The 98,753-nt window shown below is 63.7% G+C and carries 95 protein-coding genes, 1 tRNA gene and 4 pseudogenes (1 of these 100 running past the window's edge); 54 read left to right on the plus strand and 46 right to left on the minus strand.

Annotation, left to right across the window (positions count from 1 at the left end; translation table 11 throughout):
• Both ACVW16_RS36015 and ACVW16_RS36020 read right to left on the minus strand, forming a co-directional pair.
• Nucleotides 1-799 carry the 5' portion of a CmpA/NrtA family ABC transporter substrate-binding protein gene (locus ACVW16_RS36015; protein ID WP_456735163.1) on the minus strand. 365 nt of this gene lie to the left of the window's left edge, so only the first 799 of its 1,164 coding nucleotides appear in the window; its start codon is at nucleotides 797-799; its stop codon lies off the left edge, out of view.
• A complete protein-coding gene (locus ACVW16_RS36020) occupies nucleotides 796-1,386 on the minus strand; it encodes an ANTAR domain-containing response regulator (protein WP_456703616.1) in 591 nt (196 codons plus the stop codon). The genes ACVW16_RS36015 and ACVW16_RS36020 overlap by 4 nt, the downstream gene beginning before the upstream one ends.
• Before the next feature lie 111 nt (nucleotides 1,387-1,497).
• On the opposite strand from ACVW16_RS36020, the gene rimO reads away from it, so the two are divergent.
• Nucleotides 1,498-2,823, plus strand: a complete 1,326-nt coding sequence (rimO, locus tag ACVW16_RS36025; RefSeq protein WP_456735164.1) for a 30S ribosomal protein S12 methylthiotransferase RimO — start codon at nucleotides 1,498-1,500, stop codon at nucleotides 2,821-2,823.
• A 64-nt stretch (nucleotides 2,824-2,887) separates the two neighbouring features.
• On the opposite strand, the gene ACVW16_RS36030 is transcribed toward rimO, so the two are convergent.
• Nucleotides 2,888-3,823, minus strand: coding sequence for a hypothetical protein (locus ACVW16_RS36030; protein ID WP_456735165.1), 936 nt, complete (start codon nucleotides 3,821-3,823; stop codon nucleotides 2,888-2,890).
• Between the two features lie 383 nt (nucleotides 3,824-4,206).
• Between ACVW16_RS36030 and ACVW16_RS36035 the strand changes: the two genes are divergently transcribed.
• A complete protein-coding gene (locus ACVW16_RS36035; protein ID WP_456735166.1) occupies nucleotides 4,207-5,403 on the plus strand; it encodes an acetylornithine transaminase in 1,197 nt (398 codons plus the stop codon).
• Nucleotides 5,404-5,547: 144 nt separating this feature from the next.
• On the opposite strand, the gene ACVW16_RS36040 is transcribed toward ACVW16_RS36035, so the two are convergent.
• The 3 genes from ACVW16_RS36040 to pcsA all read right to left on the minus strand — a co-directional run bounded on the left by ACVW16_RS36040 (nucleotide 5,548) and on the right by pcsA (nucleotide 8,046).
• Nucleotides 5,548-6,522, minus strand: a complete 975-nt coding sequence (locus ACVW16_RS36040; protein ID WP_456735167.1) for a quinone oxidoreductase family protein — start codon at nucleotides 6,520-6,522, stop codon at nucleotides 5,548-5,550.
• A 76-nt stretch (nucleotides 6,523-6,598) separates the two neighbouring features.
• Entirely contained in the window at nucleotides 6,599-7,324 is a 726-nt protein-coding gene (locus tag ACVW16_RS36045) for a TerC family protein (protein ID WP_456703621.1), read from the minus strand.
• Nucleotides 7,321-8,046, minus strand: coding sequence for a phosphatidylcholine synthase (pcsA, locus tag ACVW16_RS36050; protein WP_456705285.1), 726 nt, complete (start codon nucleotides 8,044-8,046; stop codon nucleotides 7,321-7,323). The genes ACVW16_RS36045 and pcsA overlap by 4 nt, the downstream gene beginning before the upstream one ends.
• 139 nt (nucleotides 8,047-8,185) lie before the next feature.
• Here pcsA and ACVW16_RS36055 point away from each other — a divergent pair, with 139 nt between their 5' ends.
• On the plus strand, nucleotides 8,186-9,370 hold the full coding sequence (locus ACVW16_RS36055; protein ID WP_456735168.1) for a UbiH/UbiF family hydroxylase: 1,185 nt from the start codon (nucleotides 8,186-8,188) through the stop codon (nucleotides 9,368-9,370).
• A gap of 3 nt (nucleotides 9,371-9,373) precedes the next feature.
• Here ACVW16_RS36055 and ACVW16_RS36060 read toward each other — a convergent pair whose 3' ends face one another.
• Nucleotides 9,374-10,327, minus strand: coding sequence for an AEC family transporter (locus tag ACVW16_RS36060; protein WP_456738582.1), 954 nt, complete (start codon nucleotides 10,325-10,327; stop codon nucleotides 9,374-9,376).
• Between the two features lie 107 nt (nucleotides 10,328-10,434).
• Here ACVW16_RS36060 and hspQ point away from each other — a divergent pair, with 107 nt between their 5' ends.
• Nucleotides 10,435-10,767 (plus strand): heat shock protein HspQ, encoded by a 333-nt coding sequence (gene hspQ / locus ACVW16_RS36065; RefSeq protein ID WP_018317973.1) that lies wholly within the window; start codon nucleotides 10,435-10,437, stop codon nucleotides 10,765-10,767.
• 82 nt (nucleotides 10,768-10,849) lie between these two features.
• Here hspQ and ACVW16_RS36070 read toward each other — a convergent pair.
• Nucleotides 10,850-11,666, minus strand: a pseudogene (locus tag ACVW16_RS36070) (invasion associated locus B family protein).
• 259 nt (nucleotides 11,667-11,925) lie between these two features.
• Here ACVW16_RS36070 and ACVW16_RS36075 point away from each other — a divergent pair.
• The 3 genes from ACVW16_RS36075 (at nucleotide 11,926) to ACVW16_RS36085 (ending at nucleotide 16,602) form a co-directional block, all read left to right on the plus strand.
• Nucleotides 11,926-13,785 carry an extracellular solute-binding protein gene (locus tag ACVW16_RS36075; protein WP_456735170.1) on the plus strand — a complete coding sequence of 620 codons (1,860 nt, stop codon included), beginning with the start codon at nucleotides 11,926-11,928 and terminating at the stop codon, nucleotides 13,783-13,785.
• A 4-nt stretch (nucleotides 13,786-13,789) separates the two neighbouring features.
• Nucleotides 13,790-15,292, plus strand: a complete 1,503-nt coding sequence (locus ACVW16_RS36080) for an AMP-binding protein (RefSeq protein WP_456703626.1) — start codon at nucleotides 13,790-13,792, stop codon at nucleotides 15,290-15,292.
• Nucleotides 15,293-15,378: 86 nt separating this feature from the next.
• Entirely contained in the window at nucleotides 15,379-16,602 is a 1,224-nt protein-coding gene (locus ACVW16_RS36085) for a GGDEF domain-containing protein (RefSeq protein WP_456735171.1), read from the plus strand.
• Between the two features lie 35 nt (nucleotides 16,603-16,637).
• Here ACVW16_RS36085 and ACVW16_RS36090 read toward each other — a convergent pair whose 3' ends face one another.
• The 3 genes from ACVW16_RS36090 to ACVW16_RS36100 form a co-directional block, all read right to left on the minus strand.
• Entirely contained in the window at nucleotides 16,638-17,066 is a 429-nt protein-coding gene (locus ACVW16_RS36090) for a helix-turn-helix domain-containing protein (protein ID WP_456703628.1), read from the minus strand.
• Between the two features lie 384 nt (nucleotides 17,067-17,450).
• A complete protein-coding gene (mfd, locus tag ACVW16_RS36095; protein ID WP_456735172.1) occupies nucleotides 17,451-20,969 on the minus strand; it encodes a transcription-repair coupling factor in 3,519 nt (1,172 codons plus the stop codon).
• Entirely contained in the window at nucleotides 20,966-21,256 is a 291-nt protein-coding gene (locus ACVW16_RS36100; RefSeq protein ID WP_456703630.1) for an FAD assembly factor SdhE, read from the minus strand. The genes mfd and ACVW16_RS36100 overlap by 4 nt, the downstream gene beginning before the upstream one ends.
• Before the next feature lie 185 nt (nucleotides 21,257-21,441).
• Between ACVW16_RS36100 and recG the strand changes: the two genes are divergently transcribed.
• Nucleotides 21,442-23,550 carry an ATP-dependent DNA helicase RecG gene (recG, locus tag ACVW16_RS36105; protein WP_456802606.1) on the plus strand — a complete coding sequence of 703 codons (2,109 nt, stop codon included), beginning with the start codon at nucleotides 21,442-21,444 and terminating at the stop codon, nucleotides 23,548-23,550.
• Between the two features lie 132 nt (nucleotides 23,551-23,682).
• Nucleotides 23,683-25,353: a sensor histidine kinase gene (locus ACVW16_RS36110; protein WP_456703632.1), complete on the plus strand. Its 1,671-nt coding sequence runs from the start codon at nucleotides 23,683-23,685 to the stop codon at nucleotides 25,351-25,353.
• Between the two features lie 33 nt (nucleotides 25,354-25,386).
• On the opposite strand, the gene ACVW16_RS36115 is transcribed toward ACVW16_RS36110, so the two are convergent.
• From ACVW16_RS36115 to glmS, 3 genes are all read right to left on the minus strand, one after another.
• Nucleotides 25,387-26,253, minus strand: coding sequence for a DUF1932 domain-containing protein (locus ACVW16_RS36115; protein WP_456735173.1), 867 nt, complete (start codon nucleotides 26,251-26,253; stop codon nucleotides 25,387-25,389).
• Between the two features lie 107 nt (nucleotides 26,254-26,360).
• On the minus strand, nucleotides 26,361-27,131 hold the full coding sequence (locus ACVW16_RS36120) for a DUF502 domain-containing protein (protein WP_456703634.1): 771 nt from the start codon (nucleotides 27,129-27,131) through the stop codon (nucleotides 26,361-26,363).
• 79 nt (nucleotides 27,132-27,210) lie between these two features.
• A complete protein-coding gene (glmS, locus tag ACVW16_RS36125) occupies nucleotides 27,211-29,037 on the minus strand; it encodes a glutamine--fructose-6-phosphate transaminase (isomerizing) (protein ID WP_456703635.1) in 1,827 nt (608 codons plus the stop codon).
• A gap of 225 nt (nucleotides 29,038-29,262) precedes the next feature.
• On the opposite strand from glmS, the gene ACVW16_RS36130 reads away from it, so the two are divergent.
• Entirely contained in the window at nucleotides 29,263-29,493 is a 231-nt protein-coding gene (locus ACVW16_RS36130; RefSeq protein ID WP_456703636.1) for a hypothetical protein, read from the plus strand.
• A 6-nt stretch (nucleotides 29,494-29,499) separates the two neighbouring features.
• Here ACVW16_RS36130 and glmU read toward each other — a convergent pair whose 3' ends face one another.
• Nucleotides 29,500-30,855: a bifunctional UDP-N-acetylglucosamine diphosphorylase/glucosamine-1-phosphate N-acetyltransferase GlmU gene (gene glmU / locus ACVW16_RS36135; protein ID WP_456735174.1), complete on the minus strand. Its 1,356-nt coding sequence runs from the start codon at nucleotides 30,853-30,855 to the stop codon at nucleotides 29,500-29,502.
• A gap of 180 nt (nucleotides 30,856-31,035) precedes the next feature.
• On the opposite strand from glmU, the gene ACVW16_RS36140 reads away from it, so the two are divergent.
• Both ACVW16_RS36140 and ACVW16_RS36145 read left to right on the plus strand, forming a co-directional pair.
• Nucleotides 31,036-32,472 (plus strand): hypothetical protein, encoded by a 1,437-nt coding sequence (locus tag ACVW16_RS36140; protein WP_456735175.1) that lies wholly within the window; start codon nucleotides 31,036-31,038, stop codon nucleotides 32,470-32,472.
• Nucleotides 32,473-32,858: 386 nt separating this feature from the next.
• Nucleotides 32,859-33,239, plus strand: a complete 381-nt coding sequence (locus ACVW16_RS36145; protein ID WP_456703639.1) for a hypothetical protein — start codon at nucleotides 32,859-32,861, stop codon at nucleotides 33,237-33,239.
• On the opposite strand, the gene ACVW16_RS36150 is transcribed toward ACVW16_RS36145, so the two are convergent.
• The gene (locus ACVW16_RS36150) at nucleotides 33,199-34,824 is read right to left on the minus strand and encodes a glycoside hydrolase family 17 protein (RefSeq protein ID WP_456703640.1); all 1,626 of its coding nucleotides are present in this window, start codon (nucleotides 34,822-34,824) and stop codon (nucleotides 33,199-33,201) included. The two genes, ACVW16_RS36145 and ACVW16_RS36150, sit on opposite strands and share 41 nt — an antisense overlap.
• 262 nt (nucleotides 34,825-35,086) lie before the next feature.
• On the opposite strand from ACVW16_RS36150, the gene ACVW16_RS36155 reads away from it, so the two are divergent.
• From ACVW16_RS36155 to ACVW16_RS36180, 6 genes are all read left to right on the plus strand, one after another.
• On the plus strand, nucleotides 35,087-35,689 hold the full coding sequence (locus ACVW16_RS36155; RefSeq protein ID WP_456735176.1) for a beta-1-3, beta-1-6-glucan biosynthesis protein: 603 nt from the start codon (nucleotides 35,087-35,089) through the stop codon (nucleotides 35,687-35,689).
• Between the two features lie 215 nt (nucleotides 35,690-35,904).
• Nucleotides 35,905-38,565, plus strand: coding sequence for a glycosyltransferase (locus tag ACVW16_RS36160; RefSeq protein WP_456703642.1), 2,661 nt, complete (start codon nucleotides 35,905-35,907; stop codon nucleotides 38,563-38,565).
• A 261-nt stretch (nucleotides 38,566-38,826) separates the two neighbouring features.
• Nucleotides 38,827-38,902 (plus strand) — tRNA-Lys (locus ACVW16_RS36165).
• Between the two features lie 505 nt (nucleotides 38,903-39,407).
• Nucleotides 39,408-39,689, plus strand: coding sequence for a hypothetical protein (locus tag ACVW16_RS36170; protein ID WP_456735177.1), 282 nt, complete (start codon nucleotides 39,408-39,410; stop codon nucleotides 39,687-39,689).
• Between the two features lie 62 nt (nucleotides 39,690-39,751).
• Entirely contained in the window at nucleotides 39,752-40,360 is a 609-nt protein-coding gene (locus ACVW16_RS36175; protein WP_456735178.1) for a hypothetical protein, read from the plus strand.
• A gap of 104 nt (nucleotides 40,361-40,464) precedes the next feature.
• Nucleotides 40,465-40,749 (plus strand): hypothetical protein, encoded by a 285-nt coding sequence (locus ACVW16_RS36180; protein ID WP_456735179.1) that lies wholly within the window; start codon nucleotides 40,465-40,467, stop codon nucleotides 40,747-40,749.
• A gap of 7 nt (nucleotides 40,750-40,756) precedes the next feature.
• Here the strand turns inward: ACVW16_RS36180 and ACVW16_RS36185 are convergent, their stop codons facing one another.
• The 6 genes from ACVW16_RS36185 to ACVW16_RS36210 form a co-directional block, all read right to left on the minus strand.
• The gene (locus tag ACVW16_RS36185; protein ID WP_456735180.1) at nucleotides 40,757-40,957 is read right to left on the minus strand and encodes a hypothetical protein; all 201 of its coding nucleotides are present in this window, start codon (nucleotides 40,955-40,957) and stop codon (nucleotides 40,757-40,759) included.
• Nucleotides 40,958-41,028: 71 nt separating this feature from the next.
• A complete protein-coding gene (locus ACVW16_RS36190) occupies nucleotides 41,029-41,208 on the minus strand; it encodes a hypothetical protein (RefSeq protein WP_456735181.1) in 180 nt (59 codons plus the stop codon).
• Between the two features lie 730 nt (nucleotides 41,209-41,938).
• Nucleotides 41,939-42,172, minus strand: a complete 234-nt coding sequence (locus tag ACVW16_RS36195) for a hypothetical protein (protein WP_456735182.1) — start codon at nucleotides 42,170-42,172, stop codon at nucleotides 41,939-41,941.
• Nucleotides 42,169-42,447, minus strand: coding sequence for a hypothetical protein (locus ACVW16_RS36200; RefSeq protein ID WP_456735183.1), 279 nt, complete (start codon nucleotides 42,445-42,447; stop codon nucleotides 42,169-42,171). Before ACVW16_RS36200 ends, ACVW16_RS36195 begins: the two co-directional genes overlap by 4 nt.
• Nucleotides 42,444-42,932 carry a hypothetical protein gene (locus tag ACVW16_RS36205; RefSeq protein ID WP_456735184.1) on the minus strand — a complete coding sequence of 163 codons (489 nt, stop codon included), beginning with the start codon at nucleotides 42,930-42,932 and terminating at the stop codon, nucleotides 42,444-42,446. The genes ACVW16_RS36200 and ACVW16_RS36205 overlap by 4 nt, the downstream gene beginning before the upstream one ends.
• Nucleotides 42,929-43,213: a hypothetical protein gene (locus ACVW16_RS36210; RefSeq protein ID WP_456735185.1), complete on the minus strand. Its 285-nt coding sequence runs from the start codon at nucleotides 43,211-43,213 to the stop codon at nucleotides 42,929-42,931. Before ACVW16_RS36210 ends, ACVW16_RS36205 begins: the two co-directional genes overlap by 4 nt.
• 778 nt (nucleotides 43,214-43,991) lie before the next feature.
• Here ACVW16_RS36210 and ACVW16_RS36215 point away from each other — a divergent pair.
• Together ACVW16_RS36215 and ACVW16_RS36220 are read left to right on the plus strand one after the other, a co-directional pair.
• Nucleotides 43,992-44,507 carry a hypothetical protein gene (locus tag ACVW16_RS36215; protein WP_456748993.1) on the plus strand — a complete coding sequence of 172 codons (516 nt, stop codon included), beginning with the start codon at nucleotides 43,992-43,994 and terminating at the stop codon, nucleotides 44,505-44,507.
• A 58-nt stretch (nucleotides 44,508-44,565) separates the two neighbouring features.
• Complete coding sequence (locus ACVW16_RS36220) at nucleotides 44,566-45,591, plus strand: hypothetical protein (protein WP_456735188.1); 1,026 nt, start codon at nucleotides 44,566-44,568, stop codon at nucleotides 45,589-45,591.
• Between the two features lie 153 nt (nucleotides 45,592-45,744).
• Here the strand turns inward: ACVW16_RS36220 and ACVW16_RS36225 are convergent, their stop codons facing one another.
• From ACVW16_RS36225 to ACVW16_RS36245, 5 genes are all read right to left on the minus strand, one after another.
• Entirely contained in the window at nucleotides 45,745-47,565 is a 1,821-nt protein-coding gene (locus ACVW16_RS36225) for a hypothetical protein (protein ID WP_456735189.1), read from the minus strand.
• Between the two features lie 651 nt (nucleotides 47,566-48,216).
• A complete protein-coding gene (locus ACVW16_RS36230) occupies nucleotides 48,217-48,618 on the minus strand; it encodes a hypothetical protein (protein ID WP_456735190.1) in 402 nt (133 codons plus the stop codon).
• Entirely contained in the window at nucleotides 48,611-48,784 is a 174-nt protein-coding gene (locus ACVW16_RS36235) for a hypothetical protein (protein WP_456735191.1), read from the minus strand. Before ACVW16_RS36235 ends, ACVW16_RS36230 begins: the two co-directional genes overlap by 8 nt.
• Complete coding sequence (locus ACVW16_RS36240; protein WP_456735192.1) at nucleotides 48,781-49,560, minus strand: hypothetical protein; 780 nt, start codon at nucleotides 49,558-49,560, stop codon at nucleotides 48,781-48,783. Before ACVW16_RS36240 ends, ACVW16_RS36235 begins: the two co-directional genes overlap by 4 nt.
• The gene (locus ACVW16_RS36245) at nucleotides 49,553-49,738 is read right to left on the minus strand and encodes a hypothetical protein (protein WP_456802607.1); all 186 of its coding nucleotides are present in this window, start codon (nucleotides 49,736-49,738) and stop codon (nucleotides 49,553-49,555) included. Before ACVW16_RS36245 ends, ACVW16_RS36240 begins: the two co-directional genes overlap by 8 nt.
• A 273-nt stretch (nucleotides 49,739-50,011) precedes the next feature.
• Here ACVW16_RS36245 and ACVW16_RS36250 point away from each other — a divergent pair, with 273 nt between their 5' ends.
• On the plus strand, nucleotides 50,012-50,329 hold the full coding sequence (locus ACVW16_RS36250; RefSeq protein WP_092234867.1) for a hypothetical protein: 318 nt from the start codon (nucleotides 50,012-50,014) through the stop codon (nucleotides 50,327-50,329).
• A 72-nt stretch (nucleotides 50,330-50,401) separates the two neighbouring features.
• Here ACVW16_RS36250 and ACVW16_RS36255 read toward each other — a convergent pair whose 3' ends face one another.
• Nucleotides 50,402-51,067 (minus strand): hypothetical protein, encoded by a 666-nt coding sequence (locus ACVW16_RS36255; protein WP_456735201.1) that lies wholly within the window; start codon nucleotides 51,065-51,067, stop codon nucleotides 50,402-50,404.
• Between the two features lie 283 nt (nucleotides 51,068-51,350).
• On the opposite strand from ACVW16_RS36255, the gene ACVW16_RS36260 reads away from it, so the two are divergent.
• The 5 genes and pseudogenes from ACVW16_RS36260 to ACVW16_RS36280 form a co-directional block, all read left to right on the plus strand.
• Nucleotides 51,351-51,521, plus strand: a complete 171-nt coding sequence (locus ACVW16_RS36260; RefSeq protein ID WP_177243495.1) for a hypothetical protein — start codon at nucleotides 51,351-51,353, stop codon at nucleotides 51,519-51,521.
• Nucleotides 51,522-51,545: 24 nt separating this feature from the next.
• Nucleotides 51,546-51,788, plus strand: a complete 243-nt coding sequence (locus tag ACVW16_RS36265; RefSeq protein WP_456703644.1) for a hypothetical protein — start codon at nucleotides 51,546-51,548, stop codon at nucleotides 51,786-51,788.
• A gap of 289 nt (nucleotides 51,789-52,077) precedes the next feature.
• Nucleotides 52,078-53,154: a maleylacetate reductase gene (locus tag ACVW16_RS36270; RefSeq protein WP_456735202.1), complete on the plus strand. Its 1,077-nt coding sequence runs from the start codon at nucleotides 52,078-52,080 to the stop codon at nucleotides 53,152-53,154.
• Nucleotides 53,155-53,159: 5 nt separating this feature from the next.
• Nucleotides 53,160-53,450 (plus strand): hypothetical protein, encoded by a 291-nt coding sequence (locus ACVW16_RS36275; protein WP_456735203.1) that lies wholly within the window; start codon nucleotides 53,160-53,162, stop codon nucleotides 53,448-53,450.
• Nucleotides 53,381-53,704: pseudogene (locus ACVW16_RS36280) on the plus strand (amidohydrolase family protein); the annotation flags it as partial. The gene ACVW16_RS36275 and the pseudogene ACVW16_RS36280, both read left to right, overlap by 70 nt.
• Before the next feature lie 50 nt (nucleotides 53,705-53,754).
• On the opposite strand, the gene ACVW16_RS36285 reads toward ACVW16_RS36280, so the two are convergent.
• Both ACVW16_RS36285 and ACVW16_RS36290 read right to left on the minus strand, forming a co-directional pair.
• Nucleotides 53,755-54,147: an NUDIX hydrolase gene (locus ACVW16_RS36285; RefSeq protein WP_177243494.1), complete on the minus strand. Its 393-nt coding sequence runs from the start codon at nucleotides 54,145-54,147 to the stop codon at nucleotides 53,755-53,757.
• A 141-nt stretch (nucleotides 54,148-54,288) separates the two neighbouring features.
• On the minus strand, nucleotides 54,289-55,404 hold the full coding sequence (locus ACVW16_RS36290) for an AI-2E family transporter (protein WP_456703646.1): 1,116 nt from the start codon (nucleotides 55,402-55,404) through the stop codon (nucleotides 54,289-54,291).
• A gap of 287 nt (nucleotides 55,405-55,691) precedes the next feature.
• Here ACVW16_RS36290 and ACVW16_RS36295 point away from each other — a divergent pair, with 287 nt between their 5' ends.
• The 3 genes from ACVW16_RS36295 (at nucleotide 55,692) to ACVW16_RS36305 (ending at nucleotide 58,523) form a co-directional block, all read left to right on the plus strand.
• Nucleotides 55,692-55,919 carry a hypothetical protein gene (locus ACVW16_RS36295; protein WP_456703647.1) on the plus strand — a complete coding sequence of 76 codons (228 nt, stop codon included), beginning with the start codon at nucleotides 55,692-55,694 and terminating at the stop codon, nucleotides 55,917-55,919.
• A 159-nt stretch (nucleotides 55,920-56,078) separates the two neighbouring features.
• The gene (locus ACVW16_RS36300; protein ID WP_456735204.1) at nucleotides 56,079-58,127 is read left to right on the plus strand and encodes an acetoacetate--CoA ligase; all 2,049 of its coding nucleotides are present in this window, start codon (nucleotides 56,079-56,081) and stop codon (nucleotides 58,125-58,127) included.
• A gap of 93 nt (nucleotides 58,128-58,220) precedes the next feature.
• Nucleotides 58,221-58,523 (plus strand): hypothetical protein, encoded by a 303-nt coding sequence (locus tag ACVW16_RS36305; RefSeq protein ID WP_456703649.1) that lies wholly within the window; start codon nucleotides 58,221-58,223, stop codon nucleotides 58,521-58,523.
• A 5-nt stretch (nucleotides 58,524-58,528) separates the two neighbouring features.
• Here the strand turns inward: ACVW16_RS36305 and ACVW16_RS36310 are convergent, their stop codons facing one another.
• Nucleotides 58,529-58,768, minus strand: coding sequence for a hypothetical protein (locus ACVW16_RS36310; protein WP_456703650.1), 240 nt, complete (start codon nucleotides 58,766-58,768; stop codon nucleotides 58,529-58,531).
• Nucleotides 58,769-59,133: 365 nt separating this feature from the next.
• Between ACVW16_RS36310 and ACVW16_RS36315 the strand changes: the two genes are divergently transcribed.
• The 5 genes from ACVW16_RS36315 to ACVW16_RS36335 all read left to right on the plus strand — a co-directional run bounded on the left by ACVW16_RS36315 (nucleotide 59,134) and on the right by ACVW16_RS36335 (nucleotide 63,604).
• Nucleotides 59,134-59,721 (plus strand): formyltransferase family protein, encoded by a 588-nt coding sequence (locus ACVW16_RS36315; protein WP_456703651.1) that lies wholly within the window; start codon nucleotides 59,134-59,136, stop codon nucleotides 59,719-59,721.
• A gap of 209 nt (nucleotides 59,722-59,930) precedes the next feature.
• Nucleotides 59,931-60,281 carry a hypothetical protein gene (locus ACVW16_RS36320; RefSeq protein WP_456703652.1) on the plus strand — a complete coding sequence of 117 codons (351 nt, stop codon included), beginning with the start codon at nucleotides 59,931-59,933 and terminating at the stop codon, nucleotides 60,279-60,281.
• Nucleotides 60,226-60,774, plus strand: a complete 549-nt coding sequence (locus tag ACVW16_RS36325) for a hypothetical protein (RefSeq protein WP_456735205.1) — start codon at nucleotides 60,226-60,228, stop codon at nucleotides 60,772-60,774. The genes ACVW16_RS36320 and ACVW16_RS36325 overlap by 56 nt, the downstream gene beginning before the upstream one ends.
• 338 nt (nucleotides 60,775-61,112) lie before the next feature.
• The gene (locus ACVW16_RS36330) at nucleotides 61,113-61,988 is read left to right on the plus strand and encodes a DMT family transporter (RefSeq protein WP_456705286.1); all 876 of its coding nucleotides are present in this window, start codon (nucleotides 61,113-61,115) and stop codon (nucleotides 61,986-61,988) included.
• 209 nt (nucleotides 61,989-62,197) lie between these two features.
• Nucleotides 62,198-63,604, plus strand: a complete 1,407-nt coding sequence (locus ACVW16_RS36335) for a caspase family protein (protein WP_456735206.1) — start codon at nucleotides 62,198-62,200, stop codon at nucleotides 63,602-63,604.
• Between the two features lie 255 nt (nucleotides 63,605-63,859).
• On the opposite strand, the gene ACVW16_RS36340 is transcribed toward ACVW16_RS36335, so the two are convergent.
• On the minus strand, nucleotides 63,860-64,099 hold the full coding sequence (locus tag ACVW16_RS36340; protein ID WP_092234811.1) for a BrnA antitoxin family protein: 240 nt from the start codon (nucleotides 64,097-64,099) through the stop codon (nucleotides 63,860-63,862).
• Nucleotides 64,100-64,102: 3 nt separating this feature from the next.
• On the minus strand, nucleotides 64,103-65,080 hold the full coding sequence (gene cysK / locus ACVW16_RS36345) for a cysteine synthase A (RefSeq protein ID WP_456703655.1): 978 nt from the start codon (nucleotides 65,078-65,080) through the stop codon (nucleotides 64,103-64,105).
• 223 nt (nucleotides 65,081-65,303) lie between these two features.
• Here cysK and ACVW16_RS36350 point away from each other — a divergent pair, with 223 nt between their 5' ends.
• The gene (locus ACVW16_RS36350; RefSeq protein ID WP_456703656.1) at nucleotides 65,304-65,522 is read left to right on the plus strand and encodes a hypothetical protein; all 219 of its coding nucleotides are present in this window, start codon (nucleotides 65,304-65,306) and stop codon (nucleotides 65,520-65,522) included.
• Between the two features lies 1 nt (nucleotide 65,523).
• On the opposite strand, the gene tgt is transcribed toward ACVW16_RS36350, so the two are convergent.
• Entirely contained in the window at nucleotides 65,524-66,657 is a 1,134-nt protein-coding gene (tgt, locus tag ACVW16_RS36355) for a tRNA guanosine(34) transglycosylase Tgt (RefSeq protein ID WP_456738590.1), read from the minus strand.
• A gap of 201 nt (nucleotides 66,658-66,858) precedes the next feature.
• Between tgt and ACVW16_RS36360 the strand changes: the two genes are divergently transcribed.
• From ACVW16_RS36360 to ACVW16_RS36375, 4 genes are all read left to right on the plus strand, one after another.
• Nucleotides 66,859-68,040 (plus strand): patatin-like phospholipase family protein, encoded by a 1,182-nt coding sequence (locus ACVW16_RS36360; protein WP_456703657.1) that lies wholly within the window; start codon nucleotides 66,859-66,861, stop codon nucleotides 68,038-68,040.
• A gap of 147 nt (nucleotides 68,041-68,187) precedes the next feature.
• Nucleotides 68,188-68,934 carry a TetR/AcrR family transcriptional regulator gene (locus tag ACVW16_RS36365; RefSeq protein ID WP_456703658.1) on the plus strand — a complete coding sequence of 249 codons (747 nt, stop codon included), beginning with the start codon at nucleotides 68,188-68,190 and terminating at the stop codon, nucleotides 68,932-68,934.
• 268 nt (nucleotides 68,935-69,202) lie between these two features.
• Nucleotides 69,203-69,808 carry a PepSY domain-containing protein gene (locus ACVW16_RS36370; RefSeq protein WP_456705287.1) on the plus strand — a complete coding sequence of 202 codons (606 nt, stop codon included), beginning with the start codon at nucleotides 69,203-69,205 and terminating at the stop codon, nucleotides 69,806-69,808.
• Nucleotides 69,809-70,029: 221 nt separating this feature from the next.
• The gene (locus tag ACVW16_RS36375) at nucleotides 70,030-71,067 is read left to right on the plus strand and encodes an aspartate-semialdehyde dehydrogenase (RefSeq protein ID WP_456738591.1); all 1,038 of its coding nucleotides are present in this window, start codon (nucleotides 70,030-70,032) and stop codon (nucleotides 71,065-71,067) included.
• Between the two features lie 117 nt (nucleotides 71,068-71,184).
• Here the strand turns inward: ACVW16_RS36375 and queA are convergent, their stop codons facing one another.
• The 5 genes from queA to coaD all read right to left on the minus strand — a co-directional run bounded on the left by queA (nucleotide 71,185) and on the right by coaD (nucleotide 74,371).
• Entirely contained in the window at nucleotides 71,185-72,258 is a 1,074-nt protein-coding gene (gene queA / locus ACVW16_RS36380; RefSeq protein WP_456703660.1) for a tRNA preQ1(34) S-adenosylmethionine ribosyltransferase-isomerase QueA, read from the minus strand.
• 122 nt (nucleotides 72,259-72,380) lie between these two features.
• Nucleotides 72,381-72,845 (minus strand): peptidylprolyl isomerase, encoded by a 465-nt coding sequence (locus tag ACVW16_RS36385; RefSeq protein WP_456703661.1) that lies wholly within the window; start codon nucleotides 72,843-72,845, stop codon nucleotides 72,381-72,383.
• Nucleotides 72,842-73,252 carry a hypothetical protein gene (locus tag ACVW16_RS36390; RefSeq protein ID WP_456703662.1) on the minus strand — a complete coding sequence of 137 codons (411 nt, stop codon included), beginning with the start codon at nucleotides 73,250-73,252 and terminating at the stop codon, nucleotides 72,842-72,844. The genes ACVW16_RS36385 and ACVW16_RS36390 overlap by 4 nt, the downstream gene beginning before the upstream one ends.
• An 8-nt stretch (nucleotides 73,253-73,260) precedes the next feature.
• Entirely contained in the window at nucleotides 73,261-73,836 is a 576-nt protein-coding gene (locus ACVW16_RS36395; RefSeq protein WP_456703663.1) for a peptidylprolyl isomerase, read from the minus strand.
• A gap of 40 nt (nucleotides 73,837-73,876) precedes the next feature.
• Nucleotides 73,877-74,371, minus strand: coding sequence for a pantetheine-phosphate adenylyltransferase (coaD, locus tag ACVW16_RS36400; protein ID WP_456703664.1), 495 nt, complete (start codon nucleotides 74,369-74,371; stop codon nucleotides 73,877-73,879).
• 256 nt (nucleotides 74,372-74,627) lie between these two features.
• Here coaD and ACVW16_RS36405 point away from each other — a divergent pair, with 256 nt between their 5' ends.
• The gene (locus tag ACVW16_RS36405; protein WP_456703665.1) at nucleotides 74,628-74,885 is read left to right on the plus strand and encodes a hypothetical protein; all 258 of its coding nucleotides are present in this window, start codon (nucleotides 74,628-74,630) and stop codon (nucleotides 74,883-74,885) included.
• Nucleotides 74,886-75,084: 199 nt separating this feature from the next.
• Nucleotides 75,085-76,938, plus strand: a complete 1,854-nt coding sequence (locus ACVW16_RS36410; RefSeq protein ID WP_456705288.1) for a potassium transporter Kup — start codon at nucleotides 75,085-75,087, stop codon at nucleotides 76,936-76,938.
• 53 nt (nucleotides 76,939-76,991) lie between these two features.
• Here ACVW16_RS36410 and gyrA read toward each other — a convergent pair whose 3' ends face one another.
• Together gyrA and ACVW16_RS36420 are read right to left on the minus strand one after the other, a co-directional pair.
• Nucleotides 76,992-79,739 carry a DNA gyrase subunit A gene (gene gyrA, locus ACVW16_RS36415; RefSeq protein ID WP_456735208.1) on the minus strand — a complete coding sequence of 916 codons (2,748 nt, stop codon included), beginning with the start codon at nucleotides 79,737-79,739 and terminating at the stop codon, nucleotides 76,992-76,994.
• 355 nt (nucleotides 79,740-80,094) lie between these two features.
• The gene (locus ACVW16_RS36420; RefSeq protein WP_456703667.1) at nucleotides 80,095-80,589 is read right to left on the minus strand and encodes a single-stranded DNA-binding protein; all 495 of its coding nucleotides are present in this window, start codon (nucleotides 80,587-80,589) and stop codon (nucleotides 80,095-80,097) included.
• Nucleotides 80,590-81,180: 591 nt separating this feature from the next.
• Between ACVW16_RS36420 and ACVW16_RS36425 the strand changes: the two genes are divergently transcribed.
• From ACVW16_RS36425 to ACVW16_RS36435, 3 genes are all read left to right on the plus strand, one after another.
• Nucleotides 81,181-81,927 carry an outer membrane protein gene (locus tag ACVW16_RS36425; RefSeq protein WP_456705289.1) on the plus strand — a complete coding sequence of 249 codons (747 nt, stop codon included), beginning with the start codon at nucleotides 81,181-81,183 and terminating at the stop codon, nucleotides 81,925-81,927.
• A 266-nt stretch (nucleotides 81,928-82,193) separates the two neighbouring features.
• Nucleotides 82,194-85,169, plus strand: a complete 2,976-nt coding sequence (uvrA, locus tag ACVW16_RS36430; RefSeq protein ID WP_456703668.1) for an excinuclease ABC subunit UvrA — start codon at nucleotides 82,194-82,196, stop codon at nucleotides 85,167-85,169.
• A 792-nt stretch (nucleotides 85,170-85,961) separates the two neighbouring features.
• Nucleotides 85,962-86,612, plus strand: coding sequence for an HAD-IA family hydrolase (locus tag ACVW16_RS36435; RefSeq protein ID WP_456705290.1), 651 nt, complete (start codon nucleotides 85,962-85,964; stop codon nucleotides 86,610-86,612).
• A 777-nt stretch (nucleotides 86,613-87,389) separates the two neighbouring features.
• Here the strand turns inward: ACVW16_RS36435 and ACVW16_RS36440 are convergent.
• The 3 genes and pseudogenes from ACVW16_RS36440 to ACVW16_RS36450 all read right to left on the minus strand — a co-directional run.
• A pseudogene (locus ACVW16_RS36440) lies at nucleotides 87,390-87,686 on the minus strand (AAA family ATPase); the annotation flags it as partial.
• A 10-nt stretch (nucleotides 87,687-87,696) separates the two neighbouring features.
• On the minus strand, nucleotides 87,697-88,557 hold the full coding sequence (locus ACVW16_RS36445; protein WP_456735209.1) for a PCC domain-containing protein: 861 nt from the start codon (nucleotides 88,555-88,557) through the stop codon (nucleotides 87,697-87,699).
• Nucleotides 88,558-88,566: 9 nt separating this feature from the next.
• Nucleotides 88,567-90,174, minus strand: a complete 1,608-nt coding sequence (locus tag ACVW16_RS36450) for an acyl-CoA synthetase (protein ID WP_456735210.1) — start codon at nucleotides 90,172-90,174, stop codon at nucleotides 88,567-88,569.
• Between the two features lie 178 nt (nucleotides 90,175-90,352).
• Between ACVW16_RS36450 and ACVW16_RS36455 the strand changes: the two genes are divergently transcribed.
• From ACVW16_RS36455 to ACVW16_RS36470, 4 genes are all read left to right on the plus strand, one after another.
• Nucleotides 90,353-90,667, plus strand: a complete 315-nt coding sequence (locus ACVW16_RS36455; RefSeq protein ID WP_456735211.1) for a hypothetical protein — start codon at nucleotides 90,353-90,355, stop codon at nucleotides 90,665-90,667.
• 91 nt (nucleotides 90,668-90,758) lie between these two features.
• Entirely contained in the window at nucleotides 90,759-91,274 is a 516-nt protein-coding gene (locus tag ACVW16_RS36460) for a DUF3828 domain-containing protein (RefSeq protein ID WP_456735212.1), read from the plus strand.
• Between the two features lie 11 nt (nucleotides 91,275-91,285).
• On the plus strand, nucleotides 91,286-91,561 hold the full coding sequence (locus tag ACVW16_RS36465) for a GNAT family N-acetyltransferase (RefSeq protein ID WP_456703673.1): 276 nt from the start codon (nucleotides 91,286-91,288) through the stop codon (nucleotides 91,559-91,561).
• A 96-nt stretch (nucleotides 91,562-91,657) separates the two neighbouring features.
• Nucleotides 91,658-91,945: a GNAT family N-acetyltransferase gene (locus ACVW16_RS36470; protein ID WP_456703674.1), complete on the plus strand. Its 288-nt coding sequence runs from the start codon at nucleotides 91,658-91,660 to the stop codon at nucleotides 91,943-91,945.
• A 54-nt stretch (nucleotides 91,946-91,999) separates the two neighbouring features.
• Here the strand turns inward: ACVW16_RS36470 and ACVW16_RS36475 are convergent, their stop codons facing one another.
• Nucleotides 92,000-92,413 carry a DUF3597 domain-containing protein gene (locus ACVW16_RS36475; protein ID WP_456703675.1) on the minus strand — a complete coding sequence of 138 codons (414 nt, stop codon included), beginning with the start codon at nucleotides 92,411-92,413 and terminating at the stop codon, nucleotides 92,000-92,002.
• A gap of 333 nt (nucleotides 92,414-92,746) precedes the next feature.
• Here ACVW16_RS36475 and ACVW16_RS36480 point away from each other — a divergent pair, with 333 nt between their 5' ends.
• Together ACVW16_RS36480 and ACVW16_RS36485 are read left to right on the plus strand one after the other, a co-directional pair.
• Nucleotides 92,747-93,649: a DUF2189 domain-containing protein gene (locus ACVW16_RS36480; protein ID WP_456738592.1), complete on the plus strand. Its 903-nt coding sequence runs from the start codon at nucleotides 92,747-92,749 to the stop codon at nucleotides 93,647-93,649.
• A 163-nt stretch (nucleotides 93,650-93,812) separates the two neighbouring features.
• On the plus strand, nucleotides 93,813-94,637 hold the full coding sequence (locus ACVW16_RS36485) for a lytic murein transglycosylase (protein ID WP_456703677.1): 825 nt from the start codon (nucleotides 93,813-93,815) through the stop codon (nucleotides 94,635-94,637).
• Nucleotides 94,638-94,708: 71 nt separating this feature from the next.
• Here the strand turns inward: ACVW16_RS36485 and ACVW16_RS36490 are convergent, their stop codons facing one another.
• Complete coding sequence (locus ACVW16_RS36490) at nucleotides 94,709-95,035, minus strand: hypothetical protein (protein WP_456738173.1); 327 nt, start codon at nucleotides 95,033-95,035, stop codon at nucleotides 94,709-94,711.
• Nucleotides 95,036-95,671: 636 nt separating this feature from the next.
• Between ACVW16_RS36490 and ACVW16_RS36495 the strand changes: the two genes are divergently transcribed.
• The 4 genes and pseudogenes from ACVW16_RS36495 to ACVW16_RS36510 all read left to right on the plus strand — a co-directional run.
• The gene (locus ACVW16_RS36495) at nucleotides 95,672-95,824 is read left to right on the plus strand and encodes a DUF1127 domain-containing protein (protein ID WP_092229311.1); all 153 of its coding nucleotides are present in this window, start codon (nucleotides 95,672-95,674) and stop codon (nucleotides 95,822-95,824) included.
• Nucleotides 95,825-95,951: 127 nt separating this feature from the next.
• Nucleotides 95,952-97,379, plus strand: coding sequence for a methylenetetrahydrofolate--tRNA-(uracil(54)-C(5))-methyltransferase (FADH(2)-oxidizing) TrmFO (gene trmFO, locus ACVW16_RS36500; protein ID WP_456735214.1), 1,428 nt, complete (start codon nucleotides 95,952-95,954; stop codon nucleotides 97,377-97,379).
• Between the two features lie 7 nt (nucleotides 97,380-97,386).
• Nucleotides 97,387-98,481: an AMP-binding enzyme gene (locus ACVW16_RS36505; protein ID WP_456735215.1), complete on the plus strand. Its 1,095-nt coding sequence runs from the start codon at nucleotides 97,387-97,389 to the stop codon at nucleotides 98,479-98,481.
• A gap of 95 nt (nucleotides 98,482-98,576) precedes the next feature.
• A pseudogene (locus tag ACVW16_RS36510) lies at nucleotides 98,577-98,753 on the plus strand (CAP domain-containing protein); the annotation flags it as partial.

Raw genomic sequence — 98,753 nt, forward strand, 5'->3', positions numbered from 1 at the left:
TCCGCTCAGGTTGCGCCAGGATCTGCGCTACCTCGGCGAGGTTCGCGGGCTGCTCGATGAACTCGGCCCCCTTGACCGCCGCACGTACCAGGCTTGCAACCACATCAGGATGCTTGTCGGACCAGACCTGGCGAACCGCCAGCACCTTCTCGGCTGCGCGCTCCAGGATGTCGGACACGAAATGCAGGATTTGGCCGATGCCGAGATCGACCGCGACCGAATTCCAGGGCGCGCCGACGCAAAAGCCGTCGACGTGACCGTTGGCGAGACTATCGACCATATAGGGTGGCGGCAACACGACAAGGCGCACATCCTCGTCGGGATCGACGCCGGCCGCCGCCATCCAGAAGCGCAGCTGGTAATTGTGGGTCGAGAACGGAAAGGTCATGCCGAATGTCAGCGGATCGGCGCCCGCCTTGCGCCTGATGGCCACAACTCTCGCCAGCGCCTTCGCGGTCGCGAGTGGATCGAAGCGATCGCCATCGATCTCCTCGATCAGGGCGGCATGCAAGGAAGGCGACACCGTGATCGCGTTGCCGTTGATACCGAGGTTGAAGGGCGCTGCGATCGGCACCTTGACGTGACCGAGCCCGAGCGAAGATGCGATCGCGACCGGCGCCAGCAGATGCGCAGCATCGAACAGGCCGATGTTCAGCTTGTCGCGGACATTGGACCAGGACACTTCGCGCACCAGCTCGACCTCGAGACCCTCAGCCGCGGCAAATCCCCTGTCGACGGCGACGATCAGGGCGGCGGCATCGACCAGCGGAATGAACCCGATGCGAAGGGGCGCAGTCATTTCAGCATCTCCGATGCGGTGATGATCGACTGCGCGATCTCGCCGATTTTCTTCTTCTCGCGCATGGCCGTTGAACGCAGCAGCACATAGGCCTCGTCCTCGGTGAGACCCTTGACCTTCATCAAAATGCCCTTGGCCTTCTCGATGATCTTGCGGTCCTCGAGCTGCGACTTGGTGCGCTCCAGTTCCTCCTGAAGTTTTGCGAAGGCGTTGAAGCGCGACACGCAGAGGTCGAGGATCGGCTTGATGCGCTCCTTCTTCAGCCCGTCGACGATGTAGGCGGACACCCCTGCCTCCACGGAAGCCTGAATCGAGGACGTATCGCTCTGGTCGACAAACATCGCAATCGGCCGCTTCACGGCGCGGCTGACCTGGAACATGGCCTCCAGCACGTCGCGGCTGGGGTTCTCGAGATCGATCAGGATGATGTCGGGGTCCACCGCATAAATACGGGCCAGCAGGCTCTGCATCTCGCGGATATGGAGGATCTCAGTGAAACCGGCCTCCCGCAACCCGTCTTCGAGGATCGCGGCCCGGACCGGGCTTTCGTCGACGATCACGATTTTGGGCGACTGTTCGGCGCTCATGTCTCACTCGCGGCAGGCGATTCATCCATAGCACGCCAGAACGCCCTGCAAAGGGTTGTAATTATGAGCAATTGGGACTAGCTCAAGCCTGTCAATCAGGCAGATTTGGATATGGATCAGACGGCTGCGCCCAAGGTCAGCTTCGTGTCACTCGGGTGCCCCAAGGCATTGGTGGATTCCGAGCGCATCATCACGCGCCTGCGCGCCGAGGGCTATGAGCTCGCGCGCAAGCATGACGGGGCCGATATCGTCATCGTCAACACCTGCGGCTTCCTCGACAGCGCCAAGCAGGAATCGCTCTCGGCGATCGGCGAGGCCATGGCCGAGAACGGCAGGGTGATCGTGACAGGCTGCATGGGCGCGGAGCCGGAAGCGATCGAGCAGGCCTATCCCGGCGTGCTCTCCATCTCAGGTCCGCAGCAGTACGAGAGCGTGCTCGATGCCGTGCATCGCGCGCTGCCGCCGGCGCACAATCCGCATCTCGACCTGGTACCGCCGCACGGCATCAAGCTGACACCGCGCCACTACGCGTATCTCAAGATCTCCGAGGGCTGCAACAACCGCTGCACCTTCTGCATCATCCCGAAGCTGCGCGGCGACCTGGTCTCGCGTCCGGCCAATGACGTTCTGCGTGAAGCGGAGCGCCTGGTCGGCGCCGGCGTCAAGGAACTGCTTGTTATTTCGCAGGACACCTCGGCCTACGGCATCGATCTCAAATATGCCGAGAGCCCGTGGAAGGACCGCCAGGTTCGCGCCAGATTTTTGGACCTCGCACGCGAGCTCGGCGAACTCGGCGCGTGGGTGCGGCTGCAGTACGTTTACCCCTACCCGCATGTCGACGAGGTCATCGCGCTGATGAACGAGGGCAAGGTGCTGCCCTATCTCGACATCCCGTTCCAGCATGCGAGCCCCGAGGTGCTGAAGGCGATGAAGCGCCCGGCGGCGCAGGACAAGACGCTGGCGCGCATCAAGCGCTGGCGCGAGGAATGTCCCGACCTCGCGTTGCGCTCGACCTTCATCGTCGGCTTTCCCGGCGAGACTGATTCCGATTTCGCCTATCTGCTGGACTGGCTGGATGAGGCCGAGATCGATCGCCTCGGCTGCTTCAAATACGAGCCCGTCGCGGGTGCCGCGTCGAACGCGCTCGAAGGTGCCGTGCCCGCCGAGGTCAAGCAGGAGCGCTACAACGCGCTGATGGCGCGCCAGCAGAAGATTTCTGCGCGCAGGCTGAAGCGCAAGGTCGGCACGCGGCAGCAGATCATCATCGACGAGGTCGGTCCAACGGTGGCCAAGGGCCGCTCCAAGGCCGATGCGCCTGAGATTGACGGCGCGGTGTATCTCTCCAGCCGCCGCCCCTTGCGCGTCGGTGAGATCGTCACCGCGAAGATCGAGCGTGCGGACCAGTACGATCTGCACGGCAGCGTCGCCGGGTTCTGACGGTATCAGCTGGAACGGTCGGTTTACCTCTCCAGCAGGGACAGGTGGACACCCTTGGCTGGAGTCAGGCCAGCCATTTCGGCACCCAGCGCTCCGGGCGCGGTGCGCGGGCGAGATCGGCCTGGGCCTCGGCTAATAGCGCCGGCTCGCCGTTGATCGTTGGGCGGACGTCGTATTCGAAGTTCGGCATGACGCGACCATCGGCATAGAGGCCGAATTTCATCGCGTACCACAACCCGAGCTCGGGCTGCGCCCTCCGCATCTCCTCGCGCAAATCACGCAGCAGGGATTCGATCGAGGCGGCTTCCTCGAACGGTTGCGGTCGGTGCGCCAGCACGCGCGCCTCGTATTGCTTGCCTGATATCGCGACCTCGAAATGCGTTTTGTCCCAGGGCTTCTTGCCTTTGGGCAGGTGCGCGGCCAGCCGCCAGCCGAGCTCGGCCATCAGTCGGTGGTTGGCCCAGTATTCCTCGCGATCCCTGCTCCACTTCTCCACGAAGCCGCGAAAGTCGGGAAGCTCGCCGTCCTCGCATGCAACGGGTTCGCCGGCCGGCCTTCGGGCGAGCCACTGTGCGAGCTCGGCGGTCTGAGGCTCGACCTCGTCGTGCGGCCGCAAATCGTGCCAGGCCTTGTCGAATTGCAGCGACGTCAGTTTCGTCAGCAGCGCGTCGAGGGACGGTGCGAGCAACTCGTGGTCGCCTTCCGAGCCCAGCCCGACGATCGGGGGATCGTAGCGGTCGAGTCCGGCGCCGTACCAGCCGCCGACGGCCGAACCATCAGGCAAACGCATGAACAGCGCGAAGCGGTCGCGCAAGGGGCTGCCGTCGAAGATCGGCGCCTGGTCGGAGAACTGGCCCTGCAGCGAGAAGCAGCCGACGCTGCCCCAGGGCCGCCCGTTCAGCCAACCGGCAAAATCGAGCAGCAAGGGCGGCGCCTCGATGCCCGGCGGAAACGCGCCGCGTATGCTGTCGAGGTCGATCGGGTATGAGATGTCGGACAAGGCTGAAAACTGTCTGGTTGGTCCCGCCCTTTTAGTCTCGACCGGCTTGAGTCCGGTTCGAACCAATTCGCTTCCTGCGATCACAAACGCGCTACGGGCTTTTTAGTTTCTGGGCTGCGGTCGAATGATACGTCATCGCAATCCGCTTGACAGACCCTGCCTTTCGACTGTACGGACGCGCCCCATGACTATCTCCCGGACCCATCTGCGCCAGGCCATGCGTCGTCGCTCCCGCGACGATGATGGGTTGCGCCATGTCCGACGACGCCGCTGAAGTCCTGAGTTCAGCGCAGTTTTCGAGAAGGCCGCACCCGCAAAGTGCGGCCTTCTTGCATTTCACGTCCGTGTTCACCCGCCCCGGATCTTCCCAAGAGGAGCTCGACATGACCACCGCCACCCATCCGTATGACGCGCTGATGGACATCACTGCACGGCCGAAGACCGTGTTCGTCCGTGGCACCGGCTCGTATCTCTGGGACGACAGCCGCAAGCGCTATCTCGATTTCGTGCAGGGTTGGGCCGTGAACTGCCTCGGCCACTCGCCGCCGGCGGTTGCCGACGCGCTGGCTGCGCAGGCCAAGCGGCTGCTGACGCCGAGCCCCGCCTTCTACAACGAGCCGAGCCTCAAGCTGGCACAGGCGCTGGTCGACGTCAGCGCCTTCAACCAGGTGTTCTTTGCCAATTCGGGCGCGGAAGCCAATGAGGGCGCGATCAAGCTCGCGCGCAAATATGGCAGCCTGCACAGAGGCGGCGCGTTCGAGATCATTACCTTCGCAGGCGGCTTCCATGGGCGGACGCTCGCGACGATGTCGGCCTCCGGCAAGAAGGCGTTCGAGCCGCTGTTCGAACCGAAAGTATCCGGCTTCAAGAAGGCTGAGCTCAACGACATTGCCTCGGTCGAGAAGCTGATCAGCGACAACACGGTCGCTGTCATGCTCGAGCCGATCCAGGGCGAGTCAGGCGTATGGCCCGCAACCGATCAGTTCCTGCAAGAGCTGCGCGCACTCACCGAGGCGCACGGCCTGCTGCTCGTCTTCGACGAGATCCAGACCGGCATGGGCCGGACCGGAAAGCTCTTCCACTATGAGCACGCAGGAATTGCGCCTGATATCATGACGCTCGGCAAGGGCATCGGCGGCGGCGTGCCGCTCGCAGCTCTGCTTGCGACCGAGCGCGCGTCCTGCTTCGAGCACGGCGACCAGGGCGGAACGTTCAACGGCAACCCCTTCATGTGCGCGGCGGGACTTGCGGTACTTGATCAGGTCGGCAAGCCGGATTTCCTGAAGTCCGTCACCGAGACCGGCCTGCTGCTCGAGAGCGAGTTGCAAAAAGTCTCGGCGCGGCACGGCCTCGGCGGCGTGCGCGGCCGCGGCCTGTTGCTGGCGCTCGACCTCAAGCTTCCGATCGCGCCCGGCATCGTCGCGCAGGCGTTCGAGGCCGGCGTCCTCCTCAACGCGCCGCAACTCGACACGCTGCGCTTCATGCCGGCGTTGAACGTCACGAAGGCAGAGATCGCCGAGATGATTGGCTGTCTTGACGAGATCTTGACCAAGGCCGGCGCGGCGAGGCGTGTGGCGTGATGGCAGTCCTGTGCCCCGGATGCAGCGCAGCGCTCCTTCGCTGCGCTGCAGAGCCTGGGCCCATCCCACAGAACCATTCGTCGCCGCTCGGTCCCGGCTCTGCGCCGCAACGCTGGCGCGTGGAGTCGGATAGCGACGGACGACTTACGGCTTCAGAATCGAAGCTCCCGTCGTCTTGCGGCTTTCGAGATCGATGTGGGCCTTGGCCGCGTCCTTCAGCGCGTAGGCGTGGTTGATCGGCACGTGCAGCTTGCCGTTGATGACGGCGGAGAACAGCGTGTCGGCGCCTTCCAGCAGCTCCTTGCGGGTACCGATATAGTCGTTGAGCTTCGGCCGCGTCGCAAACAGCGAGCCGTGATTGTTCAGCTCCGCGATCGCGAATGGCGGCACGGGGCCCGAGGCATTGCCGAACGAGACGAACATGCCGCGCGGCTTCAAACACGACAGCGAACCCGGGAAGGTCGACTTGCCGACGCCGTCATACACGACGTCGCAGCCCTCGTTGCGGCTGATTTGCTTGACGCGCGCGACGAAGTCTTCCTCGTTGTAGAGGATGACGTGGTCGCAGCCATTGGCTTCCGCGAGCTCGGCTTTCTCGCGCGAGCCGACCGTGCCGATGACGTGTGCCCCGAGCGCCCTCGCCCATTGGCAAGCCAGCAGACCAATGCCGCCCGCCGCGGCATGGATCAGCACCCGATGATGCGGCTCGACCTTGAAGGTCTTGTGCAGGAGATACCAGACGGTGAGGCCCTTGAGCATCAGCACGGCGCCCTGCTCGTAGGTGATGTGATCGGGCAGCTTGACCAGCCTGTCCCAGGGGATGTTGCGCTCGCTCGCATACCCGCCGAGATTGTGGTAGTAGGCGACGCGGTCGCCGGGATGGAAATGCGTTACGCCAGGCCCGACGGCGACGACCTCGCCCGAAGCCTCGTTGCCGACGATGAACGGCAATCCCGGAGCCTTGTACAGGCCCGTGCGGTAATAGACGTCGATGAAGTTCAGGCCGACCGCATGCTGGCGGATGCGCACCTCGCCGGAGCCGGGCGCCGGGACCTCGACGCTCTCATAGACCAGGGCCTCGGGACCTCCGACCTTGTGCACACGGACCGCTTTGGTCATCACCTGACCTCCTCTTCTCGCCGCTCAAGCGAAAGACATAGCGCCCGCCTTGTCAACTCGACCCGATCTGGAGCGGCTAGACGGGCTTCTTCTTGCGATTGCGCTTGGCCAGCACGTTGAAGAATTCCACGGCCGCCGAGAACGCAATTGCGAAATAGATGTAACCGCGCGGGATGTGGAATTTGAATCCGTCCGCAACCAGCGCAACGCCGATCAACACCAGAAATGCCAGCGCCAGCATCTTGGTGGTCGGATGCTCCGCGACGAATCGCGCCACCGGTCCCGATGAAATGTACATGATCAGGCAGGCGATCACGACGGCCGCGATCATGATCTCGAGGTCCTGCGCCATCCCGATCGCGGTGATGATCGAGTCCAGCGAGAACACGATGTCGATGATGATGATCTGGACGATCACCCAGAAGAACGCACTGCCGCCGGACCTCTGATCGTCGCCGGAATCATCGGCCTCGACCTCGGCATGGATCTCGTGCGTCGCCTTCGCGATCAGGAACAGGCCGCCGCCGATCAGGATCAGGTCACGCCACGAAAAATCGTACCCCGAAAACGAGAACACCGGGGCGGTCAGGCCTATCAGCCGGACCAGCAGGCTGAGCAGGATGATGCGGAAGATCAGCGCCAGCGCCAGCCCGATCTGGCGAGCGCGATGGGCCTGCGGCTCCGGAATGCGCGAGACGATCACCGACAGGAAGATGACGTTGTCGATGCCGAGCACGATCTCGAGCGCGGTCAAGGTGAGCAGCGCGGCCCAGGCCTCCGGGCTGGTCAGCAAATGCATCACGCGAACGCCCTCACCAGCCGGATCAAAGCGTCGCTGAAGACGATCCAGAGAGCGATCGCGCAGAGTGCGACGGTTACGCCGGTGCCCGCGCGAAAATCCATCTCCAGCGCATAGACCCCGAGCACCGCCCACAGCGCGATCAGCGACATCGTGAGCCAGCGCAGCCGCACGACGCGGACCGGATGCAGCACGTGGAACGGCACGAAGGTCAGCACCACCAGCGCTGCGACCAGCAGCGTCGAGGACAGCGGCGGCCAGTGCAGCAGGAACAAATAGAACGCCGCCGCATTCCACAGCGCCGGAAAGCCGCGAAAGTGATTGTCCTCAGCCTTCATGCGCAGATCGGCGAAATAGAGCGCGCCGGTCACGATGATGGCGATGCCGAGCAACGGTGCCGCGACCGGCAGCAGCATGCCGCTCGCAACAATCGCATAGGCCGGCACGAACACATAGGTGACGAAATCGACCACCAGGTCGAGCACGTCGCCCGACCAGTTCGGCTGCACGACCTTGACGTTGAGCCTGCGCGCGATCGGTCCGTCGACGGCATCGATGATCAGGGCAACCCCCAGCCATCCGAACATCGCCGCCCAGTGCTCGCGCACGGCCTCGAGCATCGCCAGCAGCGCGATGGCTGCGCCGAAGGCGGTGAAGATGTGCACCGAGAACGCCGCGGCACGGATCGCGGGCGTCGGCTTGAGGGAATCCTCTTGGCTGTCCATCTTGGTATCCATGGCTTCTGCTACCAGAACGCGACCGGTTTGCACATCCGCCGATGGGGCATCGGCCGCGCAATTCGTTATAAAATCAGGCGAAATTGGTGGGCTTGAATTTGCCACAGGGCGTGTCACATGTCGTTCCATGACAGACGCATCGACATTCTTTGACGCGACCATCATCGGCGGTGGACCGGCAGGCCTCGCGGCCGCGATCGCACTGGCGCAGGCCGGCGCGCGGACCGCGCTGGTGGCGCGGCGCCTGCCCTATGCCGATAACAGGACCACTGCGCTGCTGGGTGCCTCCGTCGATCTGCTGGAGAGCCTGGACGTCTGGCCGCGCTGCAGGGACAAGGCCGCCGCACTCGAGGTGATGCGTCTCGTCGACGACACCAAGAGGCTAATCCGTGCGCCGGAGGTCCGGTTCTCCTGCCACGAGATCGGGCGAGACGCCTTCGGCTACAACATCGACAACCGCTCGCTGATGCTGGCGCTCGAAGCGCGCGCGGCCGAGTTGCCGAATCTCGTTCGTTTTGACGACGAGGCCGAGAGCGTCGTGATCGAAGCTGATGATGTCGCCATCCGCACGGCATCGGGACAATTCCTCTCGGCCCGGCTCGTGGTCGGCGCCGATGGCCGGCACTCGCTGTGCCGGGAGGCTGCCGGAATTGCCGTGACGCGACGCGACCTGACGCAGACGGCGCTGACCTTCAACGTCAGCCATGCCAGGCCGCATCGCAACGTCTCGACCGAGTTCCACACGCCGCATGGCCCCTGCGTGTTCGTCCCCCTGCCCGGCAACCGCTCCAGCGTCGTCTGGGTCTCGGCCCCCGCAGAAGCCGAGCGACTGCGCGGCTTGAGCGACGAGGAGCTCTCCGCCGCGATCGAGAAGCAGTCGCATTCCATTCTCGGCCGGATGACGGTCGAGCCCGGTCGCAGCCTGTTCCCGCTGGCGATCGAACGTCCGCAATCCTTTGCTCGCGACCGCATCGCCCTGGTCGGCGAAGCCGCCCACGTGGTCCCCCCGATCGGCGCCCAGGGCCTCAATCTCGGTCTGCGGGATGCCGCTGACATCGCCGGACTCGCCGGCGAGGCCATCGCATCAGGCCATGATCCCGGCGCGGACGACGTGCTCAAGCGTTACGACCGAGCGCGGCGCCCGGATATTCTGAGCCGGACTTTTGTGATCGACATCGCCAACCGCTCGCTGCTCAACGATTTCCTGCCGCTTCAGCCGGTCCGCGCCGTCGGCCTGCATCTGTTGGGTGCCATCGGCCCGCTCCGGCGCTTTGCCATGCGCGAGGGGCTGACGCCGACCTGGCGAAAGTAGCGTTTACGGAAACACCAGCCGGCCGGTCTGGAGCAGCCACATCACTCCGGTCAGCGTGACCACCGAGGCGAACGTCCCGAGCAGCACCGCGACGGAGGCCGATTCGATCCAGGCATCGTTCTGGCGCGCGATCACGAACACATTCAGCGCCGGCGGCAGCGAGGCCATCAGGATGGCCGTGGCAGCCCAGGGCTGCGCGAAGGGGCCGAACGCCAGCATCAAGCCGAACGCCGCCAGCGGGTGGATCAGGAGTTTGACCGCGATCACGCCGGGCACTTCCCACGGCACGCGGTCGAACGGGCGCAGCGCCACGGTCACGCCGAGCACGAATAGCGCCGTCGGGGCGGCCGCGTTCTGGAGGAAGGTGATGGTGCGATCGAGCGCGACCGGCAGTTCGATATGGAGCGCCGCCACGGCCGCGCCAAAACAGGCCGACATGATCAGCGGGTTGAGCACGATCTGCTTCAGCACGACCCCGAAGGCATGCAGGATCGAGGGATGTTCGCGATCTGACAGCTCGACCAACAGGGGGACGATCGTGAACAGGAAGATGCTGTCGCAGCAGAAGATCAGCGCTGTCGGCGCCGAGGCCTTCGGCCCGAGCACGGCGAGGGCCAGACCCGGCCCCATATAGCCGATATTCCCGTAGCCGCCGGAGAGTCCTGCGAGCGTCGCCTCCCGCAGCGTCAGGCCGCCGAGCAGCTTGCCGACCGCCAGCGCCAGGGTGAACGCGGTGACCGTGGACAGCGTGGTTGCGACCAGGAACGGCGGGTTATTCAATTCCGAAAAGGGAGTCTTCGACATGATCGCGAACAGCAGCGCCGGCAGCGATACGTAGAGCAGGAAGAAGTTCATCCAGGCCAGCCCCGATTCCGGCAGCGACTTGGCCTTGCCGCAGGCGAAACCGACAAAGATCAAGCCGAAATAAGGTAGCGCCAGATTGAGGATAGCAACCATAGATAAAGGTTTTTCCTGAAGATTTTGAAGCTGTCTGTCCCGCGCCGGCGGGTTAATTCCGGATCAGGCCACTAGCATCGGCCACAATCCTGGTCTATCGACGGGGAATGATTAAAGCGCGGACCGCCAAATTCCAGATCGGCCAGGTCGTTCGCCACCGGATCTTCTCGTTCCGGGGGGTGATTTTCGACATCGATCCGGAATTCAACAACACCGAAGAGTGGTGGCTGTCGATCCCCGAGGAAGTACGGCCCCACAAGGACCAGCCGTTCTATCATCTGCTCGCGGAGAACGCGGAATCCGAGTACGTCGCCTACGTCTCCGAGCAGAACCTGCTGCCCGACGAATCAGGCGAACCGATCCGGCATTCCCAGGTCGCCGAGATCTTCATCAAGAACAAGGATGGCGGCTACCGCCCGCGCAATCCCTCGCTGAACTAGAACAGCTGGCCAATAAAACATCTGGGCAACAAAAAAGGCGCTCGAACCGAGCGCCTTTTTCATATCAGGGGTTTGAGCCCGATTACTTCTGGGCCGCCGGCGCTGCACCGGGTGTACCCGGCGCTCCGCCCTGCTGCTCGAGCTTCTTGCGCTGCTCTTCAGCCTTCTTCTGAAGCTCTTCCTGGAGCTTCTTCTGGGTTTCCTCGAACACCTTCGGATCGGTCGGCGGACCGTCATAGGCCTTCTGGAATTCGCCGGCGAGCGGCAGCGGCAGGGTCAGCGGCGCACCGTTGGCGTTGATCGCCTGCACCACGAGATTCTGGCCCTTCTTCATGTTGTTGAGGAGCTCGGGCGTCGCCTCGTAGTCGGACATGCAGCCGTTCTGGAAGCAGATCACATACGGGCTCTGCAGCGGCGGGTTGTTGTCGACGATGATGCGGGTGCCGTGCACGAGTTGCATGCCGAGCGGCAGCGTCACGCGCAGGATCTTCTTCGGCTCGCCTTCGGGCTCGATGATCACGGCGGCGATGACCGGCTGACCCGATTCGATGCGGCCGTCCTTGCCGGTGAAGCAAAACCTGCTTGGCGTTGGCGTCCTGGCCCTTGAGGCAGAACTTGGTCCAGGGAGCGTAGATCAGCTGGATCTGCTGATCCGCGGGCGGAGCGCCCTGCGCCGCTGGCGCGCCCTGCTGGGCCGGAGCCTGTTGGGCCTGGGCAGCCGGCGCGGGCGCCGGGGCCGGGGCCTTGGGGGCCGCCTTTGGCGCGGCCTTGGCTTTCGGCGCGGCGGCCGGTGGGGTCTGGGCTTCGGCGGCAAACGGAATGACCAATGCCGTCGCCGTCAACAGAGCGAGAACTCGCCCGCGCGGCCGGACGGACGCGGCCAAATAACGGAAATTCATTGCAGAAAACCCTTTCTGAACGGGAAGTGCCCGAACCGCTCCGATGCACCGACCCAAGCCGCCTTGGGCGCGGCTCTCTCCCCGTCAATTGAGGCAGATAAGTGACGGGCTCGGCGCTCTTGCGCGATTGCGTGCCTTCATAACGTGGTCGACGAAAAGATCAATGCCGACAAGCGTCTTTGGCCACATCCGGGCAGGCGCCCAGTGAAATCCCTGTGATAGGATTCAGGTCCGGCGGTTCTCGAATCAACGTGTACGAATGTTCATGTTCCAGCGCCTGCGCAAGGGCTCCGGCGCCCGTCTCTGCAGCCTTGTTTTGGTCCTTGCGATACAGGCCCTCGCCGCGACCCTGTCAGCGAACGCGGCGAGGGCCGAGGAAGCGCATGCGATCGCCATGCACGGCAAGCCGGCATTGCCGGCCGATTTCACCCACATGCCCTACGCCAATCCCGATGCCCCCAAGGGCGGCCGTCTGACCTGGGGCATTCTCGGCACCTTCGACAGCCTCAATCCGTTCATCGTGAAGGGATTGGCGGTCCAGCCGATCCGCAGCTACGTGGTCGAGAGTCTTCTGACGCGCGGCCAGGACGAGCCGTTCACGCTCTACGGCCTGCTCGCCAAATCCGTCGAGACCAATGACGAGCGGAGCTACGTCACCTTCCACATCGATCCCCGCGCCCGCTTCTCGGACGGCAAGCAGGTAATGGCAGAGGACGTGCTGTTCTCCTGGCGGCTCCTGCGCGACCACGGCCGCCCCAATCTCAGGCAATATTACGCCAAGGTCGCCAGGGCCGAGGCGAGCGATCCCCTCACTGTCCGTTTCGACCTCACCGGCGCCGATGACCGCGAATTGCCTCTGATCCTCGGCCTGATGCCGATCCTGCCGAAGCACGCGGTTGACGTCGCGACCTTCGAGGAGACGACGCTGTCAGGCCCGATCGCCTCGGGCCCGTACCGCGTCACGGCGGTGAAGCCCGGCGCCAGCGTGACACTGACGCGCAATCCCGATTATTGGGGCCGCGATCTACCGGTCAATCGCGGCCTCTTCAATTTCGACGAGGTCCGGCTCGACTATTATCGCGAGGCCAACGGCCAGTTCGAAGCGTTCAAGCGCGGCCTCTATGATTTCCGCGTCGAGAACGAGCCGCTGCGCTGGCACGACGGTTACGATTTCCCGGCCGCCAAGAACGGCGACGTAATCCGCGACATCATCAAGCCAGGCGTACCGCAGCCCTCCGAATTCCTGGTGTTCAACACGAGACGTCCCGTATTCGCCGACATCCGCGTGCGCCAGGCGCTGACGTTGTTGTTCGATTTCGAGCTGGTCAACCGCAGCTATTTCTTCTCGCTCTACTCACGCGTCGCCGGCTATTTCGCGGGCTCCGACCTCTCGGCCTATGCACGCCCTGCGGATGCGCGCGAGCGTGAGCTGCTCAAACCCTTTACCGCGCAGATCCCTGCGGACATCATGGATGGCAGCTACCGCCTTCCCGTCACCGACGGCTCGGGGCGCGACCGCACCACGTTGCGCGCAGCGCTGAAACTGCTGTCCGACGCCGGTTACGATCTCGACGGCACGGTGCTGCGCAACCGCGCGACCAAGGCGCCGTTCATCTTCGAGATGCTGGTGATGACCCGAGACCAGGAGCGCATCGCGCTCGCGTTCCAGCGTGACCTCAAGCGCGCCGGCATCGAGGCAAGCGTGCGCGCCGTCGATCCCGTGCAGTTCGATCAGCGCCGGCTGGCCTACGAGTTCGATATGATCGAGAACCGCTGGGACCAGTCGCTGTCGCCCGGTAACGAGCAATATTTCTACTGGGGCAGCGCAGCCGCGGACAGTCCGGGCACCCGCAACTACATGGGCGCCAGGGACCCCGCGGTCGATGCCATGATCAAGGCGCTGCTGGAGGCCCGCGATCATACGGACTTTGTCTCGGCGGTACGGGCGCTCGACCGTGCCCTGATCGCCGGCTTCTACACAATCCCCCTGTTTAACGTATCCGAGCAATGGATCGCGCACTGGAATCGGATAGAACGACCATCGACCACCGCGCTTTCGGGCTATCTGCCGGAGACCTGGTGGGCGAAGCGTGAGCCTCAAGCCAGTCCAGCGAAGTGACGCCGTGAACCAGCCAGCCGTATCGCCGACGCTCGACACGCTGTTCCAGCGGACCCTGATGCGGCAACCGCACGCGCCCGCCCTACTCGATCCCCTCAACAAATTCCGCATCACCGGACATCAGCCACGACGGCTGACCTATGCCGAAGCCGACACCGCCATCGAGGCGCTGTCGGCGCATTTCGTCGAATCGGGCCTGCCCGCCAATTCGGTGATCGCGATCCAGCTGCCCGCGACGGTCGAATTCGTGCTGACGGTGCTCGCCGCCCATCGCGCCGGTCTCGTGGTTGCCGTGTTGCCGCTGCTCTGGCGGCAGGCGGAACTTGCGGCCGCGCTCAACCGCACCGCGGCGCGCGCCATCGTCACCATGAGCAAGCTCGACGGCGTCAGCTATGCCGACCTTGCGATGCATGCAGCCGCCGAAGCCTTTTCGATCCGCCACGTCTTCGGCTTCGGGGCTGAACTGCCCGAAGGCATGGCCTCGCTCGACGACGTGCTGGCGCGGCCACCCGGCACCACGCGCGCCGTGATTCAGGACGGCCGCAAGGCGGCGATGATCTCCTTCGACGTCACGGCGGAGGGCTTTCGCCCGGTGCCGCGGCCGCATTTCAGCCTGATCGCGGGAGGGCTCGCGATGTCGCTGGAAGCCGACATCCAGCAGGGCGCAACCGTGATGTCGGCCTTCACGCCGATGTCGTTCGCGGGCCTCGCGTCCTCGCTCGCGGTTTGGCTGCTCTGCGGCGGCGCGCTGGCGCTGCATCATCCGTTCGACAGCGAGGTGCTGGAGCAGCAGATCAACGAGCACGAATGCGACGTGCTGATCGCGCCGGCGCAGCTCGCGCTGCGGCTTGGCGATTCCGGGCTCGCCGCGCGGATGCCGACCTTGCGCAACGTCCTCGGGCTCTGGCGCGCGCCGGAGCAGGTGGCGGCGAGCGAAGCCTGGATCGCACCGCATGCGCCGCTCACGGATGTCTATCTGTTCGGCGAGGCCGGCCTGTTCGGCGCAAGGCGTGGCGAGGACGGCATGCCTGTCACCGTCATGCCCGGCCCGCACGGCGCTCCGCGCGAGCAGTCGGGGTCCTCGATCGCAGGCGAGATCCTGCTGACGCCGAAGGGCACGCTCGGCCTTCGCGGCCCCATGATACCGATCGCGGCCTATGCGCCGCCGCAGCCGGTCGGCGAGACGCTGACCGCACAACCGCCGCGCGATTATGTCGACACCGGCTATGCCGCGCGGATCGACCGCGCCAGCGGCGCGATCTGCATTACCGCGCCGCCATCAGGCATTATGGCCGTCGGCGGCTACCGCTTCCTCTCCAACGACCTCCAGGAATGGGCCCGCCGCCTCGGCCAGGGCGCGCTGCTCACCGCCCTGCCCGACCGCCTCTCCGGTCATCGCCTGGCGGGCCGGGCCCAGGACAATGCCCGCGCCCGCGAGGCGCTCAGCGAACTCGGGCTTAACCCCCTGATGGTCGAGGCTTTTCGCGACCGTTCCGGGTCGGTCTAGGCGCAGTTTCGCCTCATACATTGACGCTGCATTAAGGCGGCCGGACTAGATTGCGCGGCATCGATTGCGTGATCAGAGTCTTTTTGATGTCCCAGACAGGCCCCATTCTGTTTGTGTCCGATGCCGAGCGCCCCGCCTTCATTGCGGCGCTGGACGATGCACGTCTTTTTCCGGTCGTCGATAGCGATTGGGCCAGCGCCGCGCGTGCCGTCGAGCAGGTGCAGCCGGCCGCCGTCCTCGCCGCGATGTACGGCGGGCACGAACCCCATATGCCGCTGCTGGCGAAGACAATCGCCGGTCAGCCGCTTTATCTTCCGCTGGTCGCGCTCGATGCACAGGGGTCGCTGCCTCACAACGCGCTGCCATTCTCCACGCGCGGCAACACCGCCGAACGCCTGATCGCACGCCTGCGCGCGGCGATCCGCGTGCGCACGCTGCACGCCACGGTGCTGCGCCGCCTGCCGGAGACGAAAGTCGCGCTGCCGGAAACCGACCCGGTGCGCGATGGCATCGTGCTCCTGATCGGCCGTGGCGCCGCCTACCCTGCGCTCTCGGTCGCGCTTGGCGAACGCACCGGCGTCGTCGGCGCGCTCTCGATCGAAGCCGCGGCAAAGCACCTCAACACCCGTGACATCGACGGCGTCGTGCTGTCCGACGGTTTCACCCCGCGCGTCATTGATGCCTTCCTCACGGTGCTCGCGGAGGACACGCGCTTCCGCAATCTGCCCGTGGTGGTTACGGCGCACCAGCTGACCCGGAGCTACGATCTGCCCAATCTCGAGCTGATCGCGGGCGAGCCCGCCAAGGTCGCCGCCAATGCGTTGCCGCTCATTCGCCAGCACGCGATGGAGGTACAACTCGGCCGCACGCTGCGCTCGATCGACGCCGGCGGCTGGCTCGATCCGCGCAGCGGTCTCTTGACGGTGGAAGCCTTCGCCCGCGACTTTTCAAAGGCCGTGGAGGAGACTCTCGCCCGCGGCGGCGGCCTGTCGGTGGCGCGTTTCGCCTTCGATCCCGGCAATCCCCGCGCGCAACTCGATGCCGCGCGCATCCTCAGCCGCCTGATGCGGCAGATGGACTTTGGCGCGGCGCAGAAGGACGGCTCGGTGATCGTGGTGTTCGCCGAGACCGATTTCCGCACGGCACACATGATCGCCCGCCGCCTCTCGGCGGTCATGAAGCACACCTCGAACGGCAAGCACGAGATGCGCAGTGATCCCGTGGTCTCGGTGGATTCGCTGTCGCCGTCCGATACGGCACGGTCGTTGTTGGCCCGGCTGTCGGCGGATGCGTCACGGGCAGCGTCGTAATTCGACGAAGGCGGCCCGCTCACGAGCCCCCGGTCTCAGGTGATATTCGCCTCAAGCGCCTTCAGTTCGTCGGCTGCGCAAATGATCGCGTCACGGATCTTCAGAAAATAGTCGGCGTCGATACGAGATGTCAGCCAATCCATCTCGCCCCTGTAGCCATGCTCTCCCTCTTTCCGGATGACGCCTTCGCCGACCAGGGCGTCGAGGCAGCGACGGACGTTCGACCGCGGCAGGCCTAGTCGCTTGGACAGCTCCGACGCGTTCAGCGGTGGCGCGCCGAGATCGTCGGCGACACGAATGGCCAGGCAGACCAGAAGCTCTTCAAACACCGCACCGATGTGCTTGCGAGGATAGCCGCTGCGCATCGCGACGAATCCCGCAACGGTCAGGCGGCCGATGATCGCTGATTGCTTGTGCCGCTTGGCCAATGCCGCATCTGAATCTGCTATCGTTTCACTGGCCATTTTCGCCACCTCAATTTTTGCTTGCGAAGGCGTGTTTACGCGGAGCATGCTGTGGTTGCAAAGCATAGCCATGTTGGCGTGCGAGACACATGACGATGCATCGAAATCTGAGACAAGCCTTCGAGAACGAGCGACTTTTTACAATTGGCGTGGTCAGCCTCGGCTTGGTGCCGGTCGCAATATTGGTCATCGTTCTTCTCGAGAGGTGATCAACGGATCGCATCGCGCGCAGCGTCCGAGCCATCCGCTCGCCAAGCCACCAAAGACAATATCCGCCCCTTCGCCGAAGCGGGAGCGCGCGCCGGAGCTGCCAGGAGAAACCCGACAGAGTGAAGCGCGGCGCAGCGATATCGTGCTGCGCCGCCTTCTGGGAAGACCACGGGGCTACGCCGCCTTCTTGCTCTTCGCGAGCTGCGCCAATTGCCGCATGATCTCGGTGGTGCCGGCGAGGCGCTCTTCCGGCGTCTCCCAGTCCTGCAGGAACACCACCTTCATGTCGGGCCGCACCTTGGCGGCCTGGCCGTGGCTCTTGATGAACGACACCAGGCGATCGGGATAGGCGAAGGAATTGTCGCGGAAGGTGATAACGGCGCCCTTCGGGCCGGCATCGATCTTCTCGACATTGGCCTGGCGGCAAAACGCCTTGATCGCGGCGACCTTGAAGAGATAGCGGACTTCGTCCGGCAGCACGCCGAAACGATCGCGCATCTCGGCGCCAAAATTCTCGATTTCGTCCTCGCTGTCGAGATCGGCGAGACGCCGATACAGCGACAGCCGCACCGAGAGATCGCCGACATAATCCTCCGGAATGAGCACTGGCATGCCGATGGTGATCGTCGGCGACCAGCGGTCGGCGGCGGGCTCCGAAACACCGGCCTTGAGGTTGACGATCGCCTCCTCGAGCATCGATTGATAGAGTTCGAATCCAACCTCCTTGATGTGACCGGATTGCTCCTCGCCAAGCAGATTGCCGGCGCCGCGGATATCGAGGTCGTGCGAGGCGAGCTGGAAGCCGGCGCCCAGCGTCTCCAGCGATTGCAGCACGGTGAGCCGGCGCTCGGCCTGCGCCGTGATCTTCTGCTGCGCCGGGAGCGTGAACAGCGCATATGCCCGCAGCTTGGAACGGCCGACACGGCCGCGGAGCTGGTAAAGCTGTGCAAGGCCGAACATGTCGGCACGGTGCACGATCAGCGTGTTGGCGTTGGGGATATCCAGTCCGGATTCCACGATCGTGGTCGACAGCAGGATGTCGAACTTGCCGTCGTAGAACGCGGTCATGATATCCTCGATCACGGCGGGCGGCATCTGCCCGTGCGCGACCGCGACTTTCATCTCCGGCACGTTCTTGTCGAGGAAGTCCTTGACCTCGGCGAGATCGTCGATGCGCGGCACCACGTAGAACGCCTGACCACCGCGATAGCGCTCGCGCAGCAGCGCCTCACGGATCATCAGCGGATCATGCGGGGCGACGAAGGTGCGGACGGCGAGACGGTCGACCGGGGGCGAGGCGATGATCGAGAGTTCGCGGACGCCCGTGAGCGCCAATTGCAGCGTGCGCGGGATCGGCGTTGCCGACAGCGTCAGCACGTGCACCTCGGAACGCAACGCCTTCAGCCGCTCCTTGTGCGTGACGCCGAAATGCTGCTCTTCGTCGACGATGACGAGGCCGAGGTCGCGGAATTTGATCGCCTTGCCGAGCAGCGCGTGGGTGCCGACGACGATGTCGACGGAACCGTCGGCAATGCCCTTCTTGACCTGGTTCAGCTCCTTGGTCGCGATCAGGCGCGAGGCCTGCGCCACCTTGACAGGAAAGCCCTTGAAGCGCTCGGTGAACGTTTTGGCGTGCTGGCGCGCCAGAAGCGTGGTCGGCACCACGACCGCAACCTGCTTGCCTTCGAGCGCAACGGCGAACGCTGCCCGGAGCGCAACCTCGGTCTTGCCGAATCCGACGTCGCCGCAGATCAGCCGATCCATGGGACGGCCGAGCTCGAGGTCCTTCAGGGTGGACTCGATGGCGCCCAGCTGGTCCTCGGTCTCGTCATAGGGGAACCGCGCGCAGAACTCGTCGTACAGGCCCTGCTGCACCGGCAGCTTGGGCGCTTCGTGCAAATGGCGCGCGGCGGCGATCTTGATCAGCTCGCCCGCGATCTCGCGGATGCGGTTCTTGAGTTTTGCTTTTCGCGTCTGCCAGCCGGAACCGCCCAGACGATCGAGCTCGACCGTGGTCTGGTCGGAGCCGTAGCGCGACAGCAGCTCGATGTTCTCGACCGGCAGAAACAGTTTTGTTTCGGCGGCATAATGCAGCTCGAGACAATCATGCGGCGCCCCGGCGACGTCGAGCGTTTGCAAGCCAATGAAGCGGCCGATGCCGTGATCGACGTGAACGACGATGTCGCCGGCAGTGAGGCTCGTCACCTCCGAGATGAAATTGTCGAGCTTGCGGCTGGCCTTGCGCGGCCGCACCAGGCGGTCGCCGAGAATGTCCTGCTCGCTGATGACAGCGATCTCGTCGGTCTCGAAGCCGCTCTCGAGCCCAAGCACCGCGAGCATGGTCTCGTTGCGCGGGGTCGCCTGCACCGTGCGCCAGCTGTTGACGCTGGTGGTGTGAGCCAGCTTGTGGTCGCGCAGCATCGAGGTCATGCGGTCGCGCGAGCCTTCGCTCCAGAGCGCGATCACCACCTTCTTGCGTTGGGCCTGCAACGCCATGACGTGGCTGACGACGGACTCAAACACGTTGACCGTGCTGTCGTTACGTTCAGGCGCAAAATCGCGGCCCTTGCGAGCGCCGGCATCGACCACGCTGGTGCCGTCGCTCGGCACCGAGAACGCCGTCAGCCGGATCAGGGGCATGTCGCGTTCGCGTCTGGTCCACTCTTCGTCGGTCAGATAGAGCCGGTCGGGCGGCAGCGGCTTGTAGATGGCACCGCCGCCCGGATGCTCCATCGCGTCGCGGCGGGCTTCGTAATAGTCCTGGATCTGCTTGAAGCGCTCGCGGACGGCGTCCTCGGCCTGCGGCTCGATCGCAACGGCCGCACCCTGCAGATAGTCGAACAGCGTGTCCATCCGGTCCTGGAACAGCGGCAGCCAGTGCTCCATGCCGGGGTGGCGACGGCCCTCGCTGACCGCCTCGTAGAGCGCATCATCGCGCTCGGGTGCGCCGAACTCGGCGACATAGCCCATACGGAAGCGCCTGATCGTGTCGGTGACGAGCTGGAATTCGGAAATCGGCACCAGATCCAGCGAGCGCATGTCGAGCAGCGTGCGCTGGGTCTCGGCATCGAAGGAGCGGATCGATTCCAGGCTGTCGCCGAAGAAGTCGAAGCGGACGGGCTGCTCGAGGCCGGCCGGAAACAGGTCGAGGATGCCGCCGCGCACGGCGTATTCGCCGGGCTCGCGTACGGTGGAGGAACGGTTGTAGCCGTTGTGCTCCAGCCAGGAGACGATGGTGTCCATCGGCACGACATTGCCGGGCGCGACCGACAGCGCCTGCGCTGCGACCAGCTCGCGCGCGGGCACGCGCTGCACGGCGGCGTTCACGGTGGTCAGTACGATCAGCGGCTTGTCGCTGCCGGTGAGCGCGGCCAGTCGCGCCAGCGTGGTCAGGCGTTGCGCCAAAATGCCGCCGTGCGGCGAGACGCGGTCGTAGGGCTGGCAGTCCCAAGCCGGAAAGGTCAGCACCGGCAGATCAGGTGCAAAGAATTGCAGGGCGCGTTCGAGCTGCTGCATCCGCGCGCCGTCGCGGCAGACCACCGCAAGACTGACGGCCGGCTTCTTCGGCCGGGCCGCAATGGCGCGCGCGAGATCGGAGACGACGAGGCCTTCGGCGCCCTCCGCGACATTGGCAAGCGTCAGCGCGCGGCCGGGCGTCAGCAGCTCGGCCGGAGATTTCATGCCCTGCTTCATACGCTGTCGTCCGCGATCGGATAGGCCTTGATCCGGGTAAACAGCGCACCGGTGACGTCGGCTGGCAGCAGCTTGTCACCCGTGATGGCCGCGTAGAGATCGGGATCATTGACATCGAGCAGGGTCTCGAGCTCGGTCAGCTCCGCATCCGACAGGTTACCGATCTCGGCGTCGGCAAAGCGGCCGAGGATCAAATCCATCTCGCGCGTGCCGCGGTGCCAGCAGCGGAACAGAAGCCGCTTGCGGCGGTCGTCCAGCCCGTTGCTCGATCGTGTCGTTCCCGTCATGTCTCAAATCCAGTCAAACGCCGAAAGCCCGGACGTGCCGGGCCGGGGTGATATAGCCACTCGGACCCTGCGTGTCAGCCCTCGATTTGGCATGGCCGCACCCGTGCGGGGCGTTTCGAAAAAAGACGTGGATGCCCGGCATAAAGCCGGGCATGACGGGCCGAAACGATCCTAGATTCGCTCCCATGCGCCCTAGCCTGCTCAATCCGCTGTTTGCTCCCGTGACCAGCCTGCCCGGCGTCGGTCCGAAGCAGGACAAGCTGCTGCAATATCTGCTCAGCCGGAGCGAGACGCCGCGGCTGGTGGACCTCCTGCTGCATCTGCCGAGCCAGGTCATCGACCGCCGGGCGCGCCCGAAAATCCGCGACGCGGTCCAGGGAACCATGGTGACGCTGGAGGTCGTCGTCGACCGCCACCGCCCGCCTCCACCGCGCAATTCACGCGCACCGTATCTGGTCTATGCCAGCGACGAGACCGGCGACGTCGTGCTGCCGTTCTTCCGCGCCAAGCCCGGCTATGTCGAGAAGCTGCTGCCAACAGGCGAGAAGCGCTTCGTCTCCGGCACATTGCAAATGTATGACGGCATCCCGCAGATCGTGCATCCCGACCGCGTCCTCGACGAGGAGGCGATCTCAAAGCTCTCAGGGATTGATCCCGTCTATCCCCTCACCGAGGGTCTCGCACTCGGCTCGCTCCGCCGCGCGGTCGCGCAGGCGTTGCAGAAGCTGCCGGCCTTGCCGGAATGGATCAGTCCGGAGGTGCTGCGCCGCTGCGATTTCCCGCCTGTCACGGAAGCGTTCCAGCGCGTGCATCAGCCGGTCGAGCTCACGGATATCCTGCCCGACCAACGCTACTGGTCCCGCCTCGCCTTCGACGAGCTGCTCGCCGGACAGCTCGCGCTCGCTTTGATCCGCGCCCAGCTGCGCCGTCCCGCCGGCGTGCGCAATGCCGGTGACGGTCATCTGCGCAACGAGATCATCGATGCGCTGCCTTATGCGTTGACGCCCTCCCAGCGCAACGCCACGGCGGCCATCGCCGACGACCTGAAGCAGCCGGTGCGCATGCTCCGCCTGCTTCAGGGCGACGTCGGCTCCGGCAAGACCGTGGTGGCGCTGCTCGCGGCTGCGGCGGTGGCCGAGGTCGGCAAGCAAGCCGCGCTGATGGCCCCCACCGAAATCCTGGCGCGCCAGCACATCAAGACCATTGCTCCGCTCGCCGAGCGCGCCGGCCTGCGGGTCGCGATCCTCACAGGCCGGGAAAAGGGCAAGGAGCGGCGCGAGCTGTTGGCGCAGCTCGAAGCCGGCGAGATCGATCTGCTCGTCGGCACCCATGCGCTGATCCAGGACGATGTGATCTTCCACGACCTCGCGCTTGCCATCGTCGACGAGCAGCACCGCTTTGGCGTGCGCGAGCGACTGGCGCTGACCTCGAAGGGCGACGCGGTCGACGTGCTGGTGCTGAGCGCCACACCGATCCCGCGCACGCTGGTGCTGACCTATTTCGGCGACATGGACATCTCCGAGCTCCGAGAAAAGCCGGCAGGCCGCCAGCCGATCGACACCCGTGCCGTCGCGATGAGCCGGCTCGGTGAGGTCATGGACGGGGTCGGCCGTGCACTCGCATCAGGCAAGCTGGTGTACTGGATCTGCCCGCTGGTCGAGGAATCCGAGGCCGAAGGCACCGAGCATCTCACCAACGCGACGAAACGTTTCGAGAGCCTGCAAAAGCGCTTCGGCGACCGCGTCGGCCTCGTTCACGGCCAGATGAAGGGCTCCGAGAAAGATCGCGTCATGGGCCAGTTCGCGGCCCACGAGATCGGGCTTCTGGTCGCGACGACAGTGGTCGAGGTCGGCGTTGACGTGCCGGCCGCCACCATCATGGTGATCGAGAACGCCGAGCGTTTTGGCCTTGCCCAGCTGCACCAGCTCCGCGGCCGCATCGGACGCGGCACGGAGGCTTCGACCTGCATTTTGCTCTACAGCGAGCCGCTCGGCGAAATGTCGAAGGCGCGGCTGAAGGTGATCCGGGAGACCACAGACGGTTTTCGCATCGCGGAGGAAGATCTGAAGCTGCGCGGCGAAGGCGACGTGCTCGGCATCCGCCAGAGCGGCCTGCCCGGCTACCGCATCGCGCGGTCGGAGGTCCACGGTCAGCTCATCACCCAGGCTCGTGACGAGGCGCTGCGCATCCTGAAAGATGATCCGAAGCTGAAAGGCGAGCGCGGCGAAGCGCTACGCTGCCTGCTGTACCTTTATGAGCGGGACGAGGCGATTCCGCTGATCGGGGCGGGTTGAGGATCAAAAGTTTGGAACAAAAGTTCCTTCCGCTGGTTCCAACAAACCGTAGTTGCTAGCTGCCAGCCAGTCGAGGCAAGCATGGCCTGGGGGATGAGCGTGCGTGTCTTGCGGCGTCGAACGGCAAGATGGATGAGGCGATCCCTTCGGACCTGGCCAGTTTCAACCTATCTGTTGCTGCTCGCGCTCATCACCGCAATTCCCGTCGCGGCCTGCGCGGCGTTTCTCGCCTATCATTTCGTGGCGGAATCCTCCCAGCTCACGAAGGCCGATTATGAAGACAGGCTTCGCCTCATGCGGAATGCGGCGGAGCTTCGGGTGGCGAACATCATCGAGGATCTGCAGGTCCTTGCTCTCTCCCCTTCGCTCTCGCGGCAGAATTTCGCGGAATTCAGAGAGCACGCCATCGAGGCGGTGAAGCTGATCGGCGGGGTGGCCATTGTCCTCTACGCGCCAGATGGCCAGCAGGTCGTCAACACGCGTCTTGAGCTCGATGCACGCCTGCCGAAGCGCGTCGCATTCGACGTCGAGCGCCGGGCGATCGAAACGGGCCAACCACAGGTGTCCGGACTTCAGCGCGCCGTGGTCGATGGTCAGCCGATCGTCACCATCGCCGTTCCGGTCCGCATCGGCGGCGACATCCGTTACGCGCTCAACATCGGACTATCGACGAAATATCTGTCCTCGTTGATGGACGAATACGTCTCCGCCGGGATGGTCGGCAGCATCGCCGATGCCAACGGAATTCTGCTGGCACGGCGTCCCTTGGTCGATGGCGACGACCTGGTAGGCCGGCAAACCATCCCGGAGGTGATGGCACATCTCGGCCAACCTTCCGCCTGGTGGGTCAAAGCCGTGTCGCGGACGGGCGTTCCGACCTACACATCCATGTTGCGATCCAATCAAAGCGGTTGGTCGATCAATCTTGCCGTTCCTCGCGAGGTCATCGATGGCCCGCTGCATCGGACAGCCGAGTGGATCGTTGCGCTGACTCTTCTAACGTTCGCGCTGGGATTGGCGCTGGCGCGATTGCTGTCTCGCCGCTTCCTGGCGGAATTCGCCGATCTCGAACGATATGTCGCCGGTTTGCGCTCGGGTGCCCTGGCGCCAAAGCTGGGCACGATCAGCGAAGTCAACCGGATGAAGAAGGTCCTGCATCAAGTCGGAAGCGAACTCGCCGGCGCCTTGAAGCAGCAGAAGGCGCTGCTGGACGAGATCAATCACCGGGTGAAGAACACGCTCGGGACCGTCCAGTCGATCGCCCGCCTGTCCCGTGCAAGCTCAAATGATCTCAACGAATACGCAGCCGCATTCGAAGGTCGGCTTCTGGCGCTTTCGCACGCCTACAATCTCCTCACTGAAAACAACTGGGTTGGCGTGAGCCTGGTGTCTGTCATCAAGCAGACGCTGGCCCCCTACGCGGGTCCCGAACGTCTCGAGATCGATGGTCCAGATATCCTGTTGCCGCCCAAGCTCGCTCTGGCAATCTCAGCCGCGCTCCAGGAGCTCAGCACGAATGCCGCGAAATATGGCGCGTTCTCCGTCCCGTCGGGGAAGCTGCAAATATCCTGGACGGTCGACGAGAAGGGCCTCGTTCGCTTGTGCTGGGCCGAGCGAGAGGGCCCGCTGGTCCGCAAGCCCACGCGTCGCGGCTTCGGAACGAAGATGATCAGCGGGATGTTTGCCGGCGAAGCCGGCTGGTCGGTGAGCCTGGATTTCAATCCCGGCGGACTTCGTTGCGTGATGCAGTTCTGGTCGACCGACCGAGCCGACCAGGATCTGACGCTGATGGAAGCGAGCTGATTGGCCTTCCGCTCACGGCGGAGAGCACGACGGCTAGGTTTTCTTCTGCGCAACAGATGCCGCAAACGCCTTCAGCAGCGCGGCATCGACCGCCTCGCCCTTCGCGTCCCCGGCCAGATGCTCGAACCATTTGGCGAAGCCCTCGTAGATCCGGCTCGCGGGATGATCCGGTCCGAGAAAGCCGGAGATCTCGCGCATCTCCGCGACCCAGCGATAGGCCTTCGGGATCATGTCGGGCAGCGCGACCTCGAGCCGCGCCAGGATGGCGGGCTGGCTCAGCGCGAGCTCGTCGCGGAGCGCGTCCGCGGCGCCTGCTTTGGTTGCTGCCACGACCATGGCCGAGCCAATCCCGGCAAGACCCTTGACGATCCCGGCATAGGACATCTTGAGCGCGGAGGCCGCACCGACCGGGCCTTCGACGACGCGGATGTCGAGCCCGAGATCCTTCAGCACGACAACGTCCCTGGCATGCTCACCGGACAAATAGAACGCCGGGCTCTTGCCGCCCGGCTGCGGCGGGAAGCCGATGATCCCGCCGTCGACGAACGGCGCCTGCGCCGAGCCGATGATCTGCTCGATGCGCTTCACCGTTTCGACGTTGACGGCGTTGCAGTCGACCACGACAGGCTTCTTCGCGCGCTTGACGATGAGCGCGGCAAGCCGCTCGGCGAGCGCCACCGCCTCCCCCGGCGGCACGATTGAGAGGATGATGTCGGCGTCCGCGATCGCATCGTCCCCGGCGTCGACCATGCCGGCATCCGCAGCCCGCTTCAACGTCGCCTCGCTTCGCCCCTCCAACGACGTCAGCACGCGCGCGCCGCTCTCGCTCAGGCGGCGGGCGACCGCGCTGCCCATGGCACCGGGCGCGAGGATCGCAATGGTCTTTGACGACTTGGACATCGAGGCACTCCGGTTCGAATTCCGCGCGCTGCGCTCAGTTCGACCGGAACAATAGCAGAGGACACGAACGCCTGCGTGACCCCCGGCCATCCCGCATGGGAATAGCCCTACTCCGCCTTCGCAGGCTCCGGCCGAAGTGTGGAGGCGTTGGCAATGCGCGCGGCGTTGGCCATGCCCGCAAGCGCGGCGGCCTTTTTCGGGTCGGGCGCCGAGCCAGGCTGCACGACACCGGCCGACATGATCAGCGTTGCCGCGTCCTCGGCGCTGAGGTCGACCTCGATGATCTTGCTCCTGGGCACGTAGAAGAAGAATCCGGTGGTCGGGTTCGGCGAGCACGGCAGAAATACCGAGACATGTTGCTCCTGCCCGGGCAGGCTGCGCGCAATGTCCTCGCTCGGCGATTGCGAGATCAGCACGATCGACCACATGCCGGGCGAGGGAAACTCGACGAGGCCGACTTTGCGAAAGCTCGAGCCCTTGCCCGAGAACAGCGTCTCGAACACCTGCTTCAGACCGCGATAGATCGCGCGCACGGCCGGGATCCGGCCAAGGAAGGTCTCGCCGACATCCACCAGGGTACGGCCGATCAGGTTCGCGGCGAGGAAGCCGACCAAGGTCAGCGTGAAGAATGCGACAATCAGTCCCCAGCCGGGAACGCCGTAAGGAAGATAGGTTTCGGGACGATAGGCCAGCGGCACGAATGGCCGCACCACGCCATCGACCCAGGTGACGAACCACCAGACCAAGTACAGGGTGATCGCGATCGGACCGGTGACGATCAGTCCGGTCAGGAAATAATTCCGGAAGCGGCCCATCAGGCCGGTATGCGGCTCCGGGGCGGGATCAAGCGGCGCAGGCGCGTCGTCGCGGGGGGTCATTCGGGTTCCAGGTCGGTCGCTACATTCAAGCTAGGGACTTCTAGCAGGTTTTGGAAGAGCGCGACCTGATCCCTTCTGCCTATTCCACCGTCACTGACTTCGCGAGGTTGCGTGGCTGATCGACGTCGGTGCCCATCACGACAGCCGTATGGTAGGCAAGCAGCTGCACGGGCACGGCATAGACCATCGGCGTGAAAGCCGCAGCCATATCAGGCATGACGATGGTGACGAGCGAATCCACCGTCGCCTCCGCCGCGCCCTTGGCGTCAGTCATCAGGATGATGTTGCCGCCGCGGGCGGCGACCTCCTGCATGTTGGAGACGGTCTTCTCGAACACCCTGTCGTGGGGCGCGATCACGACAACAGGCATGGTCTCGTCGATCAGCGCGATCGGGCCGTGCTTGAGCTCGCCTGCGGCGTAGCCTTCGGCGTGGATGTAGGAGATTTCCTTCAGCTTCAGCGCGCCTTCGAGCGCCAGCGGGAAGCTGGTGCCGCGGCCGAGATAGAGCACGTCGCGGGATTTGGCGATCCGGTGCGCCAGCTTCTCGATCTGAAGCTCGGTGGTGAGCGCGTCCGAGATCAAGCGCGGGACCTCGACGAGGCCGTGAACGAGCCTTGTCTCGTCCTCATCGGACAATTCGCCTCTCGCCTTGCCCGCCGCAATCGCGAGGTTCGCCAGCACCATGAGCTGGCAGGTGAAGGCTTTGGTCGAGGCGACGCCGATCTCGGGGCCGGCTAGCGTTTGCAGCACGGTCTCGCTCTCGCGCGCGATGGTCGAGGTCGGGACGTTGACGACGGCAATGGTGTGCGCGCCCTCGGCCTTGGCGTAGCGCAGCGCGGCCAGCGTGTCGGCGGTCTCGCCTGATTGTGAGATGAAGATCGCGAGATCGCCCTTGCGCAGCGGCGCTTCGCGGTAGCGGAATTCGGAGGCGACATCGACTTCGACCGGCAGGCGTGCAAAGCGCTCGAACCAGTATTTTGCGACGATGCCGGCGTAACTCGCGGTGCCGCAGGCCGTGATGTTGATGCGCTGGATGTCCTTGAAGTCGAACGGCAGCCCGACCGGCAGCGAGACGCGCTCGCTCGCCATGTCGACATAACGGGCCAGCGTGTGGCCGACCACTTCCGGCTGCTCGTGGATCTCCTTCGCCATGAAGTGGCGGTAGTTGGCCTTGTCGACCAGCGAGGTCGAGGCAGCGTGCCTGATCTTGTCGCGCGCGACGGCCTGACCGTCCTTGTCGAAGATATCGGCACTTTTGTGCGTCAGCACGACCCAGTCACCGTCCTCGAGGTAGCTGATCGTATCCGTGAACGGGCCGAGCGCGATCGCGTCCGACCCCAGATACATCTCGCCGTCGCCATACCCGATCGCAAGCGGCGGGCCGTTGCGGGCGCCGATCATGAGATCGTCGTCGCCGGCGAAGATGAAGCCGAGCGCAAAGGCGCCGCGCAGGCGGGCCAGCGTCAGCTTCACCGCCTCGACCGGCTTGTTGCCGCGGGTCAAGAGATCGTCGACGAGGTGCAGCACGATCTCGGTGTCGGTCTCGGTGTGGAACACCGTGCCCTTCTTCTCGAGCTCCTCGCGCAGCTCGCGGAAATTCTCGATGATGCCGTTATGCACGACCGCGACGCGATCGGTCGCATGCGGATGGGCGTTGTTGACGGTCGGTTTGCCGTGCGTGGCCCAGCGGGTGTGACCGATCCCGGTGGTGCCCTTCAACGGCTCGGCTTCCAGCCGCTTCTCCAGATTCTTCAGCTTGCCTTCGGCGCGCCGGCGCTCGAGATGCTTGCCTTCGAGCGTGGCGATGCCAGCGGAATCGTAGCCGCGATATTCGAGACGTTTGAGCGAATCCACCAGTTGCTCTGCAACCGGTTCGCGCCCGAGAATGCCGACAATCCCGCACATGCGGATCAATATCCCCCAAATCGTCGAAAAAATCGCCTAAACGACGCGCCGGGTTTTTAGCGAAATTCCGAGGGAACCAGATACTCAATAATTATTGCAATTATTGCTGATTGAGACAGCCCCCGGGCGCCCTGCGCTTCGTCTGAAGTGGCCGGCCTTTAACCGCGTGCATTAACTCCTTGTCAACAGATTTGACCAACGATTCCTCCGCCAGGAGATGTGGCCATGAAACGCACGTCCGACCGCAAAGGTCTGTCATCGAGTTTGGTGCACGCCAGCGAGACCACGGGCACGCACCTTGCCCATTGGCCACCGCCCCAACGTGCCATGGAGCGCGGCAAGGAAGCCAAGCCTGTCCTCGTCACGCAGGCCGCGGGCGAACCGGCAAAGCGCGCCAGACCGCGCGGCTGGCGCCTGACGCGCGCGATGTTCTCGGAAGTCGCCGACGACGACTAGCGCCGCTTATTTCTCGGTCGTCTTGCCGGTCGTCTTCAGCTCGCGGTAGCGCGCAGCGCCGCCTTCGCGGATGGTCTGCTGATTGCGCTCGAGCGCCATGGCGTCATCGGGCACGTCGCGCGTGATCACCGAGCCGGAGCCGATATAGGCGCCATTGCCGATCTTCACGGGAGCGACCAGTGACGAGTTGGTGCCGACAAAAGCGCCCTGCCCGATTGTCGTCTTGTGCTTCTTGAAGCCATCGTAGTTGCAGGTGATGGTGCCGGCTCCGATGTTGGAATTGGCACCAACGGTGGCATCGCCGATGTAGGAAAGATGGTTGACCTTGACGCCGGCCTCCAGCGTCGCGGCTTTTGTCTCGACGAAATTGCCGATCCGCGCGCCGTCGCCGAGCGAGGTGCCGGGACGCAGCCGCGCATAGGGACCGATCGAGACGTTCTTGCCGAGCGTGGTCTGCACGATATGTGAGAAAGAGTGGATCACGGTCCCGTCGGCGATCGAGACGCCCGGTCCGATCACCACAAAGGGCTCGATGGTGACATCCGTGCCGAACACCGTGTCGGCGGCAAGATAGACGGTTTCAGGGGCGATCAGCGTGACGCCGGCCTCCATGGCCGCTTTGCGCAACCGGGCCTGCATCACGCCCTCTGCTTCCGCAAGCTGGGCCTTGGTGTTGATGCCACGCACTTCGTCCTCGCTGGTCTCGATCACCACACACTCCCATCCATTGTCGCTGGTAATGCCGACCGCATCGGTCAGATAGTACTCGCCCTTGGCATTCGCGTTGCCGATCTTGTCGAGGATCGCGAGGGCGCGGCGGCCGTCGACCGCCATCACGCCGGCATTGCACAGATTGATCTTGCGCTCGTCCGCACTGGCGTCGGCATGTTCGCGGATCGCGACCAGGCGGTCGCCCTCGACGATGAAGCGGCCATAGCCGGTCGGATCGGCCGCACGAAAGCCGAGCGCGGCAATTGCCGCGCCCTTGGCGAGCGGCGCGCGCAACCGCGCAAAAGTCTCGGCCGAGATCAGTGGCGTATCGCCGAACGCGATCAGGACATCATCGACGCCCCGCGCGATGGCCTCCCGCGCTGCGAGCACCGCGTGAGCGGTGCCGAGCCGCTCGGCCTGGACGAACACGAGCGCATCGGGACGGATCCGCTTCGCCTCATCCGCGACCGCCTGATGATCCGGGCCGATCACGACCGCGAGCGCGGTGCCGGCACCCTGCGGTGCGGCACCGAGCACATAGGCGAGCAATGTCTGGTGAGCGACGGAATGCAGAACTTTCGGCAAGCTGGATCGCATGCGCGTGCCCTCGCCGGCGGCGAGCACGATCGTGAGGCTTGAGCGGGCGGTCATCGCAATCCTGTCAAAAATGGCCGAAACGATCGTCATACCGACGGGCGACAAGCCGATGTCGCCCGAGCTTGTTGCCTTGCTACCCCCGCAAACGCCCGGAATTCAAGTGCGCGTGGGTTTTCCTGTTAATGTTCCTTGATTGATTCGGGGAAGCCAGACAGGGCTGGGCACTCAACGTTCATGGCAAAGGATTCCGACCCACTGGCGGATGCCTTCGGCGACAAGGAGACGGGCGGACTGTTCTCCGGCCTTTTGGCGGAGGAAAGCACGTTCGATCGCCGCATGCTCTGGCGGCTAGGCTCCTGGGGCGCGGCCGCCGTCGGCGCCGTCGTGATCGCCGTGATGGCCAACCAGGCCCAGCTCGGCTGGCGACGCGACCAGGTCGCCTCCGCCGATCTCGCCCGCCAGTCCGACCGGCTCCAGGTGCTGACCAAGGAAAGCCAGCTCGAAACGCGCCGCCTCACCTCCGCGATCGAGACGCTGAACTCCGATCGCGACCGGCTTTATGCGCGCATCACGGTGCTCGAACAGGGGCTCGATTCCGTCACGGGCGCCCTCGCCAGGCAGAACGCGACATCACCCCAGCCGCCGCTCGCCAGGCCGCAGGAGCCGCCCGTTGCGGCCGCGCAGCCCGCGACGCCCGCACCCGAGATCGCGCCGGTCGCCTCGACCGCGGCCTCGCTGGTCGACAGGCCGCGCGCAGGCGCTGGCAAGGAACCCAAGGACAGTTCGAACAAGGACAGCTCGAACAAGGACAGTTCGAAAGACACCGCAAAGGATCCGACGAGCCCGCCGCCGCAGAGCGCTTCCGCCGCCTCGCTCGTACCGCTATCGCCGGTGACGACGTCAGCGGTCCCGATCCCTCCGCTGGTGCCATCGAAGTCGATCATGGCTCCGCCCGATCCGGCCGCATCGAAATTGATCGAATCGAACGCGACCGACAAGGCCGCAGAGAAGAAGCCTGAGCCGACGCCTACCACGACCGAGATTGCCGCGACACCGGCCAGATCGCCGGAAGCAAGCCAGGCAGAACCTTCCGCGATCGCCGTCCAGCAGACGCGCTTTGCGATCGATCTCGGCGGCGCGAATTCGGTCGACGGCCTGCGCGCGCTCTGGCGTGGCCTGAACAAATCCAATCCTGAGATCGCCGCGCTGCGGCCGATCATCATGATCAAGGAAAGCGGTAACGGCCTCGGCATGCAGCTCCGCCTTGGCGCCGGCCCGCTGATCAACGCCGCTGCCGCGGCGAAGCTCTGCGCCGGTCTTGCCGAGAACGACCGCCATTGCGAGACGACCGTGTTCGATGGCCAGCGCCTGTCGATGCGCGGCGGCCCGGACAAGGCCCAAGAGAAGGCTCAAGACAAGAACCAGGACAAGGGCTCAGACAGGAACCAGGACAAGAACGCGGAGAGGAGCCAGGACGCGGTACCGGAAGCTGAAACCGCCCCTGCTGCCGCGCCCGCTGCCAAGCCCGAGAGGCATCGCCGCAGCTACTCCTCCAAGCGCTCGTCAAAGCGCGAGGAGCCGGCGCCTGCACCGGCACCTCAGCCGGCTGCTCAAGCCAAGCCCGAGACGGCCCCGGCAAGTTCGACGCTGTCGTCGTTCTTCAGAAGGTAGGACTATCAGGACATCGGATCGAAGCCGCAGCGTCTCGCCGAAACGAGGCTCCTAAAAAACTGCGGCCAACTGGCTGATCTTGATTGCTGCGCAAATGATCATGCCCCAAAGCGCAAAATTGATCTGCAACGCCTCAGCCATCCCCAACCTCCCTTGTATCCTCGCAGTGACGCTCTCGAACGGCGTGATCTGCTCCTGATCGGATCGGCACGCCCGCGCTTCATGTGGGATGTTAGGCGACCCAGGAACCGTCGCAAATCCGTATCGCTACGGTTCTGATTGCGTTTGGGTGCCGTCAAAAAGGAGAGAGCAAAGGGCCGCGACGCCCGGCATAAAAATGTCCCGCCCCTGTTGCTCCCTCCCGCCATCCCGACCATATTGCCCGCATGACAAAAAAGCCGTTCCGCCTCACGCCCTATCAGGTGCAGTTTCTCATCGTCGTCGGGTTCGTTACCGTCGGCTGGGCGCTCTATGTGCGCTATCTCGCGGTCGAGTTCTCACAGGTGGCGCTCGCATGCGACGCCGGCTTGCAGACCATGATCTGCAAGGCACGCTCGGTGTCGACGTCGCTGTTCAAGAATTCCGTGTTCGGGATCGTCGCGCTCGTGATCGCGACGTTGAACCTGATGCGGCCCTCGATCGTGCTGCTGACGCTCGGCGTCATCGCAGCCGGCCTCGGTATCGTGCTCTACAACATCGTGCTGGCAGGCCTTGCGATCGGCCTGCTCATCCTTGGCTTTGCTCGGCCCGCGCCCGCCACAGCGTGAGCGCGAACAGCAAATAGATCGCGCAGGTCCACATCGCCTGCCAATTGTCGCGGCCTTCGTTCAGCAGCACATAGACCGCCGACAGCGCCAAGAGCCCCGCGAACACCGCTTCCGCAATCGGCCGCACGCCGATCTGCGGCCGGTTCAGCATCAACAGCGCGAACGGCACCACCGCCATCGTCAGCGAGGCATAGGGGAAGTCGCGGTAACGCGGATCGAATACGAATCCAAGCGCGGTCTCGGCCGCGATCACGGCCGTGACCGCCAGGGTCAGGCCGAGCACGGCCGAGAGTTTTGACCATTTGCGGCCCTCGCGCGGACCCAGCAGGTCCAGGAAGCTCGGCAGGTTGCGGCCGATGACAAGCGCCTGCGCACAGAAGATCGGCGACAGGATGCCGGCGAGCAGCAGCGCGCCCCATTGCAGCCAACCGCCCCAACCGTAGCTCTCGTAATACATCTTGTCGGCGGCGATCCCGAGCAGGATGCCCGCCGAGGTCGCGGAGATGCCGACGCCAAGCCACGCCGGGAAGCGCGGCGTCCAGGGCCGGCGACGCAGCGTGATGCCTGCGACCGCGAACACCAGCACGCTGAGGACCATGCCGGCGCCCATGTACCATTTCCAGAACGGGAAGTTGCTGATCGGCTGGCCCGGCGGATATTTCAGCTGGCGCCGCACGGAATCGAACAGGCCCCAATAGCCGCCGACGGTGCCCTCTAACCGCCGCTTCCACGGCTGGTCATAGGCCTCGATCAGGTTGACGCGAAACTTCTGAGTCTTGGCGAGCGCCAGGATTTCCGAGACGACGCGCGCCTGGTTGGTGCGTGACGGCAAAGCTCCGTCGCGCATGCGACCTTCGCTCGGCCAGCCGGTTTCGCCGATCAGGATTTCCTTGCCGGGAAACGCCACCGCCATGCGCTCGCGGATCGCCTCGACATGGGCAGAGGCGAATTTCGCCTTCACCGGCATATCCTCCCAGTAAGGCAGGATGTGAATCGTGACGAAGTCGACGGCGTCATAGACCTCGCGGTTCTTCAGCCAGTATTCCCACACGTCGGCATAGGTCACGGGCACGCTGACCTGCGCTTTGACCGAACGGATGATCGCGATGAGATCCTGTGTCGTCATCTCGCCGCGCAGCAGCACCTCGTTGCCGACCACGAGCGCGGAGATGGTGTCGGGAAATTCCTTGGTGAGGCGGATAGCGGTCGCCACCTGCTCAAAGTTCTTGGCGCGGTTGCTGCCGAGCCAGATGCCCTGGATCACCTTCAGCCCACCGACCTTGGCCGCGACCGAAGGCACCTGGTCGAGCCCGTTCTCGATCGAGTAGGTGCGGACGCAATCGGTGATCTGCTTGAGTTGACGCAGGTCCTGCTCGATCTGGTCGGCCTCGATGTGGGTCCATGCGTTCAACGGCGTCTGCTCGCCGCGGAACGGGGCGTAGGAGACGCATTGGACCTTGTCGTTGGGGTCGATGGGGGCACGCGCGAGCGTGATCGGCGTGGCAAGCCACCACCACACGGCAGCAATCGCACCCAGGGAAACGAGCAGAAGCGCCAGTGGCGTACGAAGAGAAATCGGTTCCATCCTCCGCGAAGGGCCCGTCGATTACCTGCTCGCACGCCGTCTGCCAAGGGGGGACACGGGTGAGGCGCCAGCTCTCCCCGGCGAATCGGCCTGCGGCCGTTGGACCGGGCCGTAGGATCGTGACTTTGCTGGACAAAAATCCAAATACAGGCCAATGGATTTCAAGGAATTTTTCCGCCGCATTGGAGACCCATTTGGACGCCATCACGTCGGCATCCGCGGGGCCCTCCCGCGGGCGGACGGCTGAGATATTGGGGAATTCATGCGGCGACGGGTGTTCGAGTCACGAAATGCGGTCCTGCGGCAGTTCGCCGCCACCTTGGCCGTCACTTCCCTTGTCCTACTGACCGGCCTCGGCAGCGTCTCCGCCCAGAGCGGCGCGCCGGCACCCGAGCAGGGCAAGCAGCCGGCGGCGCAGGCTACCGACGCCACCAAGGAAGCCAACCAGAATCAGAACCAGAAGCGGATCGACGAGTTCGCCGAAGCTGCCCGAGCCATCAACGGTCCGGGCGGCAACCCTGAATGCGTTTGGCTCGGCCGTCGCGCAGTTCAGTTGATGTACCGGGACGACCTCGATACCGCCTTTCGCCACATCGATCTTTACGACCGCTTTGGTTGCCCCGGCGGCCACATCCAGGCCGCGTTCCGCTGCCTGACCCGCTTCCTCACCCAGATCGACGACAAGGTTCCGAACAGCCTGAACAATCTGACCCAGGCCTGCTGGATCAACCCGGCAGCCCAGCCGCAGCAGACAGCCGCAGCGGCCTCGCCATCGCCCGCACCGACCGCCGGCGGCGCGTCGCAGCCGCAGCCGGCAGCGAGCCCCTCGCCTGCGGCCAGCCCCACGCCGGCACCGTCCAAATAGCCGCAGGCCGGCTTCAGCCCCCGTTCAGGAACGGCCGGCGATATCTGCGGTCGGCACTGCCACGCATCCAAAATTGCCATGCCCTCATAAGGACATGAGGACATGACAGTTGTGAAACCGCGCGGCAGAGATATGCTCCATTTGCCGCGGACTCGGTCGGATCTCGGGGTCGGATCCGCTTCCCTGCCCCTTCAGCCCCTTTTGGTTTAGCCGCGATGCGCGTTGTCGCCGCAGTTCTGTTGCTCGTGTCCGCGCTTCACGCCGGGCTGTGGGGAGTCCTACGCGACAAGGAACCCGCGCCCGATTTCAAGGGCCTGCTGCCGAGCCTCTCTTACATGCCGTTCGAGCCAGGACATGTCGTCGACCTCAACGTCGATCCCGACAAGATTCGCGCGGACATGAAGAAGCTCTCAACCCTCACGCGGGCCATCCGATGCTACGCGGCGGCAGAGGGCAACGAGCTGGTGCCGCCGATTGCCGCCGAGTTCGGTCTCAAGGTCACGGTCGGTGCCTGGATCGGTAAGGACGAGGACCGCAACGAGCGGGAGATCAAGGCGGCGATCGAACTCGCCCGCAAGAACAGCAACGTCAACGGCGTCGTCGTCGGCAACGAGGTGATCTATCGCGCCGACCAGAAGGTCGAATACCTCATCGAGATGATCAAGAAGGTGAAGAGCGCGGTGCGCGTGCCCGTCACCACCGGCGAAATCTGGAACATCTGGCGCGACAACCCCGATCTCGGCTCCAATGTCGATTTCATCGCCGCCCACGTCCTGCCCTATTGGGAATTCTTCCGCTCGGACCAGGCCGTCGACCAAGCCGTCGATCGCTACAATCTGCTGCGCAACCAGTTCCCCGGCAAGCGCATCGTCATCGCCGAGTTTGGCTGGCCGAGCGCGGGCTATAATTTGCGCAACGCAGACCCCGGCCCGTTCCAGCAGGCGCTGACCTTGCGCAACTTCGTCGGCCGCGCCGAAGCCATGGGCATGGAATACAATATCGTCGAGGCGATCGATCAGCCCTGGAAGTATTCTGAAGGCGGCGTCGGTCCGTACTGGGGTATCCTCAACGCCAACCGCGAGCCGAAATTCGCCTGGACCGGACCGGTCGAAAACCCCGACTATTGGAAGCTGATGACGATCGCACTGCTGGTCGGCATCCTGTTGTCGCTGCCGATCCTGCGCCTGGAGCAGCCCACCGCCAGGCAGGCCTTCCTGCTGTCGGCGGCCGCCAATGGCGTCGGCGCCTGGGCCGCGACCGTGTTCGCGTTCTGGAACGGGCACTATTTCATCTTCGGCTCGGCGTTCGCGCTGACGCTCGGCATGATCCTGCTTGTTCCTCTCGTCCTGATCGCTATGGCCCGCATCGACGAGATTGCGGCCGTCGCCTTCGGCCGCCCGCCGCAGCGGCTGCTCGCCAAGAGCAAGCCGATCGAGAACGTGCCTGACAATTACTACCCGAAAGTCTCGATCCACATCCCTGCGTATTTCGAGCCGGTCGAGATGCTCAAGCAGACGCTCGATGCGCTGTCGCGGCTCGACTATCCGAACTACGAATGCGTGGTCATCATCAACAACACGCCCGATCCCGCGTTCTGGCAACCGATCCAGGATCATTGCCGCGCGCTCGGTGAGCGCTTCAAGTTCATCAACGCCGAGAAGGTGCAGGGTTTCAAGGCCGGCGCGCTGCGGATCGCGATGGATCGTACCGCCGCCGACGCCGAGATCATCGGCATCCTCGATGCCGACTATGTCGTCGAGCCCGACTGGCTGAAGGATCTCGTGCCGGCTTTCGCCGACCCCCGCGTTGGGCTGGTGCAGGCGCCGCAGGAGCACCGCGACGGCGATCTGTCGATCATGCACTACATCATGAACGGCGAATATGCCGGCTTCTTCGATATCGGCATGGTCCAGCGCAACGAGCTCAACGCCGTCATCGTGCACGGCACGATGTGCCTGATCCGCCGCGCAGCGATGGACATGGCCGGCGGCTGGTCATCCGACACGATCTGCGAGGATTCGGATCTCGGGCTTGCGATCCAGGAGCTCGGCTGGACCACCCACTACACCCGCTACCGCTACGGCAAGGGCCTGCTGCCCGACACCTATGAGGCCTTCAAGAAGCAGCGCCACCGCTGGGCCTATGGCGGCCTCCAGATCGTCAAGAAGCACTGGCGGCACTTCCTGCCGGGCAAGAGCCGACTGACGCCTGATCAGAAGCGCGAATATGGCCTGGGCTGGCTGAACTGGCTCGGGGCCGAAAGCCTCGGCGTGGTCGTGGCGCTGCTCAACCTCGTGTGGGTGCCGATCGTCGCCTTCGCCGACATCGCCATCCCCGACAAAATCTTGACACTGCCGATCATCGGCGCCTTCGTCGTCTCGCTCGCGCATTTCCTCTCGATGTACCGCGCGCGCGTCGCGATCAAACCCGGCCAGATGCTGGGCGCCATGATCGCCGCGATGAGCGTGCAATGGACGGTGTCGCGCGCGGTGGCGCAGGGCCTGATCACCGAGCACATCGCGTTCGCGCGCACCTCCAAGGGCGGTCTGTCCAGGATGTCGATCGAGTTCCAGGCGTTCTGGGAGGCCGTCATCGGCACCCTGCTGCTGGTCGGCGCCGGCGTGCTGGTCGCCTCCAACTCTTTCCGCCAGATCACCGAGATCTACATCTTCGCCGGCGTGCTGGTGCTGCAGAGCCTGCCGTTCCTGGCCGCGGTCGCGATCGCCATCCTCGAGCTCAGCCGCATCAACTCGTTCCAGTTCTGGCGCGACAGCGCGATCCGCACCGCCGAGCTGATCGGCCTGCGCCCCGTCGCGCTGCCGACGTCGGGCAAGGCGCAAGCCGTGCCGAGCGAGGTGCGGCGGGAGGCGAACTGACTTCGACGTGGATGACGAACCGCCAAGCGAGGTGAAGGTCTTTAGCTAAGCGGTAGAAACCGCAGCAGAATCCCCGCTCGTACCGCTATCCGCGGCAGCCATTCGCGCTATTGACCTCCGCGTCCCATCCCCCTACACAGCGCGGGCCGAAAGCATGACCCGGAAACATCCGGTTTTCCGCAACGCCAAATCGGCGTGGCGGATGCTTTTCCAATGACCGAGACGATGGCGGTCGATCTCTAAAGCCATCAGCGGCCATGGGAGCGCGTAGCTCAGCCGGTAGAGCACGTGACTTTTAATCACGGGGTCCTGGGTTCGAGCCCCAGCGCGCTCACCAAGAAAATCAACAACTTAGCAGCAAAAATTGAGCTATATGCTTCCCAGAAAATCGCTGTTGGGAAGCGGCTGGGATGCTCGCGGGATCTCGAATCCGAGCTGCGGGCGTTCGAGCGAGTGTGTCTTGAGCAAGCTCAAGCCTGCGATCTCGATCTCGCCCGCGATGCTCTGATTGGCCTGTCGCTCAACTACCGGATCGCGGCCGACACGATCAGGCGATGTCGTGCTGATGATGCCTGATGACGCGGTTCAGACAGCTCGCACGTTAAGGTAGGAAAAACCGGGCATGACCTGTTGATAGGTCGGACAGACCGGGACAGATTCGGAAGGTGCACTGGAGAATGGTATGTTCCTGACCGAGTCGGGATTCGCTCTTGGGGAACGAATCCCGATCCTGCGCAACTCAGCTTGGGGCTGGCGGCAGGCCATTGGTCGGTAACAGGTCGGACTATAACTCCTGACTCGCCCATGTCGTCAAGCCGGCCCCTCCTTCAAAGGAGGCCGACATGGCCTACAACTTGTTCATCGCCTACGATCTCGACAAACCAGGACAGAACTACGATGCGGTGCACGCACGCATCAAATCCTTGGGGCGCTGGTACCACGCTCAGCAGTCGCTTTTCTACGTTCACACTGCAATGACGGCTCAGGAAGCTCACGCTTATGTCGGAGCCGTCATCGACAGCAACGATAAGCTGATGGTGGTCGATGCTACCAACGCCGTGATGTATCCGGCACCGCCTATGGACGTCGAAGCGATCAACCGCGTTTGGTTCGCCGCAGCGTGACCAAAAAGATGCCCGGGCAGTGCCCGGGCATCACCCACGGCGCGCAGTAGTTCGGCACCCAAATGACCAGAAAGACGCTTTACCTCAACGGCAAGCTCATCTGCGAATACGATGCTCCGGCTGATCAACAGGCTGACATTGAGCTATGCAGGGAGATGCTGAAACAGCGCGGCTTGTGGGAAACTATCGGCCGCGAAAGAGTCCTTTTCAATCAAGCCTTCGCTTTCGCGAACGCCAGCGCGATGATCTGGACACAGAAGCTTGGCCCCAGTCCGGTACGAGACGGACACGCTGCAGTGCCATTTGTCGTCAATTCTTCTTTTGCCACGGAGCTGTACCTCAAAGCGATCGCGCTCGTGAATGGTAAGAAGCTCCACGGTCATGAACTGGATCACCTGTTTAAGAAGATCCCGTCGGCTGGGCATACTGTGATTGAACGGAAACTCGAAGAGCAAATCCCGAAGGATCAGTGGGAAAGCACGATAAGATCGATGTCCGATCTTCGCGGTCTATTTCAGCGCCATAGGGATACGTTCAAGGACTGGCGGTATTTGCACGAACACGAGCACGTAGGCGAGTTTCGTTTCCGGGATGCGATATTTGCCATGCAAGTGCTTCACGAAGCCTGCTTGGCTTATCCGCAGATCCTCAAACCAAACCCGCCGGGGTGAGACCTTCATCTTTCCACATCCCCTGCCGGCAGTAGCTCGCGCGCGTTCCGAGCCACCACCTATCGACAATTTGACTCCCGCCGGCGCGGCGCTTCGATGGCGCCGTGCCACGCCCTCGCCGCCACACGCCAACACATTCCGACAGTCGGCCGCTCAAGATCACCTTCGGCGAGATGCGCGAGATGGGCCTGCGCAGCGTGCTGGTCTATTGCCATTGCGGGCATCACATCACGCTCAGCGCCGATCGCTGGCCCGACGACATGCGGTTGTCCGACCTCGAGCCGCGCTTCGTCTGCAAGGGCTGCGGCAGCCGCGGCGCCGACGTCAGACCTGACTTCGAGCGAGGTGACCAGCGTCGAGCGATAAAAACGAGAGAGGCCGCCAACTGAGGCGGCGTTACTTCTTGCGGCGCTGCTCCATGGTCTTAAGGGCGCGGGCAGATTGGTTCAAGACAGCGGTGCTTTGGGCGAGGACCGAGTAGCTGGTTGCCAGCGCCTCAAGCTGAGACTTGGTGACCTTATCGGAAGCTTGTTCCGCTGCCTTTGCGAAGTGGTCCGCTTCTTCCAAGTATTTCGCTGGCGTCATCATGCCGGGCAACAATACGCCCCATTGACCGTTCCAAAATTTCAAACTGAGACATGACCGAAACTTTGTTCTCGGCCGGAGAATTACGGCGCTCCCTTTGGCGGCCAAGTCGTTGGTGCAGGCTGGCTAAGCAGCTCTTTGGCTTTGGCGACCAATTCGGCCGATCGCAGGATCATCTCTCGTACGCGCTGGTTCTCGGCGCGCATCCGCGCCAGCCTAATTTCGATTTGCTCGGCAAGCCATTCCAAGTCACCCGTCACCATGGCGCGCCTCCGGTCGAGCTGAGGGCTTAACGCAGGTTAATTTTTCGGGTTCCGCAAATCAGGGTACTCACAAAGTCGAACTGGGCCACGGAGGTCGGAAGCAGGCCAGCGCCCGATCATGTAGGCACCCGTAAATTTCCCAAGGTGGCAGGCCGCCAGCTGGGGCGGCTTTACTTTTACTCGGGCGATGTATCCTCTCTCGCGAGTTGCGTAGCGAGAGCCTTTAGGATGCGCTGCTCTGCCACCGGCAACTTTCCATTGCATATGGCCTTGGCGACGACTTCAATCTGCTCGCTCATGCGAGCGAGGATAGCGGACTTCCGATCTTGCTGATCCATTCGCCGTACCTCTGCGAGGTACAAACGTTTAGCAAGTTCCGAGAAGCCGGACACTCCGCAATTCGGCTTAGGACAATGGGCTCAAATACGGAAAGCACCAAAAACGCGATAGGAACGTTTCGGCGACCGAGAACGGAGGCCGTCAGCGCGAACCACGCCCAGGCCGCAACCGGATTCACATTTGTTGTGGCGGGAACTAGCGCTACCGGGAAGTTTCGGCAAACCGGGGCTGGCTGCATAGTTCACCTAGATCTTTTCACCCGGTTGATTTGACCGCGCGGGCCGCAGCGAATTCAATCGCTGCGGCCTTCGGCGTCTCTAGCGTTGCAGCCGTCGGCGGTGCGTCATGAGCCGCTGCCGGTCGCGCTTCCTGTGGGTTCGGCGCCGGCGCTTCATGTTCGCCTCGCGACGATCGTTCGGACAAGTCCCTTTAGATCGCCGCAGATCAGCCAGTCGAGGCTGATGCGGTATTTCTCGGCGAAGCACAGCAGATCATAGTGCTTGAGCCTCCCTCGCACCTTTGCGACTTCCGCTTGGGGCACACCATAGTCGGCCGCTACCATGTCGATCCGCCGTCTCATTTCGTCCTTGAAATTTGCCCGGGCCTTCTTTTGATCTTCCCTCATCGCAGCCCCCGCTGATCGAGCAGCGCCTGCATATAGCCGTTGATGAATTGACGGCCGCTCTCATCGAGCTCCTCGAGTTTGGACCTAAACTCCTGATCCAGCATTGCAACACGCGGGCGCCGTAGCTGGGTGACCGTCGCGGCTGGCGGCGCCGCCGCTGCGGCCTGAGCCTCTTTTGCCGCCCGTTCTTCCGGCGTGCCGTTTTTGGAGCGGCGCGGCTTGCGAGCATGCACCCGACGGGAAGCATCGTAGGGGAATTTGACGATGTTGCTCATGCTCCGCGCTCCCGCTGTTCGCAATCTCGTTCGACGAGCCGGAAGAATGACCGAAGGAAGTCGATTTCGAACGGACGAAGATTGCGGCCGGACTCCTCGTCACCGTTCTGATCCATCACCACATTGGCAACGCTGGCGAGCGACCAGAGCTCGACTGTCCGAACCGTGCTCGCCTTCTTCATAAGCCGGTTGAGCTTGCGCAATTGCGCGTCTCGGCGCTCCCACACGCCCTCAAGGACAATGTCAGCGACGGTCGAATTGCCTGTGTGCTCGGCAATCCAGGCGCCATTCATGGCGGCGTTCAGGGACGTGTAAGTGACGGCCGCCCGCATGATCTTGGACTTCCGGTCGAGGGCTTCGTCGTCCCCCTCGCGTTCGGGCGAACTGGGGCGCGGCGCCATTACCGCAGCGGCTCCAGCGGGCGAAAGAGCTGAGACAAGGGCTGCCGCCTCGCGTGCAGCAGACAGGTCGATGATGTTGCTCATGCCATCGCTCCCTGCTGCCAGTCTTGCGTGCCGACCTGCTCATGCAGGCCATCCCAGTCGCCGATGCCGCTGTCGTTGTCGGCCTCTAGCTCCGTGGTGACATACGGGTCGGTTGCGTCGAGGAAGGCGATCAGCCGCTCGATTTCGGCTGATGCCTCTTTCCTGAGTCTGTCGAGGTCGCTGGGAAGATTTACTGGAAACGGCTGTCGGACAGCCGGTCGGCGTGAAAACGAATCCACGGACTCCGCTCGCGGCGGAAACATGGGTCTTTCGATGGTCATGGTGGTGCTCTGAGTTAGGGCTTTCCAAGGCCCGCGCAGCGGGACGGCCACTGCAGCCGGGGTTTGGAAACGTGCCAGAGCGACACGCCGAGCGCTTTTACCCGTGAGGGCTGGACAGCACGCCCGACCCCCGGCCATAAAGGCAGGGTTCGGAGCCGCACCGCCAAGTGCGTCCGTTCATGCGGCACTGCCGCACGATTCAGCCGTCACCACCGACGCCAATCGGTGTCATCCTGACCAAGGATGTGCGGCTATAGCTCTGGTCCGGGTTTCCAAGCCCACGGACATCCCACCATGATTTGGTGAATCTTGTCTATCCCCTTCCGGGGCGCCTCGGCGCGCCTCTGGCCGGTGGATTGTGGGGACGCGAGCGGGTCCGGATTCGCCAAGCGGCCCGCGCTGCGTCAGCCTCCCGGCATGCCCGACAAAACACCAAAGGATGCCGACTTCCTGACCGACGCTGAGATCGCGGTGCACTGGGGCGTCTGTGACAAGACGGCCAGGCGGGCTATGGGAGCGCTGGAGAAGGCCGGCGGATTCCCGCGAAAGGACCCTCTTTTCGGGAATAAACGCTACTGGCCGGCCGTAGACGCTTTCATGAAACGGCGTGCAGGGCTTAACGTCGCCCCGGTTTTCAACACCCGATGGACAGGAGAACTGGGATTGAAGCAGCAGGCTCCCATCCCTGTATTCCTGCCAATCCGACGAGCGTACTATTGATCTCGCGCGCTGGTTGAGATTGGATGGCGCTTTGAGAATTGGCCGGGGGGCTGCGTTTATGCGGAATTTGGGGATCGTGGCGCTCGGCGCTGCGCTGGCGGGGTGTGCATCATCTGCCGCGGACATCACGCCAGCTTATGTTTCGCCGGTTCAGTATCAATCATATACCTGTCAACAACTGGCCCTTGAAGCTCAGTCGATCTCCGCGCGCGCCGCGGCATTATCCGGAGCTCAAGACAGTCAACGAACGAAAGATCAAGTTGCAACAGGCGTTGCGATTGTCGTGTTTTGGCCCGCCGCATTCCTTGTTGGAGGCGACAAGCAGACCGCTGCCGAGCTAGCTCAGATGAAGGGCCAGATGGTCGCCGTCGAGCAGGCCTCGATCGCCAAGAAGTGCAACATTCAATTTCAGGGCAAACCTGATCCTGGAGCCGCTACCGAGGCCGAGCCGGAGCCGTCACCCCCGGCGGTGCAATCCAAGCCACGGGCGAAGTCAAAGCCTCGAGCGCAGGCGCAGGCGGTAACGGCTGCATCTCCTCCGCCGCAGCCGCCTGAAGCTCCGGCCAAGCAATAGGGTGCGCAGCCGCTCGAGCTTCGGGTTGCGGAAAGATGTGCAACGATTGAGGGGCACCATGATTAGTCGACGTATTGCGGGTCCGGTCGCCGTCGCACTTCTCTTAACGGCAGCAATCGTGTCTCGTGCGACAGCTGCCGAAGTCAAAGTTGGGGTAGGCAAATCTGGTCAAGCGACCATTTGGATTACCGGAGAGATCGTTCCAGGGGACGCCGATAAGTTCGCTGAGTCTGTCCGGCAGGCGAACGATTCCGGGAAGTTTGTTGCAAACGTCAGACTGGATTCTCCTGGCGGTAACTTGCTCGAAGGGGTGAAGATCGCCGATCTCATACGGTTTGGTAAAACGTCGACAAACGTCGGCAGGACCGCGACGTGTGCTTCCGCCTGCTTTCTGATGTTTGCTGCCGGTTCAACCAAGAACGCTAGTTACGGCGCTCAGATAGGCGTCCACGGCGCGTCGGAAGAAAACGGCGCAGAAACTGTGGCGTCAGGTGCTGCAACAGTTTCGATGGCCAAGATCGCAAAGGAACTGGGCGTGCCACCCGCAATTATTGGGCGCATGGTAGTCACACCTCCCCAAGACATGGTTTGGCTAAGCCCGCAGGAGCTTCAGTCGATGGGCACTACCATGATGGGAAAGCCTGACCAGACCTCGATGACCTCAGCTCGATCCGGTGCCATCGCCGGAGGACAGATAGCGCGTCAGACTCCACAACAAACCCGACCGACGGATGAGCCGATGGATTTGTTGCCATCGAAAAGGTCTTCAACCCCGGCGACATGGGACCAATTCGTAGAACGCTCAGTTGCGCTATCGGCCCAGCAGAACGGAGGCAGAGCTAACAGTGGCAGGACCTGTCAGCCAGAACTAAAAACATGTGTTAATGCGGTGTTTTTTAGGATCGCCAATACCGCCTCAATGATCAAAGTGACGCGAGATATGAACGATCAGATCATCAGGAGAGAATTCTGCACTTTCAATCAATCGTCAGATATTCGGCGCTGCATCGATTGGGACACACAGCGAACCCATCGCGACATGCAAGACGCATCTGGCAACTGGACCCAAATCGCCGACGATTGATACTCACCAATTCTTTCACCATGAACCGCATCGGGCGCCGCACATTGATTTGCATGGCGGTGATACTCGTCCTTGCACTGATCTGGAGACTTCTTCGGTAACCTAATCAGCGAAGTTACCCCGCGTCGCTGAGACATGATCTTTGCCGGCCGCTTACGGGTTGAACGTCGTGTCCGTCACGATCGTGCCGGTATTGCTCGTGCCGCCGCTCTGACCGTCAAACACGGTGCGGGTCGAGCCATTCGGTGTCGCCCGGCCGATCACGAAGTTGCCTGGCTTGTTGTTCGCGCTTAGCGTCACGAGGTTGGTGCACGAGCTATTCCCCGTTGCGTTGTGTACCCCGACGAGACCATTCGTTAGAGCGGTTGGAATGTCGACAAAGATCCCCTGCGACAGCAGCTCACAATGGAAGTTGACGACATCCAGGAAGCCGCCGGTGATGTGAATTCCGGTGCCCACGCCGCTCGCTCCGTTAGCAATCACTGTGTCGTAAATGCCGATGATGGTCGTTCCATAGCTCAGGTGAATGAGGTCGGTGGTCGACGACGCGCCGTCGATCTCGATGTTGCGCAGCGTGACGTAGGATGCGCCGCCGTAACCTGTCTCGAGCCAGATGGCACCGCGCTGGCCCGTGAACAGGTGGAGGTTTTCGGCCACAACGCCATCTTGAACGTTGTTGCTGTAGATCATCGCGTAGTTCGAGCTCGCCAACGCATTCGTCGCGTAGAGCTCCATATCGCGAATTTGCACGCCGAAGCAGGCAAGCGAAGTGGTCTTGTCGCAGAGCTCGATGAAATGTGCGCTCTGCGGAAAGCCGGTGTTGCACATTTTCATCGACGAGCTGTACCGGCCGGATCCGCGCAACGTGACGTTCACCGGCACCACGATCGTGGTGGTACAGAAATAAGCGGTACCCGCGGGGACATAGACAGATTGCCCTGAGCAGCCGCCTGAGCCGGGGTCCACCAGGCCTGGGCACGGATAAGATGCAAACCAAAGCGCATTCTGAAAGGCGCGCGTGTCGTCGGTGGCACTTCCGTCGGTGCCTGCCCAGTTAAGGACCGCTCCGAACTGGCGAACATTGATCCAATTCCCATCGTCGACCACGATCTGGAAATGCGTGCCGACGGAATCGACGAAGCTGCCGGTGGTGGAAACCGCGGAGACCGTCCAGGTGAAGCCTGAGCCGCTGCCGCCGATGCTCGCGTTTGGAGCCGAGAGCACATCGCCAACCGCGTAGCCGAACCCCGGCTCCGTGATCGTCACCGACGTAACCGCGCCGCCGGCCACAACGATGGTCGCATAGGCGCGAAAGCCGGAGCCGCTGGATAATCCAACGAAGTTATAGGTGCCGTTCGCGTACCCGGTTCCGGAAGACGTCACTGAGCCGCTGGTGATGAAGGTGTCCTTGAACGCGGTCGATCCGACATTCTTGAACGTCGCACCTCCGCCATCGCCGGCCGATGCATATCCGCCAGTGTGGATTACGCTGAAGGTGTGCAGGTCGAGCGTGGCCGCCGTGGCGCGCGAGGCGACGAAAAACGCGTTAGACCCTGCTACGGGCTGAGTGTTGCAGGTCGCACATCCGATCACCAGCGGGTTGGTGCCGGTGATCGTGATCGGGCCAGAGCCCTGGATGTTGTTCGTGATCGTGGTGGGGTTGGTGCCGGTCAGCGTGATCCCGTTGCCAGCCGTCAGCGTCGAACTCGGGATCGAGACGCACGAGACAAGGTTGCCGGAATTGTCGAAGCAAGCGCCAAGGTTTTTGCGGGATGCGGCAGAAGCCAGGACCGCTAGCGTCTCGCCGGGAGGCGCGAGCACCGCGCGGCCAGTGACGTCGTTCAGTTTGTCCCAGGTCTCGCGATTCTGCGCGACGATATCTGTCAGCGCCTGGTTGAGATCGCGCGCCGGGACGCCGCGGTTCTCCGAGAACTGCGCAACGCGGCGTGGCCGGCGGGCGCCGACGATCTGCACTGTGCCAGTTTGCACTGAGTTGAAGGTCAGAACCGCGTTCGTAATCGGGCGGGCAAGCGTGCCGATCGATCCACTCGGGCTGGTGATGGTGTAGCTCGATGACGGGATCAGTGTCCCATTGAGCCAGACCTCGATCCAGTTGCCGTAGTCCGTGCCGTCGCCATACAGTGCGAAGCCGACGGCGCATGTACACGTCGACCCGGAGATTGTGTATGTCGTCCGACGCTCGGTGTCAGGTAGCGCCGGGACAGGCGTCGGCGACTGCGCGAAGGCCGGGACAAGCTGAAACAGGAGCGCGGCTGCAATGCCGACGCGGCGCAGATGGCGGAAGGACATGGACCGACCTCGAGGATCGGCTCAGATCGGTGAGCCGCCGGAGGTCGTTTCCGCCGTTGACCGTGGCGAAGCTTGTTGGCGGGAAGCTCGATCCCGAAACGCTCGTGAGGCGAGCGCGGCCTACTCGGCAGGTAGCGATTCCGCCTTCAACAGGTTTCGAAACTGTGCGTCATCAAGGCCCGCGATGCTGCGGAGCATGGTGCACACCTTCCGCCACCGGGCAACCTGGTCCTTCCACTCCCGGGCGCTCGCGCGAACCGCCTTGAGCTCGCGCTTAAGGCCGAGAATTGCGGCGGTCTCCCTCTCACTCATTCGTCAATGGCTCAGATAGGGTTTTCCGCGCTTGGGTCGTGGCGGCTTCTTCACGCGGGTAGATTTCGGCCTAGAAGTGATGCGCCCCTTCGATTTTCGACTGTCGTTATTCAGTCGAACGTTCCTGAGCGCGCGCTCTGTAAACATCGGCTGGACTTTGGCAAGGGCCTGACGGTCATCCACGATGAGCAGCTTGAGCCCGAGGGCCTGCAGCGTCAGCCCAAGCGTTGTCATCCCGAAGCGCTTCACTTCGCACGGGGACAAAAGCTTCCCCGCGTGCCCTTTGCTCAAGCCAGCAACGTCGTCGACACACTGCCGCGTAATGTTGAGCTGTTCAACCCGCGCGCGGATGGCCTCTCGAAGCGCGCTATAGCTGACGGCCTCGGCGAAAAACAAGTCAGTCATCAGACCGCTCCTGAGCTTGTCTGCGCGAGCGGGCCGCCGCCATGTCGACGACGTTGGACGCGGCGCGGCCGCTTACTGGGGTGAGATGCAGCAGCCCGCCGACGTGGCCCTCGGCTGCATACGTCTGCCGTGCGGCCTGGTAGGCCATGTCAGCCGCGGTGCTCATCGATCGCCACCACGGCCGCCAAAGCGTTGGTTCATCTGCGCGGCGCGCTTCTGCGCAAAGGACATGTTGTCATAGCCGGGGATCGCGCCCTTCGGATCTGCATGCTCACGATGCGAGCCGGTGATGGTCGATCCGCCCTGCGAGGAAAAGGCGCGGATGATGCCCTCCAGCGCCTCGACGTTCGCCGCGACCGGGAATTGCTTGAGCGTGGCGATCATGACCTTGGCCTTGTCACCGACCTTCGCGGTCAGCCAGGTCTCGATCGCGTCGATACGCTGCGGCGCGGCGGCGCCCAGCTTGGCGAGCTCAGCGGCCCGCGCATTGTTGACGTTTTGGAGCTCGCCGACTTTGGTCGACGCGTACAAGCCGAGCAGGTCTTGGAAGGTGGCAGAATCCAAACCCCGCCGGTGCGCCATTTCCCGAAACTGCTTCAATGCCGGATCATTCGCATTGATCTGGAATTCCATGCCTTCCGGAGCCTTGAAGCCATCGGGCAGCCGGACTTCGTAGGCGTCGGGGGACGATGGGAGACCTGCCTTAGCGATCTGCCGCTGCGAGTGATCGGCCAGGATGTCGAGCACCTCCCGCTCCGGCCGCTCCATGCCGCCGATCGTGATCTTGCGGTCCTGGTCGCCGGCGCCCGCCTGCTCGCGCCGATCCAGCGCGGGGCTGTGGCCGCGAGTGTCGGGCGCGCGCGGCGGCTGCTGCTGTGTATGCGTGGGCGCGGTTGTGGCGGTGGTGCTGCCTGTTGCGGATGTGCCGTCATTCTCAGCCATTTGCCACCTCGTAAGTGAATTCACCTTGCGCGCCGGATCCCGTCACGCTGCCTTCGTAGGCGCCGCGGTTCGAAACGGCCCCGACCACCTGCAACAGGGCCTGCTGAATCGCGGCCCGCTCCGCCACATCATCCACGCGCGTCACCGGCTTGCCGCGCGCAGGCGTCTCGATCGTCAAAGCGCGCTCACCAAGCAAAATCACTGGACTTTAGCAAGAACTCGAAGCCGACCGAAAAAGCCCTGTGTGGGCCGATCGATTGCCACTTCTGCAGGTCGAGGATACGGAGCGTGTGCCGTCAGGCCTCGGGCCGGGATGGATTGTCGGTGGCCCTGCCAGGCGGCAGTGTCACCCTGCTCGCGCGATGGACTAACTCCTTTTCGCCAGTCGACTTTTCGGTCACGGAAGCTCAAGATTCCAGCATCGAAACCAAGCCAGAAAGCGGAGGGTCTCGTGAGCAGGTCGCCCTCAATTGTGCCGATCGCCCCAACCGACCGTGATGTCTATCTCGTGCTTGAGGACTTTGGGGGACGGCTCGGCCGCGCCTGGTGCGAAACTGCCGAAGAGGATACCGGTCGTGCCACGCTGGTGCGGCACCTCACTGAAGGCCAGTACGAACATCCCGCTCGCATCGTCGCCTTCAACACGGCAGAGGGATGGTCGCGCGATGTGACCGCGGACATTGCAGATGAACTCCGCCGACGCTTTGTCGAGCTGGGCGATGTATCACCGTCTCTGCTCAAGTTTTTGGAAAGGGCCGCCAGGCACTGAAACTCACCTTCCGCAGCTTCCAAAATCCTCGTGAGCTCTATCGGACCACCGCGTCAAGGAGCTGGACTGCCCTCAGCTCTCCGGAACTGCAACCGTCGCCGGCGCGGTCAGCGGAGCACCTCCGACCGAAACCGGCCCGATCGATTTCGGCTGCCGAGCCATCTTGCGCATCAAAAACCGGTCGCGCGCGCGCAATCTTGGGATTGAGGACGTGACTTCCGACATCATCGAACTTTGCAGGGTGTCGATCTTCGCGATCAGCGTCGAAAGCTGCGGCGAGATCTTCTTCACGTCGCCCCGTTCGTCAGTGATGCTCTGGCGGAGTGACATGAGGGTGGTCGAATCCTGCTGACGCAGAGCCGTGCTTTGCTGCAAGGAGGAATTGATCTCCTGCAGCGCGGCGGCCTGTTGCTGCTGTGTCGATTGGATCTCCTTCAAGGCCGCAACGATCGGATCCGGCTTTGGCGCGACCTCATCCTGGCGCGGAAACAGCGCGGCCAGGTTGCTGATGTCGGGCAAGGTGAGATCGAACGGCAATGTATAGATAGCAGCCGCGCCATTGATCGCCAGGGCACACACCGCCAGTGCCAGTACGGATTTCCGGCTCGAACGCTTGAGCAATTCCGGAGCTTTCGGTGCTTCGCGTTCGGCTTCGGATTGGAATGCCGCGGCTGCAAGTGCAGCGCCGTCGAGATGCTCGGCGAATCCCAGCGGTTCGGATGTCGTGGTCATGCGCATTGACCTCATGAGCGAGCAAAAGGAGGCCGTCGCCGGAACGTCATCGCGACGTCTCCCTTACGCAGCACTCACTTACACAACTGCTTCAAATTGTGAGCATTTCGGATTAATTCCACGTTAGCGACGTGGCCGCCCGGCACGCCCCGTGACCCCGGCCGATTACGGGGCTGCCTGATGCATGATCGGCCCTGCACTCTGTTCCCGCTCCATGCATCTCCTCCAAAAAAAGCCAGGAGACAACCCGCCGGAAAGGTGTAGGCTTCGACAAAATGGGAGGAGCGGCATGTTTGAAATCACCGGTTTCGACACGGCAGGGGTCGTCAACCTCAAGCGGGAGTCTCTGACTGCCGCCCTCAAGAAGGCCAGGGAGCTGATCGAGGACGGATGCCGGGATGTTCAGATCGTCGATCCCCAAGGCCGGGTTTACACCTCGTTTGAGGAGCAGGCAGCCTAGCCGCCCTCGCACAGGGAGTGAGCCATGAAGGAACATGGCCTGGATGGTCGCCACCGGGACAAGGATGGCGAGATCATCAAGAAGCACGGCAACACGCTGATCGGTACGCTGCGCCATATCTATGGGAAGAGTTTTGCGGCCGGGTATCCCGATACGACGAGACTCAGCGAAGTCTTGCAACAGTTGAACGAGACGTCGCTGAGCCAGTTGCGGCGCGATCATCAAACGGGGCATTTGGGCCACAAGATCGACCACGTTCCGAAGTGACCGCCCGCTCGACCCCAGGGCTTGGTCGACCCCAGCGGGATTGCTCCCGAATACCGCGAGGCCGCCGAAAAGCGCCGCGCCGAACAGATCCGTCAACGTGAATGCGGCCACCGCGGATCTGGCGACGGTGCTGCCGGCGCGCGATCAGATCGCGAGCGCGCCTTCAGCCTTTCTTCAGGTATACGGCTCAGCCGCCGATCTCCAGTGTTCGTTGTTGCCGGTGCATGAGTTCCGTCCAGATCCAGTGCACGCGTTGCAAGGTCGATTATCCCGTCAAAGAGACAGGCACATGATCGGTTCGTTTACCTTTGAAAACCTGCCCTGCCGTGTCGTGTTCGGCAGCGGAACGCTCGGCGCGGCCAAGGCCGAGCTCGAGCGCCTCGGCGGCAAGCGCGCGCTGGTGCTGACAACGCCGCAGCAGGAAACGGCGGGCAAGGCGCTGGGTGCCGCCCTTGGCCCGCTCTATGCCGGCCTCTTTCCCGGCGCCACGATGCACACGCCGGTCGAAATCACCGAGCGCGCGATCGCGGCGATGAAGGATTGCGGCGCGGACTGCGTGGTCGCGCTCGGCGGCGGCTCGACCACCGGATTGGGCAAGGCGCTCGCCCTGCGCACAGGCGTCAACCAGCTCTGCATTCCCACCACCTATGCCGGCTCGGAGATGACCCCGATCCTCGGCCAGACCGAGAACGGGTTGAAGACGACGGTGCGCGACAACGCCGTGCTGCCGGAGACCGTAATCTACGATGTCGACCTGACGATGACGCTGCCGGTCGGGCTCACGGCCACATCGGGCATCAACGCCATCGCACATGCGGTCGAAGCGCTCTATGCGCGAGACACCAACCCTGTCACCTCGCTGATGGCCGAGGAGGGCATCCGCGCGCTGGCGCGTGCCCTGCCCGCGATTGCCGCCAAGCCCGACGATCGCGGCGCGCGCAGCGATGCACTCTACGGCGCCTGGCTGTGCGGCGTGTGTCTCGGCACCGTCGGCATGGCGTTGCATCACAAGCTTTGCCACACGCTCGGCGGCACGTTCGATCTGCCTCATGCGGAGACGCACACCATCGTGCTGCCGCATGCGCTGGCCTACAACGCACCGGTGGTGCCCGACGCGATGGCGCGGATCGCGCGCGCAATCGGTGCGTCGGATGCATCGCAGGGGCTTTTCGAACTAGCCAAGCGGTTGGGCGCCAAGGTCGCGCTACGTGACATCGGCATGCCCGAGAGCGGAATCGACAAGGCGGCCGACCTCGCCGTCACCAATGCCTACTGGAATCCGCGCCCACTCGAGCGGGGTGCCATCCGCGACCTCATTGCGCGCGCCTGGGCCGGCGAGACGCCGGTCGCAATCAAAGCGGCGTGACCACAATGAAGCGTACCCTGATCCACTCAGCCACGATCATTACCATGGACGATCGCATCGGCGATGTCGGGGATGGTGACGTGCTGGTCGAGGACGGGCGGATCGCTGCAGTGCGGCCGGGTATCGACGCCGCGGACGCCGAGATCGTCGATGGGCGCGGCGGTACCGTCATTCCCGGTCTCGTCAATGCCTATATGCACACCTGGCAGACGGCGCTGCGCGGGTGGAGGCACTGGCTTGGGTCACAACTTCGGGCGCCCGCATGCTCGGCCGCGAAAGCGAGATCGGCTCGCTGACGCCGGGGAAACGCGCTGATCTCGTGATCATCGATGCCGACGATCTCAATCTCTTCCCGGTCCACGATCCCGTTTCATCAGTGGTGATGCAGACGAGCCTCGCCAATATCGACGCAGTGATGATCGGCGGCAGCTGGAAGAAGCGGAACGGAAAGCTGCTGCTCGACGGGCTGGCGCAGAAGAAGGAATACCTCGCGCAATCCGGCCAGCGGCTGGTGCGGGAGATCGAACGACAAGGGCGCGCCGCAGGATAGCGGCCGATGCGGCCGGACCGGACGATTTGTCACACCCACGGGACCCGAGCTCAGCCCCGCCGCGGCTTCCTCGGAAACAGGCGATCCCTGATGTAGCGCGACGTCGCGGTCAGACGGATTCCGCGCGGCTTCTGCCAGGCGGCGCGGTCGAGCTCCTTCTTGTCGCCGATCGCCAGGCGGCCCTTGGCGCTTTTGGCGATGAAGATCGCATCGCTCATCTTGCGCCCCGAGCGCTTGTTCTTGGCTGTCACTTCCTTCCAGAGGCTGATCCTGCCGAGCTTCAGCTTCGGCAGTTCCTCCCTGATCTCGCGGCGCAGGCAATCCTTGTCGGATTCCCGTGCACGCTTGCGGCCGCCCGGAAACATCCACAGACCGTCCGACCGTCGCCTGACCAACAGAACCTTGCCGCGTTTTGCGGCAACCAGCTTGGAAGACTTCGCCATACCTGTCGTAAACCGAGAAAAAGAATCTGGCGCCATCGTAACTTGTCTATGTCATGAGACAAGTTCCATGGGGGCGCCGCGTCCCGGCGCCATCCCCAATTGTCCACATCCTGCAAATTGGGTTTGACCAGCGAGGCGCCGTCAGGACTCGTCGGCTGGAGGAAATCCGGCTGCAGGCAATTCGGCTGCCCGCTTCTCCGCCGTCCCGATCCATGCGGCCGCCATTTCCCACGCCACCGACAGGATGATCGGCCCGATGAACAGGCCGACGATGCCGTGGGCAAGCGTTCCGCCGATCACGCCGACGAAGATCACGATGGTCGGCGTGTTGAGACCGCGTCCCATCACGAGCGGCTTCAACATGGTGTCGATGAAGCCGACGACGACGAAGAATACGGTGAGCACCAGCGCCGTGGTGACATCCTTGGCGGTCCAGATCCAGATGATGACGGGCAGCAGCACGAGGAACGCACCGATCTGCACGATCGACAACAGCAGCACGATGAAGGCGAGCAGGCCCGCGCTCGGCACGGACGCGAGCTTGAAGCCGATGCCCGCGAGCAGCGCCTGCACGATGGCGACGCCGATCACGCCTTGCGCAACGGCGCGGATGGTGGCGCCGCCAAGCTCGAGAAAGTGCTCGCTCTGCTCTGGCACGATGCGCGACAGGAAACCGCGCCCCGCCGCAACCAGCCGGGGCCCGTGCGGAAACAGGAAGCCGGCGACGAACACCGAGACCAGGAATTGCAGCGTACCGAGGCTGGCATCGCCAGCCAGCGATAGCAGCGGCCCCGCCAGCGGCTGCAGATAGGGCGCGACCTCGCGCAGCACTGCGCGGATGTTGTTGTAGGCCTGGTCCCACAGCTCGAACAGCGTCGGACCGATCAGCGGCCATGACTTGATCTGCTCTGGAGCCGACTGCAGCGCGAGATCACCCGTGGCCAGCTGGTGCGCCAGCTCCCTCCCCCCGTCCACGGCGCTCACGCCGAGCCATGTCGCCGGACCGAGGACAATGCCGAGGGTGATCAAGGTCAGGATGACGGCCGCGGTCTTGGGCCGCCCGCCCAGGATCCTGGCGACCCAGCTGAACGCCGGATAGAACGCGACCGCGAGCACGAAGCTCCAGGCCAGAATCGGCACGAACGGCCGAATGATCAGGAATGTCCAGATGATCAGCAGCGCCAACAGGCCGAGCCGGATCACGAGCTGGATGACGTCTTCGCCCGTCAGCAGTTGACGCAGACTTTTCACAGGCACGGCTTTCCTTGCGGCCTCAACGCGGGTTCCGGCACTTGCGCGGGCCCCGCGTTATTGCCAGCCCCGGGCCGGGCGTCAAGACGAGCGGGAGCCCAAGGGCGCGCCCGGACCGGCGGGACTGCGCGATCCGGACTGAGAGGCGGCGCCAAACGAGCAAATCTGCAATATCTGCCCCCGACCGGGGTTTGCCTAACGACGATTAACCGGATTTCGCTGGGTAGGTTTACGCCGAGGCAAAGGCTCGCATCTACGCTTCACGCCAGGTCCTCGAATACACTTGCGGTGCAATGGCCAACAGCATCTGGACGATCGAAGAATTCACCTGCCCCGGTTGCAGCATGACCTACACCGCGACCCGGGAGGAACATGCCGAGCCGCATTCAGGCCAATTCAAATGCAGCATTTGCAGCGGCTTGGTACACAGCTGGTCCGGCAAGCATCATTTCTTCGGCTGGCAGGCGGTGAAGACCAGGCCGCCGGTGTTCGGGAGACGATGGGCGGGCGTAGGGTGGTAGGCCGAGCTTCTCCGTCATTCGTCCAAGCAGCCGCGTTCTCGGCGCTCTACAGCGTGCGCTGATCCAACTCTCGCTCAACGCTGTTAACGAGAACTGCGGCTTCTGCTGCGCGTCGACACCGGTTAGGCTCCCTCTCTCCGTAACCGCACCCGACCCGCAATGACCGCTCCTTTCGTCGCCCAGATCGCCCTCTATCGTGACTGGCTCGCCCAGCAGCGCGGCCTCACCTTCGCCAATTACGAGCAGATGCGGCAATGGTCGGTGCGCGATCTCGACGGTTTCTGGCGGAGCATCTGGGACTATTACGATCTGCAATCGCCGACGCCGTTTGCGGCCGTCATCACCGAGCGCAAGATGCCCGGCGCGATCTGGTTTCCCGGCGCCCAAGTGAACTACGCACGGCAGGTGTTCCGGCATGTGGACGCGGCGCACGCCGCCGGCCTGCCCGCGATCGTCAGCAGCGGTGAGGATGGCAAGCTCGCCGAGACCAGCTGGCCAGAATTGCGGCGCAAGGCGGCCGCGCTCGCGCTGCATCTGAAGGACCGGGGTATCAAGCCGGGCGACCGTGTCGCGGCCTATCTGCCGAACATCCCCGAGACCATCATCGCATTTCTCGCGAGCGCCAGCATCGGTGCCATCTGGAGCCTCTGCGCCCCTGATATGGCCGCGCCCGCAGTGATCGACCGTTTCAAGCAGATCGAGCCAAAGGTGCTGATCGCCTGCGATGCCGTCACCTATGCCGGCCACAGCCATGACCGCAAGGACGTCGTCGCCGAGCTGCGGCGATCACTGCCGACGGTCGAGCATGTCATCTTGCACAGCGAGGCCGTCGCGCCATCCGCACGGGAGGCCCTGCTCTCCGACATCACCACAAGGGCGGGAGATGCTGTCGACGCGTTCGAGCCGATGTGGCTGCCGTTCGATCATCCGCTCTGGATCGTCTATTCCAGCGGCACCACGGGCCTGCCGAAGCCGATCGTGCACGGCCATGGCGGTATCCTCATCGTGGTGCTGGCGCTGCTCGGCCTGCACAACGACATCGGCTGCTCCTATCACCCAAACTCGTTCGGCGAACGCTATCACTGGTACTCTTCGACCGGCTGGATCATGTGGAACTCACAGGTCGGCGGCCTGCTGAGCGGCACCACCTGCTGCATTTTCGACGGCAGTCCGGGCGGTCCCAAGGACAGGCCGGATTGGTCCACGCTGTGGCGCTTCGTGGCGCGGTCGAAAGCGACCTTCTTCGGCGCAGGCGCGGCGTTCTTTGCCAATTGCGCCAAAGCGGACATCGATCTCACCGCCGCCGGCGATCTGGCGCAACTGCGCTGTCTCGGCTCGACCGGTTCGCCGCTCAGCGCCGATACACAAACCTGGTTCAACGATCGTTTCGCAGGCTTGTCGACGATCAACGGCAGCAAGGCGCAAGCCGATATCTGGTGGGCGAACATTTCCGGCGGCACCGACTTCGCCGGCGCCTTCATCGGCGGCAACAGAGAACTGCCGCAGACGCCGGGCGCGATGCAGTGCCGCCTGCTGGGCGCTGCCGTCGAAGCCTTCAGCGAACAGGGTCGTGCCGTGATCGACGAGGTCGGCGAACTCGTCTGCACCGAGCCGATGCCGTCGATGCCGCTCTATTTCTGGAACGACAAGGGCAATGCGCGCTATCGGGCGAGCTATTTCGAGACCTATCCGGACAATTTCGACGGCAGCGGCCGCGGACCGGTGTGGCGGCACGGCGACTGGCTCAAGGTCAATCCAGATGGTTCGTGCGTGATCTACGGCCGCAGCGATGCCACCATCAACCGGCACGGCCTGCGCATGGGCACCAGCGAACTCTATTCCGCGATCGAGGCGCTCCCGGAGGTGCTCGACAGCCTCGTCGTCGACCTCGAATATCTCGGCCGCGACAGCTACATGCCGCTGTTCGTGGTGCTCCGTGAGGGTGTCGTTTTCGACGGCGCGATGCAGGCCAAGATCAACAAGGCGATCGAGGCCGGGCTGTCCCGCCGCTTCCTGCCCAACGAGATTTTTGCCGTCGCCGAGATCCCTCGCACGCTCTCGGGCAAGAAGCAGGAGCTGCCGATCAAGAAGCTGCTGCTCGGCCAGCCCGTCGAAAAGGTCATCAACAAGGAGGCCATGGCCAATCCGGCCTGCCTCGACTGGTATCTCGCCTTCGCGCGCGACTATCTGGCACGAACGGCGGCGTGACGGACGATCGCCTCAATTGCGCCTGTCACGTTTGGACTCCGTTCACCGATCGTCGCTAGATCGGACAGGATCTTCCGCAACGAAAAATGTGCCATGGCCGATCTCAACGCCGTCATCACCAGGCTCAATGACCGCCTGCTCCGCCTCGAGGGCGAGCTGTTCGTGCTGCGCTCGCTGGCGCGCGCGACGCTGACCGCCGGGGACGACCACGGCGCGCGCATGCGCAAGCTGGTCGAAGCCGCGAAGATCGCGCTCGACGACGAGGCGAAGCGCGAGCTCGACAAGCCCACGCGCAAATATGTCGATGCGGCAACGGCGCTGGTGGAGGAGTTGCTCGAGGAGCCGACCGCGGCGCGGCCACTGTTCACCGTGATCCAGGGTGGCCGGCGCGACTGAGCGCGTCAGGTCGGACGTGTCGTGCCATCGTCGGTGGATTCAGCAATGAGCCGGCTGAGGCCTTCCTCGATGATCGCGATCTCCTCGTCGATCTTGTCGATCGGGACGCTGAAATCGTACCGGCCTGACGACCTGCTCTTCAGATCGACCGCGAGCCGCTGCCTGTGCATCATCAGCTCGTCGAGGCCGCGGCGGTTCTTCAGCCGCACATAGGCATCCACGATCTGCTCAATTGCACTTGGCATGAAACGGGTCCCGGCAAAAATGCCGGCGCGGCGCACCCACGCCGGCGAGACATTTTTGGTGTCGCGGTACGCGATACAAATCCGCGACGGATCCGTCGATACGACAGCAAGGTTGAAAACGCGTTACCGTTTGATGATTCCTGATGGCGCGCTCAAAAAAGCCGGGTTCGCCCTGGCCGCGGGGCATCGCAGGTCGCAATGATTTCCCGGGAGCACCGGAAGGGCCAGCTGCGCAATCGCGGATTCATCGCAGCCCGCTGCCCCCGCGCATTGTTGATAACCGGCGCAAATGCCGTGCAGGTGGTGACAGGGCGGCCTGACGTGTTATCGGGGGATGACGTAGCTGCGAGACGGATCAGACACCCATGCGCATTACCCTCGTCGGCTCCCGCCATTTCGGCGTGACCACCCTGAACATGCTCCGCGAACACGGCGTCGGTGTCGTGCGGGTCGTGGTTGCCGATGCGGACGACCGCTTGGCCGCAACCGCCAAGGCCGCCGGAATCGAGGTGGTGGTGCAGGCCAATCCGAAGTTGGTGGTCGCCTCCGAAATCGCCCCTGACACTGATCTGATCATCACCGCCCACAGCCACGCCCGGATCGGCAAGGACGCGCTGGCAGCCAGCAAGCTCGGGGGGATCGGCTATCACCCCTCGCTGCTGCCGCGCCATCGCGGCAAGGCCGCGGTGGAATGGACCATCAAGGAAGGCGATCCGATCGCCGGCGGCACGATCTATCACCTCGCCGACCGCATGGACGCCGGCGCCATCGCTGCCCAGGACTGGTGCTTCGTGAGGAAGGGCGAGACCGCCCGCGAGCTCTGGGAGCGTGCGCTGGCACCGCTCGGCCTCAAGCTGCTGGCCGATGTGATCGACTACGCGAAGGTTCACAAGACCTTGCCGTCGAAGCCGCAGGACGAGCAGTTCGCGACCTCCGCGCCGAGTCTGTCTTGAACAAGTCTGTCGTGAGTCGGTCCCGACCTGCGACCGACGTTAAGGATTAACGTCAGGCGGCCTTGATTCCACTTCGAAAATCGGAACCCGGAACGCAAATAAACCATTGTTTCCAAAGGAACAATTTTCGACTTTGCAGCGCACCAAACTTCCGTCACATTTGGCCCGAATAACGGTCAGCATATCAGACACATTCAAGGACGGGATTCATGCGTTTTGGTCGCATCGCGGCGTTCTGTGCCGCTTCAGTTTTTATTGCCGCCCTCGCCGCCCCGGCGATCGCCCAAACCCCCTTTGACGGCAATTGGCAGGTCACCATCGTGACCAAGACCGGCTCTTGCGAGCCGACCGCGAGCTCCATGCTGACGGTTGCCGACGGCAAGATCACGGCGCCCGGTGCTAACGTTTCCGGCACCATCGGCAGTGGGGGTCTTGTTAAAGTTTCGATCAATGGTGCATATGCTAACGGTCAACTCAGCGGCAACGCCGGATCGGGGAAGTGGAATGGAGCATCTGCAGGCATACCGTGCAGCGGGCGATGGGAAGCATCGCGCCAATAAGCAATTCTGGACTAATTTCCCCAACCGGCGGCTGCTCATGGCGGCCGCCGTTTTGTTTGTGACAGCTGTTGCCACCAGTTCGGAGAGCAAGGCGCAGGCGGGTCCCTTCGCGCCACTGGCGGGCACCTGGAGCGGTGTCGGCACGGTCACCCTGGATGACGGCTCGACCGAGCGGATCCGCTGCCGCGCCAAATACGCCCCGGTCGGCCCCACCATGGAGATGTCGCTGACCTGCGCCAGCGATGCCTATAAGTTCAACCTCGGCGCCGACGTGAAGGCTGAGGGCGGCGCCATCGCCGGCAGCTGGAGCGAGACCAGCCGCAACATCAGCGGCGCACTGCAGGGCCGCGGTGCCGGCGGCAATTACGAACTGGTCGCCTCGACCGCCGGCTTCAACGCCAACATCTCGCTGAAGACCTCCGGCAACAAGCAGAGCGTGAGGATGCGCGCCGACAGCCAGTTCCGCGGCGCCGACATCACGCTGTCGCGCTAAGCCCCGTACGGATTCTGCTCAAAGGACCCGGCGACACATCGCCGGGTCCTTTTTATGCGTTCACCTGTTTATGCGTTCACCTGGGTCGCCGTGCCAGGCTCGCAATTGCCCGCCTCCTCGCCCCCCGGTCTGCGCGGCCCGCTCGATGCTGCGGCCCGGCCCCTTCCACGACCGGGCCATGCAAGATGCGGATGAGGACGTCCTCCCGTTTTGTCGTTGTTCGCCGATGCCTTAGCACCCCGTCTTGCATCGCTGCATCGGCAGATTTGGCCGTTGCAAACACCGGCGATGTCGCCGATACCGACCGTCCCGCAAGTTTCATCTCCAGCACCCGCCCGATGAGCACGACACCGTCCAAACCGATGGCCGCACTGTGGATGGCCGGCTGGCTGTCACTGATGCTGATCATGGCGGTCGCGGGCCGCGAGACCACGCGCGATCTGAACGTCTTTGAGATCATGGAAGTTCGCTCGCTGATCGGCTTCACGCTGCTTCTGCCGATCATTTACCGCTCCGGGGGCTTCAAGGCGGTCGCGACCAAACGCCTGCCCCAGCACCTCGCCCGCAACGGAGTCCATTATTTCGCGCAGCTCGGCTGGTTCTACGCACTGACGCTGATCGGCATCGGCCAGGTCGTCGCGATCGAATTCACGATGCCGATCTGGACCGCGCTGCTCGCCGCGACCTTCCTGTCCGAGCGCATGACCCCTTGGAAGATCGGCGCCATCGTGCTCGGCATCGTCGGTGTCGTCATGATCGTGCGCCCCGCGACGGGTGAGATCAATCCGGGTCAGTTGATCGCGCTTGCGGCCGCGATCGGCTTCAGCATCTCCATGGCCTTGGCGAAATCGCTGACACGGACCGAAAGCGCCTTGGCGATCCTGTTCTGGATGGTCGTGGTGCAGATGGTCGTCGGCCTGGTGCCGACCCTCTACGTCTGGACCTCGCCGTCGGCCTATCTGTGGGGCTGGCTGTTCGTCATCGGCGTCTGCGGCACTTTTTCGCACTATTGCCTCGCCAGCGCGCTGCGCTACGCCGACGCCACCATTGTGGTTCCCATGGATTTCCTACGGGTTCCCCTCACCGCCACTGCTGGCTGGCTCCTGTATTCCGAACGGCTCGACGTCTGGACCGTGCTCGGCGCGGCGCTGATCCTGTTCGGCAATCTCTTGAATTTGAAGCCGATAGCTCCGGTTCCAGCTCACGCGCAATGAACCTGGGCGCGGCCTGACGCGACAGATCAAGGCGGTCGAGCGTGACTTGGATCACGTTGGAGGGGCCTTCCAGCGGGCACACTTGGCCACAGAGCATCGGGTTGGGTGAGTAGTGGGTCAGTCGTTTTGCTGGCGCGAGGTCGGGCACTTTCGTGTAGCTTCGGCACCAATTTGTTGCTGCTGTCATTCGATTCTGCTGGGGATTTCAGATGCGCACTCTCACCATCATCGTTTCGCTCATGTGCATGGCGCTGTCGGTTAGCGCCGCCAAGGCCGACCGCCGCGTCGCTTTCGTCGTCGGCAACGGCGCCTACAGGAACGTCGCGCAATTGCCGAACCCGCCGATCGACGCCAGGGCGATGGCGTCGACGCTGCGGAATGTCGGATTCGACGTGATCGAAGGATCGAACCTGTCCCGCGACCAGATGACCGAGAAGCTGCTCGAGTTCGGTCGCAAGGCCCAGGGCTCCGACATTGCCGTTTTCTATTACGCTGGCCATGGCATCGCCGTCGGCGGCACCAATTATCTCCTGCCCATCGATGCCGACATCAAGTCGGAGATGGACGTCAAGCTGGGCGCCGCCATCAACATCGACCTGACGCTCGACCAGACCATGGGCGATGCCAAGGTCAAGCTGGTGTTCCTCGACGCCTGTCGCGACAATCCGTTCGCTGCCAAGATCAAGTCGAACTCCGCGACCCGCAGCGTCAATGTCGGCAGCGGTCTCGCGGAGATGAAATCCGGCGAAGGCACGTTGATCGCTTTCGCCACCGGCCCGGGCCAGACCGCGCTTGACGGTCAGGAGGGCAACAACAGCCCCTTCACCCGCGCGCTGATCGACAACATCACGAAGCCGGGCGTCGAGATCCAGCAGGCGATGACCTCGGTGCGCGCACAGGTGAATGAGGAGACCCACAAGGGCCAGCTGCCCTGGGGCCATACCAATCTGATCGGCGCCGTCTACCTCAACCAGGCGCCGACGACCCAGGTTGCCACCGCGGCACCGACGGCCACCGCGGCGCCGACCGCGGGGGCCGGCAACTCCGAAGCAGAAGTCGAGTTCTGGCGCTCGGTGAAGGAATCCAACAAGCCGGAAGAGCTCAACGCCTACCTCTCCGCTTATCCCAACGGCCAGTTTAAGCCGCTGGCCATGGCGCGGCTCGCGGCCATCCAGAATGGCCCGTCGACCACGACCCGCAATCTCAATGCGGGCGTCGATCCCGCGACCTTCACCGATGAGGCCAGCCAGCTCACCGAGGATCAGATCGGCCTCGACAAGGGCCAGCGTCGCGACGTGCAGCGGCGCCTCAACGGACTCGGCTTCGATACCAAGGTATCAGGCGTGTTCAACGACGAGACCCGCTCGGTGTTGAAGCGCTGGCAAGCCGCCCGCGGCTATCCGTCGACGGGCTTCCTCAACAAGCTCCAGCACAAGGCCCTGCTCTCCGAGATCGTCGCCTCGACGACAACCGCCAGCGAAGACAGCCCGAAGCCGGCCCGGCGCGCCGCTCCCCAGAGCGCGCCTGCCCCCCGCCACAGCGGTGGCGGCGATGCCGGCGCGGCCTTCATGGGCGGCGTGGTCGGCGGCATGATGGGCGGCATGTTCCGCCGCTGAATCGCGACAAACAGAAAAGCCCGGCTCGCGCCGGGCTTTTCTTTGCTCGCCGCAGTCACGGCAGAATGACGTGCTTCCGCACACTCCGTCCTTGCGAGCGTAGCGATGCAATCCAGAATCTCTCCGCGGCAACAAGCTGGATTGCTTCGTCGCAAGGGCTCCTCGCAATGACGAGGAGAGAAATGTGCCTCGCGCGGACGTCACAGCTCACGGGTGGACACGCCTCCGAGACGCGCGACCACACTTGAACGGCGCCTACTTCCCTGCCGCTTTGCGCAGCGCCTCGTTGATGCGGTCCTGCCAGCCGGGGCCGCCCGCCTGGAAATGCTCGAGCACGTCCTGATCGATGCGCAGCGTGACCTGCTCCTTGATGCCTGGCGCCACGTTCTGCTTCGGCGGCGCCGCGGCGACCTTGGCCGTCACCTTCTTGAACGCTGCCTCGGCTTCCGACCGCGCATCGCCCAGCGTGCGCGGCCGTCTCGGTTGATCCGTCATCTCTCAGATTCCTTCAAACAGAACTGTGGAAAGATAACGCTCGGAGAAGGATGGCACGATAGCCAAAATGGTTTTTCCCGCGGCTTCCGGCCGCTTGCCGATCTCGAGCGCGGCCGCAATCGCAGCTCCAGCGGAGATGCCGCCCGGAATGCCCTCATGCCGCGCCAGCGCCCGCGAGGTCTCGATCGCGGTCGTCGAGTTGATCTTCACGATCTCGTCGATCACGGAGCGGTCGAGAATGTCCGGCACGAAGCCGGCGCCTATGCCCTGGATCTTGTGCGGCGTGTGCTGGCCGCCCGATAGCACCGGGCTCTCTTCCGGCTCGACCGCGACCACGCGCAGCGACGCCTTGCGCGGCTTCAGGACCTGACCGACGCCGGTGATGGTGCCGCCGGTCCCGACGCCGGCGACGAAGAAGTCGATGTTGCCTGACGTGTCGTTCCAGATCTCTTCCGCCGTGGTGCGGCGATGCACCTCGGGGTTGGCGAGGTTCTTGAACTGCTGCGGCATCACCGAGTTCGGCGTCGTCTTCAGGAGTTCTTCGGCCGCGGCGATCGCGCCTTTCATGCCCTGGGCGGCCGGCGTCAGCACCAGCTCGGCGCCGAGGAAGGCGAGCATCTTGCGCCGCTCGATCGACATGGATTCCGGCATGACCAGCTTCAACCGGTAACCGCGGGAGGCCGCGACATAGGCGAGCGCGATACCGGTATTGCCGGATGTCGGCTCGATCAGCACGGTGTCGGGCTTGATGATGCCGGCCTTCTCCATCGCGATGATCATGGCCGCGCCGATGCGGTCCTTCACGCTCGCGGCCGGATTGAAATATTCAAGTTTTGCCAAAAGCGTCGCGTTCACGCCGTGCATGACCGGCAGCCGGCGCAAGCGCACGATCGGCGTGTCGCCAAAAGCCTCGACGATCGACGAGTAGATTCGGCCGCGGCCGGGTTGGTGCGCTGCACCCGTGTTGGACGATACGTCCATGATGGACTCCCTGTGGCGACGATTTGCGCTCCTATCGCAGCGCATGCGCAGTTACGGACAGCTTTTGACGACACGCAAGCTGCAATGCGGCACATTTCAAATACGCTGCATCGCAAAATCGCGTGAGCTGTAATTAGCAGAAAACCAACGCATTTGTGTTGCGACCTCGTCAACTGATTCGGCTTATGTTAGACTTAGGTCTCGAAGCAGGGAGGTCACCACGATGTCAGCTGCCGCTGAAGTGTTGTCGACCGTAGCATCAAGGCGTAATCCGCGCTGCAGCGAGTTGCCGAGCTGTCCTGTGTGCGCCGACTCCATGGTCGCCGCCGAAGCCTCGGCCTACGTCTCGGACCACATGATCAGCTATCTCTGGACCTGCGACAATTGCGGCTACGGTTTCGTGACCAAGCATGCGGTCAAGCAGCGGATCGTGTGCAATTAATCTAGCGCGGGGCGATGTCGCCCCTCGCCCAGTCCTCGCGTGTACGCTGGTAGAACTCGTCGAAGGTTCCGTGCCCGATCGCGTCCCTGATGCCCTGCATCAGGAACTGGTAGTAGGCAATATTGATTTCGGACAACAGCATCGCCCCCAGCGTCTCGCCCGCCTTGACGAGATGGTGCAGGTAGGCGCGTGCGTAATTCCGCGCTGACGGCCACGGACTCTCTTCGTCGAGTGGACGCGCATCGTCGGCGTGGCGTGCGTTACGCAAGTTCACCTGGCCGAAGCGCGTGAACGCGACTCCGTGGCGCCCGTTGCGCGTCGGCATCACGCAATCGAACATGTCGACGCCGCGCTTCACCGCCTCGAGAATGTCGTCGGGCGTGCCGACGCCCATCAGATATCGCGGCCGGTCGCTCGGCAGCGCCGGCGCGGTCTCGTCGATCATCGCCAGCATCACCGCCTGCGGCTCGCCGACGGCAAGGCCGCCGATCGCATAGCCGTGGAAGCCGATCTCGACGAGCCCCTGTGCGCTGGCGTGTCGCAGCTGGGGCACGTCGCCGCCCTGCACGATGCCGAACAGCATGTAGCCGTCCGGTGCGCTCTCGAACGCGCGCTTGCTTCGTTCGGCCCAGCGCAACGACAGCAGCATCGCGCGCTCGATGTCGTCGCGCTCGGCCGGCAGCCGCACGCATTCGTCCATCTGCATCGCGATGTCGGAGCCCAGACGGCGCTGCACCTCGATCGAACGCTCCGGCGATAGCTCGACCTTGGCGCCGTCGATATGCGAGCGGAAGGTCACGGCATGCTCACTGACCTTGCGCAGATCAGACAACGACATCACCTGGAAGCCGCCGGAATCCGTCAGCATCGGCCCGTTCCACCCCGTGAATCGCTGCAAGCCGCCGAGCGCGTGGATGCGCTCCGCGCCGGGACGCAGCATCAGATGATAGGTGTTGCCCAGCACGATATCTGCGCCGGCATCACGCACCTCGCGCCAGTGCATGCCCTTCATGGCGCCGGCGGTGCCGACCGGCATGAAGGCAGGAGTCCGCACCACACCATGCGGCGTGGTCAGGCGGCCGGTGCGGGCGGCGCCATCGGTGGCGAGCAGTTCGAAATGATTGGGCAGATTCATGGCGGTGCTTATTGCGTGTCGGGCGAGACCGATCAACCCGCTCGGCCGCAATGTTCCAGACTGGGACACCGGTGACGCGGACGTGATGCGCGTCACCTCGCAAAATAAAACGATACAGTATAGTTTAATACCGGGGCCTGAAACGAGAAGCCGCGGCAAGTTGCCAGCGGCTGCAGATCCGTGATCGTCAGCCACCGACCAATGCCCCTCCCCACATGCCGGACGGATACGTCCGCCGCCTCCGATGGCTGGACCAAGCGGACAGCCGCCCAGCTGATCAGATCGCTGGCACTCGCGTGCAGCCTGGCGCTCGCCGCCTGTACCTCGCTCCCCCGCACGCCCTATACGGCTGCCGATGCCGGCGCATCGCGCGTGCTGGATATCGACGGCCTCAGGCGCTACGCCGACGAGCCCATCACGAAGTTCAGCTTCGAGCAGGACGAGGCGACAGGAAGCCGAACCTATCTGGCGCTCTCCGGAGGCGGCGCGGATGGCGCCTATGGCGTCGGCGTGCTGAACGGCTGGACCGCGGCGCGCAAGCGCCCGACCTTCTCCGTCGTATCAGGGGTGAGCACCGGCGGGCTGATCGCGCCGTTTGCGTTCCTCGGACCGCAATATGACGACACGCTTCGGGAGCTCTACACCAGCGGCGTCGCCGAAACCCTGCTGAATGATCCCAGCATCATCCGCGTGCTGTTCGGCTCCGGCCTGTTCGGCAATACACGGCTGCGCGAGCTGGTGGCGCGCTATGTCGGACCCGAGATCATGGCACAAGTCGCGCGCGAGCACGCCAAGGGCCGACGGCTGCTGGTGGTCACCACGGATCTCGACACGCAACGCACCGCGATCTGGGACATGGGCAAGATCGCCGCGGTCGGCACCCCCGAAGCGCTGAAACTGTTTCGCGACGTGATGGCGGCCTCCGCCAGCATCCCGCTGGTGTTTCCGCCGATCCTGATCGAGGCTGAAGGCCAGGGCCACAGGTTTCAGGAGATGCATGTCGATGGCGGCGTGACGGCGCCAGTGCTGACCTTGCCCGAAGCCCTGCTGTTCCAGGGGCGCCTGCCCGGCAACGCCAGGATGGACATCTACATCCTCGTCAACAAGAAGATCGAGCGCAACTTCGAGCTCGTCGCCAACAGCACGATCGACGTCGCCTCACGCAGCCTGTCTGCGATCACCCAATCGCAGACGCGCTCGATCATTTTCTCGACCTACGAGTTCGCCCAGCGCAATCACCTCGGCTTCCACCTCTCCTATATCGAGCGCGACTATCCTGCGCCGCCGTCCGAAGGTTTTGACACCAGCTACATGCGGGCGCTGTACCAGTACGGATACGAGAAAGCGGCCGGCGGCCGGGCCTGGACCGCGCGGATGCCTTGATATCCGCGCAGCGGAACGGCGTCCGTCGGAGACCGTTGACGATACGGCCAATTCGGCCAGAATCGCGATGACGCCCCGGTTGCTGCGCGTTATACAGCAATGCACACTGGCAGGACCGCGCAGGAATCATCGGGCATATCATTGGACATGGGATTGGCTGCGACCAAGACAAGAACGGCGGCACCCCGGCGCGAGGTGTCGAAATCGCGCGGCGGCCGGCCGACGAAAAGCGCCGCGATCGAGCGCGACCAGCGGCTGATCGAGGTCGCCACCCGCCTGTTCCTCGATCGCGGTTTTGAAGCGACCTCACTCGATGCGGTGGCGGAAGCAGCCCGCGTCAGCAAGCCCACAGTCTATTCCCGTTACGGCGACAAGCGCGGCTTGTTTGCCGCCGTGCTCCGCCGCGAGATCGCGCGCTGGCTTGCGCCGCTGTCGGCTGCGGCCGAAACGCAGCTCAGCAGCGCCTCCGATATCTCGGTCGAACAGCGGCTGGTCGAAATCGGGCGCGAGATGTTGACCTTCACCTGCGGACCCGACGCCGTGGCCTTCAGCCGCATGATGACGTCGCAGGCCATCAACTTCCCTGACGTCGCCAAGCTCGGCAAGGAGGAAGGCTGGCTCAAGGCTGTCGCCACCACCGCGCGCTTCTTCGACCATCTGGTGGCGCAAGGCGCACTCGACGTCGACGACACCACGATCGCCGCGGAAGTATTCCTCGACGTCGTCGTCGGCCACACCCACCGCATGGCGACGTTCGGCACGCCGATGGAACTGAAACCCGCCGAGAAGCGGATGCGCGCAGCAATCAAGCTGTTCCTGGCCGGCGCGATCGGTCCTGCCGACCGCGTCCAGGGCGCCGCAAAAGCCCTGCAACGGCGCCGCCCGTCCCGCTGACATTTCCGTGAGATCAGCGATTTGTCACCGGGGGACAATCGTCTCCTTCATTGACCGAAATAAAACGATACGGTATGGTTTTGTTTATAAGGCAGTGCGGGCCGCTTTTTCACCAGCCCCAAAGAGGACCGGACTGCTTAGACCGCCGCGACGGGTGCAGCCCGTCACGACGTTCCGCGGCCGGCCGGTGCCCAAGGTCGGCCGCGATTTCTTTACGAACATCCGGCAAACTTGCTGGTTCAAGGCTTGCCGGCCGAGGGTTTCGAGCATGAGCGCGACAAGACCAGGAATGTACGGGTGGTTGGCGGTCGCCCTCTCGGGGCTGCTCATCGCAGTGCCGGCGCGCGCGACCGTTTCGGCGGGAAGCACGCCCGCCGCCCTGCACAGCGAGACAGATGGTGATGCTGCGGCGGACCGCCAGGCCGTCAGCCGCGAGATCGAGCGTTTCCGCAGCTCCTCGATCTCGATCAGCCAGGCCATGGCGATCGCGGAAGCCCGTCATGCCGGCGCGACGACCGCCGATATCAGCTTCGACGGCGGCTCGGGCGTGCCGGTCTACCGGGTCAAGACGCTGCACAATGACCGGATCTGGCGCTACACCATCAATGCGGAAACCGGCGCGGTCGTGGGCGGCGAAGCTGCCCTGCCCCTGGCTGAGCTGGACCATGACGACCGCAGCAATCTCGCAGCGCTCGGCACCATCACACATCGCCTCGCCGATGCGGTCCGCGTCGCCGAGCAGGCAGCGTCCGGCAAGGCCATCAGCGGCGGGCTGGTGCGCGAGCGAGGACGGCTCAATTTCGCAATCGTCGTCATCAGTGGCGACGACCTCAAGGAGGTCATCCTCGAGCCGCCGGGTGCCCGGGGCAAATAACGCAAACGCCACGATCCCGCCGGAAAGCCATTGACGCACGCCGGACTCTCCCGCATAAGTCGCCGCCATGTTCACGACCACCAAACGCACGACCAAAACCACCACGGCCTTCGGGGCCCGGGGAGGCGTGCGCGCATAGTCGTCGACTAGAAACGCATCAAGCTCTGCCGAAGCCCCGCCCAAGATGGTCCGGGGCTTTTTTGTTGTCTCAATCGATCTCAATGGAGGACAAAGTGAGTAACGATCCCGTCGTCGCGATTGTCGGCGTCACCGGTGCGGTAGGCGCCGAATTCATCGCCACCATGGACAAGCGCGGCTTTCGCGTCGGCAAGCTCAAGGCGCTCGCCAGCGCCCGCTCCGCCGGCAAGACGGTGTCGTTCCGCGGCCAGAACGTCGTCATCGAGGAGCTGACCGAACGCGCCTTTGAAGGCGTCGACATAGCACTGTTCTCCGCCGGCAGCGGCATCTCGAAGAAGTTCGCGCCTGTTGCGGTCAAGGCGGGCGCCGTCGTGGTCGACAATTCCTCCGCCTTCCGCATGGACCCGAACGTTCCGCTCGTCATCCCCGAGGTGAACGGCAACCGCATCCGCGACCACAAGGGCATCATTGCCAACCCGAACTGCGCTGCGATCACCGCACTGGTGCCGCTCTGGCCGATCCACCAGAAGAACCGCATCAAGCGCGTCATCATCTCGACCTACCAGGCAGCCTCCGGCGCCGGCGCGGCCGCGATGGAGGAGCTCGTCGAGTCCACTCGTGCCAATCTCAACGGGCAGGTCTATACGCCGAAGGTGATGCCGCACCCCTACGCCTTCAACCTCTTCAACCACAACACGGCGATCGATCCTGAAACCGGCTACAACGACGAAGAGACCAAGGTCATCAAGGAAACCCGCAAGATCTTCGAGGACGAGACAATTGCGATCGGCGTCACCTGCGTCCGCGTGCCGGTGCTGCGTGCGCATTGCGAGGCCATCACCTTCGAATGCGAGAAGCCGATCAATGAGGATCAGGTCCGCGCCATCATGGCGCGGGCCCCGGGCGTGAAGGTCGTCGACGATCGCGTGAAGAACTACTTCCCGATGCCGATCGACGCCTCGGGCCAGGACGACGTCCTGGTCGGCCGCATCCGCAAGGACCTCAGCGACCCCTCCGGCCATTCGATCTCGATGTTCGTGGCGGCGGATCAGCTGCTCAAGGGCGCCGCGCTGAACGCGGTGCAGATCGCCGAACTGCTGCCGCAGCGGGTGATGGCGTAACGGAAGCGCAGGGTGGGTTAGCCCCGCAGATGCGCAAAGCGCATCTGCTCGGCGTAACCCACCGGCTCCCTATCCGCGGAAACAAAACTGTGGGTTACGCCTTGCGGCTAACCCACCCTACGACTCCGCCTTAAACAACAAACACGCATCGCCATATGAGTAGAACCGATACCCATTTGCGATGGCGTGGGCATACGCGCGCCGCATCGTCTCGAGCCCGGCGAATGCCGACACCAGCATAAACAGCGTCGACTTCGGCAGATGGAAATTCGTCATCAAGACATCGACGGCGCGGAAGCGATAGCCGGGCGTGATGAAGATCGAGGTCTCGGCCGTGAACGGCCGGATGGTGCCGTCCTCGCTCGCCGCGCTTTCGAGCAGCCGCAATGACGTGGTGCCGACGGCGACAATGCGGCCGCCGCTCTTTCGCGCGGCGTTGAGCCTCTCCGCGGTCTGCGCCGAGATCGTGCCCCACTCGGCATGCATCTTGTGGCCGTCGGTGTCATCGACCTTGACCGGCAGGAAGGTCCCTGCCCCGACATGCAGCGTGATGCGATTAACGCCGACGCCGCGCGCGTGCAGCGCGTGCTCCAGCGCGGGCGTGAAATGCAGGCCCGCGGTGGGTGCTGCAACTGCGCCTTCGTTCGCCGCAAACATCGTCTGGTAATCGGAGAGATCCTGATCGTCGGGCGTACGCTTCGAGGCGATATAGGGTGGCAGCGGCGGGCTGCCGAGATCGGCGATGGCCTGATCCAGCGTCGGGCCGTGGAACGAGAATGACAGCGTCACCTCGCCCTCCTCTCCCTTGGCCTCGACCTCGGCATCGAGATGGCCGAGCAGGCAGACCTTGCCTTCGTTGCCGAAGCGGATGTGGTCGCCGGCGACAAGCTTCTTCGCGGGCTTCACCAATGCCTGCCAGCGCGAGCCGTCGAGGCGCTTGATCAGGGTCGCCTCGATCTTCGGCTCGGTCTCGCGGCCGATGCGGCGGCCTCTAAGCTGCGCCGCGATCACCTTGGTGTCGTTGACCACGAGCTGGTCGCCCGGCTTCAGCCAGCGCGGCAACTGGGCGACGGTCTCGTCACGCAGCGCGCCGTTCTCGACGACCAGCATCTTCGCGGATTCGCGCGGCTGCGCCGGGCGCAACGCGATGCGCTCGGGTGGCAGGTCGAAATCGAAGAGATCGGTGCGCATGGTCTCTTATGACGTCATTCCGGGGCGCGCATGGCACGAGCCGGGAATCTCGAGGTTCCCCGGTGCGCAATTGCGCGCCTGAGGTTCGGCTCTACGAGCCGCCCCGGAACGACGACACATGTCTATTCCTTATCGACCGCCATCCGCGCCTTGACGATCTTGTCCGGGTTCTGCACCGGCTCGCCGCGCTTGATCTTGTCGACATTCTCCATGCCCTCGGTGACCTTGCCCCACACCGTGTACTGGTTGTCGAGGAAGCGGGCGTCGTCGAAGCAGATGAAGAATTGGCTGTCACCGGAATCGGGGCTCGCGGCGCGTGCCATCGAGGTGGTGCCGCGCACATGCGGCTCCTTGTTGAACTCGGCCTTGAGCTTCTGGCCCGAGCCGCCGGTCCCGGTGCCATGCGGGCAACCGGTTTGGGCCATGAAGCCGTCGATCACGCGATGGAACACGATGCCGTCGTAGAAACCTTCACGGACCAGCTCCTTGATGCGTGCGACGTGGCCGGGCGCCAGGTCGGGCCGCATCTCGATGGTGACCGGGCCCTGCGTGGTCTCGAGGATCAATGTGTTTTCGGTGACGCTCATGCTCGTCTCTCTTGCGTTGGAGGTGAAGTTTTGCGGCTACGGAACTGGATCGCGAATGGACGTCCCGCGGCGGCGCCGGCCATTGCATCGGTAAATGGCATCGGCGTGCAGCGTTGCAACGCCTCCATTACCGCGATCCGGTATTGCAGCCGGTCATTGTCGGAGGCCCCCGCGGATTCGTAGGTAATCCGTGGATGCCCCAGAATGTTTCCGGAACGGTTAAAGCTCACGACGACGGTGATGTCGAGTGGGCGGGCCTTGTTGGGCGGCGGCGGCTTCCAGCAGGTCTGCAAGCGCTGGAAGAGGTCGTGGAGAGTGTTGACGGGCGCGTCCTCTGCAGCCGCACCCGTGATGCCGAACAGCAGCGCCGCGGCAGCGAACAGGAGTCTGTCGCCACGGCGCGCCATCGTCTCGGCTATTTGATGTCGGAGGCGACCTGCACCTTCACCATCTTGTCGGGATCGGTGACGGTGCCGCTCGGCGAACCGGCCGGCGCCTTTTTCAGCTTGTCGACGACGTCCATGCCCTGCACGACCTCGCCGACCACGGTGTACTGGCCGTCGAGGCTGCCGCCGTCGGCGAACATGATGAAGAACTGCGAATTGGCGGTATCGACGCTGTCCCCGCGCCGAGCCATGCCGACGATGCCGCGGGCGAAATGAACCTTGGAGAATTCCTGCTTCAGGTTCGGATATTTCGAGCCGCCAGTCCCGTTGCCGTTCTGGCCGTCGCCGGTCTGGGCCATGAAGCCGTCCATCACGCGGTGGAACGGCACGTTGTTGTAGAAGCCTTCGCGCGCGAGCTGCTTGAGGCGCTCGGCGTGCTGCGGCGCAAGGTCGGTGCGGAGCTTGATGACGATGCGACCCTTGGTCGTGTCGATGACCAGCGCATTGGCCTTGTCGAGATTGGCCGGCAGCTGCTGCGCCACCGCCGGGACGGCGCCAATGAGCGCGACGAACATCGTGGCAAATATTGCGAGACGACGGATCATGGAGACTCCGGATCAGGTAAGACGAATTGACGCGCCGTGTTCAGGCGAATTTGGCCTTGAGCTGGGATGCAACGAGCGGCGGGACGAAGGGCGAAACGTCTCCTCCCATGGCGGCGATCTGGCGTACCAAGGTGGCCTTGATCGGGCGAACTGCGGGAGAGGCAGGCAGGAAGACGGTCTGTACCTCCGGTGCCATGGTGCCGTTCATGCCGGCGAGTTGCATCTCGTAGTCGAGATCGGTGCCGTCGCGCAGGCCTCGAATCATGATGGTCGCACCGTACTTGCGCGCCGCGGTGACGGCGAGATCGTCGTAAGTCACAGCCTCGAGCGTACAACCGGCCTGGGCCGCCACCGGCCCGCAGACATCATCAAGCATCTTGAGCCGCTCCTCGGTCGAGAACAGCGGCTTCTTGCCGGGATGGACCCCGATCGCGACCACCAGCCGGTCGCACATGAAAACGCTGTTCCGCACCACGTCCAGATGGCCGTTGGTGATGGGGTCGAAGGAACCGGGGTAGAAGGCAATTCGCGGCATGGCACGTCCTACCGCGCCCGGCCCTGCCCGGCAAGCCGGACCTGTTCAGCGTCAGTCCCACCGATTTTTCCGCTCCCCCCAGTCGGGAAGGCCGCGATTTGTTTCGTCCGCGGGGCATCGACGAAACACAACGAGGCGCGAACGAAACCATTTCCGCCATCGGCGAAGACGTCCGGAAACTGGGCGTGGTTACTAATCCAGCCAACGAATGACGGCCGCGCACTGGGCGTAGCGGCCGCATCACAGGGGACCGTCAATGATCAAGGCTCTTTCCGCTATAGCTGTTGCTGCATGTGTTGCTGCGATGCTCACCCTGCTGCCCGGCTTTGCGCCGTCGGTCGAAGCCAGCGTGCCGCAGCCGCTCGCCAAGGGTGACCGGCTCGACATCAAGGCCATCGGCAGGGATTGCTCGCAACGAGCGTGGCCAAACTTCGAGGCATCCTGCCTGCGCCGCGCCGGCACCAAGGCGGACATCCGCGTCGCCCGCCTCGTGACGGCAGACCGCACACCGTAGGCGGTCTGTCAGCTCTGTGTCATAAACTTCGTTGTAAACCCCAGATAAATCCCATGGATATTTGCGACGTCTCGTCGCAGACTATGTGATGCGCGCACCCTCGGAATGGCCCGATGGTCGCGGGCCCATTGAGGGGTTGCAATTGTCCAGTACGCCCGCCGTTGTCTCCGGCCATCATCCCGATCCGCTTCCGCTTGCCATGACCATGGGCGCCCTCGGGGTGGTCTATGGCGATATCGGCACCAGTCCCCTCTATGCGTTGAAGGAAGCCGCCAAGGCGGCCGCCCATGGCGGCGCGGTGAGCTCAGACGCCGTCCTCGGCGTCGCCTCGCTCATCCTCTGGGCACTGCTGCTGATCATTTCCCTGAAATATGCGCTGCTGATTCTGCGCGCGGACAACCGCGGCGAAGGCGGCATCGTCGCGCTATTGGCGCTGCTGCACGCCCGCCACGCGAAAGCGGGTACCTGGCGCGCGCATCTCCTGGTGGTCGGCCTGATCGGTGCGGCGCTGCTCTACGGCGACGGTGCAATCACGCCGGCGATCTCGGTGCTGTCAGCCATCGAAGGCCTCAAGGTTGACGCTCCCTCGCTCTCGCCGGTGGTGGTGCCGCTGACCGTCGCGATTCTGGTCGGCCTTTTCGTGATGCAAAAGCAAGGGACCGGCTTCATCGGCCGCATCTTTGGACCGGTCATGGTGGCATGGTTCGTGGTGCTCGCCGCGCTCGGCATCCACGGCATCCTCAAGGCGCCGGGGGTGCTGGCGGCGCTCAGCCCGCTCTATGCCTTCGATTTCCTGATCCACCAGGATTTCCATGTCTCCTTCGCGATCCTTGGTGCCGCCTTCCTGGCGGTGACCGGGGGCGAAGCCATGTATGCAGACATGGGACATTTCGGCCGCCTGCCGATCCGGCTCGCCTGGTTCGCGATCTGCCTGCCGGCGCTGGTGCTGAATTATTTCGGCCAAGCCGCGCTGCTGATCACCGATCCCTCGATGATCGAGAATCCGTTCTTCCAGCTCTGCCCCGACTTTCTACATTACGGGCTGGTCGCGTTCTCGGCGATCGCGACCGTGATCGCCTCGCAGGCGATCATTTCCGGCGTGTTCTCGCTGACTCAGCAGTCGATCCAGCTCGGCTTCCTGCCGCGCATGCAGATCCGCCACACCACGAGCCATGCGATCGGGCAGATCTACGTGCCGCTGGTGAACTGGCTGCTCGCCGCCGCCACGCTCGGCGCGGTCTTGAGCTTCGGCACCTCGGACGCGCTCGCCGGCGCCTATGGCATCGCCGTCTCGCTCCTGATGGCCATCACCACGCTGCTCGCAGCCCTGGTCGCGATCCAGTGGGGCTACTCACCGTGGATCGTGGTGGCCGTGAACGGCTTCTTCTTCGTGATCGACGTGATCTTCTTCTCGGCCAATTCGATCAAGCTGTTCGAGGGGGGCTGGTTTCCGCTGCTGCTCGCGGGCTTCGTCGCCTTCCTGATGCTGACCTGGCGCAGCGGCGTGAAGCTCGTTGAAGCCGCACGCGCGAAGCTGCGGCAGCCGGAGGAGGATCTGATCGAGACGGCGGTCAACAAATGCAGCGCGCGCCTGCCCGGCACCGCCGTGTTCCTGGCCTCCGCGCCGAAAGGCGTGCCGCTGGCGCTGACGCAATTCGTCAAGCACAATCACGTGCTGCACGAGCGCGTCGTCCTCGTCACCGTGCTGATCGAGGAGTTGCCCCACATCGCCGACCAGGACCGGGTCGAGATCATCGAGATCATTCCCGGCATCACCCGCGTGATTCTGCATTATGGCTTCATGCAGTACCCAACGATCTATGAGGGTCTGGCGCTCGCCTGCCGCCAGGGCAAGCTGCCCGGCATCGATCTCTCCGACATCACCTACTACGTCGGCCGCGAAACCATCATTCCGAGCGAGGACATTCCGGGCATGTGGGTCTGGCGCGAAGGCCTGTTCGCCTTCCTCCAGCGCAACGCCGAGCGCTCCGCCGCCTTCTTCGGCGTGCCGACCAAGCAGGTGGTGGAGTTCGGCACGGAGCTGGAAATCTAGCGAATGGCGAGTGGTCGATAGCGAAGAGAGCAGCAAGCTTCGTTCGCTATTCCCTATTCGCCATTCGCCTGTTCTCCATTCGCGCCATTCCCGCTCTCCGCCTCCTCGGTGATGTGCTCGACCGAGACGACGTGCTCGTCCTCGGCGGTGTCGAACACGATCACGCCTTGCGTCGAGCGGCCGGCGATGCGGATGCCTTCCACCGGGCAGCGGATCAGCTGGCCCTTGTCGGTGACGAGCATGATCTGATCCGCATCCTCGACGGGGAAGGACGCGACGAGGTTGCCGTTGCGGTTGTTGACGCTCATGGCGACGATGCCTTTGCCGCCGCGCCCCGTGGTGCGGTACTCGTAGGACGAGGTCCGCTTGCCGTAGCCGTTGACGGAGACGGTCAGCACCACCTGCTCGGCCGCTGACATCTCGGCGTAGCGCTCCTGCGGGAGCTGGAAGCTGCCGGAAGTCTCCTCGGCCTCGGCGTCCGCTGCCGGCTCTTCGGCCGCAGCTTCACCGGCGACCGCGCGGCGCATCTTCAGGTAGGCCGAACGCTCGTCCGAGGTGGTCTCGACATGGCGCAGGATGGCCAGCGAGATTACCTTGTCTCCCACGCCGAGCGCAATGCCGCGCACGCCCATCGAGGTGCGTCCGGTGAAGACGCGGACGTCGGGGACCGGGAAGCGGATGCACTGCCCGCCGGCCGCGGTCAGCAGCACGTCGTCATGCTCGGTGCAGATCTGGACGTCGACGATCGCCTCGCCGTCGTCGAGCTTCATCGCGATGATGCCGGAGCGGCGGACGTCGACGAAGTCGGACAGCTTGTTGCGACGGACGTTGCCGCCGGTCGTTGCGAACATCACATCGAGCTGCGCCCAGGTGGATTCGTCCTCGGGCAGCGGCATGATGGTGGTGATGCGCTCGCCCTGCTCCAGCGGCAGAATGTTGATCAAAGCCTTGCCGCGCGCGTTGGGCGCTGCCATCGGCAGCCGCCAGACCTTCTCCTTGTAGACCTGGCCGCGCGACGAGAAGAACAGCACCGGCGTGTGCGTGGAGGCCACGAACAGGCGGCTGACGAAATCCTCGTCGCGGGTCTGCATGCCGGAGCGGCCCTTGCCGCCGCGGCGCTGGGCGCGATAGGCCGACAGCGGCACGCGCTTGACGTAGCCGGCGTGCGAGACGGTGACGACCATGTCCTCGCGCTGGATCAGGTCCTCGTCCTCGACCTCGCCTTCCTGCTCCATAATCACTGTCTTGCGTGGCGTGGCGAACTCGGCCTTTACCTCGGCAAGCTCGGTCTTGATGATGTCGAGGATGCGGGCGCGCGAGCGCAGGATCTCGAGATACTCGCCGATCTCGCCGGCGAGCTTTGCCAGCTCTTCGCCGATTTCGTCGCGGCCGAGTGCGGTGAGGCGAGCGAGGCGCAGCTCGAGGATCGCCCTCGCCTGCTCCAGCGAGAGGCGGATGGTGCCGTTCTCGTTGATCCGATGGCGGGGATCGTCGATCAGCGTGATGATGTCCTCGACGTCGCGCGCGGGCCAGTCGCGCGTCATCAGGGTCTCGCGCGCGGCGGCCGGCGTCGGCGAATGCCTGATGACCTTGATGATCTCGTCGATATTGGCGACCGCGATCGCGAGGCCGACCTGCTCATGCGCCCGCTCGCGCGCCTTGCGCAGCTTGTATTTGGTGCGGCGGGTGACGACCTGCTCGCGGAAGCCGACGAAGATCGTCAGCATGTCCTTCAGGTTCATCGTCTGCGGACGGCCACTATCGAGGGCGACGGCGTTGACGCCGAAAGAAGTCTGCAGCGGTGTGAATTTGTAGAGCTGGTTCAGCACCACGTCGGGCACGGCGTCGCGCTTGAGCTCGACGACGACGCGATAGCCGTCGCGGTCGGACTCGTCGCGCAGATCGGAGATGCCCTCGATCTTCTTTTCCTTGTAGAGCTCGGCGATGCGCTCGACCATCGTCGCCTTGTTCACCTGATACGGGATCTCGGTGATGACGATCGCCTCGCGCTCCTTCCGGATCGTCTCGAACTCGACCTTGCCACGCATTACGATGGAACCGCGGCCGAGGTGATAGGCGCTGCGGATGCCCTGGCGTCCAAGGATGATGCCTCCGGTCGGGAAGTCCGGGCCCGGGATGATGTTGTTGAGTTCGTCGATCGTCAGCGACGGATTGTCGATCAGCGCCACGCAGGCATCGATGACCTCGCCGAGATTGTGCGGCGGGATATTGGTCGCCATGCCGACGGCGATGCCGCCGGCGCCGTTGACCAGAAGGTTCGGGAACCGAGCCGGCAGAACGACAGGCTCCCGCTCGGAGCCGTCATAGTTGTCCTGGAAATCGACCGTATCGTCGTCGATGTCCTCGAGCAGCTTCAGCGCGATCTTGGTCAGGCGGGATTCGGTGTAGCGCATGGCCGCTGGCGGATCGCCGTCGACCGAGCCGAAATTGCCCTGCCCATCGATCAGGGGCGCGCGCATCGAGAAGTCCTGCGCCATGCGCACCAGGGCGTCGTAGATCGCCTGGTCGCCATGGGGGTGGTACTTACCCATGACTTCACCGACGGCACCGGCGGACTTCTTGTGCTTCTTGTCCGGGGTGTCGCCGCGATTGTTCATCGCGTAGAGGATGCGGCGATGCACCGGCTTCAACCCGTCGCGCGCATCGGGCAGCGCACGCGATACGATCACGCTCATGGCGTAATCGAGGTAGGACTTCTTCATCTCCTCGTAGATCGAAACGGGGCGAATGTCCGAGGGTTGCGCCGGCTGGTCGCCGGGCTTGTTGTCGTCGTCTGCCAAGGGGAAATCCGGTGAGATTCTATCTGGGAATCATATAGCGCATCGAGGCCCTGATAACCACCCTCGCGAGGCCAGGGAAGCGCTTTTTCCGTCTATTCTTCCAATAACTTACGTCCCTGAAGCGGGCATCCTGGATGAGCCTGGAATCAACCTTCCAAAATCGCCTCGGACGGGCGGTCGAGCCGTGGGCGAGTGCGGCCGTTCTGCCGCTTTGCAGCCCGCGCCCCGACTTCATCCCAAACATGAAGCGGGCCCGCAAATTCCGAGCCCCTTCCGTCGATTAGTTGGGTTTACTGACGCGACGTGGAAGGTGTTGATCAACCTGACCAGCGCACCCTCATCGCCCGGACCATTCCTAGAACGGGATGTCGTCGTCCATGTCATTGTTGCGGCCACCACCGCCGGCCGCCACGGGCCGACGCGGTGCGCTGCTGACCGGACCGGACGAGCCGAAATCGCCGCCCGGCTCGTCACCGAAGCTGCCGCCACCTCCGCCGCCGCGGCCGTCGAGCATCGTCAGCGTCGAGTTGAAGCCCTGCAGCACGACCTCGGTGGAGTACTTCTCGACGCCGCTCTGGTCGGTCCATTTGCGGGTCTGGAGCGCGCCTTCGATGTAAACCTTGGCGCCCTTCTTCAGATACTGCTCGGCGACCTTGCAGAGCCCTTCATTGAAGATCACGACGCGGTGCCACTCGGTCTTTTCCTTGCGCTCGCCGCTGTTCTTGTCGCGCCAGGTCTCGGAGGTGGCGATGCTCAGATTCGCGATCGGTCGCCCGTCCTGGGTGCGGCGGATCTCCGGATCCTTGCCGAGATTTCCAACCAGAATGACCTTGTTGACGCTTCCCGCCATCGCCGCTCTCCACTCCAATGCCACTGAATTTCGAAAAGGCGCGCCCGCGCTGCCGCCTGTTGGGGCGACCCTATACGCTTACAAGCGCCGATCGGCCCACCACGCCCTCGGTTATCCCCACATATAGCACCGATCGGGCCTTCGTTCCAGATTTGTTCCCATCGAAATGGCGGCGAGCCAAGCGTCCAAACCCTGCGCGGCAGTATGACCACATCTTGGGGGAATCGGACCGTCACATTGAATACACCCGCTGGCGTTGCATTCCAGACCGACCGGATCAGCCACAATGTCGACATCGGTCTCGTCCGCCTCACTTACCGCTTCGGCAGCCCGGCAATCGCTAAATACGGTCATCAAGTACTGATCCCCAAAGCACTGATCCCTCTGAATCCATTCGAGAATCGAAGGCCGGCCTCGCGCCGGCCTTTTGCTGTTTCTTCCAGCAAACGCCACGTTTTGCGCCTGTTGTGGCTTTTGAGAGACACAACTTGCGGCTTCAGTGGTGTAAGCAAGACGTCAGTTGGACGACGTCCGCTGCCCTTCCGACGCACGGAAGGCAACAACAGAAACTGGGACTGGGATAAGTTGAAAATGAAAAAGGTTTTGTTGGCTTCGGCCGCTCTGTTCGCCCTCACTGGCGCCGCTTCGGCTGCCGATCTGGCGGCTCGCCCCTACACCAAGGCTCCGGTAGCTATCGCTTCGATCTACAACTGGAGCGGCTTCTACATTGGCGCCAACGCTGGTGGCGGCTCCAGCCACAATTGCTGGGACACGACCAGCGTCGGTGGCGCTACTGTCCCCACGACGAGCGAAGGTTGCCATGACGCGACCGGCGCTCTCGCCGGTGGTCAGATCGGTTATCGCTGGCAGTCCGCCGCCTGGGTGTTCGGCGTCGAAGCGCAGGGTGATTGGGCCGATCTGAAGGGTTCGAACACCAGCTCGCCCGCCGCGTTCTTCCCGCTGGTGAACAATACCAAGATCGACGCCATCGGCCTCTTCACCGGCCAGGTGGGTTACGCCTGGAACAACGTCCTCTGGTATGTGAAGGGCGGTGCGGCCGTCACCCACAACAAGTTCAGCGGCACTCTGGCCGGTGTCACGGTCGGCGACGCGAGCGACACCCGTTGGGGCGGCACCATCGGCACCGGCATCGAGTTCGGCTTCGCGCCGAACTGGTCGGTTGGTTTTGAGTACAACCACCTGTTCATGGGCAAGCACAACGACAGCTTCACGGTGGTCGGCCTGCCCTTCCGCGCCGACAACATCAAGCAGGATGTGGACATGGGCACCGTCCGCCTGAACTACACCTTCGGTGGCCCGGTGGTCGCGAAGTACTGATCCTCGCAACCGACGTCACAACGTCACGAAAGGCCGGCCTCGTGCCGGCCTTTTTGCTGTTCCATTCGGTGCAATCGCCATCAGCTGCTGCCAAGTCCTGCCAGCGCCACAACAATCCGTTGACGATTCGCAGGTCCCTCTGGAAATCCCTCCCCGTTCTTCCTACGTTCGCTCACATACCCATTGGCGCCGATCCCGGTTCCGGGCGAAGCGCGCCGGAACGTTGGTGCGGTTGCTCGCTCATGGGATTCTTCGAGGGCAACGGGATGGATGAAGTGATCAAGGCGAAGCGCCAACAGCAGAACGCGGGCTCCAGCCTGCGCGCGATTACGATCCGTGGCGCGCGCGAGCACAACCTCAAGAACATCGACGTCGAGATTCCCCGCGACAAGCTCGTGGTTTTCACCGGCCTCTCCGGCTCCGGCAAATCCTCGCTCGCCTTCGACACCATCTATGCGGAAGGCCAGCGCCGCTACGTCGAATCACTGTCGGCCTATGCCCGCCAGTTCCTGGAGATGATGCAGAAGCCCGACGTCGACCAGATCGACGGCCTGTCCCCGGCAATCTCGATCGAGCAGAAGACGACGTCGAAGAATCCGCGCTCGACCGTGGGCACGGTCACCGAGATCTACGACTATATGCGCCTGCTCTGGGCGCGCGTCGGCGTGCCCTATTCGCCGGCCACGGGACTTCCGATCGAAAGCCAGACCGTCTCGCAGATGGTCGACCGCGTCCTGGCGCTGCCGGAAGGCACCCGCCTCTATCTGCTGGCGCCCGTCGTGCGCGGCCGTAAGGGCGAGTACCGCAAGGAACTCGCCGAATGGCTCAAGAAGGGCTTTCAGCGCGTCAAGATCGACGGCACTTTCTACGAGCTGGCGGAAGCGCCCACGCTCGACAAGAAATTCCCGCATGACATCGACGTCGTGGTCGACCGCATCGTGGTGCGCGCCGATATCGGCCAGCGCCTTGCCGAAAGCTTTGAGACCGCGCTGAAGCTCGCCGAGGGCCTCGCCGTCGTCGAGTTCGCCGACGCGCCGGCGGCAGCGCCGGCGGAAGAGAAAAAGAAGACGGCAAAGATCCACGACAAGAGCGGACCCGAGCGCATCCTGTTCTCGGAAAAATTCGCCTGCCCTGTCTCGGGCTTCACGATCCCCGAGATCGAGCCCAGACTGTTTTCCTTCAATAATCCCTATGGTGCCTGCCCGGCCTGCGGCGGCCTCGGCGTCGAGCAACATGTCGACGAGGACCTGGTCATTCCCGACAAGGAGATCGCCATCGGCAAGGGCGCGATCGCGCCCTGGGCCAAGTCATCGTCACCCTATTACGTGCAGACGCTGACGGCACTCGGCAAGCACTACAAGTTCACGCTCACCACCAAGTGGAAGGATCTGCCCAAGAAGACGCAGAACGCGATCCTCCATGGCTCCGGCGACGACGAGATCAAGTTCTCCTATGAGGACGGGGTGCGCTCCTACGACACCAAGAAGCCGTTCGAGGGCGTCATCACCAACATCAACCGCCGCTACCGCGAAACCGAGAGCGAGTGGGCGCGGGAAGAACTCGCAAAGTATTTCCACGACGTGCCCTGCGGCGCCTGCAATGGTTTCCGGCTGAAGCCCGAGGCGCTCTGCGTCAAGATCGGCGGCAAGCACATCGGCGAGATCTCGGAGCTGTCGGTGAAAGGCGCCGGCGCATGGTTCGAGACCGTGCCTGATACGCTGAACGCGCAGCAGAACGAGATCGCCGGGCGCATCCTCAAGGAGATCCGCGAGCGCCTCACCTTCCTGCTCGACGTCGGCCTCAACTATCTCACCCTCTCCCGTTCCTCCGGCACGCTGTCCGGCGGCGAGAGCCAGCGCATCCGCCTGGCCTCGCAGATCGGCTCGGGGTTGACGGGCGTACTTTACGTGCTGGACGAGCCGTCGATCGGCCTGCACCAGCGCGACAATGCGCGCCTGCTCGACACCCTGAAGCGGCTGCGCGACCTCGGCAACACCGTGATCGTGGTCGAGCATGACGAGGACGCGATTCTGCTCGCCGACCACGTGCTCGACATCGGCCCGGGCGCCGGCATGCACGGCGGCAACATCATCGCCGAAGGCACGCCCGCGGAGATCATGCGCAACCCGAAATCGCTCACCGGCAAATATCTCACCGGCGAGCTCGAGGTCGAGGTGCCGGAGCGGCGGCCACCGAACCATCGCCGCACCATCAAGGTGGTGAACGCGCGCGGCAATAACCTCAAGAATGTCACGGCCGAAATTCCGCTCGGCCTGTTCACCGCCGTCACCGGCGTCTCCGGCGGCGGCAAGTCGACGCTGCTGATCGACACGCTCTACAAGGCCATCGCCCGCAAGTTGAACAATGCCAGCGAAGGCGCAGCTCCGCACGACCGCATCGAGGGGCTCGAGCATATCGATAAGATCATCGACATCGACCAGTCGCCGATCGGCCGCACGCCGCGTTCGAACCCGGCAACCTACACCGGCGCCTTCACGCCGATCCGCGAATGGTTCGCCGGGCTGCCCGAAGCGAAGGCGCGCGGCTACGAGCCGGGCCGCTTCTCCTTCAACGTCAAGGGCGGCCGCTGCGAAGCGTGCCAGGGCGACGGCGTCATCAAGATCGAGATGCACTTCCTGCCCGACGTCTACGTCACCTGCGACGTCTGCAAGGGCAAGCGCTACAACCGCGAGACGCTCGAAGTGCTGTTCAAGGGCAAGAGCATCGCCGACGTGCTCGACATGACCGTCGAGGAAGCCGCCGAGTTCTTCAAGGCGGTGCCGCGCGTGCGCGAGACTTTTCAGACATTGCACCGGGTCGGGCTGGATTACATTCACGTGGGCCAGCAAGCGACGACGCTGTCGGGCGGCGAAGCCCAGCGCGTCAAACTTGCAAAAGAGCTGTCCAAGCGTGCCACCGGCCGCACGCTCTACATCCTGGACGAGCCGACCACCGGCCTGCACTTCCACGACGTCAAGAAGCTCCTGGAGGTGCTGCACGAGCTGGTCGCGCAAGGCAACACGGTCGTCGTCATCGAGCACAATCTCGAAGTCATCAAGACCGCCGACTGGGTCATCGACCTCGGCCCCGAAGGCGGCGACGGCGGCGGCGAGATCGTCGCCTGGGGCCCACCCGAGGACATCGTGAAAGCGCAGCGCAGCTACACGGGCAAGTTCCTGGAGCCGGTGCTGAAGAAGGCGCGCAAGCCGAAGCGGCGGAGCACGAGCGAGGCGGCGGAGTAGCCTATCGCTGCAGTCTTGGCAGTGTGTCTATGGGACCGATGGCTCGGCCAGTCGCTTGGCCGATCCATGCGTTTCGCTTCTTCTAAGTATCCTCCGTGGGACGATACTTAGTTCGCCTATTAGCAACCTCGGGTTAATCGCTGATCCCTGCTATACCTTTCTGACTTCGCCGTCGGGAGGTCAGAATGAGCAACGCAACTGGAGCAAGCGGCTTCCATTTCGAATTTCAAGCCACCAGAGCCGAACACAGACTTTTTGGAATGTGACTGGTAAGAACCTGAAGGCTCTCATCGACCAGCGCATCAGCGCCGGTGCCCCAGTCGTCGCAATCTTCCTGATCATCGTTTGGGCCTGTGCAGCCGTGGATCGAGGTTGGTTGGCAGCGGGTGCGGCATTCGGATCGCTAATGTGGTTCATGCTGGGGTATTGCTTCGCATTCTTCGTGATGCTCTGATGCATTCGCCAAATGTTTTGGCAGATCATTCGAGCTGCATGGAGCCGCGCAGATGACGTGGCAGGTTGCCTTTGATGATGTCTCGACAGTCATTAGGACTCCGGGCGTCGAAAGCCGGATGCCCTGGAGTGCGACTGCAGCGATGAAGGATACCAATTCGCCGGTCGCGCTCTGGTACGACGCACGGTTTCCAGCTGGGGTTTTCGCTGACCCAGCCTCTCGTCTTGCATTTGCAGAGTGGGCCAGTGAACATGTACGACGCGCTGCATTACTGGGCTCCGACACCTCGGCCAAATCATCTCCAAGCCCGGCTTGCTGCTGGTAACCTCCCCTCCTTCATGCGCTACGCCCTCGCCATCTTCGACCTCGACGGCACTCTCGTCGACAGCTTCCCCTGGTTCCTCCGCACCATCAACGACGTCGCCGATCGTTTCGGCTTTCGGCGCGTCAGGGATGAGGATGTCGAAGGGCTGCGGCATGCCTCGACGCGCGAGATCCTCTCACGGCTCGAGGTGCCCGTGTGGAAGCTGCCGGCCATCGCGCGTTATGCGCGGCGTCTGAAGGCGGAAGCGGCGTCGGAGATTTCGCTGTTTGCGGGCACTGAAGCGATGCTGCGGACGCTATCCGAGAACGGCGTGCAGCTCGCGCTGATAACGTCGGACAGCGAAGTCAATGCGCGGCAAAAGCTCGGCGCATCAGCCACGCTATTCCGGTATTTCGAGGGCGCGGCTTCCGTGTTCGGCAAGCCCGCGAAATTTCGCCGCGTCATCCGGCGTGCTGGCGTGATGCCGCAAAACGTCATTTCAATCGGCGACGAGGTCCGCGACATCGAGGCGGCGCGTGCGGTGGGGATTGCGTGCGGCGCGGTCAGCTGGGGTTACGCCGCACCGGCGGCGCTGCGGGCGCGGCAGCCGGATCTCGTCTTCACGCACATCGACGAGATCGCGCCGGCCGTGCTGGCCGACCTCGGAGATCGCACGCCGGCCTAGCTGCCGCGCAGCGTGCCACAACAGCTTGCGTTGCCTGTCGGGCAAAACACCCCAGCCGTGGGGCAAGCTGCGCATCCGAAAATATTCCACTTTACCGAAATTCGGAAACGGCGTATGTGTCGCGGCAACCCGGCCCATGGAAGAGGGGCGTATCGCGATCGTCACGACGCGGGCCGGACGGCGGTGGGCGTGGGCCGCATCGGCGCGAAGGGTTCTGCAGGGCGGGCAACCGTGAGCAAAGCGTCGCGCAAACGACCGGTGTGATCCGCGTACGGCAAAATCGTGTGGTCCTGGCGCCCGGAGTCTGTGCGTCAAGGCTCGTGGTGATGCGTGTGGCCCAACCGGGCCCTCGTGTCAGTCATCTGCGAGCCGACGGGGGCAATAGTGCATCGCTCCCCGGGGAGATCACGACATAAGCCGTCAAACCACTGCGCAGGGAAGGCCGGATGTTTGGGCTTCACCTGTATGCCGCTGTGCAGCCTCTTGTAGCGCAACCCATCGCACAGTGGACCGCGGGTGCGAGGTCAGCACCCGGTCTTCCCTGCGCCCTCGGCACCTTCGAGGGCAGCGGTTGAACCAAAAGCTCGGGCACGTGTGCAGCGAGGACGCGAAGGTGTGTCTGCAAGGAAGACGCGAATTGGGTGCCCGTGCCCCAAGCGCCGTCATTACGAGCGCAGCGAAGCAATCCAGACCGTCAACGCGGCGGGATTCTGGATTGCTTCGCTGCGCTTGCAATGACGACGGAGCGAGCGCGCATCTGCGACGTCCTTCCGTCACCTATTCCGCCAGCGTCGCCTCCACGAACCCGCGCGGGTCGTCGCAGAATTCCCGCATCACCCTGTAATGATCGGTCTCCTCCACGCTCGTCGGCTCCAGCCCGTACTTCCCGAGCCGCAGCAACCGCGCATTTGGATAAGCCATCAGCATCGGCGAATGGGTCGCCATGATGACCTGGCAGATGCGGGAGTCCTCCATGCGCTGCAGCAGCTTCAAAAATTCGAGCTGACGCGTCGACGACAACGCGGATTCCGGCTCGTCGAAGATGAAAATCCCCTGGCGCCGGCAGCGCTCTTCAACACGGAAGCTAATCCAGCGCCTCCAGCACCAGCTCCATCGTCATCAACACGGGATTGTCGCCGCCGATCAGCCGGCCCTCGGCGATGCCGCCGGTGTAGTCGATCAAGGCGACGTCCAGCGCGGCTTGCAGCGCGCCGGAGGCGTCAGGCGCGATCGTCCCAGCCGATATCGCAAGCTCCGTCGCAAACGGCTCGGTCACACCACCATGGGTGAAGCGGGCGCCGATGGTCGAACCGACCCCGCCGTGGATCTTTGCGCGCGCTATGCCGTGCGCCTTGCAAAAGGCTTCGAGGCAGAAGGCGAAATCCTGGTTGGGCCGCAGCCGCAGCGCGAAGGCGCGGCTGGTCGTGCGCGCGCCGGTGCTCGCTGTAGCGACCGGTCCGAACAGCTTGAAATTGGTCTCGGGGTCAGGCTCGGCGCGAAACATCGCGCCCTCGACGCCAAAAGCCCGGACCTCGAACGGTTCGGCCACGATCGTCTCGTCCGGCAGCATGTGGCCGCCGCTCGCCTTGCCATCCGCTTCCGTCCACAGGCCGTGGCAATGAAAGAACGGCGCGCCGTCGCGCTCGCCCAGCGTCATGCTGCCGAACCGGGTGCGCGTCACGCCTGCGGGCCGCTGCGTGTCGCTATAGAACGCCGCATTCTCGCCGGTCTTCGACAGCGCCGGCATCACATAGCCGAACGGTCCGAGCGCGCCCTGGCCGAAATTCAGCACGCCACCCGCAAAGCCTTCCGCGGCAAAGCCGCGGCGCGCGGCTTCGAGCAGCGGCAGACCAGCCTGAAGCCTGAACGAAAAGGCGCGGCCCCTCGCCTCCACCCATTGGATACGCTCAGTGGCGGGCGCGCCCGGCTGCTTGATGCTCCGCATGATCAGCGCTCAGCCTGCCTTCGATTTGTCGAGATCGAGCAGCCCGCGCGCCTCCAGCTCATCGCGCACCATGCGTTTCGGCACCTTGCCGTAGCCGGATTTCGGCAACGCCTCCCAGAAGAAGAAGCGCTTCGGCATCTTGTAGCGCGGCACTTTCGGCGAGAGAAACGCCGCCATCTCCGCTTCGCTCACGGCGTTCTCGCCGTCACGCGCCACACAGACGGCGACGCCGACCTCGCCCCAGGTCGCATCGGGCACGCCGAGCACAGCGACCTCGCCGACCGCGGGATGTGTCAAGATCTTCTCCTCGATCTCGCGCGGATAGATGTTGGAGCCGCCCGAGATGTACATGTCCGAAGCGCGGCCGGTGATGTAGACGAACCCCTCCTCGTCCATGTGGCCGAGATCGCCGGTGCGGAACCAGCCGTTGCGGAACGCCTTCGCATTGGCCTCCGGGTTGTCGTAATAGCCGGCGAGCACCGCAGGACCGATCACGCAGATCTCGCCGCTCTGGTTCGCACTGAGCTCGCGGCCCTCGTCGTCCTGGATCGAGACCTGCATGCCGGTGCGCTCGAAGCCGCAAGTGCCGATCTTGGCGTGCGGCCCGTCCTCGGGATCATGCAGCGCCGCCGGCAGCACGGTGATGTTGCCGGTGACCTCGCCGAGGCCGAAATACTGCACGATGACCTTGCCGAGCTTTTTCAGCGCGGCCTTCTGGTCCTCGCGATACATCGGCGCGCCCGCATAGATCACGTGGCGCAGCGAGGAATGATCGTATTTGTCGGCGGCGGGGTGCTCGACCATCATCTTGAGGATCGTCGGCACCGTGAACAGATTGGCGACGCGATGCTTTTCGATCAGTCGGAACGCCTCGTCGATATCGAATTTCTCGGTCGGCAGCAGCACGGTGCAGACCCCGCGCGCGGTCTGCACCAGTTGATGCACGCCCGCGCCGTGCGACAGCGGCGCCACCACCAGCGACGCATCGGCTTCCGTGACGCCAGGGGTGAGATCGGCAAGATGGTTGGTGACCACAAACCCCATCTGGCCGTGGGTCAGCACCGCAGCCTTGGAGCGGCCGGTGGTGCCTGAGGTGAAGAAGAACCAGCAGGGATCGTCATGCTCGACTGCGACATTCTCGACCACGGTGCCAGCCTGTGAGCCGATGGCGTCCGCCACCGACGTCTCGCCGAACGAGGCCTCGCCGTCGATACACCAAGTGAATTCCAGCGGGCCGCCCTTCACCGCCGCCGCATGTTCAGGGAAATCGACATGGCACAGAAACGCCTTCGCGCCGGAGGCCTGTCCAAGATAGGCCACCTCGTCCGGCATCAGGCGGAAATTGGTCGGCACCCAGACCGCGCCGAGCCGGAAAGCCGCGAACATCGAGAGGAACATCTCGTCGCCGTTCTTGGAATGGACGAGGATGCGATCGCCCTTGGCGATACCGCGCGCGGCAAGTGCGGCAGCGAGTGCCGAGACCCGCGCATCGATCTCGCGCCAGGTCCAGGATTTGTCCCCCCAGACGAACCCGGGCCGAGATCCATGCCGCCGCGCATTCTGCGTCAGCATATGAGCGAGATTCATGACACGGCGGGACATGCGGAGCGGCTGCATGGGGCTTCCTCTTCGATAGCGGATGGCACGCTGGCCTTCCCCGATATTGCGGCCCATTTATCGCCATCAAGAACGGCCTCGCAAGGCCGCCAGCCGGCGTCATCCTTGCGCTCGTTCAGGGAATTTTAAACATGATCGGCGCAACCTGCATCAGTCCTCGCGTACAGAGTGCCGCATCATGGTCAAAGCGCCCGCGTTCCTGCTGTTGTCGTTGGCGCTTGCCGGCTGTGCCGTCGCTCCGCAAGCGCAATTGGCCTCCGATCCCGCCTTTACGCCCGGGCGCTATGCCTGGGATGGCGCGGGTCGGGACCCCAATCGGCCGCACTCTACTCCCGGCCCTTCACGCCCAACGCGCGCAGCTGCCCAGTCGGAGAGCGACGGCATCGATGCCGAGCAGGACGCAAAGGTCAATCGTTCGCTGGTCATCTGCCAGGGCTGCCTTCATGCAAAGCCACAGCCGGACGATTCGCGGCTTGCCAAGGCGGCCGATTGAACCGAACCACGCTTGGGTTGGTCTACAGGGTACAGCGTCGACATCAGCCGTTCCGGCCTATGGTCGCTCGCCATCATCTGAGGGACGATCCATGCTCACCCGCCGCAGCCTCGTTGCCGCCTCTCTCCTCGCCGCCGCCAAGCCCGTCTTCGCTCAGACGCCTGCCGCCGACGATCCCGCAGCCATCCTGAGCGCGATCTACACCCGCGCCGCCAAGGGCAAGGGTGACGGCGGCGCGGCCTTCGTCACCGAGAACAAGGCTGCGAAGGCAAAATATTTCTCCCAGGCGCTGGTCGCGCTGTGGGCGAAGGCGGATGCGCACACGCCGAAGGGCGACGTCGGCCCGATCGATTTCGATCCCATCACCAATTCGCAGGAACCCGACGTGAAGTCGTTCAAGGTTGACTTGGAGAAAGCCGAGGCCGACAAGGCGACGCTGGCGGTGACCATCACCGGCCGCCGCAACGACCGCAAACCAGCCGATCGGATCGTGCATTATGACTTCGTGCGAGAAGCCAACAGCTGGAAGATCGATGACATCAAGGGGGCATCCGACGGCGAACCCTGGTCGATCCGCAAGATGCTGACGGACGCACTGAAAAGTTGAGCGGAGATATCATGAGCGACGTGATCAACAACAGGGCTCATCACCGCTATGAGCTCGAGGTGGAAGGCCATCTCGCGACCGAGCACTACAAGCTCGAAGGCGATGTCATCACATTCGAGCATACCGACGTGCCGAAAGAGCTCGGCGGCAAAGGCATCGGCTCGAAGCTGGTGCAAGGCGCGCTCGACCAGGTCCGCGCCAGCGGCTTGAAGCTGATCCCGGAATGCCCGTTCGTGAAGGCCTGGATCGACAAGCATCCGGACTATCAGGACCTGGTGAAAATCTAACCTCGTCATTGCGAGGAGCCCTGATTTCCCCCAAAAAAGTGGACAGGATTCAGGCGCCTGGATCAGGCAACAAGCATCGCTTCGGAAGGGGCAGCCATGGCAACAGCGGTTCGCGACAACAAGGACAGGAGCCGCTTCGAGCTCGATGTCGGCCAAGAGACCGGTCACGAGCTGGCCTTCGCCAATTACCGCCTGACGCCTACTGCCGTCATCATCACCCACACCGAGACGCCACGTGCACTGCGCGGCCGCGGTATCGCGTCGGAGCTGATCAAGGGCGCACTCGAGCTGATCCGCAAGGACGGCCGCAAGGTGATTGCGGGCTGCGGCTTCGTCGTCGACTATCTCGACAAGCATCCGGAGGACGCAGATCTCGTTGCCTGACCAAAAAGGGCCCGCGAGTTCGCGGGCCCTTCAGCATTGACCAATGGTAACCGGTCAGTGCTTGATTTCCGGCGGCAGCTTGCCGCCATTGGCGGCGAGCTTGGACATCACCTGCTTGTGCAACCAGACATTCATGCTGGCGGAGTCGTTCATGTCGCCGGTGTAGCCGAGCTCCTTCGCGAGATCCTTGCGCGCGGCAAGGCTCGAATCGACGTCGAGCGCCTTCATCAGGTCGACGATCGAGGTGCGCCATTCCAGCTTCTCGCCCTTGTGCGCGGCGGCGGCCGCATCAACGATCGCCGCGACATCGACAGTTGCCGGAGGCGCGGCTGCAGGTGCAGACGCCGGCGCCGATGCGCCTGGCGCGCCTCCTGCCGGCGCGCTGCCCGCGGGTGCGCCGCCGGCGGGCGCACCGGAAGCTGCGTGGCCGCCGAAGATCGCGCCCATGATTTTCCCGAAAATGCTCATGTCTGTTCCCCGAAAAGGATCCCTTGTAAGGCCCTGAGTGACACTTATGGATGAAGTTACGTTGTCGCGCCCGCGAAGTCCCTGCGAACCAACAAACAGCATGAGCTTATCTGCGGCGAAATGACGACCGGATGACGTCATCGGGGTTGCACTGCGGCATCGATTTTCACCCAAGCGTGAGGGACAGGACTCGGAAATAGGCGTACGCTTCTCGTTCAGCTCGCGATGCCATCCGGAATTCGCGTCTGGTTGGCATCGTGAAACTCAGAAATGCGGCCGCTTGCGCCGTTGTCGGCGCCCAATTCGGCTGCATGGCAAGGGAGCAAGCCGACCATGGCCACACTATACCAGGGCAATGTCCCCAGGATGGGCCGGACCGCAGACGCGGCCGGACCGATCATCCGAACCATCCAACTGTCCGACCTGCACGACGCGCTCAAGCGCGGCTGGGAAGATTTCAAGGCCGTTCCAAGCCACGCGATCATCCTCTGTGTGATCTACCCGGTGCTGGGCCTCGTGCTCGCCCGCGTGGCGATGGGCTATTCGGTGATTCCGCTGCTGTTTCCATTGGCCGCGGGTTTCGCCCTGATCGGCCCGTTCGCAGCGCTCGGCCTCTACGAGCTCTCGAGCCGTCGCGAGCGCCATGAGGAAGCCACCGCCTGGGATGCGGTGGACGTACTGCGCTCGCCCTCCTTCGGCGCGATGCTTGGCCTTGGCACCCTGCTGCTCGCCTTGTTCGTGACCTGGGTCGCGACTGCGCAGGCGATCTATGTGGCGGCGTTCGGCTATGAGGGTGTCACCGGAATCTCGGATTTCGTGACGCGCGTGCTGACGACATCGCAGGGCTGGTGGCTGATCGTGATCGGCTGCGGCACCGGCTTCCTGTTTGCGCTCGCCGCGCTCTGCATCAGCGCGGTATCATTCCCGCTGATGCTCGACCGCCATGCCGGCGCGCTGGAGGCGATGGTCACGTCGCTCCGCGTCGTCGCCAGGAACCCGGTGCCGATGGCGGCCTGGGGCCTGATCGTCGCGGTGCTGCTGGCGCTCGGCACGATCCCCGCGTTCCTCGGCCTTGCCGTCGTCATCCCCCTCCTCGGTCACGCCACCTGGCATCTCTACCGCAAGGTCATTGTCTCCGAGCCCGGTGCACGGCCGGTGCCGCCGCCGCCGCAGCGCCCGCGCAAGCCGGCGGCCGATTTCCCTGCTAACCTATTCCCGTGGCGGAACAGGGAATAGAACGGACGCCTCAGGACGAAGAAGCGTTCGACGATATTGCTACAGCCGCTCCTGTCCGGCCCCCCGGGCGGGCGCGACTGACTGCCATACGCCTTGCTTTGGCCGCGGTTACATCTGACATTGCTTCGCCGGTCATATCACTTCACGGAATCAATTACCTCTGATGACCCCGACGAATTCTCGTCTCGCTCTTGCAGCCCTCGTCCTCTCAGCCTCAATCGTATTCGTCGAGCCCGCTCTGGCCGCGGTCGCCTGTGGTTCGGGCAATTTCGACGCCTGGCTTGCGGACTTCAAAACCGACGCCGCGGCCAAGGGCATTTCGCAACAGGCCATCACCGCCGGACTAGCCGGCGTCACGCTGGACCAGAGCGTCCTCAACCGCGACAAGTCGCAAAAGGTCTTCACCCAGACTTTTGAGGAATTTTCCGGCCGCATGGTGCCGCCGCGGATGACACGCGGCTCCAACATGATGAAACAATACGGCTCGGTGCTGTCGCGCATTGAGCAGACCTACGGTGTCCCGGGCGAGATCCTGGTCGCGATCTGGGGTCTGGAGACCGATTTCGGCGTCAACACCGGCAAGTTCGCGACGATCCGCTCGCTGGCGACGCTGGCCTATGATTGCCGGCGGTCCGAGCAGTTTCGCGGCGAGCTGATGGATGCGCTGCGCATCGTCGAGCGCGGCGATCTCGCGCCCTCCGAGATGAAGGGCGCCTGGGCCGGCGAGCTCGGCCAAACCCAGTTCATGCCCTCGTCCTGGATGAAGTACGCCGTCGATTTCGACGGCAACGGCAAGCGGGACCTGTTGCATAACGCACCTGACGTGCTGGCTTCGACGGCCAACTATCTCGCCGGCTATGGCTGGCAGAAGGGCAAGGACTGGCAGCCGGGCAGCCCAAATTTCGCGGTGCTCCAGCAGTGGAACAAGAGCGAGGTCTATTCCAAGACCGTGGCCTATTTCGCCACTCAACTCGCACACGCCCCTTAAGGCACACACGGAAACAAATGGGGCCGATCGCCTTGCGACCGGCCCTCCCTTGATTGCGTTGACCTACCCTCTTATTTGCCCATGGTGGCGTGCATCGCCTTGTTCAGGTGCATGCCGCACGCGCCCATTTTGCCGTTGAGCATCGAATCCTGCGCGGAGGCGACTTCCTTCTGAGCGACGACCTTGCCGTCGCCGTCGGGCATCCCTTCGACCGCAGTCTCCGTCTTCTCAAGATTGCCCGAGCTGCAGCCACCCATGCTGTGCTTGGCTGCCTGAGCCGGCGCGACGGCGAAGGCGACGGCAGCAATGGCGATAACCCCGAGTAACTTCGTCATGACGTTACTTTCCTTCTCTTGCTTTTGGGACAAATCCAGCGACATCGCGGGAATCCGCAACATGACTTTTCTGCCGACGTGGCAACTTGCCGCAATAAATTCCGCGCGAGAATCGCGTGATGTTGCGTGCCGCGCAGAGGCGCATGCGAAATTTCTGATTTTCATTACAACTTCGTAATCAAGCCTGCACGCTCCGCGTGCGTGCGATGCACAATGACGTGCCGGCTTCAAGATTTGGACCGGAGGATTCGTCCGGCACCAGGGTGAAGCACTGCCGAGTCCAATGCGATCGGCTCCTTCACAGAATCAGGCGCTGCTGTAATCGCCATCAAGCAAAATGAATACAAATTCATAGCTTAAAAAATGCGATTCATGTGAATTGTGCATGCCGAACTTGGGTTTACACGCTGATTGAGCAGCGCTCTACATCACAGAAATGTAATCTGCTTCGGCACCGTTCGGAATGATATAAATCCGCCTAAGTATATGATATTGCTTAGACTTACTGTATTCGTCAGCAGGTCCTGCCCGGCTGTTTGACGGGCCCGCCGACAGGTTAATCGTTCCTTACTCTTGCTATGCGCCGTTCGCTTAGCTGCATCGCAACATATGAACTTTCGCGACGCACCACTCTCACTTATATTCATTTCAACGATGACGCCTTGGCAAAGGCTGAATCGAACTACAGGAGACTACCAAATGCTGCTTTCGCTCATCCGCATGATCCAGGCCTTCCGGGACTATCAGCGTAACGTTGCCGAGCTGTCCCAGCTCAGCGATCGCGAACTGGCCGACATCGGCCTTGATCGCTCGGACATCCCGCGCGTTGCTGCCGGTCAGTTCCAGGGCTGATCTCGTTTCAGCCCTTCACCGGTCGAACCGATAGCGCCCGCCTCGTGCGGGCGTTGTCGCATCCGGTGGCAGAAAACTCGATCTCGGCGATTCCACTGATCGCTGAAAAGCGCTACCTGTCCGCTCCATGACAGGATCTCTATCCAATATTGTGCACGTCATCGGCGCGGGCCTTGCCGGTTCCGAGGCGGCCTGGCAGGTGGCCAGATCGGGCGTGCCCGTCGTGCTGCATGAGATGCGGCCAGACCGCATGACCGAGGCGCACCGGACCGACGGGTTTGCCGAGCTCGTCTGCTCCAATTCGTTCCGCTCGGACGATGCCGCCAACAACGCTGTCGGCCTGCTGCACGCCGAAATGCGCCGCCTCGGCTCGCTGATCATGCGCGCGGCCGATGCCAACCAGGTGCCCGCCGGGGGAGCGCTCGCGGTCGACCGCGACGGCTTCTCCGCAGCGGTCACCAAGGCGCTGAACGATCACCCTCTCATCGAGATCGCCCGCGGCGAGATCAAAGGCCTGCCACCGACCGGTTGGAGCAACGTCGTTATTGCGACCGGCCCCCTCACCTCCGCCCCGCTGGCCGACGCCATCCGCGAGCTGACCGACGAGAATGCGCTCGCGTTCTTCGATGCGATCGCGCCGATCGTGCACCGCGACTCCATCGACATGTCGGTGGCATGGTTCCAGTCGCGCTACGATAAGGTCGGCCCCGGCGGCACCGGTGCCGATTACATCAACTGCCCCATGACCAAGGAGCAGTATGACGGCTTCGTCGCCGCACTCATCGGCGGCGAGAAGACCGAGTTCAAGGAATGGGAGACCAACACGCCCTATTTCGATGGCTGCCTGCCGATCGAGGTGATGGCGGAACGTGGGCCCGAGACGCTGCGCCACGGCCCGATGAAGCCGGTCGGCCTCACCAATCCGCACGATTCCACAACAAAGTCGTATGCGATCGTGCAGCTGCGCCAGGACAACAAGCTCGGCACGCTCTACAACATGGTCGGCTTCCAGACGAAGCTGAAATACGGCGAGCAACAGCGCATCTTCCGCACCATTCCCGGGCTTGAGAAGGCCGAATTCGCCCGCCTCGGCGGGCTGCACCGCAATACCTTTCTCAACTCGCCAAAGCTGCTCGACGGCCAGTTGCGCTTGCGCGCACAGCCGCGACTGCGCTTTGCCGGCCAGATGACGGGCTGCGAAGGCTATGTGGAATCTGCCAGCGTCGGCCTGATCGCCGGCCTCTATGCGGCTGCCGACGCGCGCGGCGAGACGCTTGCGAGCCCACCGGGCACGACCGCGCTTGGATCGCTGCTCGGCCACATCACCGGCGGCCACATCGAGGCCATCGAGCCGGGCACGCGCTCGTTCCAGCCGATGAACATCAATTTCGGCTTATTCCCGCCGCTCGCGAGCGCTCCCACGAAGAAGCCCGACGGCTCGCGCCTGCGCGGCAACGAGAAGACGGTGGCCAAGAAGCAAGCCATGAGCGCTTTGGCGCTCGCCGATCTCGATCGCTGGATCGCCGATCATTTGCGTATCGCCGCAGCCGCGTGAGTTTTCGATGAGTCTCCCGAAAAACGACGCCGCGGTGCTCTCGGCGCGCTGGACCGAGGGCGTGTTGCTCAAGCGCGACGTGTTCTCGACCGTCGAGCGCGGCCGCTTCCGCGTCGATGGCGGCGAGGTCGACGCGGTGCTGCGTCGGCTCGATGAAGTGCCGTGGTGGTCGTTCCTGCTGGCACGTCATCTGTTTGCGCGCGAGAAGCACGCGCTGTCGCTCGCCAAGGGCCTCGACGTCGGTCCTGAATTGCTCTGGGCCGGCCGCCGCGCGCTGGTGCGTGGGTTCGTCGACGGCGTCGCGCTGCATCTGGCAAAGCCGCATGGTGACCTCGCCTATTTCCGCTCGGCGAAGGACGTACTGCGCCGCCTGCGCCGCGCCGGCATCTGCCACAACGATCTTGCCAAGGAACAGAACTGGCTGATGGGCCGCGATGGGCGCGCCTATGTGACCGATTTCCAGCTGGCGGCGTGCTTCAAGCGGCGTGGCCGGCTTTACCGCATCCTCGCCTATGAAGATCTCCGGCACCTGCTCAAGCACAAGCGCACCTACGCGCCCGAGGCGCTGACGCCCCGCGAGCGAAAGGTCCTGACGAAGAAGTCCTTTGCCGCCAGCCTGTGGCTCGCGACAGGCAAGAAGGTTTATCGCGCGATCACGCGCGGCCTGTTCAATTTCACCGACCGCGAGGGCGGCGGTCGTCGGCTGGTCAACGATGCGCCGGTGCTTGCCGAGCTGATCCGCAAGAACCCCGCGGTGCGAGACACCGCCATCGTCGCCTTTGCCGACCGCCGTTCCGGCGTCGGGCTCTATGCGTTTGTGGAAGCTGATCAGGCTACGCTCGAGGGCCAGTTGCGGAACGAACTCGCGGCCGCCAAGGGGCCAAAGCCGCCGGAACACATCCAGGTGGTGCACGCGTTGCCGCGCGACACCAGCGGCAAGCCGCGCACGGAGATCCTGCAACTGGTCGCGATGAATCAGCTCGACCTGATCGAGCCTATGATGAGGAACGACCAAGACCGCGCGTTCCTGAAGGACATCCTGGAGCAGCGCAAAAACCTGCGCGATCGTTTCAACTTCGAGGCGGACCTGCCGACCAGTTAGATCACGGGTCGCGTTGCGCCTTGAAGCGTCCACAATGCCGGTGGAGAAGCCGGGGGATTACGCTGACTTGGGGAACAATGAATCGTTGGGGGACCATGAGGCGCGGCGCGGCCCTGCTAATCGCAGGTCTGGTGCTGCTGACTGCGGCGCCTGTGATGGCGGCCGAGTCGGCCGCCGAACAGATCTCCAGCTTCCGGCTGAAGCATGGCGAGGGCCGCGTCATACGCGACGCAACGCTCGACCGCATTGCCATGGACCAGGCGCGCGCGATG

It is taken from the genome of Bradyrhizobium sp. USDA 4474 (genome assembly GCF_054057515.1).

Excerpts from the sequence above, each read along its gene's own strand:
- ACVW16_RS36265 (WP_456703644.1), top strand. The coding sequence starts at position 51,546 with ATGAAGGAACATGGCCTGGATGGTCGCCACCGGGACAAGGATGGCGAG.
- ACVW16_RS36055 (WP_456735168.1), top strand. The coding sequence starts at position 8,186 with ATGACAGACGCATCGACATTCTTTGACGCGACCATCATCGGCGGTGGA.
- ACVW16_RS36195 (WP_456735182.1), bottom strand. The coding sequence starts at position 42,172 with ATGAGGGAAGATCAAAAGAAGGCCCGGGCAAATTTCAAGGACGAAATG.
- ACVW16_RS36395 (WP_456703663.1), bottom strand. The coding sequence starts at position 73,836 with ATGATCCGTCGTCTCGCAATATTTGCCACGATGTTCGTCGCGCTCATT.
- ACVW16_RS36325 (WP_456735205.1), top strand. The coding sequence starts at position 60,226 with ATGGAGCATCTGCAGGCATACCGTGCAGCGGGCGATGGGAAGCATCGC.
- mfd (WP_456735172.1), bottom strand. The coding sequence starts at position 20,969 with ATGAAGCAGGGCATGAAATCTCCGGCCGAGCTGCTGACGCCCGGCCGC.
- ACVW16_RS36115 (WP_456735173.1), bottom strand. The coding sequence starts at position 26,253 with ATGTCCAAGTCGTCAAAGACCATTGCGATCCTCGCGCCCGGTGCCATG.
- ACVW16_RS36150 (WP_456703640.1), bottom strand. The coding sequence starts at position 34,824 with ATGGAACCGATTTCTCTTCGTACGCCACTGGCGCTTCTGCTCGTTTCC.
- ACVW16_RS36255 (WP_456735201.1), bottom strand. The coding sequence starts at position 51,067 with ATGCGCATGACCACGACATCCGAACCGCTGGGATTCGCCGAGCATCTC.
- ACVW16_RS36505 (WP_456735215.1), top strand. The coding sequence starts at position 97,387 with ATGAGTCTCCCGAAAAACGACGCCGCGGTGCTCTCGGCGCGCTGGACC.
- uvrA (WP_456703668.1), top strand. The coding sequence starts at position 82,194 with ATGGATGAAGTGATCAAGGCGAAGCGCCAACAGCAGAACGCGGGCTCC.
- coaD (WP_456703664.1), bottom strand. The coding sequence starts at position 74,371 with ATGCCGCGAATTGCCTTCTACCCCGGTTCCTTCGACCCCATCACCAAC.
- ACVW16_RS36465 (WP_456703673.1), top strand. The coding sequence starts at position 91,286 with ATGAGCGACGTGATCAACAACAGGGCTCATCACCGCTATGAGCTCGAG.
- ACVW16_RS36335 (WP_456735206.1), top strand. The coding sequence starts at position 62,198 with ATGCGCACTCTCACCATCATCGTTTCGCTCATGTGCATGGCGCTGTCG.
- ACVW16_RS36480 (WP_456738592.1), top strand. The coding sequence starts at position 92,747 with ATGGCCACACTATACCAGGGCAATGTCCCCAGGATGGGCCGGACCGCA.
- ACVW16_RS36085 (WP_456735171.1), top strand. The coding sequence starts at position 15,379 with ATGTCCCAGACAGGCCCCATTCTGTTTGTGTCCGATGCCGAGCGCCCC.
- ACVW16_RS36445 (WP_456735209.1), bottom strand. The coding sequence starts at position 88,557 with ATGCGGAGCATCAAGCAGCCGGGCGCGCCCGCCACTGAGCGTATCCAA.
- ACVW16_RS36205 (WP_456735184.1), bottom strand. The coding sequence starts at position 42,932 with ATGAGCAACATCATCGACCTGTCTGCTGCACGCGAGGCGGCAGCCCTT.
- ACVW16_RS36145 (WP_456703639.1), top strand. The coding sequence starts at position 32,859 with ATGACAAAAAAGCCGTTCCGCCTCACGCCCTATCAGGTGCAGTTTCTC.
- ACVW16_RS36305 (WP_456703649.1), top strand. The coding sequence starts at position 58,221 with ATGGCCGATCTCAACGCCGTCATCACCAGGCTCAATGACCGCCTGCTC.
- ACVW16_RS36110 (WP_456703632.1), top strand. The coding sequence starts at position 23,683 with ATGAGGCGATCCCTTCGGACCTGGCCAGTTTCAACCTATCTGTTGCTG.
- ACVW16_RS36240 (WP_456735192.1), bottom strand. The coding sequence starts at position 49,560 with ATGGCTGAGAATGACGGCACATCCGCAACAGGCAGCACCACCGCCACA.
- ACVW16_RS36100 (WP_456703630.1), bottom strand. The coding sequence starts at position 21,256 with ATGACGGGAACGACACGATCGAGCAACGGGCTGGACGACCGCCGCAAG.
- ACVW16_RS36285 (WP_177243494.1), bottom strand. The coding sequence starts at position 54,147 with ATGGCGAAGTCTTCCAAGCTGGTTGCCGCAAAACGCGGCAAGGTTCTG.
- ACVW16_RS36220 (WP_456735188.1), top strand. The coding sequence starts at position 44,566 with ATGATTAGTCGACGTATTGCGGGTCCGGTCGCCGTCGCACTTCTCTTA.
- ACVW16_RS36175 (WP_456735178.1), top strand. The coding sequence starts at position 39,752 with ATGACCAGAAAGACGCTTTACCTCAACGGCAAGCTCATCTGCGAATAC.
- ACVW16_RS36075 (WP_456735170.1), top strand. The coding sequence starts at position 11,926 with ATGTTCATGTTCCAGCGCCTGCGCAAGGGCTCCGGCGCCCGTCTCTGC.
- ACVW16_RS36210 (WP_456735185.1), bottom strand. The coding sequence starts at position 43,213 with ATGACCATCGAAAGACCCATGTTTCCGCCGCGAGCGGAGTCCGTGGAT.
- ACVW16_RS36425 (WP_456705289.1), top strand. The coding sequence starts at position 81,181 with ATGAAAAAGGTTTTGTTGGCTTCGGCCGCTCTGTTCGCCCTCACTGGC.
- ACVW16_RS36315 (WP_456703651.1), top strand. The coding sequence starts at position 59,134 with ATGCGCATTACCCTCGTCGGCTCCCGCCATTTCGGCGTGACCACCCTG.
- ACVW16_RS36270 (WP_456735202.1), top strand. The coding sequence starts at position 52,078 with ATGATCGGTTCGTTTACCTTTGAAAACCTGCCCTGCCGTGTCGTGTTC.
- ACVW16_RS36130 (WP_456703636.1), top strand. The coding sequence starts at position 29,263 with ATGAAACGCACGTCCGACCGCAAAGGTCTGTCATCGAGTTTGGTGCAC.
- ACVW16_RS36350 (WP_456703656.1), top strand. The coding sequence starts at position 65,304 with ATGTCAGCTGCCGCTGAAGTGTTGTCGACCGTAGCATCAAGGCGTAAT.
- ACVW16_RS36160 (WP_456703642.1), top strand. The coding sequence starts at position 35,905 with ATGCGCGTTGTCGCCGCAGTTCTGTTGCTCGTGTCCGCGCTTCACGCC.
- tgt (WP_456738590.1), bottom strand. The coding sequence starts at position 66,657 with ATGAATCTGCCCAATCATTTCGAACTGCTCGCCACCGATGGCGCCGCC.
- ACVW16_RS36410 (WP_456705288.1), top strand. The coding sequence starts at position 75,085 with ATGACCATGGGCGCCCTCGGGGTGGTCTATGGCGATATCGGCACCAGT.
- ACVW16_RS36365 (WP_456703658.1), top strand. The coding sequence starts at position 68,188 with ATGGGATTGGCTGCGACCAAGACAAGAACGGCGGCACCCCGGCGCGAG.
- ACVW16_RS36490 (WP_456738173.1), bottom strand. The coding sequence starts at position 95,035 with ATGTTGCGGATTCCCGCGATGTCGCTGGATTTGTCCCAAAAGCAAGAG.
- ACVW16_RS36455 (WP_456735211.1), top strand. The coding sequence starts at position 90,353 with ATGGTCAAAGCGCCCGCGTTCCTGCTGTTGTCGTTGGCGCTTGCCGGC.
- ACVW16_RS36420 (WP_456703667.1), bottom strand. The coding sequence starts at position 80,589 with ATGGCGGGAAGCGTCAACAAGGTCATTCTGGTTGGAAATCTCGGCAAG.
- ACVW16_RS36470 (WP_456703674.1), top strand. The coding sequence starts at position 91,658 with ATGGCAACAGCGGTTCGCGACAACAAGGACAGGAGCCGCTTCGAGCTC.
- ACVW16_RS36215 (WP_456748993.1), top strand. The coding sequence starts at position 43,992 with ATGCGGAATTTGGGGATCGTGGCGCTCGGCGCTGCGCTGGCGGGGTGT.
- ACVW16_RS36190 (WP_456735181.1), bottom strand. The coding sequence starts at position 41,208 with ATGGTGACGGGTGACTTGGAATGGCTTGCCGAGCAAATCGAAATTAGG.
- ACVW16_RS36310 (WP_456703650.1), bottom strand. The coding sequence starts at position 58,768 with ATGCCAAGTGCAATTGAGCAGATCGTGGATGCCTATGTGCGGCTGAAG.
- ACVW16_RS36385 (WP_456703661.1), bottom strand. The coding sequence starts at position 72,845 with ATGAGCGTCACCGAAAACACATTGATCCTCGAGACCACGCAGGGCCCG.
- trmFO (WP_456735214.1), top strand. The coding sequence starts at position 95,952 with ATGACAGGATCTCTATCCAATATTGTGCACGTCATCGGCGCGGGCCTT.
- ACVW16_RS36340 (WP_092234811.1), bottom strand. The coding sequence starts at position 64,099 with ATGACGGATCAACCGAGACGGCCGCGCACGCTGGGCGATGCGCGGTCG.
- pcsA (WP_456705285.1), bottom strand. The coding sequence starts at position 8,046 with ATGGACAGCCAAGAGGATTCCCTCAAGCCGACGCCCGCGATCCGTGCC.
- ACVW16_RS36460 (WP_456735212.1), top strand. The coding sequence starts at position 90,759 with ATGCTCACCCGCCGCAGCCTCGTTGCCGCCTCTCTCCTCGCCGCCGCC.
- recG (WP_456802606.1), top strand. The coding sequence starts at position 21,442 with ATGCGCCCTAGCCTGCTCAATCCGCTGTTTGCTCCCGTGACCAGCCTG.
- ACVW16_RS36230 (WP_456735190.1), bottom strand. The coding sequence starts at position 48,618 with ATGACTGACTTGTTTTTCGCCGAGGCCGTCAGCTATAGCGCGCTTCGA.
- ACVW16_RS36060 (WP_456738582.1), bottom strand. The coding sequence starts at position 10,327 with ATGGTTGCTATCCTCAATCTGGCGCTACCTTATTTCGGCTTGATCTTT.
- ACVW16_RS36035 (WP_456735166.1), top strand. The coding sequence starts at position 4,207 with ATGACCACCGCCACCCATCCGTATGACGCGCTGATGGACATCACTGCA.
- ACVW16_RS36495 (WP_092229311.1), top strand. The coding sequence starts at position 95,672 with ATGCTGCTTTCGCTCATCCGCATGATCCAGGCCTTCCGGGACTATCAG.
- ACVW16_RS36170 (WP_456735177.1), top strand. The coding sequence starts at position 39,408 with ATGGCCTACAACTTGTTCATCGCCTACGATCTCGACAAACCAGGACAG.
- ACVW16_RS36040 (WP_456735167.1), bottom strand. The coding sequence starts at position 6,522 with ATGACCAAAGCGGTCCGTGTGCACAAGGTCGGAGGTCCCGAGGCCCTG.
- ACVW16_RS36475 (WP_456703675.1), bottom strand. The coding sequence starts at position 92,413 with ATGAGCATTTTCGGGAAAATCATGGGCGCGATCTTCGGCGGCCACGCA.
- ACVW16_RS36330 (WP_456705286.1), top strand. The coding sequence starts at position 61,113 with ATGAGCACGACACCGTCCAAACCGATGGCCGCACTGTGGATGGCCGGC.
- ACVW16_RS36360 (WP_456703657.1), top strand. The coding sequence starts at position 66,859 with ATGCCCCTCCCCACATGCCGGACGGATACGTCCGCCGCCTCCGATGGC.
- ACVW16_RS36320 (WP_456703652.1), top strand. The coding sequence starts at position 59,931 with ATGCGTTTTGGTCGCATCGCGGCGTTCTGTGCCGCTTCAGTTTTTATT.
- ACVW16_RS36375 (WP_456738591.1), top strand. The coding sequence starts at position 70,030 with ATGGAGGACAAAGTGAGTAACGATCCCGTCGTCGCGATTGTCGGCGTC.
- ACVW16_RS36020 (WP_456703616.1), bottom strand. The coding sequence starts at position 1,386 with ATGAGCGCCGAACAGTCGCCCAAAATCGTGATCGTCGACGAAAGCCCG.
- ACVW16_RS36275 (WP_456735203.1), top strand. The coding sequence starts at position 53,160 with ATGAAGCGTACCCTGATCCACTCAGCCACGATCATTACCATGGACGAT.
- hspQ (WP_018317973.1), top strand. The coding sequence starts at position 10,435 with ATGATTAAAGCGCGGACCGCCAAATTCCAGATCGGCCAGGTCGTTCGC.
- ACVW16_RS36485 (WP_456703677.1), top strand. The coding sequence starts at position 93,813 with ATGACCCCGACGAATTCTCGTCTCGCTCTTGCAGCCCTCGTCCTCTCA.
- ACVW16_RS36295 (WP_456703647.1), top strand. The coding sequence starts at position 55,692 with ATGGCCAACAGCATCTGGACGATCGAAGAATTCACCTGCCCCGGTTGC.
- ACVW16_RS36300 (WP_456735204.1), top strand. The coding sequence starts at position 56,079 with ATGACCGCTCCTTTCGTCGCCCAGATCGCCCTCTATCGTGACTGGCTC.
- glmU (WP_456735174.1), bottom strand. The coding sequence starts at position 30,855 with ATGACCGCCCGCTCAAGCCTCACGATCGTGCTCGCCGCCGGCGAGGGC.
- ACVW16_RS36090 (WP_456703628.1), bottom strand. The coding sequence starts at position 17,066 with ATGGCCAGTGAAACGATAGCAGATTCAGATGCGGCATTGGCCAAGCGG.
- ACVW16_RS36405 (WP_456703665.1), top strand. The coding sequence starts at position 74,628 with ATGATCAAGGCTCTTTCCGCTATAGCTGTTGCTGCATGTGTTGCTGCG.
- ACVW16_RS36200 (WP_456735183.1), bottom strand. The coding sequence starts at position 42,447 with ATGAGCAACATCGTCAAATTCCCCTACGATGCTTCCCGTCGGGTGCAT.
- ACVW16_RS36370 (WP_456705287.1), top strand. The coding sequence starts at position 69,203 with ATGAGCGCGACAAGACCAGGAATGTACGGGTGGTTGGCGGTCGCCCTC.
- ACVW16_RS36235 (WP_456735191.1), bottom strand. The coding sequence starts at position 48,784 with ATGAGCACCGCGGCTGACATGGCCTACCAGGCCGCACGGCAGACGTAT.
- ACVW16_RS36140 (WP_456735175.1), top strand. The coding sequence starts at position 31,036 with ATGGCAAAGGATTCCGACCCACTGGCGGATGCCTTCGGCGACAAGGAG.
- ACVW16_RS36120 (WP_456703634.1), bottom strand. The coding sequence starts at position 27,131 with ATGACCCCCCGCGACGACGCGCCTGCGCCGCTTGATCCCGCCCCGGAG.
- cysK (WP_456703655.1), bottom strand. The coding sequence starts at position 65,080 with ATGGACGTATCGTCCAACACGGGTGCAGCGCACCAACCCGGCCGCGGC.
- ACVW16_RS36435 (WP_456705290.1), top strand. The coding sequence starts at position 85,962 with ATGCGCTACGCCCTCGCCATCTTCGACCTCGACGGCACTCTCGTCGAC.
- glmS (WP_456703635.1), bottom strand. The coding sequence starts at position 29,037 with ATGTGCGGGATTGTCGGCATTCTCGGGCGCGAACCGGTTGCAGAGCAA.
- rimO (WP_456735164.1), top strand. The coding sequence starts at position 1,498 with ATGGATCAGACGGCTGCGCCCAAGGTCAGCTTCGTGTCACTCGGGTGC.
- queA (WP_456703660.1), bottom strand. The coding sequence starts at position 72,258 with ATGCGCACCGATCTCTTCGATTTCGACCTGCCACCCGAGCGCATCGCG.
- ACVW16_RS36155 (WP_456735176.1), top strand. The coding sequence starts at position 35,087 with ATGCGGCGACGGGTGTTCGAGTCACGAAATGCGGTCCTGCGGCAGTTC.
- ACVW16_RS36390 (WP_456703662.1), bottom strand. The coding sequence starts at position 73,252 with ATGGCGCGCCGTGGCGACAGACTCCTGTTCGCTGCCGCGGCGCTGCTG.
- ACVW16_RS36260 (WP_177243495.1), top strand. The coding sequence starts at position 51,351 with ATGTTTGAAATCACCGGTTTCGACACGGCAGGGGTCGTCAACCTCAAG.
- ACVW16_RS36450 (WP_456735210.1), bottom strand. The coding sequence starts at position 90,174 with ATGCAGCCGCTCCGCATGTCCCGCCGTGTCATGAATCTCGCTCATATG.